The sequence below is a fragment of the Aneurinibacillus thermoaerophilus genome (genome assembly GCF_900099925.1).
In the GTDB taxonomy this organism is placed as follows: domain Bacteria; phylum Bacillota; class Bacilli; order Aneurinibacillales; family Aneurinibacillaceae; genus Aneurinibacillus; species Aneurinibacillus thermoaerophilus.
Genome location: NZ_FNDE01000008.1, coordinates 1 through 109,551, shown reverse-complemented (window position 1 = coordinate 109,551; position 109,551 = coordinate 1). Strand labels below are relative to the sequence as shown.

The 109,551-nt window shown below is 43.5% G+C and carries 97 protein-coding genes, 3 pseudogenes and 1 riboswitch; of the genes and pseudogenes, 32 read left to right on the top strand and 68 right to left on the bottom strand.

Annotated elements, in window-relative coordinates; translation table 11 throughout:
• A partial coding sequence (locus BLR88_RS06565; protein WP_091261086.1) for an ATP-binding protein occupies positions 1-257 on the top strand: 257 nt, incomplete at its 5' end.
• Between the two features lie 42 nt (positions 258-299).
• On the opposite strand, the gene BLR88_RS06560 is transcribed toward BLR88_RS06565, so the two are convergent.
• Positions 300-722 (bottom strand): hypothetical protein, encoded by a 423-nt coding sequence (locus tag BLR88_RS06560; RefSeq protein ID WP_091260243.1) that lies wholly within the window; start codon positions 720-722, stop codon positions 300-302.
• Between the two features lie 344 nt (positions 723-1,066).
• On the opposite strand from BLR88_RS06560, the pseudogene BLR88_RS06555 reads away from it, so the two are divergent.
• Positions 1,067-1,313, top strand: a pseudogene (locus BLR88_RS06555) (transposase); the annotation flags it as partial.
• A gap of 607 nt (positions 1,314-1,920) precedes the next feature.
• Here BLR88_RS06555 and BLR88_RS20345 read toward each other — a convergent pair.
• The 7 genes from BLR88_RS20345 to BLR88_RS19460 all read right to left on the bottom strand — a co-directional run bounded on the left by BLR88_RS20345 (position 1,921) and on the right by BLR88_RS19460 (position 8,783).
• Positions 1,921-2,046, bottom strand: a complete 126-nt coding sequence (locus BLR88_RS20345; protein WP_302846660.1) for a hypothetical protein — start codon at positions 2,044-2,046, stop codon at positions 1,921-1,923.
• Between the two features lie 111 nt (positions 2,047-2,157).
• Positions 2,158-3,114 (bottom strand): MFS transporter, encoded by a 957-nt coding sequence (locus BLR88_RS06550; RefSeq protein WP_091260242.1) that lies wholly within the window; start codon positions 3,112-3,114, stop codon positions 2,158-2,160.
• A gap of 342 nt (positions 3,115-3,456) precedes the next feature.
• Positions 3,457-3,948: a DUF456 domain-containing protein gene (locus BLR88_RS06545; protein WP_091260241.1), complete on the bottom strand. Its 492-nt coding sequence runs from the start codon at positions 3,946-3,948 to the stop codon at positions 3,457-3,459.
• Between the two features lie 423 nt (positions 3,949-4,371).
• Positions 4,372-5,784: an FAD-linked oxidase C-terminal domain-containing protein gene (locus BLR88_RS06540; protein WP_091260240.1), complete on the bottom strand. Its 1,413-nt coding sequence runs from the start codon at positions 5,782-5,784 to the stop codon at positions 4,372-4,374.
• A 3-nt stretch (positions 5,785-5,787) separates the two neighbouring features.
• On the bottom strand, positions 5,788-7,155 hold the full coding sequence (locus BLR88_RS06535; protein ID WP_409359885.1) for a (Fe-S)-binding protein: 1,368 nt from the start codon (positions 7,153-7,155) through the stop codon (positions 5,788-5,790).
• 3 nt (positions 7,156-7,158) lie between these two features.
• Positions 7,159-8,478, bottom strand: coding sequence for an FAD-binding oxidoreductase (locus BLR88_RS06530; protein WP_057898855.1), 1,320 nt, complete (start codon positions 8,476-8,478; stop codon positions 7,159-7,161).
• A 152-nt stretch (positions 8,479-8,630) separates the two neighbouring features.
• Positions 8,631-8,783: a hypothetical protein gene (locus BLR88_RS19460; RefSeq protein ID WP_175493568.1), complete on the bottom strand. Its 153-nt coding sequence runs from the start codon at positions 8,781-8,783 to the stop codon at positions 8,631-8,633.
• A gap of 308 nt (positions 8,784-9,091) precedes the next feature.
• Here BLR88_RS19460 and BLR88_RS20340 point away from each other — a divergent pair, with 308 nt between their 5' ends.
• On the top strand, positions 9,092-10,465 hold the full coding sequence (locus BLR88_RS20340) for a M28 family peptidase (protein ID WP_091260238.1): 1,374 nt from the start codon (positions 9,092-9,094) through the stop codon (positions 10,463-10,465).
• 181 nt (positions 10,466-10,646) lie between these two features.
• Here BLR88_RS20340 and BLR88_RS06520 read toward each other — a convergent pair whose 3' ends face one another.
• Together BLR88_RS06520 and BLR88_RS06515 are read right to left on the bottom strand one after the other, a co-directional pair.
• Entirely contained in the window at positions 10,647-12,377 is a 1,731-nt protein-coding gene (locus BLR88_RS06520; protein WP_091260236.1) for a YcdB/YcdC domain-containing protein, read from the bottom strand.
• Positions 12,378-12,572: 195 nt separating this feature from the next.
• A complete protein-coding gene (locus BLR88_RS06515) occupies positions 12,573-13,256 on the bottom strand; it encodes an SGNH/GDSL hydrolase family protein (RefSeq protein WP_057898857.1) in 684 nt (227 codons plus the stop codon).
• Between the two features lie 205 nt (positions 13,257-13,461).
• Here BLR88_RS06515 and BLR88_RS06510 point away from each other — a divergent pair, with 205 nt between their 5' ends.
• From BLR88_RS06510 to BLR88_RS06495, 4 genes and pseudogenes are all read left to right on the top strand, one after another.
• Positions 13,462-13,866 (top strand): DUF2203 domain-containing protein, encoded by a 405-nt coding sequence (locus BLR88_RS06510; RefSeq protein ID WP_057898858.1) that lies wholly within the window; start codon positions 13,462-13,464, stop codon positions 13,864-13,866.
• Entirely contained in the window at positions 13,832-14,656 is an 825-nt protein-coding gene (locus BLR88_RS06505; protein ID WP_254778239.1) for a TatD family hydrolase, read from the top strand. The genes BLR88_RS06510 and BLR88_RS06505 overlap by 35 nt, the downstream gene beginning before the upstream one ends.
• 128 nt (positions 14,657-14,784) lie before the next feature.
• The gene (locus BLR88_RS06500; RefSeq protein ID WP_057898859.1) at positions 14,785-15,324 is read left to right on the top strand and encodes a DUF309 domain-containing protein; all 540 of its coding nucleotides are present in this window, start codon (positions 14,785-14,787) and stop codon (positions 15,322-15,324) included.
• A 246-nt stretch (positions 15,325-15,570) separates the two neighbouring features.
• Positions 15,571-17,121: pseudogene (locus BLR88_RS06495) on the top strand (alkaline phosphatase D family protein); the annotation flags it as partial.
• Positions 17,122-17,304: 183 nt separating this feature from the next.
• Here the strand turns inward: BLR88_RS06495 and BLR88_RS06490 are convergent.
• Positions 17,305-17,553, bottom strand: a complete 249-nt coding sequence (locus BLR88_RS06490; protein WP_057898861.1) for a hypothetical protein — start codon at positions 17,551-17,553, stop codon at positions 17,305-17,307.
• A 30-nt stretch (positions 17,554-17,583) separates the two neighbouring features.
• Positions 17,584-17,757: a hypothetical protein gene (locus BLR88_RS19455; RefSeq protein WP_156424040.1), complete on the bottom strand. Its 174-nt coding sequence runs from the start codon at positions 17,755-17,757 to the stop codon at positions 17,584-17,586.
• Between the two features lie 169 nt (positions 17,758-17,926).
• Between BLR88_RS19455 and BLR88_RS06480 the strand changes: the two genes are divergently transcribed.
• Positions 17,927-18,511, top strand: a complete 585-nt coding sequence (locus BLR88_RS06480; protein ID WP_057898862.1) for a 3D domain-containing protein — start codon at positions 17,927-17,929, stop codon at positions 18,509-18,511.
• Between the two features lie 219 nt (positions 18,512-18,730).
• Here BLR88_RS06480 and addA read toward each other — a convergent pair whose 3' ends face one another.
• Together addA and addB are read right to left on the bottom strand one after the other, a co-directional pair.
• Positions 18,731-22,558 (bottom strand): helicase-exonuclease AddAB subunit AddA, encoded by a 3,828-nt coding sequence (gene addA, locus BLR88_RS06475; protein WP_091260232.1) that lies wholly within the window; start codon positions 22,556-22,558, stop codon positions 18,731-18,733.
• Positions 22,555-26,097 (bottom strand): helicase-exonuclease AddAB subunit AddB, encoded by a 3,543-nt coding sequence (addB, locus tag BLR88_RS06470; protein ID WP_091260230.1) that lies wholly within the window; start codon positions 26,095-26,097, stop codon positions 22,555-22,557. The genes addA and addB overlap by 4 nt, the downstream gene beginning before the upstream one ends.
• Positions 26,098-26,684: 587 nt before the next feature.
• Between addB and BLR88_RS06465 the strand changes: the two genes are divergently transcribed.
• Positions 26,685-27,302, top strand: coding sequence for an RraA family protein (locus tag BLR88_RS06465; protein WP_057898865.1), 618 nt, complete (start codon positions 26,685-26,687; stop codon positions 27,300-27,302).
• Between the two features lie 290 nt (positions 27,303-27,592).
• On the opposite strand, the gene BLR88_RS06460 is transcribed toward BLR88_RS06465, so the two are convergent.
• Positions 27,593-29,053, bottom strand: coding sequence for a nicotinate phosphoribosyltransferase (locus BLR88_RS06460; RefSeq protein WP_062731152.1), 1,461 nt, complete (start codon positions 29,051-29,053; stop codon positions 27,593-27,595).
• 458 nt (positions 29,054-29,511) lie between these two features.
• Between BLR88_RS06460 and BLR88_RS06455 the strand changes: the two genes are divergently transcribed.
• Entirely contained in the window at positions 29,512-30,270 is a 759-nt protein-coding gene (locus BLR88_RS06455; RefSeq protein WP_062731153.1) for an SDR family NAD(P)-dependent oxidoreductase, read from the top strand.
• 311 nt (positions 30,271-30,581) lie between these two features.
• Here BLR88_RS06455 and BLR88_RS06450 read toward each other — a convergent pair whose 3' ends face one another.
• The 4 genes from BLR88_RS06450 to BLR88_RS06435 form a co-directional block, all read right to left on the bottom strand.
• Positions 30,582-30,800 (bottom strand): hypothetical protein, encoded by a 219-nt coding sequence (locus BLR88_RS06450; protein WP_057898866.1) that lies wholly within the window; start codon positions 30,798-30,800, stop codon positions 30,582-30,584.
• A 179-nt stretch (positions 30,801-30,979) separates the two neighbouring features.
• Entirely contained in the window at positions 30,980-32,374 is a 1,395-nt protein-coding gene (locus BLR88_RS06445; protein ID WP_057898867.1) for an MATE family efflux transporter, read from the bottom strand.
• 354 nt (positions 32,375-32,728) lie between these two features.
• Positions 32,729-34,417: a methyl-accepting chemotaxis protein gene (locus tag BLR88_RS06440; protein WP_175493567.1), complete on the bottom strand. Its 1,689-nt coding sequence runs from the start codon at positions 34,415-34,417 to the stop codon at positions 32,729-32,731.
• Entirely contained in the window at positions 34,410-36,065 is a 1,656-nt protein-coding gene (locus BLR88_RS06435) for a pyridoxal phosphate-dependent decarboxylase family protein (protein WP_057900325.1), read from the bottom strand. The genes BLR88_RS06440 and BLR88_RS06435 overlap by 8 nt, the downstream gene beginning before the upstream one ends.
• A 175-nt stretch (positions 36,066-36,240) precedes the next feature.
• Positions 36,241-36,324: riboswitch (cyclic di-GMP riboswitch) on the bottom strand.
• 405 nt (positions 36,325-36,729) lie between these two features.
• Between BLR88_RS06435 and pdxR the strand changes: the two genes are divergently transcribed.
• Positions 36,730-38,217, top strand: a complete 1,488-nt coding sequence (gene pdxR / locus BLR88_RS06430) for a MocR-like pyridoxine biosynthesis transcription factor PdxR (protein WP_091260226.1) — start codon at positions 36,730-36,732, stop codon at positions 38,215-38,217.
• 58 nt (positions 38,218-38,275) lie between these two features.
• Here the strand turns inward: pdxR and pdxT are convergent, their stop codons facing one another.
• Positions 38,276-38,872 (bottom strand): pyridoxal 5'-phosphate synthase glutaminase subunit PdxT, encoded by a 597-nt coding sequence (gene pdxT / locus BLR88_RS06425; protein WP_057898870.1) that lies wholly within the window; start codon positions 38,870-38,872, stop codon positions 38,276-38,278.
• A 3-nt stretch (positions 38,873-38,875) separates the two neighbouring features.
• Positions 38,876-39,760, bottom strand: a complete 885-nt coding sequence (gene pdxS / locus BLR88_RS06420; RefSeq protein WP_057898871.1) for a pyridoxal 5'-phosphate synthase lyase subunit PdxS — start codon at positions 39,758-39,760, stop codon at positions 38,876-38,878.
• A 399-nt stretch (positions 39,761-40,159) separates the two neighbouring features.
• On the opposite strand from pdxS, the gene BLR88_RS06415 reads away from it, so the two are divergent.
• A complete protein-coding gene (locus BLR88_RS06415; RefSeq protein ID WP_057898872.1) occupies positions 40,160-40,672 on the top strand; it encodes an acyl-CoA thioesterase in 513 nt (170 codons plus the stop codon).
• 100 nt (positions 40,673-40,772) lie between these two features.
• On the opposite strand, the gene BLR88_RS06410 is transcribed toward BLR88_RS06415, so the two are convergent.
• The 12 genes and pseudogenes from BLR88_RS06410 to BLR88_RS06355 form a co-directional block, all read right to left on the bottom strand.
• Positions 40,773-42,905, bottom strand: a complete 2,133-nt coding sequence (locus tag BLR88_RS06410) for a DNA topoisomerase III (protein WP_057898873.1) — start codon at positions 42,903-42,905, stop codon at positions 40,773-40,775.
• 376 nt (positions 42,906-43,281) lie between these two features.
• Entirely contained in the window at positions 43,282-44,184 is a 903-nt protein-coding gene (locus tag BLR88_RS06405) for a class I SAM-dependent methyltransferase (RefSeq protein WP_057898874.1), read from the bottom strand.
• A gap of 346 nt (positions 44,185-44,530) precedes the next feature.
• Entirely contained in the window at positions 44,531-45,967 is a 1,437-nt protein-coding gene (locus BLR88_RS06400) for an amino acid permease (RefSeq protein ID WP_057900326.1), read from the bottom strand.
• Between the two features lie 454 nt (positions 45,968-46,421).
• Positions 46,422-47,780 carry an aminotransferase gene (locus BLR88_RS06395; protein WP_057898875.1) on the bottom strand — a complete coding sequence of 453 codons (1,359 nt, stop codon included), beginning with the start codon at positions 47,778-47,780 and terminating at the stop codon, positions 46,422-46,424.
• Positions 47,781-47,820: 40 nt separating this feature from the next.
• Complete coding sequence (ald, locus tag BLR88_RS06390; protein ID WP_057898876.1) at positions 47,821-48,954, bottom strand: alanine dehydrogenase; 1,134 nt, start codon at positions 48,952-48,954, stop codon at positions 47,821-47,823.
• A gap of 30 nt (positions 48,955-48,984) precedes the next feature.
• Positions 48,985-49,608 (bottom strand): phosphate propanoyltransferase, encoded by a 624-nt coding sequence (pduL, locus tag BLR88_RS06385; protein WP_408863344.1) that lies wholly within the window; start codon positions 49,606-49,608, stop codon positions 48,985-48,987.
• Between the two features lie 139 nt (positions 49,609-49,747).
• On the bottom strand, positions 49,748-51,511 hold the full coding sequence (gene xsc, locus BLR88_RS06380; protein ID WP_057898877.1) for a sulfoacetaldehyde acetyltransferase: 1,764 nt from the start codon (positions 51,509-51,511) through the stop codon (positions 49,748-49,750).
• Between the two features lie 228 nt (positions 51,512-51,739).
• On the bottom strand, positions 51,740-52,600 hold the full coding sequence (locus tag BLR88_RS06375) for a DMT family transporter (protein WP_057898878.1): 861 nt from the start codon (positions 52,598-52,600) through the stop codon (positions 51,740-51,742).
• 102 nt (positions 52,601-52,702) lie between these two features.
• Complete coding sequence (locus tag BLR88_RS06370) at positions 52,703-53,422, bottom strand: GntR family transcriptional regulator (RefSeq protein ID WP_057898879.1); 720 nt, start codon at positions 53,420-53,422, stop codon at positions 52,703-52,705.
• Positions 53,423-53,510: 88 nt separating this feature from the next.
• Positions 53,511-53,756: pseudogene (locus BLR88_RS06365) on the bottom strand (arsenate reductase); the annotation flags it as partial.
• A 187-nt stretch (positions 53,757-53,943) separates the two neighbouring features.
• On the bottom strand, positions 53,944-54,186 hold the full coding sequence (locus tag BLR88_RS06360) for a hypothetical protein (protein WP_139184928.1): 243 nt from the start codon (positions 54,184-54,186) through the stop codon (positions 53,944-53,946).
• Positions 54,187-54,403: 217 nt separating this feature from the next.
• Complete coding sequence (locus BLR88_RS06355) at positions 54,404-55,159, bottom strand: SDR family NAD(P)-dependent oxidoreductase (RefSeq protein WP_091260223.1); 756 nt, start codon at positions 55,157-55,159, stop codon at positions 54,404-54,406.
• A gap of 158 nt (positions 55,160-55,317) precedes the next feature.
• On the opposite strand from BLR88_RS06355, the gene BLR88_RS06350 reads away from it, so the two are divergent.
• Entirely contained in the window at positions 55,318-56,625 is a 1,308-nt protein-coding gene (locus tag BLR88_RS06350; protein WP_091260222.1) for an FAD-dependent oxidoreductase, read from the top strand.
• The gene (locus tag BLR88_RS06345; RefSeq protein WP_057898883.1) at positions 56,625-56,921 is read left to right on the top strand and encodes a ferredoxin family protein; all 297 of its coding nucleotides are present in this window, start codon (positions 56,625-56,627) and stop codon (positions 56,919-56,921) included. Before BLR88_RS06350 ends, BLR88_RS06345 begins: the two co-directional genes overlap by 1 nt.
• A gap of 227 nt (positions 56,922-57,148) precedes the next feature.
• On the opposite strand, the gene BLR88_RS06340 is transcribed toward BLR88_RS06345, so the two are convergent.
• From BLR88_RS06340 to BLR88_RS06330, 3 genes are all read right to left on the bottom strand, one after another.
• The gene (locus BLR88_RS06340) at positions 57,149-57,835 is read right to left on the bottom strand and encodes a DsbA family protein (RefSeq protein WP_091260220.1); all 687 of its coding nucleotides are present in this window, start codon (positions 57,833-57,835) and stop codon (positions 57,149-57,151) included.
• 57 nt (positions 57,836-57,892) lie between these two features.
• On the bottom strand, positions 57,893-59,254 hold the full coding sequence (locus tag BLR88_RS06335; protein ID WP_254778238.1) for a D-serine ammonia-lyase: 1,362 nt from the start codon (positions 59,252-59,254) through the stop codon (positions 57,893-57,895).
• 151 nt (positions 59,255-59,405) lie between these two features.
• Positions 59,406-60,020, bottom strand: a complete 615-nt coding sequence (locus tag BLR88_RS06330) for a TetR/AcrR family transcriptional regulator (protein ID WP_091260219.1) — start codon at positions 60,018-60,020, stop codon at positions 59,406-59,408.
• 149 nt (positions 60,021-60,169) lie between these two features.
• Between BLR88_RS06330 and kynU the strand changes: the two genes are divergently transcribed.
• From kynU to BLR88_RS06315, 4 genes are all read left to right on the top strand, one after another.
• A complete protein-coding gene (gene kynU / locus BLR88_RS06325; RefSeq protein ID WP_091260217.1) occupies positions 60,170-61,441 on the top strand; it encodes a kynureninase in 1,272 nt (423 codons plus the stop codon).
• 2 nt (positions 61,442-61,443) lie between these two features.
• Entirely contained in the window at positions 61,444-62,076 is a 633-nt protein-coding gene (kynB, locus tag BLR88_RS19450; RefSeq protein WP_175493566.1) for an arylformamidase, read from the top strand.
• On the top strand, positions 62,077-62,919 hold the full coding sequence (gene kynA, locus BLR88_RS19445) for a tryptophan 2,3-dioxygenase (protein ID WP_057898888.1): 843 nt from the start codon (positions 62,077-62,079) through the stop codon (positions 62,917-62,919).
• A 71-nt stretch (positions 62,920-62,990) separates the two neighbouring features.
• Positions 62,991-64,337, top strand: coding sequence for a sodium-dependent transporter (locus BLR88_RS06315; protein WP_091260215.1), 1,347 nt, complete (start codon positions 62,991-62,993; stop codon positions 64,335-64,337).
• Positions 64,338-64,395: 58 nt separating this feature from the next.
• On the opposite strand, the gene BLR88_RS06310 is transcribed toward BLR88_RS06315, so the two are convergent.
• Positions 64,396-65,487: an NAD(P)H-dependent flavin oxidoreductase gene (locus tag BLR88_RS06310; protein ID WP_057898890.1), complete on the bottom strand. Its 1,092-nt coding sequence runs from the start codon at positions 65,485-65,487 to the stop codon at positions 64,396-64,398.
• Positions 65,488-65,943: 456 nt separating this feature from the next.
• Between BLR88_RS06310 and BLR88_RS06305 the strand changes: the two genes are divergently transcribed.
• The 4 genes from BLR88_RS06305 to BLR88_RS06285 all read left to right on the top strand — a co-directional run bounded on the left by BLR88_RS06305 (position 65,944) and on the right by BLR88_RS06285 (position 67,967).
• Positions 65,944-66,309 carry a DUF1516 family protein gene (locus BLR88_RS06305; protein ID WP_057898891.1) on the top strand — a complete coding sequence of 122 codons (366 nt, stop codon included), beginning with the start codon at positions 65,944-65,946 and terminating at the stop codon, positions 66,307-66,309.
• Between the two features lie 139 nt (positions 66,310-66,448).
• The gene (gene crcB, locus BLR88_RS06300; protein WP_057898892.1) at positions 66,449-66,847 is read left to right on the top strand and encodes a fluoride efflux transporter CrcB; all 399 of its coding nucleotides are present in this window, start codon (positions 66,449-66,451) and stop codon (positions 66,845-66,847) included.
• Entirely contained in the window at positions 66,844-67,206 is a 363-nt protein-coding gene (crcB, locus tag BLR88_RS06295; protein ID WP_236781853.1) for a fluoride efflux transporter CrcB, read from the top strand. The genes crcB (BLR88_RS06300) and crcB (BLR88_RS06295) overlap by 4 nt, the downstream gene beginning before the upstream one ends.
• Before the next feature lie 134 nt (positions 67,207-67,340).
• On the top strand, positions 67,341-67,967 hold the full coding sequence (locus tag BLR88_RS06285) for a LysE family translocator (protein WP_057898893.1): 627 nt from the start codon (positions 67,341-67,343) through the stop codon (positions 67,965-67,967).
• Between the two features lie 108 nt (positions 67,968-68,075).
• On the opposite strand, the gene BLR88_RS06280 is transcribed toward BLR88_RS06285, so the two are convergent.
• From BLR88_RS06280 to BLR88_RS20335, 3 genes are all read right to left on the bottom strand, one after another.
• Entirely contained in the window at positions 68,076-68,696 is a 621-nt protein-coding gene (locus BLR88_RS06280) for a class I SAM-dependent methyltransferase (RefSeq protein WP_057898894.1), read from the bottom strand.
• A gap of 113 nt (positions 68,697-68,809) precedes the next feature.
• Positions 68,810-69,031, bottom strand: coding sequence for a hypothetical protein (locus BLR88_RS06275; RefSeq protein ID WP_057898895.1), 222 nt, complete (start codon positions 69,029-69,031; stop codon positions 68,810-68,812).
• Positions 69,032-69,299: 268 nt separating this feature from the next.
• Positions 69,300-69,422, bottom strand: a complete 123-nt coding sequence (locus BLR88_RS20335; RefSeq protein WP_302846659.1) for a hypothetical protein — start codon at positions 69,420-69,422, stop codon at positions 69,300-69,302.
• A 165-nt stretch (positions 69,423-69,587) separates the two neighbouring features.
• Between BLR88_RS20335 and BLR88_RS06270 the strand changes: the two genes are divergently transcribed.
• Entirely contained in the window at positions 69,588-70,379 is a 792-nt protein-coding gene (locus BLR88_RS06270) for an MBL fold metallo-hydrolase (protein ID WP_175493565.1), read from the top strand.
• Between the two features lie 254 nt (positions 70,380-70,633).
• On the opposite strand, the gene BLR88_RS06265 is transcribed toward BLR88_RS06270, so the two are convergent.
• The 7 genes from BLR88_RS06265 to BLR88_RS19440 form a co-directional block, all read right to left on the bottom strand.
• Positions 70,634-71,395 (bottom strand): NRDE family protein, encoded by a 762-nt coding sequence (locus BLR88_RS06265; RefSeq protein ID WP_091260210.1) that lies wholly within the window; start codon positions 71,393-71,395, stop codon positions 70,634-70,636.
• A 117-nt stretch (positions 71,396-71,512) separates the two neighbouring features.
• On the bottom strand, positions 71,513-72,442 hold the full coding sequence (locus tag BLR88_RS06260; protein WP_057898898.1) for a PD-(D/E)XK nuclease family protein: 930 nt from the start codon (positions 72,440-72,442) through the stop codon (positions 71,513-71,515).
• Between the two features lie 722 nt (positions 72,443-73,164).
• A complete protein-coding gene (locus tag BLR88_RS06255) occupies positions 73,165-73,488 on the bottom strand; it encodes an IS3 family transposase (RefSeq protein ID WP_175493564.1) in 324 nt (107 codons plus the stop codon).
• A gap of 32 nt (positions 73,489-73,520) precedes the next feature.
• The gene (locus BLR88_RS06250) at positions 73,521-73,808 is read right to left on the bottom strand and encodes a transposase (protein WP_057898900.1); all 288 of its coding nucleotides are present in this window, start codon (positions 73,806-73,808) and stop codon (positions 73,521-73,523) included.
• Between the two features lie 264 nt (positions 73,809-74,072).
• Positions 74,073-75,089, bottom strand: a complete 1,017-nt coding sequence (locus tag BLR88_RS06245; protein ID WP_057898901.1) for a hypothetical protein — start codon at positions 75,087-75,089, stop codon at positions 74,073-74,075.
• A gap of 69 nt (positions 75,090-75,158) precedes the next feature.
• Complete coding sequence (locus tag BLR88_RS06240; RefSeq protein WP_057898902.1) at positions 75,159-75,938, bottom strand: hypothetical protein; 780 nt, start codon at positions 75,936-75,938, stop codon at positions 75,159-75,161.
• 119 nt (positions 75,939-76,057) lie between these two features.
• Positions 76,058-76,210, bottom strand: coding sequence for a hypothetical protein (locus BLR88_RS19440; RefSeq protein ID WP_156424042.1), 153 nt, complete (start codon positions 76,208-76,210; stop codon positions 76,058-76,060).
• 168 nt (positions 76,211-76,378) lie between these two features.
• On the opposite strand from BLR88_RS19440, the gene BLR88_RS20535 reads away from it, so the two are divergent.
• Both BLR88_RS20535 and BLR88_RS06235 read left to right on the top strand, forming a co-directional pair.
• Positions 76,379-76,522: a tyrosine-type recombinase/integrase gene (locus BLR88_RS20535; RefSeq protein ID WP_409359886.1), complete on the top strand. Its 144-nt coding sequence runs from the start codon at positions 76,379-76,381 to the stop codon at positions 76,520-76,522.
• Between the two features lie 23 nt (positions 76,523-76,545).
• Positions 76,546-77,211 carry a site-specific integrase gene (locus tag BLR88_RS06235; protein WP_162265023.1) on the top strand — a complete coding sequence of 222 codons (666 nt, stop codon included), beginning with the start codon at positions 76,546-76,548 and terminating at the stop codon, positions 77,209-77,211.
• Positions 77,212-77,254: 43 nt separating this feature from the next.
• On the opposite strand, the gene BLR88_RS19430 is transcribed toward BLR88_RS06235, so the two are convergent.
• Entirely contained in the window at positions 77,255-77,398 is a 144-nt protein-coding gene (locus tag BLR88_RS19430; protein WP_156424044.1) for a hypothetical protein, read from the bottom strand.
• Positions 77,399-78,100: 702 nt separating this feature from the next.
• Between BLR88_RS19430 and BLR88_RS06230 the strand changes: the two genes are divergently transcribed.
• Together BLR88_RS06230 and BLR88_RS06225 are read left to right on the top strand one after the other, a co-directional pair.
• Positions 78,101-79,267 carry a bis-aminopropyl spermidine synthase family protein gene (locus BLR88_RS06230; RefSeq protein ID WP_091260205.1) on the top strand — a complete coding sequence of 389 codons (1,167 nt, stop codon included), beginning with the start codon at positions 78,101-78,103 and terminating at the stop codon, positions 79,265-79,267.
• 594 nt (positions 79,268-79,861) lie between these two features.
• The gene (locus BLR88_RS06225) at positions 79,862-80,539 is read left to right on the top strand and encodes a queuosine precursor transporter (protein WP_057898905.1); all 678 of its coding nucleotides are present in this window, start codon (positions 79,862-79,864) and stop codon (positions 80,537-80,539) included.
• Between the two features lie 112 nt (positions 80,540-80,651).
• On the opposite strand, the gene BLR88_RS06220 is transcribed toward BLR88_RS06225, so the two are convergent.
• Together BLR88_RS06220 and BLR88_RS06215 are read right to left on the bottom strand one after the other, a co-directional pair.
• The gene (locus tag BLR88_RS06220; RefSeq protein ID WP_091260203.1) at positions 80,652-82,250 is read right to left on the bottom strand and encodes a BCCT family transporter; all 1,599 of its coding nucleotides are present in this window, start codon (positions 82,248-82,250) and stop codon (positions 80,652-80,654) included.
• A 355-nt stretch (positions 82,251-82,605) separates the two neighbouring features.
• Positions 82,606-83,517, bottom strand: a complete 912-nt coding sequence (locus tag BLR88_RS06215) for a DMT family transporter (protein ID WP_057898907.1) — start codon at positions 83,515-83,517, stop codon at positions 82,606-82,608.
• A gap of 181 nt (positions 83,518-83,698) precedes the next feature.
• On the opposite strand from BLR88_RS06215, the gene BLR88_RS20530 reads away from it, so the two are divergent.
• Positions 83,699-84,190, top strand: a complete 492-nt coding sequence (locus BLR88_RS20530) for a LysR family transcriptional regulator (RefSeq protein WP_057898908.1) — start codon at positions 83,699-83,701, stop codon at positions 84,188-84,190.
• On the opposite strand, the gene BLR88_RS06205 is transcribed toward BLR88_RS20530, so the two are convergent.
• From BLR88_RS06205 to BLR88_RS06170, 8 genes are all read right to left on the bottom strand, one after another.
• On the bottom strand, positions 84,074-84,553 hold the full coding sequence (locus BLR88_RS06205; protein WP_091260201.1) for a GNAT family N-acetyltransferase: 480 nt from the start codon (positions 84,551-84,553) through the stop codon (positions 84,074-84,076). The two genes, BLR88_RS20530 and BLR88_RS06205, sit on opposite strands and share 117 nt — an antisense overlap.
• Positions 84,554-84,619: 66 nt before the next feature.
• Positions 84,620-84,991: a VOC family protein gene (locus BLR88_RS06200; RefSeq protein WP_057898909.1), complete on the bottom strand. Its 372-nt coding sequence runs from the start codon at positions 84,989-84,991 to the stop codon at positions 84,620-84,622.
• Between the two features lie 71 nt (positions 84,992-85,062).
• The gene (locus BLR88_RS06195) at positions 85,063-86,310 is read right to left on the bottom strand and encodes a CynX/NimT family MFS transporter (protein ID WP_057898910.1); all 1,248 of its coding nucleotides are present in this window, start codon (positions 86,308-86,310) and stop codon (positions 85,063-85,065) included.
• Complete coding sequence (locus BLR88_RS06190) at positions 86,307-87,002, bottom strand: FadR/GntR family transcriptional regulator (RefSeq protein ID WP_057898911.1); 696 nt, start codon at positions 87,000-87,002, stop codon at positions 86,307-86,309. Before BLR88_RS06190 ends, BLR88_RS06195 begins: the two co-directional genes overlap by 4 nt.
• A 302-nt stretch (positions 87,003-87,304) precedes the next feature.
• Positions 87,305-87,694, bottom strand: coding sequence for an N-acetylmuramoyl-L-alanine amidase family protein (locus BLR88_RS06185; RefSeq protein WP_082705994.1), 390 nt, complete (start codon positions 87,692-87,694; stop codon positions 87,305-87,307).
• A 7-nt stretch (positions 87,695-87,701) separates the two neighbouring features.
• Entirely contained in the window at positions 87,702-88,082 is a 381-nt protein-coding gene (locus tag BLR88_RS06180) for a hypothetical protein (RefSeq protein ID WP_057898913.1), read from the bottom strand.
• A 268-nt stretch (positions 88,083-88,350) separates the two neighbouring features.
• Positions 88,351-90,318, bottom strand: coding sequence for a hydantoinase B/oxoprolinase family protein (locus BLR88_RS06175; RefSeq protein WP_057898914.1), 1,968 nt, complete (start codon positions 90,316-90,318; stop codon positions 88,351-88,353).
• Complete coding sequence (locus tag BLR88_RS06170; protein WP_246615699.1) at positions 90,318-92,369, bottom strand: hydantoinase/oxoprolinase family protein; 2,052 nt, start codon at positions 92,367-92,369, stop codon at positions 90,318-90,320. Before BLR88_RS06170 ends, BLR88_RS06175 begins: the two co-directional genes overlap by 1 nt.
• 323 nt (positions 92,370-92,692) lie before the next feature.
• Here BLR88_RS06170 and BLR88_RS06165 point away from each other — a divergent pair, with 323 nt between their 5' ends.
• On the top strand, positions 92,693-93,472 hold the full coding sequence (locus BLR88_RS06165; protein WP_091260198.1) for an arginase family protein: 780 nt from the start codon (positions 92,693-92,695) through the stop codon (positions 93,470-93,472).
• A gap of 138 nt (positions 93,473-93,610) precedes the next feature.
• Here the strand turns inward: BLR88_RS06165 and copZ are convergent, their stop codons facing one another.
• The 4 genes from copZ to BLR88_RS06145 all read right to left on the bottom strand — a co-directional run bounded on the left by copZ (position 93,611) and on the right by BLR88_RS06145 (position 97,952).
• Positions 93,611-93,811 carry a copper chaperone CopZ gene (copZ, locus tag BLR88_RS06160; RefSeq protein WP_057898916.1) on the bottom strand — a complete coding sequence of 67 codons (201 nt, stop codon included), beginning with the start codon at positions 93,809-93,811 and terminating at the stop codon, positions 93,611-93,613.
• Positions 93,812-93,843: 32 nt separating this feature from the next.
• A complete protein-coding gene (locus BLR88_RS06155) occupies positions 93,844-94,164 on the bottom strand; it encodes a metal-sensitive transcriptional regulator (protein WP_091260247.1) in 321 nt (106 codons plus the stop codon).
• 25 nt (positions 94,165-94,189) lie between these two features.
• Positions 94,190-96,601, bottom strand: coding sequence for a heavy metal translocating P-type ATPase (locus BLR88_RS06150; RefSeq protein WP_091260196.1), 2,412 nt, complete (start codon positions 96,599-96,601; stop codon positions 94,190-94,192).
• Positions 96,602-96,827: 226 nt separating this feature from the next.
• On the bottom strand, positions 96,828-97,952 hold the full coding sequence (locus tag BLR88_RS06145) for a CapA family protein (protein WP_246615698.1): 1,125 nt from the start codon (positions 97,950-97,952) through the stop codon (positions 96,828-96,830).
• Positions 97,953-98,312: 360 nt separating this feature from the next.
• Between BLR88_RS06145 and BLR88_RS06140 the strand changes: the two genes are divergently transcribed.
• Complete coding sequence (locus tag BLR88_RS06140) at positions 98,313-99,485, top strand: MFS transporter (RefSeq protein ID WP_057898920.1); 1,173 nt, start codon at positions 98,313-98,315, stop codon at positions 99,483-99,485.
• Positions 99,486-99,814: 329 nt separating this feature from the next.
• On the opposite strand, the gene BLR88_RS06135 is transcribed toward BLR88_RS06140, so the two are convergent.
• The 4 genes from BLR88_RS06135 to BLR88_RS06120 are packed head-to-tail and all read right to left on the bottom strand — an operon-like array spanning position 99,815 to position 107,260.
• Entirely contained in the window at positions 99,815-101,047 is a 1,233-nt protein-coding gene (locus BLR88_RS06135; protein ID WP_091260193.1) for an McrC family protein, read from the bottom strand.
• Positions 101,034-102,989, bottom strand: a complete 1,956-nt coding sequence (locus BLR88_RS06130) for an McrB family protein (RefSeq protein WP_091260191.1) — start codon at positions 102,987-102,989, stop codon at positions 101,034-101,036. Before BLR88_RS06130 ends, BLR88_RS06135 begins: the two co-directional genes overlap by 14 nt.
• A 12-nt stretch (positions 102,990-103,001) precedes the next feature.
• Positions 103,002-106,097, bottom strand: coding sequence for an AAA family ATPase (locus BLR88_RS06125; protein ID WP_091260190.1), 3,096 nt, complete (start codon positions 106,095-106,097; stop codon positions 103,002-103,004).
• Positions 106,094-107,260 carry an exonuclease SbcCD subunit D gene (locus BLR88_RS06120; protein WP_091260189.1) on the bottom strand — a complete coding sequence of 389 codons (1,167 nt, stop codon included), beginning with the start codon at positions 107,258-107,260 and terminating at the stop codon, positions 106,094-106,096. Before BLR88_RS06120 ends, BLR88_RS06125 begins: the two co-directional genes overlap by 4 nt.
• Before the next feature lie 231 nt (positions 107,261-107,491).
• On the opposite strand from BLR88_RS06120, the gene BLR88_RS06115 reads away from it, so the two are divergent.
• Positions 107,492-107,698 (top strand): YrzA family protein, encoded by a 207-nt coding sequence (locus BLR88_RS06115; protein ID WP_057898925.1) that lies wholly within the window; start codon positions 107,492-107,494, stop codon positions 107,696-107,698.
• A gap of 109 nt (positions 107,699-107,807) precedes the next feature.
• On the opposite strand, the gene BLR88_RS19425 is transcribed toward BLR88_RS06115, so the two are convergent.
• Positions 107,808-107,963: a hypothetical protein gene (locus BLR88_RS19425; protein WP_156424046.1), complete on the bottom strand. Its 156-nt coding sequence runs from the start codon at positions 107,961-107,963 to the stop codon at positions 107,808-107,810.
• Positions 107,964-108,248: 285 nt separating this feature from the next.
• Between BLR88_RS19425 and BLR88_RS06110 the strand changes: the two genes are divergently transcribed.
• On the top strand, positions 108,249-108,671 hold the full coding sequence (locus BLR88_RS06110; protein ID WP_057898926.1) for a MarR family winged helix-turn-helix transcriptional regulator: 423 nt from the start codon (positions 108,249-108,251) through the stop codon (positions 108,669-108,671).
• 217 nt (positions 108,672-108,888) lie between these two features.
• On the opposite strand, the gene BLR88_RS06100 is transcribed toward BLR88_RS06110, so the two are convergent.
• Positions 108,889-109,551 (bottom strand): transposase (locus BLR88_RS06100; protein ID WP_139184924.1); only part of this gene is annotated, 663 nt, incomplete at its 5' end.

Genomic DNA, 109,551 nt, shown 5'->3' with positions numbered 1-109,551 from the left:
AGATGGGTTATATGCATCTAGAGCACGGAAGTGCCCACTATCTTTTTCAAGTCATCTCTCGCCGCTATGAACGTGGTTCTATCATCATGACCTCCAACAAGTCATTTGGTGAATGGGGAGAAGTATTGGGAGATCCAGTTATTGCGACAGCGATGTTGGATCGACTTCTGCATCATTCTCGTATCTTTAACATGAAAGGTGAAAGCTACAGATTACGGGAAAAGAAGGCTGCATCACGAAAACAGAAGGGTTCGTGAGGAGCCCTTCTGGGGAATTTTAAAACGGCGATTTTGGGGAAGTTATAGCCGGCCTTGACAATTAATTACTTTTTCCGCAGTATCACTTTCATTTATATCTATAAGATTGCCAATGGTTTCAACGGAATCTCCCTTGTTAATCGGCTGATCGAAAATAAGTAGACAATGATACTGTCTTTTTTTGTGCTTGTGGTAATAATCTCGTGAGGTGTGACTTAGAAGTTTAGACAGATAGTGAGTTAAGCGGATAACAATATAATGTCTTCGGAAGGCTTGATTTAATTCTTCGATATTATCTGCTGTAGGAAAACAAATTGCTTTTAAAAACAAATGAAAATGTTCCTGATTATATAAAAAGCTTTTCACAACACGATTAGATAATCCTCTTTTATATTGTTGAATAAAATTCACTACGCTCCTTTCTAACCCACCTTTTAATTTCCCATAAGAATATGGTTTATTCAATGATATCCCCCCTTTTTTTATAAAAAAGGGATATATAGGAATTAAAACAACCTTAAATATCAATTAAACATAAATTATATATTTTAGTTGGCTATTGTCCCTAAGAAAAAAGGAGAGGCTACAACCCTCTCCTTTCAATTATTATAAATTACATCCTGCACTACATTTGATTTGTGAAGGGCCACGATACGGAACTCCCCAACCTCAGAAATACGGGCAAAGACCCAGTGTGAAACCGATAATTTATATGCTGGAATTATTATATACTCTTGCTTCTTTTCCATAATATAGATGACGTAATTATTTTGTGTTTTGTGTAAGGTTATTCACCAATATTTAGAGTCTTTTTGTCTTATCCTTCTTCGATCCGAGGTGTCATTTATACAACCAACTGGATTGAACGTACAAACAAAGAAATTCGTAAACGCCTAAAAGCCCATGAACAGCTTATCGAATCTCAAAGCGGCAGAGAAAATTGTGTACCTTACGCTGCAAGACTTACAAGAACGTTGGTCTACCCGCAAGCTAAAGAAATTTGCGTCTGCTTATATGGCATTGCAAGACAAATTTAAACAAAAATATGGAGAGTAGAATCAACTTCCTGTTTGTATGGTAAAAAATAGAAGAACCCGTCGAGGGTTCGGCAGGCCCTCGCTTTTTAGCTTGCCCTTGACTGAACCTTCTGTATTTTTTTCTGAGTCACTAAGGAGGGAGTTGATTCCGATTTTCTATCCACCTCCGGTGGATACCCTGCTTACTTACACAAAATTCTTGACGGTACCATTTGTTCATTAACTTGATTAATTTTTTCTTTTCTTTTTGTTTTTCTTAATTAAATCCATTATAACAACCAAAGTCAGTATAAAAACAGAATGCATTAAAGGTTTAACATAGCTGGGTTCATCGTAGATAAAGTAAGCTACTATAAAGTTAAGTATGAAAGTAATAAAGTATCCCAAAATTTAATCATCTCATTTCATCTCAGAAAGGTTGATTTGTGACTGTGAGCTAAGCAACTTATTAACCTCAGTTATAAATTCAGGTGATGTTTCATTTAACTTTGAAAGTCAATATTGTTTTTCTCTAAGATACTGATAACATTTTCATTTAGTACAGGTGAGACTTTTTCATTGACTTCAGCGGCGGCAGCAAAAGGGGCACTATCTGTCGCAGTTTCGGGATTGAATTATTTGTCCAATTATTCAATTGTTGTCATAGGAGATTTTTCCGATGGACTACTTGGTTCTTCTGCAAATGCAGAAGGTGTAAACAAAGCAGTGATTAATACGGCAGAGGATAAAACTCTTAGTACATTTTTTTTCATAAACTTTCCCTCCTATTTGATATATTTGTAAACGAATCATCCATAATACCATATTATATAATATTTTGTAATAAATAGATTATAAAATAAGGAGAAGAACATAATAAAATTCTACAAAGTACTTTTGATTTTTATGTTATCTTCAATATTAACTTTTGATTTTACTAACGCCGTTAGAAGTGCGGATATTCCGTAAAGGGTGCCAGCTGTTAAATACACTGTTTTAACCCCAAATAGATCAGATAATAATCCCATGATTAGTACCGATAAACCAAATACCATGTATATAAGAATCCCATGGGCAGAAAAAACGATTGGCAGGATAGAATATTCTACGTTTTTTTGAAATATAGTTTGTTGAGAGATGTCTCTTAATTGATATGGTATTCCCATTAACAATACGATACCAAGTGATATCCATGGATTGTTATTTAGCGCAAATATAAAAGTAAGGATACAGACTGATAAAGAAGATAAAAACAGACTAACGATGAGTTTTTTATTAATCCATCTAGCTAAAAACCACGCAACTACACTTCCAATCAACATTCCGGTTATATTGCTTGCATTAATAAACCCCCACCATTCTTCACCTTTATAAAGTACTTTCTTTACAAAAACTAGAATAATAGCTCCAATCCAAATACTCCCTGCGAATGTTTCAAAAAGATCCATTAATGTTGCAACTCGCAAAATTTTGTTATTCCAAATATTTATCCATCCAAAGCTGAAACGCTTCCATTTAGATTCCGCGTCTTGGTTTACTGTTGTATCATTTGTTGGATCCTTAATAAAAAACAACGATATTGTGGATAAAGCAAGCAAACAAATTGTAATCAATAAAACATAGATCTCTCCAATATAAACGATTAGTATCCCTCCTAAAGACCAACCTAATATCTGAACTATTTGATTAATACTTGATAATAAACTATTTGCTTTTACTATTTGATTTGAGGAAACTAAACGAGGGACTAAGGAATTTCTACAAGGTCTGGTCCAACCGTCCATAAATGAAATTACAAAGACTAAAATCAATATTCCCCCTAAATAGTTTGTTGCCATCATTAAAAATACCAGAAAAAAGTTTGAATAATAGGAATCATTGTAGCTAAAGTTGCAGATCCAGTTAGCTTATAAATTAAGGTGACAACAGTGATTGTATATAAAGCGTCTCCTAAATTAGCCATAAACTGACCTATTAGAAGTAAGTAAAATGAAAAGTTTTTTATCACTTTTTATCCCTCTTTCATGTTCTAATTAAGCGCTATAAGAACGAATACAAAACGTTGATGATACGCCTGAAAAATAAGGCTACAGATTGGATGTGGAAGTAAAATCCAGTCTGTAGCCTGTTTTGACACGTGTCTCAGTCATGTTCTATCTTGCTTTATTTATTATTTTTTACATTTACAGAACAACGATGAAGAACCAGATCATCATAATGAGCTGAATAATGATTTTGGCTATCGTGCTGCTAAGAAATCCCAGTAATGTTCCAAGTGCGATGCGAAATGACTTCTCTGCTCCACCGCCGCGTACAAGTTGAACCAAGAACACAGCCACGAACGGCCCAACTACGATGGAAAGCGGACCAAGAAACAAGCCAAGCACAAACGGCCCAAGTAAAATCCCGGCTACCGCAGCCATCATTGACCATTTATCTCCGCCGTATTTTTTAACAAAGTAAATATTGGAAAGCATATCCGCGCCAATAATAAACAAAGTAAGAATGGTCATCGGCACCCAAAATGTCCATCCGAGCGTCGCGTTATCAATGCCAAACTGGTAAATAAGGAAAGCAAGCCATATTAAAAGCGCGTCAGGGATGACAGGAATGACGACCCCTACAAGGCTTAACAAAAATAACGCACCAATAATAAACCAAAGTGCAAGTTCCATTTGGTTCCTCCTTGTTTTCTATTTTTCCTTTATTTTTATACGTGTATTAAACCACAGAGGAAGCAGTTTTTTGAGCTTTGTTTTTTGGTTTTTTGTATGTATTTTTTGTACGCAGTATTTATATTCTTTTCGTATATCGTCTTATATAACTAACTGTTAATTAACAAAACTTTAAGATAGAAAAACATTCTTTATCATCTTTGAATATCATTTCATAATTAGCCATTCAGAAACGCCTAATCCCAGATGTATTTTATCATATCAGTCGAGAAGATTCTTACTTCTAAGGGATTAGGCGTGGAAACAAATAGTGGCCCATCTAGTGGCTCACCGCTCCGTTTTTCACTTGTGTTGTCTTTCCTTATGTTATCTATCAAAGAGGGCATTCTATCTGTATCTTAGGTATCAAAAGCGGCGTCCGCCTTACTGCCTCCCCTTCTTTACCTCCGCACAACGACCCGGAGTCGGAAACAATTTGTCTGGATTTAGCAAATTCTCCGGATTGAAAACTTCTCTGATTTGAATTTGTGCTTCAATCTCTTCCTCGCTGAATACGTATCGCATTTCTTCTTTCTTCTCAATACCGACCCCGTGTTCTCCTGTAATCGTTCCGCCGACATCCGCGCATACCTTTAGTACTTCCGAGCCTACTCGAACAGCCAATTCGGCCTCGCCCGGCTTCCGCGCGTCAAACAGAATAAGCGGATGAAGATTCCCATCCCCGGCGTGGAATACGTTAGCGATACGCAAGCCGGAACGTTCGCTGATGGTTTGAATTTCCGCAAGCACTTCCGGCAGACGGCTTCGTGGAATAACGCCGTCCTGTACCAAATAGTCAGGCGAAATGCTGCCCATAGCTGCAAACGCCGTTTTCCGGTTGGCCCACCATCTCATGCGCTCTTTTTCATCTCGCGCCACTTTTACATCAACGACACCCCTTTTCTCACATATGCCGACAATTCGTTCAACTTGCTCGTCAATTCCGGCTGCGATGCCGTCCACTTCAGCCAGAAGAAGCGCCTTAATCCCCGGCGGATGCCCGACCGGATATGTTCCGGCTTCCACTCCCTGGATGGCTACTGTATCCATCATTTCCAGCGCGGCGGGAACGATGCCAGCAGCAATGATATCAGACACCGTATAGCTTGCCGCCTCTACCGTATCGAAGTATGCAAGTACCGTTCGCTTGGCTTCGGGATTTTTCAGAATGCGGACAATAATTTTCGTTACGATTCCTAGTGTGCCCTCGGAACCTGTCAAGAGTCCGACCAAATCATAGCCCGGCGCGTCGGGGACACCTCCGATTTCAACAACTTTGCCGTCAGAAAGCACAACTTCAAGGCCAAGCACATGGTTGGTCGTTACGCCGTATTTCAGACAATGAGCACCCCCGGCGTTTTCGGCGACGTTTCCCCCGATCGTACAGGCGTATTGACTGGAAGGATCGGGCGCATAGTAATATCCTTTATGAGAAATTGAATGCGTAAGCTTCAGATTCACGAATCCCGGCTGCACGACCGCCAAGCGGTTCTCAAGATCAACATGCAGCAATTTCTTCATGCGTACCAAACTGATTATGACTTCGCCGCCCAGCGGAGTGGCACCTCCGCTCAATCCTGTACCTGCTCCACGCGGGATGAATGGAATTTTTTTGTTGTGTAAATATTTGACCACCGCAGCCACTTCTTCCGTTGTGGACGGAAAAACAACGGCTCTAGAGAGCCCTTTGTGAATCGTATACCCGTCGCACTCATAGGCAAGCAAATCTTCTTTTTTATACAAAATGGCATCAGGCCCGACGATAGCTGTCAATTCCTGAACGATCCGATCTGGCATCACCTATCCCTCCTTTGCGGTTTGCCTCTGTTCTTCTTGGTATGCCCAATCCAACAGCTGGATTGTGTGCACCGCCTTCTGATTTCGTCCATGCTTTTGTATGCCTATGGCAACTTGCAGCATACAGCCGGGATTCCCCATAGAAATCAATTCCACTTCGCGCGGCACATTTTCCATTTTTTTATCCAAAATCCTGCCCGCCATTTCCGGATGGGTCAGATTGTAAATGCCTGCGCTTCCGCAACAGCGATCAGCGTCAGGAAATTCTACCATCGTTACGCCAGGAATATTTTTGAGGATTTGGCGCGGTTCAAGGCGAATGCCCTGCCCGTGCGCCAGATGACAGGCATCATGATACGTGACGCTAACGTTCAGTTTCGCGCGTGGCTTCCTGTACCCATTATCGTAGAGAAATTTTGCTACGTCCTCCACTTTTCCGGCAAACGTTTCCGCTTTTTCCCTGTATCGCTCATCATGGTGCAGCAGTTCTGGATACTCTTTGAGCGCACAACCGCAACCGGCCGCATTTACTACAATCCGGTCGATGTCGAAAGCGAGAAATGCATCGATATTTCGCCTGGCAAGTTTTTTCCCTTCTTCGCGTTCTCCTGCGTGAACGTGCAGGGCACCGCAACAGCGCTGGTCTTCCGGAATCACAACTTCGTACCCGTTCTTCGTTAGCACACGAATCGTAGCTTCGTTAACCTCTCCAAATATAGCGTCCATCACGCAACCGGTAAAGAAGGCGACACGCTTCCTAACGGGACCTTCCGCTGGTATGATGCGCGGATGCGTCTTCATGATAGGTTTGGCAACGCTCGGCATGACTGCCTCCATATCACGCAAATAGGACGGAAGCAAATGGAGCAAACCGGTTTTTCGCACCAGTTTCTGCAGCCCGCTTTTCTGATAGAAGGCAAATAAACTCCCGAGCGTATGCAGCCGTGCCGGATAAGGAAATACCTTTTTCAGAAACAAATCATTTACTGCTTTCTTCCATCCGGTCAAAGACATGGCCTGGCGCACCTGCCCTCGCGCTTCTTCAATTAACGTCCCCACCTGCACGCCGGACGGACAAGCCGTCTCACATGCGCGGCAATCCAGACAAGTGAATATAGGATCGGCAAACGCTTCGTTGACATCCATCTTTCCTTCCGCCACGGCTTTTATTAGATAGACACGCCCGCGCGGGGATTGGTGTTCTTGTCCCAGTTCATCATACGTCGGACACGCCTCAAGGCACATACCACAGTGCACACAAGCTGAATACTTGTCCTCGCTCGGCGGATCGGGCCAAAGGTAATTGCCGGAAGAAACACAGACCGGCTCCCGTTTTTCGTGTTCGGCTGAATCTGTGGGCATTTGGCTCATTGTTTATATCCCTCCTATGAACCGTCCTGGATTTAATATGCGGTTCGGATCAATCGAACGTTTTATGCCCTCAAGCAAAAAGAAAGAAGAGGGCGTACCTCCCCATACCTCTATCTTCTGGCGCAGCGCAAGCGGGGCATGCTGAATAATGGCATATCCTCCCTTTCGGCCGATGAACGAACGCACCTCTTCGATATAGGAGAGAAGCGTTTCTTCCGTATGTTCGCCGATATATACATAGCTCAAACCATGGCCTGCTCCTCCCCTAGCCTTCACGGTTATTCCTTTAACCTGACCCAGCATATGACACATGGGCACGATGTCAAGAACATCCATGTTCTTGCTGCCGATTTTCACTGTCACCCTTGCATCCCAAAGACCTTCCTCCTCCGCTCCGCGCGGGGAAATCCGACTAAAATCGTCCCACCATTTTTCCGCCTTTTCACATTCCAGAATGTACATACGGCTGACGGGCGGTCTGTGAGACTGTATCCATTCTTCCTGATAGCGGACGGCCTTTTCGACATCTTCAAACGCGATCGCTAGCATATAGCCATTTTCCCCATACATTCGCTCCGTTAAGGTTGGGCTTAGAAGCTCAAGCGAGAACGGCTCCAATACTGAATCAAGCAGAGAAACGACAAAAGGGCGCATCGCTGCTATATCTTTCTCCGGAAAAACAAGCAGAACCAGGCTCTCATACTGGGGAAGAGGACGAAGTTTCAGCGAAATTTCACTAATTACTCCAAGGGTTCCCATGGAACCGATAAACAGCTTGTTCATGTCATATCCGGCTACGTTTTTCACAACTTTTCCGCCCGTCCGGATCACGGTGCCATCAGGATATACCACCCTCAGGCCGATGACATGGTCTCTGGCCGAGCCGTACCGCAACCGCTTTGGCCCGCTTTCATTCGTCGCCACGACTCCGCCGATCGTGGCGAATTCAGGCCAAGGCGGATCAAGTGGAAGCATTTGCTTATGTGCGGCAAGCCCTTCTTTTAACTCTTGAATGGTCGTGCCAGCTCGTACGGTGACAATCATATCTCCAGGCGAGTGCTCGATGATGCCCTTATATTCGGAAAGAGAAAGCAAAAAGTCGACATTCTCTTTTGTTCCTCCCCATCCCCTTTTTGTACCGCCGCCCTCGGGAATAACTGTGAGGCCACGTTCGTTTGCATGACGCAAAATAAGCGCAATTTCTTCCTCTGTATGGGGATACACCGTATAAGGAGCCGTATTTCCTAACGGGCAGTACGCTCGGCCTGTCTGTCTCCGGATTCGCTGCTGGGAAATCATCTTCTGAAACGGGAATGAAATCACGAATACGCTTCCCCCCTTAGCTTCTTTAAAATGAATGGTACTGCTTTTTGTCTTTTTTTTCAATTTATTTAAAAAATAAAGGCGAAACGTTGCTAGATAGCGCGTTTCACCTTTTTGTCCTAACCTCTCGATATAAAGGTTCCTGCCTGTACTTACTGTGCAACAGGCTCCCTTTCTTTATGTTCTTCAAGTTCATAAAAAGGGAAGGATGGATAGCCGAATTCTAATACATCCTGACAACGGCCACAAATGGTTTCCTCTGTCATTTCGCGATGGCATCGCTGGCAAATTTGTTTTTTTTGCATATGTATCCAACTCCTTTGTTCATAGTTACACTATTTGTTTATATGAAAAATTACAAACAAAATGCCAAAGATGCTTGATGTTTATTTTTTCTGAATATAAGGTCAAAAAAATTAATGATAACCAACAATATAGCCAATAGTCCCATTCACAAAAAAATCCTGTTATTTTTTTCCTATTAATCAATCTCATAGAAACGAAAATTTATTGTTCTTATCCTATTTGAATGTCGGTCTGTGTACCCTTGGCTCTTCTCCAAAATCCATCCATAATTTTGAATTACAAAAATATGTAAGGAGGCAATACATTCATGATGCACAAGCCTTTTTCTTTTCTATCTACCATCTTGGCCGCAAGCTTGCTGGCTGGAAGTACTGTATATGCTGCGCCGCCTGCCCCGATCCAACATGAACACACCGCGCCGGCCCATGCGGATCACCAAATCACGAAACGAACAGACGCCGAAAACATGTACAACACCATCCAATTTCTTTCCCAGGCACCGCGTGTAGCCGGTTCACCAGAGGAATTAAAAGCCGTTCGCTATATCGAGCAACAATTTAAATCATACGGTTATCATGTAGAAGTGCAGCCGTTTCAGTTTGAGGGATATACTGCCCCTTCCGAAGTGACATTAAAAATTGGAACAGAGAAGAAAGAAGGAGAAGCATTTACATATTCCCCGAACAGTGACGTCACCGCCGAACTTGTCTATGTGGGACTCGGCACAACTGCGGATGTAGCCGGCAAAGACTTGAACGGAAAAATCGCCCTCATTCAGCGAGGCAACATTTCGTTCGCTGACAAAGTACGCAACGCGGCCAAGCAAGGGGCCAAAGCGGTTATCATCTACAACAATACGGATGGAAAACTAAACGGAACGCTCGGCGGCTCGGACGCGTCATTCGTAGCTGCTGTCGGTATTACGAAACAGGAGGGGGACGCACTGGCGGCGAATTTGCGAGCGGGCGAAAAGATCACAGCCACTGTAAAAGTGGCGGGCGCTGAAGTAAAAACGCTCACTTCCCACAATGTCATCGCGACTAAAAAACCGGATGCCAACAAGAAAAACACCAATGACATTATTATTATCGGCTCACACCACGATTCGGTGGAAAAAGCTCCGGGCGCGAACGATGACGCTTCCGGCGTGGCGGTCACCCTTGAGCTCGCACGTGTGATGTCCAAACTAAAAACCGATACGGAACTGCGCTTCATCACCTTCGGCGCGGAGGAAAACGGCTTAATCGGTTCGAAGAAATATGCGGCTTCGCTCAGTGAAGATGAAATCAAGCGTACAATCGGCATGTTCCAACTGGACATGGTCGGAAGCAAGGATGCCGGTGACTTAATCATGTATACGATTGACGGCAAGAAAAACCGGGTGACCGACCTAGGTGCTGCAGCAAGCTCCCGCCTCTCCGGTGTGTTGCCATACGGCCAAGAAGGCCGCAGTGACCACGAATCGTTCCATGCGCTTGGCATTCCGGCCGCTCTGTTTATTCACGCTCCAGTCGAACCATGGTACCATACACCAAATGATACGCTTGACAAGATTAGCAAGGAAAAGCTGGACAATGTCGCGGATATTGTCGGCTCTGCCGTATATCAGGCTGCCCGTCCAGGCGAACTTGTCATTGAGCCGATCGATTATCCAAGAAGAAATGTGGAATTACAAAACTAACCGTTAAGATTCCGTTTTTATAACGCAAAACAATTCCAGCAAATAAATAACCTGAGCCCCGTCAAATATGGGGCTCAGGTATCTCCATCGTCGATTATGGCCTTACTTAATATTTGCTTCCTTTAAGTAAGGAAATGCCCTCGCTCATGCTCCCTCACCTTTTTGCATAAAAACGAGGGCCCTATTCTTCATCCCATTCCATCGGCACAGTTACATATTGGCCTGTCAGAGCATCCACATACCCATATTCTTCCGAATGGCCCCACGCATAGATAAGGATGGGGGAAGGCGCACGCTGATCCATGTATCTTGGCCAAATGTATTGCAGCTTCAACGGTTTGTTCTTCAGGAAAGTTTTAAGCGCCTGTTCCTTCGTTACGATATTCTGTGCGTCAGGTAAGTTCAGTTCGTCTCGCGGAGCCGCAAAGGAGAATCCGCTCACTTTGCCTGTTCGCTTATCCACCGTTACGGAGTAGGAACGATCCTGTACGGGAATACCCTCGTGCAATTCATAAAAAGAAAACCAATATTCGTTTGGCCCACTTGCCATCATCTCTGGCGAAAGTTTGCTTTTATCAACCCAGGCCGGGGGTTCCAGTTCCTTCCAAATAAAATCTGTCCATTGAATGTGCTTGGCCGTTGGCCCAGCATACTTCTCCAAAAAGGCAAGCGCCGTATCAAGCGCCTGTTCTTTCGTTGCCATCGTCGCATTTGCCTCTTGTTCTTTTTCTGTGTACATCGACCAGCTGGCGCTTTGCACACGTCCCGTCTTCTTCTCTACCATGGCATGCAAGGTGATTCGAGGGTCTTCTGTCTCGAAATTGTATGACTGATACGGACTGTTTTCCTCTTCAGTCATAAAATGCTCGCTCCGCCGCAGCTGGGATATAAACTGCTCGACACCAAACAGTTTTGCCAGCGTCTGTTTCGCTTCTTCCTCAGAACGAACGATGAGCGATTGCCCTTGCGGATTGAGCGTGATTTCTTTCTTCGAGACGGAGCTATCCTTGTCTTTTCTCCATTCTTCCCCGCTCAGTATATCAATTGGTTTTCCGTTTTCAGGATGAAGATACGTATAACCGAGAAAATCATACTTCAGTACCGGTTTCGTTTTTTGTTCGGAGTATGGGTGGCTACTGTATTTCTCCGGTTGTGCTTCTACATAGTTTAGCTCCAAGCTATCAGCGGTGGCGATTTTTTGCTTGATCTCTTCTACAGACTTAGCAGTATCCGGCTTCGGTGCAGAAACTTTGTCAAGGTCCACTGGCCTGTATGTATAGCTTACAACATGGCCGAAAGCATCAATGCCCAATTGCGGTCCTTCATAGAGAATGGGAAGGCCGTTCAGCATAAGTGGGAAATCCACATGGCGCTCACTCCACTCCGTTTTTGTCCCATCCTCGTGATGGATAGCAGAACCGCTTCCACCGCTCAATCGCGGTTCTCCGAATTGTTGCCTGTTTTCTGCACCAAACCACTGCGTAAGGAACCGCTCCGCCGCCTCAAACGCCAGCTGGCGCGACGGATTTTTCTCAGACGCCCATTCCAACAATTGCAGATTAAAGCTCAACAGTTCTCCGGTCTTGCCATCAAACTCAAGATAGGCACTTGATTCTCCCCTCTGCTCCCTTTCCGCTTCTGGCAAACGATTACTCAGATGCACAAAAAATTTGCCGTCTCTTTCTGAGGTACCGCTTGTAACAATGTGCAGTTTTTTCAATTCAGGCTGCAGCGCAAATAACCTGTCCATCGATTTCTGCACAGCGGGTGGAATAGGAGCAAGAAGTTCACTTGCATCAGCCGCTTCCACAGGCTGGATCATCTCGCTCCCCGTCTCGGCGGCAAGAGCCGGAACGGCAGGAACGAACGAAGAGGCCAGCAGCAAGGCAGCCAATGGTAGCGAATGTTTCATCACAAATCCCCCTTCTGAATAAAAATAGAAACTATTTCCATCATACATGAAATCATTGAAATAGCAACCATTTTCTAAAAAAAACAAGAAAATCTTGATTCAGCACCGATTTATCCCTTCGAATATTTGTTTGTTTTTTAGGAGGATTTTTCATTTGCAGGGCTTTTTTACACTGTCAACCACAAGGGAATAATATTAGTCTGCCCTAATTTTTGTTTGTACTGCTTTATTCATCCATGAAGGGGGATCACTGAAGTCAGCAAACAATCCTTTGTTTCTTTTTTCTAAAAATAAATGAGTGATGGTCTCGTAACCTAGATCGTTCGGGTGTACCACATCTGCTAACAGATGTGGTTTGTTCAAGAAATCATGAAAAGGCTCAACCAAATGGGAGTTATATCGCTTGGCCAGCATCCCGTATATTTTGTTTACCTTTTGCAAGAGCATATTGGCAAAAGAATATAAAGCATCATCAGGGTGTCCAGGATTATAAAATCCCATAATCATAACTTCAGCATTGGGATTATCAAAAGTAATTCGTTGCAATAACTGATTAACATTCCGCTTTAATTTGTAAATGGTTGTGAAATAATCAGCCATGCTGCCTTTTCTTTTATATGTTTCAATAAGATCAATTCCCCCGATAGTAATGGTAATATTTGTAGCCTTTTGCCATTGCTCCCTTACAGGGGTTTTTTCGATATACTGTAAAAGTTCGCTACTGCTCATGCCGGAGCGACCAAGGTTTACATATTGACAATAAGGTGTTTGCCTTATGGCCTTAAAAAATTTTGCTGCAAAAGAGGATTCGATACTTGAGGCTCCAACGCCTTCGGTTAAAGAGTCTCCCATTGCTACATAATATACTCGATTTTCCATGATTCTCCCCCTTATTGACGATCATAGGAATAATGAACAAGTACATTATTTCCTAAAAGGAAAGAAGTTATGAAGCCTTAATTAGGAGAGGTTTTACTTTGTTTCCATGTAATCGTTGAGCTGTATAGCATAAAGATATGAAAGAATTAAGTCTTGTCCATAAGCCATGCTTTTTCAGTATAATACAAGCAAGGAGGGAGAACCGATGTCAAAAAAATATTTTACTGTCGCGGAAGCAAATCAACTGTTACCAATGATTCGCGAAGAAATCGCGGCGCTACAGCAGATTCGCAACGAATTCCGACAGAAATATCTTGAGCTGACGACATACAAAAAACGACACGTCCAACAGGCCGCACTTGATACACAGGAAGAATATATCTTTAAATTAGAAAGCAGCATGGAATTTTTAGAAATACAGGCGAAGATGCATGTCAACAATATCCGTAATCAGGGGGCCCAATTAAAAGAAATCGAGCCGGGGCTGGTTGATTTTCCAACGATTATAAATGGAGAGGAAGCGCTGTTGTGCTGGCGGGAAGGCGAAGAAAAAATTACGCACTATCACGGTCTTTATGATGGGTTCGCTGGGAGAAAAAAATTGGAATGATACGATGCTGATTGATGCTCATATCCATCTTGATCAGTATTCAGACACCGAATTAGACAAGTGTATCCCGGAATGGCAAGCCGCGCGTGTCGGTGCGGTGATAGCTGTATCTATGAACCTTGCTTCCGCACATCGGACGTTGGAACTTAAGAAACGGTATCCCGATTTTGTATATGCGGCTATCGGCTATCATCCGGAACAACCTTTCCCCCACCCCGCTGAAATTGAGGAGATCTTTTCACTTATAAAACAGGAGAAAGAGAAACTTTGTGCCATCGGGGAAGTCGGACTTCCTTATTACAGTCCGCATGCTGGAGCATGGGCAGAAGCATATGGGGAATTATTGGGACAGTTCGCCGCGCTGGCAGCAGAGACAGATTTGCCGCTCGTGCTGCATGCTGTCCACGACAAGGCGGAACCCGCGTTAGAGATCATCCTTGCGCAAGGTGTATGCAAAGCGCATTTTCACTGGCTCAAGGCGCCAGACGATGTGATCGATCGCATCATCCGATGCGGATATTATATTTCGCTTACCCCGGAAGTTTGCTACCGGAAGCGAGATCAGCGTCTAGCGCTTCGCGTTCCTCTCTCCGGCCTGCTTTTGGAAACAGACGGTCCCTGGCCACATAGTGGGCCGTTTACGGGAAAAAGAACTACCCCGTTGTTTTTGCGAGACAGTGTCGCTACAGTCGCAGCATTGCGTGGCCTCGCTTTCGCGGAGGTCGCCGCGTCCAGCACTCGTGCGACGCAGAAATTATACGGGATTCCAGAAGCTTGTTCTTATATGTAGCAAAGCCCTCAAAATAAGGGCTTTTTTCTTTGAGTATATCTGGAGCGAAGCACGTAAAAAGAAAAAACAAGAGCAGTTTGCTATACTAAAAAAAGGAAATGATATTGAGGTAAAGCGAGGTTCTATACATGTATCCCGAAGCTTTAATTGATTATCTTGTATATTTCCATGCGGATCGCGATTATTTCGAGTGCCATGAGGTACTAGAAGAATATTGGAAGAGTTTGCCGAAAGAAGAACGGAACGAGATGTGGGTCGGCTTAATTCAGATCGCGGTCGGATTATACCATCATCGGCGTGGTAATTTTGCCGGCGCGGAAAAAATGATCGCAGGCGCACTGAAGCGGCTTGATGCAGCCGAATTGGATCAGTATGGTTTTTTCGGTCAGGAATTAATCGATCGTTTAATAGTCAGAAAACAAGAAATTCATGAACGTAAACCTTATACGGATATGAACTTGCCGATCCGTCCTGATAAATTACTTCGGGCATGCGAAATCCGATGCAGCAAGCGAAATGTACGCTGGCTGTCCACAAGCGATTTACAGAACGAATTTTTGCTGCATAAACATACGCTGCGCAACAGAAGCGAAGTCATTAAAGCGCGAGAAGCGGAACTTAAGCGCCGCCGAAATAGATCCACATCGTCTTCCGATACATGCCCATAGAAAACAATGTTTCTTCGATTTATGAAAAAAGATGGATTCCAAAACAAGGCAACTAAGAATAACTTACTAAAATTTTAAATTTTTACATATTATATACTAATCTATTACCTTTCCTTAACATTTCTATTTTTATAATGCATAGAGAATTTCAAACCACATATCCATCAAGGAAAGGGGAACCATTCAGTGGACAAAAACAAATGGTTGCAAGAATTATGTAAATCGAATGAACTGAACGTGCAGAAGATGGGACGGCGCGAATTCTTGCGTGCTACAGGAAAAATCGCTGGCCTAACGCTTGGGCTGACCTTACTTGGCTCTTTGAAAGGAATTCCGGTGGACGCGTCCCCGAAATTCAAATCATATCCATTTACGCTAGGCGTTGCCTCTGGCGATCCGTCGCCTGACGGAGCGGTGCTGTGGACAAGGCTAGCTCCAGATCCACTTAACGGCGGCGGCATGCCGTTTCATAATGTGCCCGTACAGTGGGAAGTGGCATTGGATGAAGGATTCCGTCATGTTGTACAGCGCGGAACGGAATTCGCCCGTGCGGAACTGGCCCATTCCGTCCATGTTGAGGTAAATGGACTGCGCCCGGACACATGGTATTATTACCGATTTAAAGCAGGAGCGGAAATCAGTCCGACCGGCCGTACGAAAACATTGCCTGCGGTGGAAGCACCTCTCGCCCGGCTGACGTTCGCGTTTGCTTCTTGTCAGCAATACGAGCACGGGTATTTCACTGCTTACCGCCGGATGGCCGAAGAAGATTTAGATGTTGTGTTCCATCTCGGAGACTACATCTACGAATACGGAGCCAATGAATATGTGGCAGACGGCGGCAACGTCCGCACCCACCAAGGAAGCGAAATTATGACGCTGGAAGATTACCGCAACCGATACGCACAATATAAAACGGATGCGGATCTGCGCGAAGCGCACGCTGCTTTTCCATGGATTGTAACCTGGGATGACCATGAAGTGGAAAATAATTATGCCGGGCCTATTCCAGAAAAAGGACAATCTCCGGAAGCGTTTATGAAAAGAAGGATAGCCGCATACCAAGCATATTACGAACACATGCCACTGCGTCGTTCCTCCTTGCCGCAAGGAGTCGTTATGCAGTTATATCGTCGTTTCGCATACGGAAATTTGGCGGAGTTTCATGTGCTTGATACGCGCCAATACCGGGATGATCAGGCCAATGGAGATGGCTCTAAGCCGCCAAGCCCGGAATCGCTGAATCCGCAACGCACATTGCTCGGGACGGAACAAGAAAAATGGTTGTTGGATGGCCTTACCCGCTCAGGAGCACGTTGGAACGTGCTAGCACAGCAAGTGTTTTTCTGTCAGCGTGATTACACCGAAGGCCCCGGCCAAAAGCTCAGCATGGATGCTTGGGACGGATATCCGGCGAACCGCGATCGTTTGGTGAATTTTATGGCGGAGCATGCCGGAAGGAATTTTGTTGTTCTTACCGGCGATGTACACGCGAACTGGGCTGCGGAGATTAAAAAAGATTTTAATGACTCGAATTCCGCAACGCTTGGTGTAGAAATCGTAGGCACTTCGATCACGTCAGGTGGCGATGGTTCGGATGTGCGCGCCGATACGGAGCGCATTTTGCAGGAAAATCCGCATATTAAGTTTTTTAATAATCATCGTGGCTATGTGCGTTGTACGGTAACGCCGGAAAAATGGCAGACGGACTACCGTGTGCTTCCGTACGTAAGCCGCAAAGGCGCTCCTGTCGTTACGCGTGCGTCTTTTGTAACAGAGAGCGGAAAACCGGGCCTCATACTTGTCGGAGAACAACCGGTCGCGACAACGCACTCGCTTACGCTTGTTTAGCCGATCGGCAATTTTTCGTTTTTCATTATGATAGTTCCTGCTGGCAGGCGTAACCAAAGCCACAGGAAGAAAAAAGGAAGAAAAAAGGTTGTTGAACATGCATGTCCAACAACCTTTTTTCTTCCCTTGCTATTTTCGATAATTGTGCGCCATCGCGATAAAAGTTTGTTCATCTTCAATCAAGCCGCAGGCGCCGCATTGAATCCGGCGCGTGCTGCCCTGATAAGGCATATGAAACGGATCAAGCTCATTCGCAGCATATTCCTGCACCACTTCTCCGCTCTGCGGATTCATTTTTACATAGCGCGGAATCTGATCCATAATAGCGAATCGAGTTCGGTTTGTTTTACATCTAGGGCATAAATAAGGTGTATTCATCATCCTTCTCCTTTCATTTGTGCATATTAATTAATCGCGCAATTTTTCCTTTAAAAGGCCGAGCACATACGCCAAGCCTTTCGCTCGGCCAATTTCTTTATACACTTCCTCACTTTCAGGCAGGTTACTGGCGTTAAGCGCGGCCTGGATTTGTTCTTGCTGAATATCAGCAATTAGCTTTTCGACATCCTGCCGTCCCATCATTTTTTTCACGCCTTTCTTTTCTTTTTTCTATGTTATGAAAACGCAAGGTTTTTATTCACTTTTTCCCTGAATGTAGAAAAAAGTTCTACTAGAAGAAACCATGCCATATGAATGAAAAGAATCGTTCGATTCTAGCAAATTTATTTTTTAAGGAATGAAAGGAGAAGGAATGAACAAAGTTAGGCAAATGGGATGTTTCTTATTAGGGTTGGTGCTCATTATGTGGTTATATCCCGCTAAGGGTGGCGATACGATGGTGCAAAAAGGTGATGGGACCATCACAGAAACTCTTACATACACCTCTTCTCTCTTACTTCAGGTTTGGGAGCGGGAAAAGGTGCGTCCTGTACTGGCAGCGACGCTTCCCGATGAAAATCGGGACGAGCAGGTTATAGCGGCGGATAAAAAACGCCCAGCTCATTACTTACAGAAGTTTCGTGGGAATATCTCGGCATACACGAATGGCCTAAGAGAAACAGGAAAAACATCGCGTCATCCAGATTACGGGATTACGGCCAGCGGCCACCGAACGAAAGCGGGAGTTACGGTGGCCGCCGGGCGGCATATCCCTTTTGGAACGGTCATTTACATCGAAGGAATCGGGTACCGCACCGTTCATGATCGCGGTGGCGCCATTCATGGAAACAAAATTGACGTATTTATGTCAAACATGAACCAGGTTCGAAAATTCGGACGCCGCCATCTGGACGTATATATTGTAAAATGGGGTGACGGCAAACGAAAGCGACGGTAAATGCAATCATACCTTTTCATGCCATTTCGCCAAAAATAAAAAAGTGGGTTCAGACATGTCCGAACCCAAATGATAGTGACAACATATTCAGCAAAAATACTATCCTAACGTAGGATAGTATTAATGGTACAGAAAAAACTTTTTAAATCAATGATGAATGATTGGTTAAATTGTTAGCATTTTGTTAAAAATTAAAGAGGTTTGTTTTTGGTCAAAATCCTATAAATAAAAAATGCGGGAACCATCAAAGAAATATAGTACCTTCTCTTTCACTGGGCGACCCGTAATTTCTTCTACGGCTCGGGCATAGCTAGCAAGCTGATCGCGGTACCTTGCTTTTAGCAACGCGTCCGGTAAGTCGACCGTATTGTCCGTCTTGTAATCCAGCAATATCCATCCGTCTTCATATTCTACCAGGCAATCGATAACCCCCTGCAGCAATACCGTTTCATCCAGCTGCTCGTCCGTTCCGTTTTCGCCTCGGTTCCATTCCGGATAAACTTCGCTTGCTGGAAGCGAAAGGTTGAACGGGATTTCGCGGAAAATTCGCCCGCCGTTTTCTCGGATTTTCCGGCTGATATCGCTTTGAAAGAACCGCTCAATTTGCACGATGTCAATCGCTTGCGCTTCCAGTGGCGTCAACAGTTCTTGCCGAACCATGCGCGCGATTGCTTCTTCGATTTCTTCCTTTGTAAGCGCGCAGTCAAGCGGCAGTTGCTGCATAACAGTATGCGTTGCAGTTCCTCTCTCGGCCGCGTTCAGTTTCTTTTCCGACAGAAACTGGGGACGCTCTGCCGTTTCGCTCCGGAAAAGCCCTGACATATATGCAGGTCCGCCTACCTCTTCCCTCTGCATCGCAGCCTGACGACGCCGTTTCAGTTCTGATACGGACAGTTTGGACAATAATTCGGTCGCTTTTCGGTACGGGTATTTCCAGGAAAGCTGGCGTTCCACCGTTTCCCGGTAGGGGCTGCTTACAGGAACGGGACGTCCTTCAGCGACCGCGCGCGCTATTTCTTGCTGAATTTGTTCTTCTTCGCCCGACACTTCTATTAGTTCAAAAGCCTGATAACACTTGATTTTCCAGCGTGAAGGATGCTCACGGATAAAATCTGGTGCGCGTTCCGTCCGGTCAATATATGCATACAGCAATTCACCATCCCGATGCCGTATGAGCGCAGGTCCGATCCAATCAAGATATGTACGCCCTTTGACAAGTTCATAATCCGGCAACATCCATGAAGGCAGCGACACGTGCTGTGCCCATTTTCCCACCGCTTTGGCCAGATTATCCACCGTGCCGACAAGGAGCAATTTTTCGCGCGCACGGGTAAGCGCCACGTACAACACCCGCATCTCTTCAGCCAGCAGTTCTAGGCGCATGCGCCGTTTCATGGAAATAAGCGGGAGCGTTGGAAAGCTGATACGTTGTACAGGATCAACATATTTTGGTCCAAATCCCAATTCTTTGTGCAATAAAAAATTTCGTCGCAAGTCTTGGAGATTGTGCTGCTTGGACAAGCCAGCGACAAATACGATCGGAAACTCCAGCCCTTTGCTTTTATGGATCGTCATAATACGCACCACATCTTCTTGTTCACCGAGCGCACGCGCCGTTCCCATATCTCCGCCCTGCTCCTGCATTTTCTCAATAAACCGGAGGAAGCGAAACAAGCCGCGGAACGAGGTTGCTTCGTACTGGCAAGCCCGATCGTACAGGACGCGCAGGTTTGCCTGACGCTGCTTGCCACCCGGCAAACCGCCGACGAAGTCATAATAGCCGGTTTCACGGTAGATTTGCCAGATAAGCGAAGATAAAGCGCCCTGCCGGGCTTCCGTTCTCCAATTCTGTAGACGAGTTAGAAATTCGTTCAGTTTCCGCCAGAGCGGCGGCTGATCGTCCGCATGCTGTTCGAGATAGGCAAGCAGTGCTTCGTAATAGCTGTTCTCTTTTTGTGCCAAGCGAATCTGCGCCAATTCTTCCGCATTAAGCCCAACAAGCGGCGAACGCAGCACAGCGGCGAGCGGAATATCTTGAAACGGGTTATCAATGACATGCAAAAGCGATGTCATAACTTCAATTTCCGTAGCGGCGAAGTACCCTCCGGAAAGTTCGGCGTAAGCGGGAATTCCTTGCCACTTGAACTCTTCTGCCATGACCGATGCCAGGCTGCTTGCCGAACGCAACAAAATAACGATATCACGGTATTGTGCCGGACGCATTGTTTTACTCATTTTATCGTATACAAGGTATGGGTTTTCGCCAGTCGCACCCACCAGCTTTTTAATTTTGTTCGCGATAAGACGAGCTTCTAGCTGGGCCGTTTCCAGTTCGGACGGATCGGACGCTTGTCCGGTGTTTGCCTCTCCCCCTTCTTCCATATTTTCTTGAAGGGGTACAGATTCTTCGTCTTTACTTTTCGTTTTGTTTCGATCGATCAGCATCACTTCAATGCAGGAATCGGTTTCTTCCGTTTCCGGATAGTCTTTGGCACCGAATACGAGCCGGGCGGCTTCATCGTATTCCACTTCCCCGATCGTTTCGCTCATGATCTGCTGAAATACAAAGTTTGTACCATCAATGACCTCACGACGACTTCGGAAGTTCATCGCAAGATCAATTCGTTTTCCGCCTCCTCGTCCGTCCGGCATGAACCGTTTATATTTGTCAAGAAACAACCCCGGTTCAGCGAGACGGAAACGGTAAATGCTTTGCTTCACATCACCCACCATAAACAGGTTGCCTTCCGCTTCGCTGTCTTTCGTCACAAGACTGATGATCATCTCCTGCACTGCGTTGGTGTCTTGGTATTCGTCTACGAGCACTTCGCCAAACTGCGCTCGGTACTCCAGCGCGGCCGCTGAGGGAATGAGGTTGTCCGGCGTCGCCGTTTCATCGCGCAAGATTTGTAAGCAATAGTGTTCTAAATCAGAAAAGTCGACCAATCCTTTTTCCTGCTTTAACGCGCTGTATCTTTCCCCGAACTTTCGCACAAGGTCAATAAGCTTATCAATGAGTGGCCCCATTTCCTGAACGTTTTCAAAATGTAGCCGCGGCGATACAGCAAACAATTCATCTTTCAGTTCTTCCACTATTTTTTTTACGCGGTCGCGCAAATGTTTCACCTGTTCCACCAGCGTTTTATTGTAATCCGCGCCGCGACAACTGTTAAGGCGGCTAAAAGCAGCTCCTTGAAACGCTTCGTACAGCTCTTCCCACGTTCCGTAGCTCGTATGGATAAGTCGTTCGATTAGGGTGGCGTCCTGGTCGAGGGTGCCTAGATATGGCGCAGGCCCGCCATCCATCCTGGCGATATCCGCAGCCTGACGCAGCAGTTCCATGGCTCCGTTCAACTCAAGCCATACGCTTTGGCGTAGAGAATCGAACCAAGGAAGGGCACAAAATTCTTCGAATTTGGTAATCTTATACATACGCGCCATTTCTTCGAGCCAGTGTTCCGGCCATGGATGACTGCGAGAAAATTCGTATACGTTTTGTACCAGCTCTTGTAATTCCATGTCACTGCGGTCGCTTGTATAGCTATCTACCAGCCGGAAAAATAGCGAATTTTCTTCTTCTTCCCCGTATTCTTCTTCAAACAGCTGATCAATGGCTTCCTGACGCAGCAGTTTCGCTTCCGTATCGTCTGCGATGCGGAAAGAAGGATCGATATCGATGAGATAATAATACCGCTGTAGCACTTCCATGCAAAAAGAGTGCAGAGTGGTAATCGAAGCCCGGTTCAACAGCGTAAGCTGGCGCCGCAAATACGGGGAAGGATTTCGGGCAACTGCCTTTTCTAATGCTTCCCCGATGCGATGGCGCATTTCCGCAGCGGCAGCGTTCGTAAATGTGACAACGAGCAAATTATCGACGCCGATCGGATCTTGCTCATCGGAAATACGGCGGATGATGCGTTCGACAAGCACCGCTGTTTTTCCTGAGCCTGCAGCGGCGGCGACCAGCACGTTCGAGCCGCGTGCCGCTATCGCTTCCCATTGCTGATCGGTCCATATGCTGTCGGCCGGTTTTTGCAGGGTTGTCATTCGTATTTCTCCTCTCCTCTTGCAGCGATATCTTGCCATATTTTTTCCTTGTCCTCGTCGCGCAGCACGCGAAATTCACCAGGCTTAATGAACGGATCGAACTGGCACACCGCTTTATAAGCACAATATGTGCAGGCGGTTCGTGCCTTGTGGCGGTACGGGTCAATCGCCACATCCCCATCGGTGATGCGCTGGCCAATTTCTTTAATCAAGCTACGCGTATAGCGGCGCAGTTGATCCAGGCGCTCAACTGAAATGACTTTGGAGCGGCTTGCGAATTCTCCGTTTTTTTTGATGGCTACCGGAATGATATCCGAACTTCCGCTCACGTCCAGCTCACTGTCCATTAAACGTACAATTTCATCATCTTCCACCACAAGCCCTTTCATTTTAAAACGTTTTTGTATTTCGTTTTTCAACTTTTCGTCCGGCAGTGGTCCAGATCCATTCAGCAGCGGGTTGTGTATGTGAAAATATAAAATTCCGGCCGGTTTCGCCGCCTGTCCAAACAGAGCTTCCGCCTGGGAGATTACCACATCAAGGTATGTCAACATTTGCAGCGAAAGACCGAAGTATACGTCTTCAATCGCTAGGTCAGTAGCGCTTGATTTGTAGTCGATGACGCGCAGGAGCAATCCTTGCGAACTTTCTGCGCCATCCACCCGGTCAATTCGCCCGATAAGCTCCATTACACACCCGTTTGGAAGGGTAAAAGTGAGCGGCGGCAGTTCGGCGCCTGGGCCGAATGCAAGCTCGAGCGCGCGGGGGGTGAATTTGCTGCGGCGCGCTTGTTCACCTAATACAACGGCAGCCCGCCCGACCACATTTTTTAATTTGTAAGTCAAATAATGGTTTCGTTTTGAACTTAACAAAATCTCTTTTTGCAATAACGGTTTTAGCGTTTCTACTTGCTCGGCTGCCAATCTATGCATCCTGTCAGCTTCGAGCGAACCCCATTCCAATCCGTGGGCTTTGATGTGTTCACCGACCATTTTCAACGCAGTATGAAATAGCTGGCCGATATCCGGCGCTTCCAGCCGGTACAGTTCACGCTCCCTTAATTTTAGGCCATGCGAAGCAAAATGCGAAAAGGGACACGCCTGGAATCTTTCCATACGTGAGACGCTTGCTCGGATTTTCGTGCCATACAGTTGGCGGCTTGTTTGTTCTTGGAGGTGCTCTTCCTGGTTATAATAGAAAAGTCCGCGTGTGACCTGCTTTTGCCGTTCCGGATATTCACGCTGCAGCCAGTTATACGCATCCCACCAGAGCGGAGCAATGTAATACCCTCTTTGCCATTGCTGTAGCTGCGCGCTTACATATGACAACGCGCGCGCCGGGTTCGCCACAAACGCAAGCTGGGCGGCTTCGTCGGCAATTTCGCTCACCTCCGTTGTAATGAATTCCTCGCGTACTTTCGGGAACATATCTTTGATCCGTTTTATCAAACCGGATGGAAGCAATCCTTTCCCTTCTTCGTCGGCGAGCGCGTAACTTAGAAACAGCTTGTGCGAAGCCGAAGTAAGCGCTCGGTATAGCATGAATTCTTCTTCCATCAGTTTGCGGCGGCTGCTAGACGAGAGCGACATGCCAGTTTGAAGTAGCAGTTCTCTTTCGTGTTCCGATAGCATACCGTTTTCGCTTGGTCGCGCTGGGATGATGCCATCATTAATGCCGAGAATAAACACGCACGGCACATTGGCAAAACGCGTACGATCCAGGCTTCCGACAAGCATTTGATCAAGCGCCGGCGGTACGAGCGCGAATGTCAGGCTTTCCATGCCAGCTTCAATGACGGATGCAAAGGTATCGAGTTCCATTTTTTCTTCGCCCATTACCTCAACGATCTGATCCATCATGGCGATCAGCGCCTGCCATACCTGACCATGTTCGCGCGCCTGCTCCGGTCGCCCTGCGTCTTTTGCCTGTTCACTCCATGCTTCCAAGCGCTTCGGGATATTAAGGCTGATGAGAAATTCATACAGTGCCTGGCACATGTTCCGTGCCGTTTTTGCCTTTTTTAGCGATTCTTCGAGATTTTGCAACGGCCTTGCAACGCGGGCACGCAGCTCATTCAGTTTCACCTCTATTCTTTCTTCCCCTTCCGAACGCTGTATAGCGGCCGCTGTTTGTACCGCATTTTCATCAAGCCCGCGATATGCGCGGTATATCCAACGTTTGCCGTCTGTCCAACGGTATCCTTCTATGCCATATGCCAGCACATAGTTTTCCAATCGGTCGACGCTGTGACGCATGTCTTCCATTGTTTCCCCTTCCACTGGAGAAAGCAGCAGCTCGGTCTTAATACAACGGAAAACCGATTCATAACGCCAGTTATAGCGGATGACTTCCAGCGCGGAGCGGATCAGTTCTGTAAGCGGATGATGAATCATTGGGCGCTTTTCGTCTAGGAAGAACGGAATCTGGTAATCTTGAAAAACCGTCATAAATAAATGTTCATAGTCTTTTATATCGCGCACAAGTACAGCAATATCGCGCCACCGATACCCCTGATCGCGCACAAGCGCAAGCGCGCGCTGGGCGACTCCTTCCACTTCAGCGCGCCGGTGCGCGGCGGCAACCAAGCGAATGGTATCTGTTTCATACGGATAGGGTGCGGCGGGTCTTCTATCATACCATTTTTCCAAGTGCGTAAGAGCCGGGTCGTGCGCGAAGCGCGGAAGCAGGCCGGCTTGTGGAAGCAGCACAGGCACTTCCACGTGAATGGCGCTATTTTTAGCTAATGTAAGTAAATTCCGATATGTAACAGCAGTAGAGTAAAATAAATGCAGTTCATCCGGTTCCGTTTCTCCATCATACGGCTTATCTAGGGTAAGTGTGATGGTAAGATGATCCGCATACAGCAACAACGCACGAAGTACGGCCATCTCCTGAGGGGTGAAGCTGTCAAAGCCGTCTGCCCAGATTTCTGCACCCTGTATGTAACGGGAATGTTCCAGTCGCTCCGCCAGCAGCGGCAGATAATGCTCAGAATCAAGATAGCGATCCGCCAGATATTGCTCCAGCTCCCCGTAAATGATGTGCATGTCGTGCAGCTTGTCTGCGAGAAATCCGGGCTCCTCCACACTGTGCCGGATAAGTGCTTCTTTGTGGTGCAGCAAATCTTCCGCGGTCATGCCATTGCGGGTAAGCTCACAATACATTTCTTCCAACTGGTCGGTAAAACCAAGCCGATTGGCTGCGCGTCCGAATACGCGGAGCTCGTTACCGCGTTTGTCAAGGATACGGCGCAACGCCATTTTAATCCCGATACTGTCGATGTGAATTCGGGATAATCCTCCTGTTTCCTGTAGCACCTTCCATGCCAGACGGCGAAAACTGAAAACCTGAGCCCGCATCGTGCCCTTTACTCCGGATTTTGCCGTCAATTCGTATTCCGCCTGAAAACTCATCTGTTGCGGAACAAGGTAAATCAGAGGCTCGCCTATCGGTTTCTGTTCCAAGCGCCGACGGATTTCTTCCAGACAGAACGCGCTTTTTCCGCTTCCAGCGCGGCCAAGTACGAATCTTAGAGCCATAATGTTTTCACACCTTTGTTTATATATATTACGTCATATTTTTTGATCAATTTCCGCTAGCACTTTTCCAATTTTCTGCTCATAAATCACATTGAGTTCAGTTATTTATTGGACTGAATATACAGTTATCTATGAGCTTTCCTTTGTACATTTATATCTCAGTATAAAAAGCCTTTCTCTTACGAGCGAGAAGGCTTTTTGTCCGGCACGTCTGCATTACTTCTACGACAAACTTAAAGGATGTTTTGCATGTCAAGCACCTCATTTTGTTTGGTACTATCATTATATATAAATAAGACTTGATAGATAAACAGTCTTTTATAAAGGGAGCTATATTCTTCTACAAGTTGGGGTGCATTCCTTTTTTGTGACTAAAAGAGCCTTGGGGCTTCAAGAGCGAAAATTATGCAAAACGCTCATTATAAAAAATAACATGGTGAATTTTAGTCATCCTACGATTTCCCTAAAAACAAAACGAATATAAAAGTTGTATAACAAAAATTGACTAATATAATCTGTTATAATACAATATAAACAAGATAACTCAAAATAGAAAAACAAGTATTATATTGTGAGGAGGAACATTGATGAACGACATAATTGAGAAATTGCGCGAAACTCCGACAACCTGTGTATCTGATGCAATGCAAGGGCTTAATAACTTGCATCCAGACATTAAACCTTTAAAAGAAGAGTATAAAATCGTCGGAAGAGCTTTTACTGTAAAAACAGCAGCCGGAGATAACTTTTACGTACTAAAAGCAATTAGAGAAGCAAAACCCGGGGACATTTTGGTTATTGATGCCAAAGGAGATACATACCGTGCGATCGCCGGTGATTTTGTAGTAGGAATGGCACAAACACTAGGCATTCAAGGAATCGTTGTCGATGGGGTCATTCGGGATGTTATGGGAATCAAAAACTTGAATTTTCCTGTTTTCTGTAAAGGAACAACAGTGGCAGCAAGCAATAAGGTTGGTATCGGCGAAACAAATGTCCCTATTTCTTGCGGAGGAGTCACAGTTCATCCTAATGATATCATTATTGGAGATGTAGATGGTGTAGTGGTCATCCCACAGACAATTGAGCAAGATGTGCTAAATAAAGCAGTTAAAAAAATGAAAAAAGATCAGGAAAGGGAAGAAAGCGTTTTGAAAAGTCGAGAGTCAGTTATACAATATTTAGACAACATACTCTCTAAATAAATCAAAAAACGCTACCCTCCCAGCTAACCATCGTAAAACCGTCCGCCACCCAGTTTGTGTTGAAATACTTCTTTTGCTTATTTTGCTTATATGGATAGCGAACATTCATGTGCCCTTTCTGGGATATCTAACCTATCAATACGTTCAAACAACCAACGTACATTCGGATCTTTAATCTCATATTCCTTCGATTCCGGGAATAACCTGTACGATCCATCGCTTCATGTCCAGAAAAACGATTGGCACAGTCAGTCCTGATTGCCAGTTGTGCTTTGGATAAATAAAACAGTTTAAAAACGCTGCAATCGTTCTCTCGTTTCTTCAATGTTACGCATTTTATTGTCCCAGCACTTCTGACTTAAGTCGACCGGATATTCTTCCGGATTTAACGTTCGTTTATATTCTTCCCAGAAATAAGCCAAATTTTGGTTTGCAAACACCTTGATTTCGTCAAGCGAAGGCGGCGAATAGATAAGCTTTCCATCCTTGAAAATCTCTTTGTGTAAATCGCGCGCTTCAAAATCTGTAACGAATTTGCTAATGAATGTATGAACCGGATGAAACAATTTCAGTTTTTCCTCTTCCTGTGGCCTTTCATCTTCGAGCGCAATGTAATCGCCTTCCGCGTGCTGGTTGATAGTATTGATAATCCGGTACACTCTTTTCGTTCCAGGAGTAGTGACTTTTTCCGGATTGGCAGAAATTTTAATCGTATCCACCATATTTCCGTTCTCGTCTTCGATGGCGACCAGCTTATAAACGGCACCCAACGCCGGCTGGTCATACGCGGTAATTAGCTTGGTTCCGATCCCCCATATATCAATTTTTGCTCCCTGAGCTTTCAGGTTCATAATCGTGTATTCGTCCAAATCATTGGAAGCGATAATCTTTGTGTCTGTAAATCCGGCTTCATCCAGCATTTTCCGCGCCTCTTTGGATAAATAGGCAAGGTCTCCGCTATCGAGGCGGATGCCGGCGAAATGAATGTTATTGCCTAATTCCTTAGCTACGCGGATAGCGTTCGGTACGCCCGAACGCAACGTATCATATGTATCTACCAAAAATACACAATGTTTATGACGACGAGCGTACGTTTTAAACGCCGTATACTCGTCCTTGTACGCTTGTACCATTGCATGGGCATGCGTGCCCGCGACCGGAATGCCAAAACGTTTTCCCGCCCGTACGTTGCTCGTAGCGTCGAAGCCGCCGATGTAGGCGGCGCGCGTTCCCCAGATGGCCGCGTCAAACTCATGAGCCCTTCGTGTACCAAACTCCATAACTGTGGCATTTCCTACTACATGTTTAATACGTGCCGCTTTGGTAGCGACAAGCGTCTGGTAATTGACAATATTCAACAACGCTGTTTCAATCAACTGCGCTTCGATAAGCGGCGCTTCCACCGTAAGAATTGGTTCGTTACCGAACACGATTTGCCCTTCCTCCATGGCACGGATCGTACCGGTAAAACGCATCGTTCTTAAATAATCCAGAAAATCGTCTGCGTATCCCAACTCTTCCTTTAAATATTGAAGATCGCTGTCCGTGAAGCGGAACGATTGAATATACTCAATAATCCGTTCAAGCCCAGCAAAAACGCCGAATCCATTTCCAAACGGAAGCTTGCGGAAATAAAGGTCAAACACTGCTTTCCGCTGATGTATGTTATCTTCCCAATACGTTTCTGCCATATTGATTTGATATAGATCCGTATGCAGTGCAAAGCCGTCGTCTGGATACATGTTACACATGTTGTCTCTCTCCTTTTCGATACCCAGTTTATAAAATTTGCGCACCAAGACAATTTTTCATACATATATTCCTTCCTTTATTCATTTGCAATTATATAATTACCCGTTTATCCTTTCAAAAAATCATCATTTGGCATTGTTCTCACACTACTTTACATAATATTTTTATAGTTACTTAATAATTTGTAATTTGGATATTGCCAATTCTATTATATGTAAAAAAAGAAGTGTCCCCTCATTTGTTATACAAAAATTGTTACTTCAAAGTCGAGAGAGCATAAGCCGTATTTTGCCCTAGCAAGCCAAGCGCGAGCACTTCAAATTCAGAAAACGGTACAATCTGCAAAATTTGTCTATGATAAACTGACCGAACGTATAAGTTTGTTTTGATGGTTATGTTGGTTTTCCCAATGGTATGATAAAATGTATTTCCTAGCAAAGTGGAAAGGTGTGACACAATGGATCTAGGACTAAAAGATAAAGTGGTGCTTATAACGGGCGGTTCCAAAGGAATCGGGCGCGCGATTGCTCGCGCTTTTTACGAGGAAGAAGCAAAAGTGGCGATTGCTGCACGCGGCGAAACAGAGTTGCAGGAAGCAGCCGCAGAAATGGATGGTATTCTCGCGCTTCCTGCTGATTTGACAGACAGGGAGGCCCGCAAAAGTATCATAAACCAGGTTGTAAACAATTGGGGAACCGTTGACGTCTTGGTTAACAATGTAGGCGGAAGCAACGGTGGCACCGTTCTTGACACGGATCTCGAACTATTTCAGGCGGCCATGGACATTAACTTCTATCCAGCCGTCGATTTAAGCAAGGCAGTCATTCCATTGATGAAAGAAAAAGGAGCAGGAAGCATTATTAATATCAGTTCGATTTACGGCCGTGAATCGGGCGGCAAACCGACGTACAATGCGGCGAAAGCGGCGCTTATTAGCTTTACGAAAGCGCTGGCAAACGAAGTCATTCCGTACGGCATCCGCGTCAATGGCATCGCGCCAGGCTCAATTTTGCACCCGACCGGAAACTGGCAGAAGCGTCTTCAGGAAAACCCGGAGAAAATTAAGCAATTTGTAAAAAACGAGATTCCGGCTGGCCGCTTCGGCACGGTAGAAGAAGTTGCAAATGTCGCCGTCTTTCTCGCTTCTGAGAAAGCGTCCTGGGTGGTCGGCGCAACGCTGAATGTGGACGGTGGGCAGTCGCGCAGCAACTTTTAAATTTGTCCTCTCCTTTATTCTTCTGAATCAATTTCATAACTCGGAGCCTTAGAGCCCCAAGGGTTTCAGGAGCTTAAAAAAGTAGCACCTCCCCAAGTTTTACTTACAAACATGTGTTAAAAACTCGATAATCCCTGTAAAAACGCAGTTTTTAATGGGTAATTATGAAATTGATTATTCTATCAATTGTTTCACAGGCTTTTGGAAAATTCGTATGCATACACGAAAAACTCCCTCTACTGCCATTGAGTAGAGGGAGTTTTTCTTCAATCTGAAACAGGCGCTTTGTGCGCCTGCTTTTCTATGCAGAATTACTTTAAAATACGAATCATGTCGCCTTCTTTCAACGAATATGTTCCTTGTGGGTGAACGACCTCACCGTTGCCCTGATAAATTCCCTGCAGCCATCCGTGTTCGGGGTGAAGAATTTTAATCGCTTTTCCTACTACCAGGGAAATGACTTCCTTGTTTCCAAGAGCCAATTTACCGCTGCCATCAACGATTTGATAAGTGCCTTGTATGCTATCCATATCCATACCCCTTTCCGTACAAGTGTTTCGTTAACTACAAAGTATATTGAAAATACGGTGCTGAATGATGCGCTGCAAACAGTCAGGTTTTTCTATGCAATCCCATGCTTGAAAAATATATTTTCTTAACATTTAAATTATATCGCATTACCCACAAAAAGACAAACACTCCCATCCTTTCAATTGGCTAGATCTTTATCCAACCGCTCTGTTCGGCTTCCTTTTGATACATGGTAAAATTTTCGCTGCGTGTAAACAAGACGCAGCGAAAGACCAATCGCTCCAAACAAAAGACCGGTAATCAATCCGATCCAATAGCCAAATGCGCCAAGGGACGTATAATTAGCAAGCATGTAGCCGACTGGAAGGCCGATGAGCCAATAGGAAACGAACGCGATGAGGAATACAATATTAACATCTTTATATCCACGTAGCACGCCCTGGATCGGAGCGGCGACGGCATCAGATAACTGGAAGAAAAGCGCGTATATTAGAAATTGCATGGTTAATTCAAGCACTTCAGCATCGGTTGTATACAGTCCAGCGACTTGTTCGTTAAAGAAAAACAGCAGACAAGCGCAAACAAGCGCCATCGTCACGGCCATACCTATCCCAAGATAGCTATACTGTACCGCGTCTTTAAAGCGCCGTGCCCCTACTTCGAACCCAACCGCGATCGTTAGGGCCATCGCAATGCTCATTGGCACCATGTACAGACACGACGCGAAATTCATGGCCGCTTGATGCGCTGCGATCGTCACCGTACTGAACTCGCTCATCAAAAGCGTAACGGCCGCAAAAATACTTGTTTCAAAAAAAATCGAAAAGCCAATCGGGATTCCGATCTTGAGTTGCTCTTTCCACGCAGAGAACGCCACGCGGTAAAAGCAGCGAAAGATACGGTAGCTAGCAAACGGGGACATCCGGTGAATAACATATATACTTAAAAACGCGATGCACCAATACGTAATCGCGGATGCATATCCTGCTCCTACCCCGCCGAGACGCGGAAACCCAAACTTTCCGTAAATGAACACATAGTTGAGCGCCACGTTTATGGGCAGCGAAATTAACATGATGAGCATCGTTACACGCGTATAGCCAAGGGCATCAATAAAACAGCGAAACACCATAGATATGAACAGCGGCGCGATGCCAAAGCCAATAGCTATCAGATAATGATAAGCGATATCGCGCACGGTGGGCTCCAGTTCCATCATGTCAAGGATGGGCCTGAGCGTAAACGAACCGGCAATGAAAACAACAATAGACAACGCGAGTGCCAAGTAAGCCCCCTGTATGACTGTGAACGGCATGCGCTCTGTACTTCTGGCCCCGGCTAATTGAGCGATAATCGGTGTTATGGCCAGCATAATTCCGCTTAAGCCTGTATAGACCGGCATCCAGATACTGGAACCAATTGCAACGCCCGCCAGATCATTTGGGCTGGCGTGGCCAGACATGACTGTGTCAAAAAAATTCATCGCATATAGTGATAATTGTGTAATTAAAATTGGAAGCAGAATCACCAGAAGCTGCCGCGTTTTTTCCCTTACAGAATATGTTTCTCTCATCTTTTTTTCTCCTATGTTTATTTTTTGGAATGTCGCAAAATAAACAATGATACAATATCACACAATAACAAATACTGTAAATCAAAACCTTTTACGCACGAAAAAAGAGCATAAAACGAAATATGCCCTTTCCTTACTTTTTTACTTATGTACTTTCCCATTCCTTTTTAGATCAAGCGATTTCATTATAACCATTACAATGCATTTAATCAATACTTTCTATATATACTATTTATTTTATTTTTTAGAAATATTTACATAGGAATAATAGGCTTTCTATTTATCAAGGGATCATTTCTAAAGCAGGAAAAAAGGGTGCCCCATCACCTCTGGGACACCTTCTTCTTCCTCCTGCTAAATTTTGAAGTTGCCGAGCTTGCTTTGCAATGAATGGGCCCGTGCTTGCAGTTCTTTGATAGCACTTGCGCTCTCTTCCATTGACGCTAACTGCTCCTGGGAGCTAGCTGCTATTTTTCTTGTATTCTCAAGGGATTCCGAGGCGATCTGTACCGTTTCTTCCGCCGATGCAGATACTTGCTGAGCACTTGCGGATACCTGTTGTGTTACAGCGGAAACCGCCTGGATTTTTTGTGAAATATCGTCGATGAGACTGAGAATATTTTCAAACGCTTGACCAGCTTCATTTACGACCTCTGTTCCGGCCTGTACTTCCGCCGCCATCTGATTCATCGCTTCCACTGATTTAATCGAATCTTCGCAAATGGCATGCAATGAGCCTGCAATTTTGCTTGCAGAAGCGGCCGATTGTTCGGCAAGCTTGCGCACTTCGTCCGCTACTACCGCGAATCCGCGGCCATATTCTCCAGCGCGGGCCGCCTCAATCGCTGCATTAAGCGCGAGTAGATTAATTTGATCGGCTATGCTCGTAATCAATTCCACTACATGGCCAATTTGGTTTGTGCGCTCGTTTGTTTGCTTTACAAGTACCGTCGAATGGGAAAGTGAAGCAGAAATCGAATCCATTTGCAATACGGCTTTTTGAATCCGATCGTTACCGTCATTCGCTTCCTGTGCCGCTTTGACGGATTGTTCGGCAACAGCAACAGCTGATTCGCTAATGTGCTGGATGCCCGAGGCGATTTCTCCCATAGCTTGTGCGTTCTCTTCCGCAGCTTGCGACACTGTTTGGTTGCCAGATACAATTTCTTCAGTCGCCGCTACCATTTGGTGTGCCATCTCCGTTGTCAGTTGCGCGTTGGCGGATAAGGTCTCGGATGAATCCACCACATGGTTTGATGTAGCCGACAATTGTGAAATCATATCTTTAAGCTGCTGGCTCATATGGTTAAAGCTGGTCGCAAGCTGCCCAAGTTCATCGTTGTTTGCAATTTTTATTTCATCGCGCAAATCGCCAGCTGCCACTTTTTGTGTATGTTGGACGAGGAGCTGTATCGGTTTTATGATTTTTCTCGCTATCGAATAGCCAGCGGCAAAACCGAAAACGATAAGTGCCAGTGTAAGCAAGATGCTAATACCAATAATGTAGCGATTCAACTTCTTGACAAACTCTGCGTTCATATCAATGCCGATGATCATATCCGTTCCCGCAAGACGGGTGAAGACCGATTTATGTACACCATAGCTGTCCTCGTATACCTCGCTAAACTGCACGGTTCCCGGGTTGTCAAACGCTCTTTCCATCCCTGCGGTGAACGTGTAGTCCGCGTTTCGTTTTTCAGCGGCTCCGCTCAGCGCAACGATATAGGCTTTATCTTTTTTTCCGAGCACATACACATATTCGGCACCCATGTCCTGTTTTTGTTCATTTAAGAAAGCCAGCAGGCTAGCATAGGCCGAGTCTGAGCCTGCGTCCGAACGAGTAGCCAGCGTCTTGTCCAAATTCCGCTCAAGTTCCCGGATATTGGTTTGCAGCGTGTTCTCGAACTGGGGCAAAACGTATTGATTAACAATCCACATGGAAAGCTCATAAGAAACAAAGCTGAAGATGATAGATAATACGAGAATGCAACCTGCAAAATAGGCGGTAATTTTTTTACCGAGGGAGCTTTTTGTTTTAAACATAGGTCTTTTCCCTCGCATTTCGCATTGTGTCTACGCATGCCACACGTTTCGCCAAAAATTCAACAATTTCGTCCAACGTTTCTACCGTTGTATAAGGAGAAATCGAAAAAAACTTAGCAGCGTAAACAGGTACACGTTCTGAAACATCGGATGCATCGACTAAGCATTGCCTTGTTGTATCGCCGAAAAACACGTGCTCACGGTGTTTGCCTAATTCTTCAAATATTGGGTAGTTCCATTCGTTGTTCTGTTTAATCTGCTTGCCTGTAAGTTTCCCTGCTCTTTCTTTGTGCCACTCCGCCTGTTCTGGATAAAACCGGAAAGTCGTAATCGGTCCAGGATTATTCTCATTTGTAACAGCCACATTCGAAAAACGGGCCAATAGCCTGTCGCGGAACGCCATATTCACCCGCACATAATTGGCAAGGATTTGGCGGTAGCCATCCACGCCGAACGCCAACAGTGCCGCGTATATCGCGATCGAACTGGCCATACGCGAGCATTCCAGCGTGTAGCTTGTGTGATAACTGCCATAGCCCCGGTTGCCCACATATGGTGTTTCGAACTCATGCAAATCAAGCAGCCCAATATCTTTTCCGTTTTTCACAAGGAACAGGCTCGTAAGATACGGCGTTTGTCCGAGCTTTTGAAAATCGAAGCAGAGACTGTCAGCCAGATGTAAATGCTGCATTTTTTCGCGGATTTGCAGTAAGTTCTCGCACAAAGGCTGTTCGAGTTGAAGCGGATTGCGCGCAAAATCGTAGTCGTTAAACAGGCAATAGAATCCGCCTAGCGCCGAATCGGCGTGGATATGCGCCGGATGGAGCCCGTATCGATTCGTAATTGCGTCGGCTGTTTCTTTAATCGCTTTTATATCGTCAATTCCGAATGAATCCGTGGCCCCTGTCGTGGCGACGATGTATATGGGGATACCTCCCTGCTGAATAACACGTTCCATTTTTTCGCGCAAATCATCTGTATTCATAGCGTGCGTTAGCGGATCGGCTTTGACCGTAATCAAATGGTTACTGCCGATGCCGGTCGCCTCCATGGATTTAAAAAGGCTATAATGCGCGTTTTCTGAAGCAAAGCAGTACAAATTGCCAGGCACGCCCTTTTCTTTAGCATCCGGGAATTGCTTGGCGATAGCGAGGCGCAGCCCTGAGAATACGGCTCCTTGCCCGCCCCATGTCGTGTATCCCCATGATTTTGTAGCGTCATAACCCGCCAGTTTGGACATCATGGCGATGACTTTTACTTCTGCCTCCGCGCCAGCCGGTCCGTATACATCCCATAAATTGTTGCCATTTAACAATGTAGTAAGTAAAGAGCCCAGAATACCTGGAATACTTGCCATAGGCAATACATTACTTACGAAATTTCTTGTATGATACGGATGTCCTTTGGCTAACCCGAGAAGTTCTTCAACGACTTTATCCAATGCTATTCCGCGCTCTGGAACCTGCGCGCAGTCTATAATATCCTTGTAAAACTCTCCTGTCCTCTCCTGCATCGATCCTAGTGTTGCGCGTTGTGGGTCTTTCAGGCGATCAAGCCCCTCCACAATGTTTTGCATGAATTGAAGTAGCACCTGCCGACGTTCTTTGTTTCCATCTTCGCTTGGAAACAAAGCTTGTATGTCTTTCATCTTCATGTTTATCCCCCATTCCCTTTGCTTGATTTTCTTATTTTTTTAATACTAAAAGAAAAAGGCCATCCATATTCTTTGGAATAGCCTGTGCCAATATGCAGTACACCCGATTTGTAAACCTTTGACAAGATGATAGAATGCTTTTACGAACGACACTTATGTGCGCTACAATTTTGGCAACCGGCTGTCATAGTTTTGCAACCTTAGACCCTTGGCTTTACGTCTCTACCTTTCGATAGATTTGCCTTTTTCAGATTAGAATAGGTTGGTTCTACCAGGATTATTTTACTAATATAACTTTATAAATCAACCATCTTTCCTGTTTTTGTATTATTAAAAATATTAAACCGTATCTTGTGAATATGAAGAGAAGCTCATAAAAGTACTAGTTATTTCGGGAGATTTCCTAAGTTCATCGCGGCTTATCAAAACGGAGAACAGAAAAAATAAAAAAGATAACATCCATACATTTTTTATTCATAACCTTTTATTATTTACTCACATAACAATAAAGCCATTCCGTGGATGGGAATGGCTGCTTTGATTACGATGGAAAGGCTATAAATATTGAACGAAGGAGCACTTTCTATAAAACTGATGATTATGTTATGCTTATATAACAGTATATCTTTATATAACACTTAATAAGGAGTTATCCGTTATGCAAATAAAAGTGAACCGGCAGCTTCCTGTTCCGTTGGCCAAGCAAATTTATCAAGCGATTGTGGACCGTATCCAGTCGGAGTTGTTGGAAGAAGGCACACGTCTCCCTTCTGTCCGTGCGCTGGCTAAACAGATTCATGTAAGTTTCATGACAGTCGTTCAAGCGTATGATGCGCTTGAAGAAGATGGATATATTATACGTATTCAAGGAAAAGGCACATTTGTACGGACAAAAGCGGCGGATACAACGCCGAAAAAAGAGCTGCCAAAAAAAGAGTCGCCGTTTGATTGGCAACTGTCGGTTCCCGACTATTTGCCACGAGCGCAGTTTTCACGCTATCACCAGGTATCGGCCCGCTATGAATTTTTTTCTTCTACGATTGACCCCGGGCTTTTGCCAAACCGGTACTTGGAAAAAGAAATTCAGCGCATTCTTGCTGAGGAGCCGAGAATTCTTTCCACGTACAGCGACGTTCAGGGTGACTTGCCGCTGCGTCAAGAACTAACTGTTTATTTACGGGATAAGCAAATTCAAGTAACACCGGAAGAAATTTTAATTACGAATGGAACACAACAGGGCATTGATCTCGTGGCTCGGACGTTTGTCGGCCCAGGGGATATCGTCATTACCGAGGCGCCTACCTACCCTGCGGCGATTGATGTATTCCGCTGGCGCGGGGCTACCATTCTTCCCGTGCCTGTAGATAAGGATGGAATGCGAGTAGATATGCTGGCGGCGCTATGTGAGAAATACAAGCCAAAGCTTATTTATACGATGCCGACCTTTCATAATCCAACCGGAACGGTGATGAGTATCGAGCGACGACGCCAGTTGCTTGACATTGCCTATGAGACACAGAGCATCATCCTAGAGGATGATCCGTGGAGCGAAATTTATTATGAGAATAAGCCCCCGTCTTCGCTAAAAAGCATGGACCCGCTCGGCCATGTGATTTATTTGAAAGGCCTTAGTAAAATACTCGCTCCCGGTTGCCGGATTGGCGTGCTGGTCGCTTCTGGCACAATTTTTCATAGATTGGTCGCAGCTAAAGGCAATATGGATCTTGGCAGCCCGCTATTGACGCAAAAAGCGGTGCTCCCGCTGCTTTATTCGGAACGGATGCGCAACCATGTTAAAAAATTGCGCATTGCTCTGCAACTTCGCCGCGATATGATGATTGAATTGCTGGCGAAGCATATGCCGGAAGGGATTAGCTGGCTTACACCCAGAGGCGGAGTAAATTTATGGCTTTCGCTTCCTCCGCATGTGGATACGGAAGACTTTCTTATGTATGCCAGCAACTATCAGCTTACATTTCTCCCCGGAGCGGCCTGCTATCCGATTGAGTCGAAACACCATTTCCTAAGACTCAGTTTTTCGTTTATGAATGAACCATTGCTTGCAGAGGGCGTTAAAGAATTGTGCCGGGCGACTGCGGCGTTTATTGAGGCGACGGTCACTTACAGAAAAACGCCTGTTGTATAAAAACGGCAAGCGCCCGCCGCTTCCAGCGTTTTCGCTTGCCGTCTTAAGCAATTTTAATTTATTGGGCAACGGCCGCTTCCTGTGTCCGGTACTCCCTGACCATTTCTAAGAAATAAGCGTGCATACGTTTGTCATCTGTAAGTTCGGGATGAAAAGAAGCACAGAGCAAATGCCCTTGGCGGGCGGCGACGATTTCGTCTTTATATCGCGCCAAGATGTCGACTTCTTCCCCTACTTCGCGGATAAGCGGAGCACGGATAAACACAGCGCGGAAATCTTCGGCAATACCTGCCACCGGAAGATCGGTTTCAAAACTTTCGCGCTGGCGTCCGAACGCGTTGCGTGCCACTTTTATATCCATCAGTCCAAGGTGTGTCCAGTCCTGCCCTTCAATTTCTCCGGCGAGAATAATCATTCCGGCGCATGTGCCGAACAAAGGCTTTTTCTGTGCAGAAAATTCTTTAAGCGCTACGTCAAATCCGTACTTTTTCATCAATTTGCCAATGGCTGTGCTTTCGCCGCCCGGAATGACCAAGCCGTCCAGTTCTGCTAGTTGTTCTACTCTTTTGACGGCGATCGCTTCCGCACCCGCCTGCTCAAGCAGGCGAATGTGTTCAGCGACCGCTCCCTGCAACGCCAGTACTCCGATCTTCATCGCTTACCAGCCCCGTACAGCCATCCGCTCGTTTTCAAGCAGGGACGCTACATCAATCCCTTTCATTGGGTTGCCCAAACCTTTGGACAGATGGCCGATTAATTCGTAATCTTCGTAGTGTGTTGTCGCCTCGACGATCGCGCGCGCAAATTTTTCCGGATTTTCGGATTTAAAGATACCGGAACCTACGAATACTCCATCGGAACCAAGATGCATCATAAGGGCCGCATCCGCCGGCGTGGATACGCCACCTGCAGCAAAGTTTACGACCGGTAATTTGCCTGTATCATGTACTTGCTTTAACAGTTCATACGGCGCACCGAGCGCTTTTGCTTCCGCCATCAGTTCATCCTCTGACATGCTCGCTACTTTGCGAATTTGGCTCTGCATCATACGCTGGTGACGAACCGCTTCCACGATGTTGCCTGTGCCAGGCTCACCTTTTGTTCGGATCATGGATGCACCTTCGCCGATACGGCGTAGCGCTTCCCCGAGATCACGTGCTCCGCAAACGAATGGAACGGTGAATTCGCGCTTGTTAATATGGAACACTTCATCTGCCGGAGTTAACACTTCGGATTCGTCGATGTAGTCTACGCCCAACGCTTCTAGCACCTTTGCTTCCACGAAGTGACCAATGCGCGCTTTCGCCATCACCGGAATGGAAACAGCGTTCATAACTTCTTCTATGATTGTCGGATCTGCCATGCGCGCTACACCGCCTGCTGCTCGAATATCCGCCGGTACGCGTTCAAGCGCCATAACCGCAACCGCGCCAGCAGCTTCCGCGATGCGCGCCTGTTCAGCATTTACGACGTCCATAATTACGCCGCCTTTTTGCATTTCTGCCATTCCGCGTTTTACGCGTTCTGTTCCTTGTTGTGCCATACTAATTCCTCCTGCCTTTTTCTTAAAATTATAATTGTCATAATGCTTTATATAACACTTAACTTTCTATATAGAGTGTTATGTATATCTCTTTTTCACAAATTGATTGTAGCGCGCATGTGTATATAACAGTCAACCAAAGTGTATAACACTTTCCTAAAAAATTGATACTTAACCGAAAAATCGTAAAAAATAAACTTATCATGAACCTGTTTTGAAATAATAAGATCGGTATTATAATGAATGATGTAGTCGAAGCATTTATGCTTATATTTTGTATCTATATACATCTGACGTAAGCTCTTTTCATAGCTTATGGTAAAAATTAAAGCGATGGACCCTCTCATTACAGGACAAATTGTATATACATAAAACTTTTATATAAGGTGTGCAATCAATATGGAAAAGAAATATGTAAAAGATTCAAGAGTCGTAAAAACAAGCATCGTTCTTCCTCCTGACACGAATCAACATGGTACGCTGTTCGGAGGAAAATTAATGTCTTATATTGATGATGTGGCCGCACTATCGGCGACCCGTCATGCCCGCATGCCAGTCGTGACAGCGTCCACTGATTCCGTTGATTTTCTTCACCCTATTAATCCTACGGATTCTGTATGTGTGGAATCGTTTGTTATTTCCACAGGCACAAGCTCGATGGAAGTGTTTGTGAAAGTGATTTCGGAAGGATTGTATACTGGTGAACGAAAAATTGCCGCTACTGCTTTTTTGACGTTTGTGGCGTTGGACGAGAACAAAAAGCCAGTGCCTGTACCGGGCGTGATTCCCGAAACAGAAGAAGAAAAAAAATTGCATGAACGCGCGGCGCAGCGCGCGCAGATGCGCAAGATGAGACGTGAAGAAAGCAAGCGGCTCGCCGAGTTTTTGACAACGAAAAAACCCTGGGAGTAGAAAAATGAAAAACTTGCGGGTATGCCCGCAAGTTTTTCACTACCTAGATACGCTTTATCCTGAATCTTGAATCATCAACAGTCTGCCTTATTCAAAAACATTATTCTTTGCTACTCTCCAGAGCCGCCTTCAACATTTCGCCCAGATTAGCCGTTAATCCTTCACTGCTGCTATACTTCTTAAGCAATGCACGTTCCTGGCGCTTGTTCATTTGAGCCCCTTTTTTGTCTTCCAGCATCTCTATTACATTGCACGCTTTGCACTGCAAAAATTTTCCTGCCTTTCCGGTACGAATCTCCATTTTTTTGTGGCATTGCGGACAACGTTTGTTGGACAGTTGTTTTTCCGCGGAGCGGCGGTAACCGCATTCACGATCCGGGCACACCAGCATCTTGCCGCGTTTTCCTTTGATTTCCCGCAGGTTCTGGCCACATTCCGGACATTTAGAACCGGTCACGTTGTGCGGCTTGTATTCGACATCGCTTTGGGTAATTTCTTTTACAAGCGCTGCCGCCTGACGGCGAATTCCAGAGAGAAAATGTTTCGCGTCCCCTTTGCCGCGTGCAATATTTTCCAATTGACGTTCCCATTTGGCTGTCAATTCCGGCGATCTCAATTCGTTTGCGACGAGCTCAATCAACTGCAATCCTTTTTTTGTCGGAAGCAGGCGGTTTCCTTGACGCTCAATCGTATCTATATTCAGCAACTTTTCGATAATATCGGCGCGCGTCGCTGGAGTACCGAGATTGTTTTTCTCCATTCTGGCAAGCAAATCGGACTCTGTGTAACGAAGCGGCGGTTTGGTAAGGTGACTGTGAATCGCGCTGTGCTTGACAGTCACACTATCCCCTTCATGCAACGATGGAAGCATTTGTTCCGCAGGTTCATCCTCTTCTCTGTCTTCGTTGGAAGAGGACGAATCTTTTCCGTATACTTCTTTCCAGCCGGTGTCTTTGACCGTTTTTCCCGTGGCATAAAACTCTTCACCTGTCACATCAATCGTTATCTGCACGCTTTCATAGCGGTGCGGTGGATAGAACAACGCGATAAAACGACGTACAATCAAGTCATACAATTTTCGCTCATCATTCGTTAAGTCGTTTAGGCGTACCGGCTCTTCTGTCGGAATAATGGCATGGTGATCGGTAACTTTGCTGTCATCGACAATACGTTTGGTAATGCGCAGCGATTTTTGTTTCAGCAGAGGACGCACCAATTGCGCGTACGGCCCTACTTCAATACTTTCCAAACGACTTTTTAACGTCGGTACCATATCGGTTGTCAAATAGCGCGAATCCGTTCGCGGATAGGTGACCAGCTTGTGATGTTCATAGAGACGTTGCAAAACATTCGCTGTATGTTTGGCAGAAAAGCCGTATCGTTTGTTGGCGTCGCGTTGCAGTTCGGTCAAATCATATGCCAGCGGTTGCGGCTCTGTTTTTTCGCTTGTTTTAACCCGTATTACTTTACCGGTTTGTCCAGAGACTTTTTGATCGATCGCTTGTGCCGCCTCTTTTTTAAAAATGCGGCTATTTTGGTTCATGCCTGAGCGCCACATACCTGAGAATGCACCAAAGTCCACTGTAAGCGTCCAATATTCGGTCGGCTTGAACTTTCTGATTTCCTCTTCACGTTGAATGATCATTGCCAGCGTTGGCGTCTGTACCCGGCCCGCAGCCAATTGAGCGTTATATTTTGTGGTGAGCGCCCGTGTGACATTCAGACCGATAAGCCAGTCAGCTTCCGCACGGCAGACGGCTGATTCGTACAAACTATCATATACCGAACCTGGTTTTGCGTTTGCAAATCCTTCGCGTATAGCTTTGTCTGTCTGCGAAGAAATCCAGAGGCGCTTGAACGGTTTCTTCCACTTGATCATTTCCATAATCCAGCGAGCTACAAGTTCCCCTTCCCTTCCAGCGTCCGTTGCAATAATAAGGTCTTTAATGTCTTTTCGTTTCGCAAGCTGGGAAATCGCCCGGAACTGATGCGAGGTTTCTCTGATGATCTTAAGCCGCATACGCTCGGGTAAAATCGGCAAATCTTCCAGCTTCCACGTTTTATACTTCGGGTCGTAATCCTCTGGCTCTGCCAATTCGACCAGATGGCCAAGCGCCCAGGTAACGATATATTTTGGGCCTTCCATATAGTTTTTATGTTTCTGATTGCAACCAAGCACGCGGGCGATGTCTTTCCCTACGCTCGGTTTTTCAGCTAATACTAACGTTTTCATATTTTCCCACCCGTGTCTTTTTTCATATTCATAAAAAAGAAAAGCCTTCTGTCTGAAAAGAGAAGACTGTACATACTCGCGATCTATCCTCCAGCACACTCGATGCTTCATGTGGTGATCTAGCTTCTATCTTTCCACTGCACCACATTTTGTAAAGAAATGCCAAAACAGCAAACGTACAATATACAAACCCATGATTATTATAGGTTCTACGCAACTTTTTTGCAAAATTTAATTTTTCATATACAAAAAGCTATCCTTTCTGTACCATTTCACAGAAAAGATAGCTTATAGACAGACGAAAAATACTCTGTTGCTGAGTGAATACGTTTGTTGTTATTTTGCAAAACGCTCAATATTGGGAGAACATATTTTTTTACTCTACTACTGCCCTCGCCAAGTGCACATGTTTACTTGCATAATAGCCGTCCGTTCGACTCTGAAAATAGCGTTCTTGGATATCGGATGGGCTTAAGTTCTCATGAAGACGGAGCCCTAAACTTTTCAGTTCAAAAGCCAGTGTTGACGGGTCAAAGGTCGTTTTGATCGGCTCGCCTATCTTTCGTAAATCCTCCTGCATCTCTTTCATATGTGGAGTAGCTTCTTCTGGTACAAAGTAATCGAAAATAACCGCACTGCCCACGGGGGCAATATCGGTAATGGAACGCAGCGTTGCGAACACTTCGTTTCGAGTTAAGTACATTGTGACACCTAGCCAACTAAAAAAACTTTTAGTCTGCACGTCATACGAAGTTCCCTTGAGTGCATCAGCCAAACTCTCCTTTGTGAAATCTACAGGTACAAAGTGAAGGTTTGATGGGATTTCCCACTCTAATTCAGCCAGTCGATTAAGTTTGAAGGCTTGTGTGGCCGGATGGTCAACTTCAAATACCTGAACCTTACTTAGAAGATCTGGACGACGAAAAGCAAAGGTATCCATCCCAGCCCCGAGTATCACATACTGCTTCACCCCTTGTTTTATAGCCTGCTCAAGGTTATCTTCCGTATATCTTGAACGGCTAAGAACATTAGGTAACCCCATGGCTTGCAATAAAGACGGCAAGGGATTTGTCGCCTGGTCGGAGCATGTCGAGTTACTTTCGGGAACATTAATCTGGAGAACCCTAGAAAATCCTTGTTCAATGAGTGCACGTCTTTCCTCTGGTATCAAACGATAGGCTAGAAAGTCATCAAAAATTTTTGGGGTATCATTCATAGCATGGTAGGCACGTAAGTAGGCGGTCATTATTGCAGTAAGACTGACTTGGTTTTCTTTCATTTAAATATCCTCCTTTTAGAGTCTATCTCCTTAAGAACTGAGAGATAACATCTAAAAAGAAGTATACCAAACCCACCCCCTTATGTAAATTATTAAAATTTTATAATATCATAAAAATAAAATTTTGTCAAGGTTTCATTTCGAGAAATCGCCGAGAAGAGGCCCCATTGTTAAAAGCAAGCAAAAAACGGGGCCTTCCCAGCTTACTTATAGGAAAACCCCTCTTGTTTTATTCTTTAAAATCTACTTATGAAGATTAGGCATATTCTCCAGTTTAAGAATTATCTTATAAATGTAAGCGTTAACAAAATGATGCAGAACCATAATCGTTCCGAATCGGTCTTCACTAAGAAGCATCAAGGTCTTCCTTCTTGTACTGTATACCATTCCAATCATTAGCGTTAATCCTATGCTTAACCTTAATCTGATAATACACTAACAGAATGACTAACCAACCGATTCCCCCAAATACGGAGATTCTCGTTAAAGGGGAAGTTGCAATCGCCAAAAAGGCTATAACTAACATTAGCAGACCAATAATTGGTAAAACAGGCCATAGAGGCATCCCAAATTGGAGGATTTTCTTTTCTTTGTTGGCCCGATGTCTGAAAACCAATTCGCTCACTAAGATCGTACCCCATGTCCATAGTGAAGCAAAAGCAGAAGCACTCGTTATCCAAACATACACATTTTCAGGTGCCAAATACGTAATGACAACTCCTATAGAAATCATTGCTGCCGTCATCCAAACCGCTATATGAGGCACTTGATTCCGATTCAGCTTAGTAAATTTGGGAGAATATAGTCCCTTACATGCCATACCATAGAGCATTCGGCTACCGCCATATACACCAGTATTACAAGAAGAAAGGGCAGATAAAATGATAATCAAATTGACAAGCCCTGCAGCTACTGGAATACCAATTTTCGTAAACATTAGAACGTAAGGACTTACGTTGCTCTCAAGTATGTAAGTCCATGAAAATGCGCTCAACGCAATCAAAATAGACCCAATATAGAAGAAGGAAATCCGAATCGTCACGGAGCGGAAAGCTTTGCGCATCGTCTGTGCAGGATCATGGGATTCTCCTGCTTCAACACCCAGCGTCTCAATTCCACTATAGACTTGTACAATCAGCGAAATCGTCGCAAAAACCCCTGGCCAGCCATGCGGAAGGAAACCACCATTTACCCAAAGATTGGTTAAGCCAACAGCGTATCCATCATTGAAAACTCCCGTAAGGATGATCAGTCCGCCGAAGATCATAAATACAACGATGGCGAAAATTTTCAAAACAGCAAACCAATATTCTACTTCACCGAAAATTCGTACGGCAAGCATATTAGAGAGAGTAAAAAGAATAAGCCCAATCAGCCCAGGTATCCATGCCGGAAAAGTTGGAAACCAATATTGTACTAAACTTCCGATTGCAGCAAGTTCAGACATGACAGTGGCTATCCAATAAAACCACCACATTCCCGCTGTCAAGAACCCCATCCGGACACCCAGAAGATCCCCGGCGTAATGACTAAATGAGCCAGCAACAGGGTTTTCTACGGTCATTTCACCAAGTGCTCGCATGACAATGGCAGCAAGCACACCGCAAAGGATGAAAGTGATTAATACCCCTGGACCAGCCAATTTTACAGCCGTAGTAGATCCGTAGAATAAACCTACCCCAATTACCCCTCCAATTGCCAGCATTTGAATTTGACGATTTGATAGGCTGCGGTTAAGTCCATGTGACTCAGTTGCTTGAATTTGTGATTCTTTTTCAACCATTGACACAGATAGCATCCTCCTTTATCAAAATACAAATTTGAATCCTGATAGGTCAGCTGTCCCTTTTACGAATATGGTAGAATCAACTCTTTTTTTTGTAGAAAAGAAATGAAGAATTTGGTATACTATAGATACATATCCATATATTCTTAAATCTTGAAAACTGAATTATAAATTATATAGGGTTGGTTAGAGGAAACGGTCTGACCGTAAATTGATTCCTGTGAAAAAGCAACTTTTCCGAATGCAGCTTGTACACTGCTTATCCTCATGCTATCTGTAAGTACATCATAAATTCTAAAAAAGCATGTTTTACGGGAATGGAGATTGTCACGAGAGCATCCACCTTGCTTAAGCATCTTTTATTCTGTTCAAACAAGGTGGATTTCTACTCCGTTTTATTCATTAATTATGAATGATATGTTTTACAGTGTCCTCTTTTAATTATCATTACTTAGCACAGTTGATACAAAACAGTCTTTACCGTATCTACTACAAAACGCAAATCTTCTTCTGTTGAAGAAAGTGGTGGGGCAATAATTAGTACATTATTATATCCTGGAACCGTATCACCATTTCGGCCAATGATTAATCCTTTATTTTTGCAAGCAGCGATAATAGCTCCCATAAATTCTTCTGAAACCGGAGTTTTTGATACTTTATCTTCCACCAATTCAATACCGTATAAGAATCCCACTCCACGAACTTCTCCTACTTTATCTAGCTCGATTAAATCATGTAATTCGCCTAAGATGGTTTTGCCTAATTGCGACACACGCTCTACAATGTTTTCGTTTTCTATAATTTCAATGTTTTTAAGTGCTACCGCGCATGATGCGGGATGTCCGCCGTACGTAGAAATATGGCGCAAATGATTGTTCGAGCCATTTTCTTTGAATTTTTCGTAAATTTTAGAACTCACAGCGGTAGCTCCCAAAGGAAGGTATCCACTTGTCAGCCCTTTTGCCATTGTTACAATATCCGGTTGTACACCTTCCGAATGCATAAATCCAAACATTTTACCTGTTCTACCAAATCCGGAAACAACCTCATCTACTATTAGAAGAACATCATATTTCTTACAAATTTCAGCAACACGTTTTAAGTATTCGTTGGATGGGATGATGACACCACCGCCAGAGATGAAAGGTTCAAGAATAACACCGGCTACCGTATCAGCACCTTCCCAATTAATGACCTGCTCAATATAGTCAGCTGCCAAAAGGTCAGAATTTTTCGCGTTCTCTCCAAATAAAGAACGATAGCTGTACGGTGGTGGAACATGGATGAATCCTGGAACGGCAGGATCGTATTTCATTCTTCGATTAGCTTGGGCTGTTGCACTCAACGCACCGAGAGTTGAACCATGATAAGCGCGATATCTGGATATAAATTTGTATTTTCCTTGGTTTCCATTTTGTGTATGATACTGACGAGCAATTTTAAATGCAGTTTCATTTGCTTCTGAGCCACTATTTGAAAAAAAGGTTGTGTAAGAGCCTTGAAGAAGTTCACTAATTTTAGTTGATAATTGAATAGCTGGAATATGACTAAGGGTTAGCGGAAAATAAGATAAGTTCATCATTTGTTCATAAGCAGCATCCACAATTTCTTTGCGGCCGTGTCCTAGATTTAGGCACCATAGCCCCGATACGCCATCCATGTATTTGTCTCCGTTAATATCGGTAAACCAAGCTCCCTCCCCTTTCGTTGCAATCATTGGGCTTGCTTTCTCATTATAGCGGGACATAGCATGCCATAAATGCTCTTTGTCTTGCTCAATAAGTTTGTTTGTTTTCAGCTCTGTTTGCATAATGCAGCCTCCTCGTTATCTTTTATTTGAATCAAAATAACTAAATAGTTACAGGAGTATTACATAAAACAGAATCGATCGAATAATACTCGTACCCGTGCGCATCAGCAACTGCCTTGTACGTTATTTTTCCGTCAATTACATTAAATCCTTTCGCTAAAGGCTTGTTGTCCAAAGCTGCTTGCTTATATCCTTTCCCTGCAATTTGTAACCCATAAGGAGTCGTTACATTCGTTAAAGCGATTGTTGAGGTACGCGCAACAGCCCCGGGCATATTTGCTACGGCATAGTGAAGTACTCCATGCTTCTCATACGTAGGATTGCTATGTGTAGTGGTACGATCAATTGTTTCAATGGAACCCCCTTGGTCAACGGCTACATCAACAATAACCGAACCTGGTTGCATTGTTTTGACCATTTCTTCAGTTACTAGTCGTGGCGCACGCGCGCCCGGTATAAGAACAGCTCCAACAAGCAAATCCGCTTTCATTACTGCCTCTGCAATGTTATAGTTGTTTGATATTAATGTCTTTAAACGTCCTTGGAATTGATCATCCAGCTGACGAAGGCGAGCAGGATTAATATCCAACAGCGTAACATTCGCCCCCAGACCGATGGCCATCTTTGCCGCATTCGTACCTACAACACCACCACCGATAATGACAACTTCTGCCGGCGCTACTCCTGGTACGCCACCAAGCAAAACACCTTTTCCACCTTTGGATTTTTCCAAGAATTGAGCTCCAATTTGAATAGACATACGCCCGGCTACTTCACTCATCGGAGTCAGCAGTGGAAGAGTTCCATTATCCAGCTGAATCGTTTCATAAGCAATCGCAATAACTTCATTATCTATAAGAGCCTGCGTTAATTCAGGTTCCGCAGCTAAATGTAAATACGTATATAAAATCAAACCTTTACGAAAAAATCGATATTCCTCAGGAAGAGGTTCTTTTACTTTAACAACCATTTCAGCTGACCAAGCTTCTTTAGGTGTATGAACTATTTTTGCTCCTGCAGCCACATAATCATCATCCGTAAACCCACTGCCTAATCCCGCTCCAGTCTCTACCCATACTTCATGACCATTATCTCTGTATGCGCTTACAGAAGCAGGAGTCATCCCTACACGGTTTTCGTTGTTTTTAATTTCCTTTGGAACACCTATGATCATCCTTTATCCTCCTTCTATGAAAAGTACACTTCATTTTAAAATCCAAACCCGATCTTGATTGGTAAGCCCAGCAGCATTCGCTTCATCTGTGTCAATATGAAATTCCAGACGATAATCAGCACTTACTCTAATTTTCACATCGCTAAAGATAACCCCTCTCTTCGTTTGCGATACGACGTGCACCTTTTCCCTATCATGAACTTGAAACTGCCGGGCATCTTCTTCAGACATATGAATATGTCTGCTTGCAATAATTGCCCCTTCTTTTAAATAGATCGAGCCTTTGGGGCCAATGATCGTAATTGGACTACTTCCGGCAAGATCACCTGAATCCCTAATTGGGGGGGAGATCCCCAAACGATGGGCATCGGTTAGGGATACTTCCACTTGTGTAGTGCAGCGAGCGGGGCCCAGTATTCTTACCTTATCTATAGTGCCTTTAGGTCCAGCAATCATTACGCTTTCCTTTGCCGCAAACTGACCAGGCTGGGACAATTCTTTATGAATCCTTAGTTGATATCCTTTTCCAAACAAAATATCGATATGATCAAGGGAAAGGTGAACATGTCTGGCTGATATACCTACAGGAATCGTATTTAGCTCCAATTGATATGCTAAAGATTCTGTAAGGTTTTTGTTACTTTGTTCTATTATTTTCCTCATCATACCCCATCCCTTTCCCATTTCCTTACACTTATATATAAATTTACTTTGAAGCTTCGACATTTCCCCTCACTCCATGAACGAATGTCGATGTATGATGATGAGCCATTTGCTAGAGAACAACGTAACATTACCAGTTTCTATAATCTAAGTGTGCGTATTTTTCTAACAAGCGAACTGGCATTCTTAACGCATCTTTTCTAAATGGAGGAGCTAATTGCGTGCCATCTACTTGAATATCAATAACCGTAGGCTTATTCGATTCAATCGCTTCTTGAATTACGGCCCCTAACTCATCGGCTTTCTCAACTCGAATACCGACAGCACCCATAGCACGTGCCACTTCAGCAAAATCAGGGTTATCAATATCAGCTCCAACAAAGCGACTGTTATAAAAGTCAACCTGATTTTTCTTTTCCGCGCACCATGCTCCGTTATTAAAGACGCAGGCCACAACCGGTATCTTCTCCTCTACTGCTGTGCTTACTTCATGTAAGCTCATACCCCATGCTCCATCGCCGACAATCGCAACAACCGGGCAATCCGGTCTAGCAATTTTAGCCCCCAAAGCTGCCGGATACGCAAAGCCTGTATTGCCAAATGTAAGAGCTGCAATATGTTTCCGACCCTCATTAAATTTGAGATACGCATTGGCTGTAGAAGAAACGTTTCCAATATCTGTTGTCACAATTGCGTTTTCAGGTAACACTTTTGTAAGTTCTAATAGAGCTCTGCGAGGATTAATCGGATTTCCTTCTACCATAGCCAGATCAATTAACTCTTGTTCCCATGCCTGTTTTTCATTTGCAACTTCTAACAAGCGATCGCGATCTTCTTTTCGGTTTGGCGCAATTTCTCTTAAGCGTTTCATAATTTCTTCACTAGCCGCCCGTGCATCCCCGATAATTCCCACTTCAATCGGATGTGTACGCGCGATATTCCGTGGATTAATATCTATTTGAATGATTTTTGCTGTCTTCGGGAAATAATCAATGTCATAACAAGGCAGCGTTCCGAATACGGATAGACGTGTGCCAATCGCCAGCACAACATCCGCTTTCGCCAAAGTCCTCATCGCTGCTTTGGAACCCATATATCCGATTGGTCCAACAGCTAAAGGATGATTAGCCGGGAATGCATCGTTATGCATATATGAAACCGCTACCGGTGCTGTTAAGTATTCGGCAATGGCTTTCACCGCATCAATCCCATCGGAGTCAACCGTACCCCGACCAGAAATGATAACGGGATTTTTCGCTTCTATTAACAATTGGACTGCTCTTTCCAGCGATTCCGGTGCTCCGCATCCACGAGCATCGACACGATATTGATGAGGCTCAAGAATTTGGTCTTCCAGTTCACCATAGAAATAGTCACGAGGGATATCGAATAAGACGGGCCCCCGTTCAGCATACGCAATACGGAATGCTGTTCGTAAACAATCAGCGACCCGACTTGGATGTGTAACACGTACTGTCTCTTTTGTAATCGCTTTAAAAACAGAGACCTGATCACATTCTTGGAAACCGTCCCACCCAATAGTAGGAGTTCCTGCAGAAGGAGAAATAACAACCATAGGAGTATGAGCTTGATAAGCAGCTGCTACCGAAGTTACCATATTGGTAATTCCAGGACCATTTTGTCCAATGACAACCCCAGCTACCCCGCTAATACGGGTATATGCATCTGCCATGTGAGCTGCGCTTTGTTCATGTCGAACCCCGATAAAACGAATACCTGCCGTAGGAAGTAAATCTAACATATCCATGAAAGCGGAGCCTAAAATTCCGTTAATATGGGTAACTCCCTCAGCTACCAAGGTTTCTACGATTGCCTCGCTTGGTGTCATTTTTACTTTTGTTCCTGTTTTGATTTTTGATTTTACCTTTTCCATGATTTCATTCCTCCTCTGAATTGATAGAATGACTATTTATTTTTTTGTCATATGTACTGGAGCTAACATCATGACATCCGTACTAGTATTTATACATCATGATGTCAGTACCAGTTGTTATCGTTATTGTATCCCCTGTTAAAAGTTAAGTCAATACATTATTTTAAATTTTTAAAAATATAGATCTATTTTAAAATATCAGACTTTTTATATTGTACTTTCCTTTATCTATCCAATCACAACAAATGTTACTCCTATTACAATCGTGCTTGCCGCTATAATACGTTTCCACCCATATCCTTCCCGTAGAAAATAAATGCCAAATATCGTTCCGATTAAAATGCTAAGCTCCCGGATAGGAGCTACATAACTAATAGGGGCTAAAACCATAGCACTAAGAACCAATATGTAGGCTAATGAATTGAGAATCCCTACCCCAATAGCTTCCCTCCGGTGTGTTTTCCATTCATAACATATACCTGCCCAGGACTGCAAGGCAACGGGAGTCAGCACTATAAAACGTCCCAGTGTGGTTAAGTAATCCAATAATAAAGGGGGGATTAAAAGATAGCTTACCACATACTTATCCCACAATGTATATGCAGCAATAATCATACCTAAAAATAATCCATAATGAATCGCTGATAAAGCCTTGGTGTCCTTGAATATTGTAAAACCTCCCGTCAAAAAAAAGACGCTGCCTACAATTATTCCGGTACCAATAAATGCAAGCATAGAAGGTTGTTCGTTAAATAATAAAATAGCCATGATGGTTACAAGCATTGGACCAAGTCCACGTGCAACAGGATAAACCAAAGAAAAGTCACTTTTTGTATATCCTTTTTGCAAAATGACAAAATACAAAAGATGAAGAAAAATACTACCTAATACATACACAAAACTCGTATTTTCTCCCGTATACGGTTTTAAAAAAAGAAAGATACATACAATTGGTGTATAAATAACAGTCCCAATAGCAGTAAAAAGCCATACAAATGCGATTCCTCCTTCTGCGCGCTTAGATAAAAAATTCCATGTAGCATGAAGAAACGCTGAAACTAAGAGAAGCATGACAGCTATATACGACATAACAAACGCCCCCTTCATACAAATGACTTTCTAGTATAACAAAAAAGCCCACCTATTCGGGAAATAAAAATGAGTTATACCGAACAAAGTGGACATATAAACTCAAACTAGCAGGTTCGGTTTTCGTGACATCTTCATTACAAAGGAATACATATCAGCACGAAAGAATCCTTTATAATACTCTACAAGGTTGCCATCTGGATCTGTAATCATGCGCTCGGTAATCAACAAACAAGTAGATTCTGTAACACCTAAATGTTTTGCCTCTTCCTTGGGCAAATAACCACATGTAATAATTTGTTCTGCCTCCCAGAAATGAATGCCTAGTTCCCCTTCCAACACATCGTATAAAATGGTTTTATTTAAATCGTATTGCGCTAATTTCTCACCAATTTCCATAGGATAGTAATGATTCTCAATTGCAATAGGGACATTATCTTTTAATCTCAAACGTTTAATATAATAAGATTCATCATGGAAACCACTCACGTTTTCGATATTCTCAGGCGTAGAAACAATTCCGCTATCTAACAGCTTAATGTCCATCTTTTTAATCGTTTCAGTAAAACTAGTTATCCGCAACCATTCTTGTACAGGCTTAAGCGATACAAACGTTCCTTTGCCATGTTTTTTTTCTAAAATTCCTTCGCGAACTAAAGCGGAAACTGCTTCCCTAACCGTACTTCTACTAACAGAGTACATTTCCATTAGTTCCCTTTCACTTGGGATTTTTTCCGTATACTGTCCCTGCAATATCTGATTTTCTAATATATTTTTTAACTGAACATGCAATGGTATCGGATTTTTAGCATCTAGCTCCATAAACATCCCTCCATATTCAAAAAATTCCAACTCATCATGACATAGGTACCAATTTATAACTCCATTATACAAATGATAAGTAAAACAATCAATTTTCATTTGTCTCTGTTATAAAACAAAAACGCTTCATTCTATCTTCAATTTCATCGCGTACACGTTGGAACACGTCCCACTTCTCTTCCTCTGTCCCGGTAGCTTTGGCTGGTTCGTCAAATCCCCAGTGTTCACGCTTCACATGAGGAGGAGTCACCGGACATTTATCATTTGCATCGCCGCAGAAAGTTATCACATAATCAGCTTTATTTAATAATTCTGGAGCAATAATGTCGGAGGTCTAAGGCGAGGGAGCAAGTCGATGGTTCCGTTGTTCTGGACAATAGTGAACAAGTGGGTAACCCCTGAACAAATTCCCTGGAAAGGCTTTAAAGATGTCGTCAATCTTTATTCCATTGATGAGGGAACCGACGACAGATGAAAAGCCATCTGCGATTATAATACAGATGGCTTTGTTATAGGACCTTTTAAAAAACTTGAACAATTTCAATTTTATCCCACAAATCTTTTATGTTTTTATTGTCAAAAATGTTTTCTAGTAATTCGTTATATGTTGCACTTTCTGTTTCCAGTCCATCAGAACTTACGAGAATCCAACCCTGTTTAGTTCTACTTAGGTAATAGGTTACTCCATTATAAATAAACTCGAATTCTCGTCCAATTTGCAAATCTCTTTTCATATCATTATAGCTATATTCTTCTTTGTACAAGTTTACCATCTTTTTTTCTATCTTTTCAGATGGTTTTTTTATTATTCATTATTCAGAGATTATACGTTTTGCAACATCCTCCATCAAGTTAAGAACATGATATAAAAAGGCAAAAAAATGACCATCCTTATTTAGTGCGAATCTAAAAATGAAAGGATGGTCTTTACTTTGTCTTTCCCTACATTAATCGCCCCAAAAAATAGATTGGATACCTTAACTAAATCAAACTGCCTCCATCAATATAGATTGTCTGCCCTGTAATATAGTTAGAAGCATCAGAGGCCAGCAGCACAACCACACCTGACAAATCGTTCACTTCCCCCAAGCGTTTGATTGTTACTGAGGAAAGGATCTTGTTATAAAAAGACGGATTAGCCAGCTCTTCTCTATTCATATCCGTTTCAATATATCCCGGTCCGATGGCATTGACCTGGATGTTATAGCGAGCCCATTCTTTAGCCAGCGCTCGCGTTAAATTAATCACTCCAGCCTTGCTCGCGCAGTACGGAGCAATGGCAATGGCTCCTGCTGCCCCGGCAACGGAAGCCATATTGATAATTTTTCCTCCATTCTGCTGTTTCATCACCTTTGCAACGGCCTGGGAGCAGAAAAAGACCCCTTTTAGATTGGTATCGACGACCTTGTCCCAATCCTCTTCTGTCACTTCAAGAGCAAATTTTGTGAGCCCGATTCCCGCGTTATTGATCAGGATATCGATCCGGCCAAATTCTTTTTTCACCATTTCTGCCATCCGATGCAAACCGGCAATGTCTTGGACATCAACCGCTAAAGCAAGGGACTTGCGGCCCATTCCGCGAATCTTCTCAGCCACCAATTCTCCTTCCTCTGCTTTGCGGCTTACAACCACCACATTTGCTCCATGCTGAGCGAGCGCTAAAGCCATCCCCGCTCCCAAACCTTTGCTGCCTCCTGTCACGATGGCCACCCGGCCCGTCAAATCAAACGTGTTCACGGATTCTCCTCCTCTATCGAGTTGTTTCAATGCTTGACCTTTATGTGATTAGCCAACCTTTATCACTCAAAACATCGAAAGGATGATCGATTTAGCAGTATAAAACCTTTCAGAAAAACAAACAGTAAAAAAAGACGCTTTTTGAAAGGATGAGATGTATGCAGGACACGTATGACGCGATTGTGGTGGGAGCCGGGCCATCCGGATCGGTTGCTGCTTATATAATGGCGCGTGGTGGTTTGAAAGTATTACTGCTGGAGAGGGGAACGTATCCGGGCAGTAAGAATATGTTCGGCGGTACGATTTATGCCGTGCCGACCGCTGAAATTTTCCCAGAGTTTTGGGAAGAAGCGCCATGGGAACGTGCTGTCACAACAGAATATTTATATTTTCTTGATGACAATTCTGCGTTTCAAATCGGATTTACAAACCAAACCTACGGAAAGCCACCTTATAACAAACTGGTCGTTCACCGTGGTAAGTTTGACAGTTGGTTGGCACAGAAAGCGGTAAGTGAAGGGGCAGTATTGCAAACTCATTCACTGGTTACTCGATTGTTATACTCGGAACACCGATTTAGTAAGGGAAGAGTCCAAGGTGTTGAGCTGGATAATGGACAAAAATATTATGCTGATATTGTCATCTTGGCCGAAGGAATTAACGCATTCTTGACAAAACAGGCCGGCCTGCGCTCCGATATTCCTGCCGAGACAGTGAAGCTATATGTAAAGCAGGTATTCCGTCTGCCTCGTGATATTATGGAAGAGAGATTTCATCTTGATGGTGATGAAGGAGCAGTATATGGATTTGTCGGATACCCGACTGCAGGCATCATTGGGAAGGCTGGCATCTGGTTAGGCAAAGAAACACTAGGACTTATCGTCGGTGGCTTTTTAAATCAGCTAGCGCAGAAAAGGATGAGCCCTTATGAACTTTTGGAACGCACGAAGCGCCATCCGATGATTAGCCGCCTGCTGCGTGGTGCGGAGCCGATTGAGTATGCGGCACACATGATTCCAAAAGGCGGCTTTAAAATGATTCCGCAGCTTTATGATCATCATTTGCTCGTCGCAGGTGATGCTGCGACAATGGTCAGCGGCAGGCGCGGGACGGATTTAGCTATGTTATCAGGCAAGATGGCGGCGGAAATCGCCTTACAGGCACATGCCAAAGGCGATTTTAGTCAGAAGATTTTAGCTGGATACGGATGGAAAATTAACGAGAGCTTTTTTATGAATGATATTCGCGCTAAGAAAAATTATGATAAGTATGTAAAGAAGTATCAGGACAGCGATTATTTAATCAGCCGGGCGATGAACGAGTTTGGCTCAGCATATTTTCGTGTCGATATGAGTGCTGAGCAGGATAAAATGAAAAGAATTCAACAAGAATTGAAGCAAATGCAACTTCCCTTGAAATCAGTAAAGGACGTCTGGCAGGCGCTTCGAAATTGGGAGGTACTGTAATGCAAAATAGGGGGATTACACGCACCGATATGGCGCCGATGGAACTGGTGCAGCGCATTCCTGCTGACCAAACGTTTATTGGAATCATCGATCCGAAAATCTGTCTAAAAAAATGCATCGATAAACCCTGCACGTATTTTTGCCCGACACAAGTATACCGGTGGCAAGACAATCGAATTGAGATTGATCAAGAACGCTGCATTGAATGCGGTGCTTCCATTATGGGGTGCCCTTATCATAATATTAACTGGGAGTATCCACCAGGAGGGACTGGCGTAATGTTTCAACACACGTAAACATTTCCATAAAAAAGCCATTTATAAATGATAAAATAAGGTATAATGGTGAAATTAGCTTAGAGTGGTGAAGGGCATGAAAAAGATATGTCGTATTTTCACGATGAAAAACAGAACATTCATGAGTAAAGCAGCTCCCCTCGTTCTAGCCAAGGGTAGCTGCTTTAGTTTACAGAAAGGTGGCGTTGCTCGGTATCCCTTCCAAACGACCCGGGAATCTCACGACTTCAGCCGCGTGGAGTGTCAACAGCCTTCAATTCTTGCTCGATAGCAGCTTTCATATCCTCATAATGAATGGAATCTATTTTCTTCCCGTTAATAAAAAACGTAGGTGTGCCAGGAACAGATGCTGCCTCCCCTTGTTTGGCATCCTGCTCGATTTCAGATAAATATGTTTTATGTTCAAGATCATGTTTCAACTTTTCATAATCGACTCCAGGTACGTTTCTTTTGGCTAGCTCAACCAAAAATTCTGGTGTTGCCCATTCCTCGTTTTCCTCCCCTTGTTTTTTATAAATGGCAGAATAGAATGTCCAGAAGGCTTGTTCATTTTGATGATAAATCGCTTCTCCCGCCGCAGCAGCTGTATAAGAGTCAGCACCAAGAATCGGAAAGTTCATAAACACAAACTTAACTTTTCCTGTATCAATAAATTCCTCTTTTAGCAAAGGGAAATAAACGTCCTCCCATTTTGCACAAACAGGACATTTGAAGTCAGCAAATTCAACAATTTGTACCGGAGCATCTTCTTTTCCTATGTAGGGCTGATTCTCATACGAAAAGTGATAAACCTTCGTTTTTTCTTCCGGTTTGGAAAGAGTGTAGAAAATTAAAAAAATACTCAGTCCTATAATTAAAAAGATAATCGTAGCTATGACTAGAGTTTTCCTATCGTTCTGTTTTTTCTTTGCCATTATATCCCCGCCTAGTCTGAGCTTCCCTGAACGATTTTTTAAGGAAAGCCATTCGTTTTACTGCCAGTTTATTAATAACTCTTTTCCTTTTTTATAATCTTGCCTTATTATATCTCTCGGAACCATGCTACCTCCGGTTGCCCACATAATATGTGTTGCATTTTTTATTTTATCTTTAAGCTTCTGTTGGTGAATATAATCTTGCCCTTTTCTTATGAGCGAAACAGGCCCATAAACACCGGCCAATGCAGATGGTTCTAAATGAATATTTTCTTCATCGATCATCATACTTAATAACCTGTACAATTGTTCGTCGGAAACTGTATAGCTTCCGCTTAAAAGTGGCTCCATTAATTTCCCAACAAATCGAGAAGGTCTTCCTACAGCCAAACCGTCAGCAATCGTTTTATTATCAATTCCAAAGTCTTGAACAGACACCTGATCATGAAGGCCTGTCACTAAACCGAGCAGCATACACGGAGAATGAGTTGGTTCTGCAAAAAAGCAATGAACATTGTCTTCATAGATCATTTTTAAGCCGAATGCAACTCCACCTGGTCCTCCACCGACTCCACAAGGAAGGTAAACAAATAACGGATGATCTTCATCAATTTTAATATTCATATTTTCTAATTGTTTTTGTAGTCTTAAAGCCGCTACCGCATAGCCTAAAAACAGATGTCGAGAGTTTTCATCGTCAATGAAGTAGCATGTCGGGTCTTGTAACGCTTGTTTTCTTCCTTCTTCTACCGCTTTTGAGTAATCCTCTTGATACTCAACCACTGTCACCCCATGTTTTCGCAGCAAATCCTTTTTCCATTGTTTGGCATCTTGTGACATATGAACCGTCACTTGAAAACCTAATTTTGCACTTATAATTCCGATGCTTAAACCGAGGTTTCCTGTTGAACCTACTGCAATGGAAAATTGTGAGAAAAACTTTCGGAATGATTCACTATCTAACTTTGAATAATCGTCTTCTAAGGATAATAGACGATGTTTTACCGCAAGTTCTTCTGCATGCTTTAACACTTCATAAATGCCACCACGCGCCTTGATTGAACCGGAAATCGGAAGATGACTATCAAGTTTCAATAAAAATCGACCTGGAATATCAAGACCATAAAATTGTTCAACAGCCTGTTTCATTCTCGAAATTTCAACAAGTGGAGACTCAATCATTCCGTTTTGCACACGTGTTTCAGGAAAAACATGCTGAATATAAGAACGAAAACGATGAAGCCGAGCTTCTGCTTCTTTTACATCCTCTATCGTCAAAAAGCAGCCTGACATCGCCTCTTCAACTGAAGTATGGTTTGGATTTTTCCAAAACACCTCATATAAAGAAACTAACTTATTTAAAAGATTTATTTCACATTTCCATTGTTCGATTGGCTTTCCCATTACTAATTTTTTCATTGTTCATCCTACCTTTATTTTGTCTCTAATAATTATACCATTATCATTCTAAGCCGAAATTTGTTTTTAGTAAGTGCCGTGTTCACTAAATTTCTTTTTAGTCAATGATTGAGATGGAACAGCTTTTGTTTCAAAAGAGCCAAACGTTTAACTATACATACAATCCACTCGTGTACATCGTCGTCAGGTGAAGGACAATCTCATCTATTGATGATTCTTCTTGATTAACAAGCTCCCACATAAACATTTCATTCGCATAAAACCAAGCTCTTGCCACAAGGTTTGAATTCAAATCTGTTTTCGCTAACTTATTTTGTTGAGAATATTGAATATCTTCGGTAATCCGTTTAATAAAGCGTTCGCGAATTTCTTGCCACTTTTTTTCTATAATCGGTGATACTCCAATGGCTTCCTTTACAACTTTCATGATTTTCCGTTCTTGAACAGCAAGTTTTAAAAAAAGTCGAACTTGATGTTGAATCATGTCATAAGCTTCTTTCTTTGTCTTCGGTTCAAATGGACATTTCGCTACTTCATAAAATTTCTCCATCACATGTTCCATTAATTCCATAAATATCTCGTCTTTATTTTGAAAGTACACGTATGCTGTACCGTAACCTGTTTTTGCTTTTTTAATAATTTGCGAGATGGTTGCTTTTTGAAATCCATTTTCCAGGAAAACCGTTAAGCTAGCCTCTAACAATCTCTGTCTAGTCTCTAGTGCTTGTTTTTGTCTCGTTGTTAGCTTCGCAATCTCATGTTTCACCTTTTCTCAACCCTCTCAATCTGTTCTCTGCTAAACTGTTAGCCGCTTTTTCTATATTACTGACATTATATCATTGACATAGTATCAATGAAAACTTATATTTTAATTATTAAGAAATGAGGCAAAATTATATATTTGGAGTGATTCCTATGAGCTTAACACGTGAAAACGCCCAACAATTGGATCAAAATGATCAACTCGCAAAATTTCGAGATGAATTTTATGTGCAAGATGGAGTTATTTATCTGGATGGCAATTCTCTTGGACTCTTGTCAAAGCGTGCCGAAAAGTCCCTTCTCTCCATCCTAGATTCTTGGAAAACATACGGGATTGACGGTTGGACAAATGGGGAATATCCCTGGTTTTATTTGTCGGAAACTTTAGGCAAAAAGATGGCTCCATTAGTAGGTGCCAAAGCGAATGAAGTAATTGTAAGTGGTTCCACGACCGTAAACTTACATCAATTAGTCTCATCTTTTTATGAACCAAAAGGAAAAAAGACAAAAATTTTAGCCGATGAATTAAATTTCCCTTCAGATATTTATGCATTAAAAAGTCAATTGAAACTAAAAGGTTACGATCCTTCTGAACACTTAATTCGTGTGAAAAGTCGTGATGGTCTTACACTTCACGAAGATGACATTATTGAAAAGATGACCGATGAAGTTGCTTTAATTGTTTTACCCAGTATTTTATACAGAAGCGGACAAATTTTGGATATGAAACGTTTAACAGAAGAAGCCCATAAACGAAACATTCTCATCGGGTTCGATTTATGTCATTCGATTGGCGCTATTCCCCATGCGTTAGACGACTGGGGTGTCGATTTTGCTTTCTGGTGCAATTATAAACATATAAATGCCGGCCCAGGAAGTGTTGCAGCCCTTTACGTAAATCAAAAGCACTTCGGAAAAAGACCTGGCCTTGCTGGCTGGTTCAGCTCGAAAAAAGAAAAGCAATTTGATATGGAACATACGTTAACACCTGCTGAAGATGCCGGAGCCTATCAGATTGGCACTCCCCATGTTTTAAGCACTGCTCCCTTGATCGGCTCTCTGGAAATATTTCATGAAGCAGGGATTGAAAACATCCGAAAAAAATCTTTGCAGTTAACACAATTCATGATTGATTTAATAAAACAAGAGCTCAACGATTATGGCTTTTCGCTTGGTAATCCGCTTGAAGACAATAAACGAGGCGGGCATATCTTTTTAGAACATAAGGAAGCAGCAAGAATTTGTAGAGCGCTAAAAGATGCGAAGGTCATTCCTGATTTCCGTGCTCCAAACGGTATTCGTTTGGCTCCCGTTGCCCTTTACAATACATTTGAAGAAGTTTGGCAATCGGTTCAAATCTTAAAAGATATTATGGAAAATGAACGCTACAAAAAATATGAAAACAATCGAGAAGTGGTGGCATAGCAATGTGGATCGATATTTCTCAACCGCTTCATAATCACATGGCTCACTGGCCAGGAGATACGCCCTTTTCCTATGAAATAGCTTTTTCAAAAGAAGAAACTGGCTCTGTGAATATCGGCAAAATAACCACGAGTCTTCATACTGGGACACATGTCGATGCTCCGTTTCATTTTGATAATCATGGCGAAAAAATACTTGAGCTAAATATCAATATTTTCATTGGTAAAGCACGGATGGTTGATGTAACAGGAGTAGAAAAAATCGGGCCGAGCGAACTAAAGAACGTTGACTTACATGGTGTCGAGAGACTTTTATTACGAACGTCACGCCAAAAGCAACCTGATCAATTTCCGACTAAAATCCCGTCTATTTCACCTGATCTTGCTCCTTATTTACATGAGTATGGAGTGAAGCTTATTGGCGTTGACGTGCCATCTGTTGATCCGCTTGATAGTAAAGAAATGTCCGCACATCAAGCACTTTATAAACATGGAATTATGATATTAGAAAATATCGTTCTTCATCATATTGAACCAGGTGATTATGAACTGATCGCTCTTCCGCTTCCAATAAAGGGCGCAGATGGAAGCCCGGTTCGAGCAGTCGTTAGACGAGTAAATACGGAGGGAATGTAAATGAGCAAACATCTTTCAGAAATGGAAAAAGAACGTGGTATTCATACGGATTTTAAAAACCGTATGACGTATGGCGAATATTTAAAACTTGATCAAATTTTATCGAGTCAAATCTGTTTATCTGATCATCACGATGAAATGTTATTTATCATCATTCACCAGGTAAGTGAATTATGGATGAAGCTTATCCTGCACGAGCTTCGGGCAAGTATCCGACAAATTGAACAAGATAACCTTGCTCCTGCTTTTAAAATGCTTGCACGTGTTTCCAAAATACAATCGCAAATTATTTATGCTTGGGATGTCTTGTCAACGCTCACACCTTCCGAATATATGGAGTTCCGCGATAAGCTAGGGCAGGCATCAGGCTTTCAATCATATCAATATCGAATGATTGAATTCGCCCTAGGCTATAAATCCGACCATGTCTTAAAAATTTATGAAAAAGCTCCTGAGCTATTAAAAGAATTGAAACAAGCGTATGAGGCACCAAGCATTTATGATGTTGCGATTAAACAACTGGCGAAAGCTGGATTTGATATCAACTCAGACCTCTTAGAACGTGACTACTCCAAACCATATAAAGGGGATCCAACCGTTGAAGCTGCTTGGCTTGCTGTTTATCAAGAGGTTGATAAATATTGGGATTTATACCAGCTAGCTGAAAAACTCATTGATATCGAAGACTGGATTCAGCAATGGCGCTTTCGCCATATGAAAACGGTCGAACGGATTATCGGACACAAAATGGGTACGGGTGGTTCATCTGGTGTTACCTATTTAAAAAAGGTGCTTGATCATTGCTTCTTCCCGGAATTGTGGAACATCCGTACAAAACTATGATATAGCGGCGTATTAGGCGTATTAGTGGACTAAAGTTGTTTCACAGAAAATCGCAAAGGGGTTTAGGGGAAATGGATGGGAGAAAAAAAGAACAATGGTCTTCAAGAATCGGGTTTGTCCTGTCATCAGCTGGAGCAGCGATTGGATTAGGTGCAATTTGGAAATTTCCGTACGTCACTGGCATGAGTGGCGGCGGTGCTTTTCTTCTTATTTTCATTGCTTTTACGATTTTAATAGGACTTCCGATGTTAATCTCTGAATTTATTATTGGCCGCGGTGCTGAAAAAGAAGCGATCAGTGCTTATAAAAAATTAGCTCCGGACACGCTTTGGATATGGGTTGGCCGGCTAGGAGTTATCGGTTGCTTTTTACTATTATCCTTTTATAGTGTTGTCGGAGGATGGGTTCTTATTTATACAGGCTTATCTATACCGGGAATGATTATTAAAGATGGTGCAAATTATTCAGAGTTATTTGAAGCGATCATTTCAAACCATATGACCACTTTCCTCGGACTTGCTCTCTTTTTACTCATCAATGTCATTGTCGTATCTTTCGGTATTCAAAATGGTATTGAAAGAGCGAATAAATACTTAATGCCGCTATTATTTATCTTTTTCATCGTTCTCGTTGTCCGTTCTCTTACATTAGAAAGAGCAATGGAAGGTGTGCGCTTTTTCTTAACACCAAGCTTTGAGAATATTACGAGTGAAGCTATTTTATACGCACTGGGCCAATCCTTTTTTGCTTTAGCTGTTGGGTTTTCCTGTATGGTCACATATAGTTCTTATTTAAGTAAAGATGTAAGCATTCCATCTTCAGCAGGTTGGGTTGTCATTATGAACATTTTTGTATCAGTGCTCGCCGGTCTGGCGATTTTTCCAGCTGTGTTCTCCTTTGGTCTTGAGCCAGCAGAGGGCCCTGGATTATTATTCATCGTACTCCCAACCGTTTTTTCAAAAATGCCGTTTGGTGAACTGTTTTTTAGCATGTTTTTATTGCTGTTTTTATTCGCTACATTAACAAGCTCATTCAGTTTACTTGAAATTATCGTTTCTGCCTTTACGGCAAATGGAAACCGTTCTCGTCAAGCGGTCTCCTGGGTATCCGGACTTATTGTCTTTATTGCTGGAATTCCTGCTGCCCTTTCATTCAGTTCTCTTGCTGATTTTCAGATTTTTGGTAAAACCGTTTTCGACGCGACGGACTATTTAGTAAGCAACCTTTTACTGCCGATTGGTAATTTACTCATTGCTTTGTTTATCATCCACAAAATGGATGAAACTTTAGTTAAGCAAGAGTTTCTACTTACTGGAAATTTCTCTCCTTCCCTTTATACAACGTGGAGATGGCTCATGAAATGGTTAGTGCCGATTGGGATCGTGATTGTTTTTATTAATTTAGTAACGAATTCATAGACTGGAACGCAAAAAACGAAGGGGATTCATCACCCTTCGTTTTTTCATATTATAACGATCACGCATTCTGAATCGATGAATTGCCCAATTGTTGAATGATGCGAGACACATCGGCAACCGTTTGCTCTACCAGTTCACTAGCAGGCCAGGTCGTGGATAAACGCGAGGCTTGCCCTGCCCACATGGACATCCATTCCGGACGGTTTTGCTTAGCGGCTGATTGCCGAATTTCACGAGTTAATACATGCTGGATCGGATAATCAGGAACATCACCTTGAAATTTCTCCATTTCTGCAATGAATGCATTTTTTATTCCGCGGGCCGGCTTTCCTGTCAAAGAGCGGGTAATTACCGTACTTTCCTCCGTACTGTTAAGCAAGGCTTCTTTATATTTTTCATGCGCTCCGCTTTCCGGACACGTGAGAAAGGCTGTTCCCATTTGTACGCCGGAAGCGCCTAAAGCAAGGCTTGCTACAACACCGCGGGCATCCATAATTCCTCCGGCGGCAATAACCGGGATGTGAACATGATCGACAATTTGCGGCACTAAAGCCATGCTCCCGATAAGCGCGTTTTGAAATGGGCTGGCAAACGTGCCGCGGTGTCCTCCCGCTTCACTTCCTTGAGCCACGATTATATCAACATTGTTTTCCTGAAGAAGAATTGCTTCACGAACCGTTGTTGCAGTTCCAATGATCATGGTCCCTTTATTTTTTAATTGATGAATGATATTTGATGATGGGATGCCAAATGTAAAGCTAAAAATGGGAACTTTTTCGTCAAGGATTACACCGATCTGCTCATCGAATGATTCTGTATATTTTCTCATGTCCGGAACAGAATGTATCCCTAATTGTTCTCGGTAATGTTTCAGATATTTGTTCATCTGTATGATTTTCTCAGGCGACTCATCTATTGGTTCCGGGCTAAATAAGTTGACCGCAAATGGACGTTCGGTCATTTTTCTTATCTCACGGATAGTGGCCCTTATCTGTTCCGGAGACATATACCCAGCTCCCAGCGTCCCCAGACCACCAGCATTGGAAACAGCTGCAACCAACTCCGGTGTAGTGACCCCTCCTGCCATAGGTGCTTGAATAATCGGATAGTCAATCTTTAACATTTTGGATACCTTTGTATTTGGCCACATATGTATCACACCCTTCTAAAATGGTATGTGGTAAAGCACAATCCAAAAGCCACTTTTCTAATCTCGCTTGCATGAAAAGCCAAATGAGTGTGTCAGTGAGTTTCTATTCTTGCCTGTGTCTTGCTTTTATTGTAAATTACAAATATCATTTAATAAAATGATTATATCTGACGTTCAAAACTTGAACAATAGTTACAGGATGAACGTATTCTTCATTGTTCCTTCACGAGATCCCGGCACAATACAGAAAAGTGCCAACGGTTTTCATCCGGCGTCGTGATGTATTGGTCACGCCGGCGCTTCAGGAATCTTTGCGCATAGCCAAGCAGCATTTATCGTTGTAACTTTGAAAGTAGCCACAAGTTTGTCAATGAATCTACACAGTTACTTCATATACTAATAGTGTAAATATTGCTATACTTAAGCTGGACAAAAAAAGCCAGGAGGAAAACGACGGTGTCACCAAATGTATTTCATATGCTATATCAAACCCATGCCCATTCATGGTTTTGGATTTTGCTTTTCTCCGTAATCAGTTTTGTATTCATCAAAAAAGAAAAAACGAAGCTCCAAAAGGTTACCCGTGTCTTATTGCGATTGGTTTCCGCTATTATGATTGTCACGGGGATTGCAATGCTTGTTACCCTTCACTTCCCTTTGGCCTATGTAGTAAAAGGAATTGTAGCCATCTGCATGATTGGTGTGATAGAATTAATACTTATTAGAGCTAGTAAGGGAATACAAACAGGTCCATACTGGGGGTTATTCATTCTTCTTTTGGTATTGGTGCTTTTACTCGCGTTTAAAGTGATCTCTTTTTAACATTAAAGCCAAAACCAGTTAAAGCCAGTTTTGCAAAACTGGCTTTTTCAGATCGAATATGCCCTGTCTGTCATGAATAACCAAACAAAAAAGCTGGAACGATTTTGTTTAGGAAAATTATGATGAAGGGATGAATCATATGCTTTATCTGCTTGTGGGCTTGGGAGGTATTGCAGGTGCTGTTTGTCGGTATTTATTAGGAATATGGGTCGGAGCAGGAATGTTATTCCCTTTCTCTACCTTTCTTATTAACCTGTTCGGCTGCTTTATTCTGGCATTTTTCTATACTTTAACTACTGCTCGCTTTACGGTGCATCCTTATTTTCGGTTATCGTTTGGAACAGGTTTTGTGGGCTCGTTTACTACATTTTCTACTTTCAGCTATGAAACGCTGGAATTCATACATCATTCACATTACATATTCGCGATTTTGTATACTACAGCTAGCCTGATCGGTGGGTATTTTTGCTCTTATCTGGGCGTCAAGCTAGGCAGTTACGAAAAAAAGCAATTTTCACAGGAGAGCGGGAAAAAATGATGGATGTGGTATGGGTTGCGGTTGGAGGATTTATCGGTGCCATTAGCCGTTTTATAGTGGTTAATATTGTAAATAAATGGACAGATTCTTCGTTCCCGTATGGTACGTTAACGGTAAATATTGTTGGTTCTTTTTTATTGGGTTTTCTGTATGGGGCGGATGTTGACTGGCAGATGAGCGTAATGTTTGGCACAGGATTCCTCGGTTCATTTACAACCTTTTCGACATTTCAGTATGAGATTTTTCAGCTTAAAAAGCTGAAAAAACATAAGGAAATGGTTTGGTATATAGGGAGCAGTATCATCATAGGTATTATCGCGGCTGCGATCGGTTTTCAGATAAGTCATTCGTCGGCATAAACAGGGATACATTCATTCTCTTAGACAATAATCATCATTCAGTGTTCGCGTTGTATTATCATCTTGTCTTGGTCATGAAATATCGTAAAAAAGTGATTAATGGCGGATAGTTCACATTAGAGAGGAGAAAAAATATGGAGATCTCACACGTATTGTATTTCGCCGCGGTATCAGCCATGCTGACACTGGCGCCGGGACCTGATATTTTATTTGTGATTACGCAAAGCGTCTCGCAAGGCAAAAAAGCGGGAATTGCCACGGCTCTTGGCCTGTGCTCAGGTGTAACTGTTCATACCCTAGCTGCGGCATTTGGAATTTCCGCTATTCTATACCAATCTACAGTCGCGTTTCAGGCGCTGAAATACGCAGGGGCGTGCTATCTGCTGTATCTTGCATGGCAGGCGTTTAAAGAAAAAGATGCGCCGCTTTTGCCTGTTGAAGCGATTACAGAATATAAGCTCGGCGCATTGTATCGCCGCGGAATTTTGATGAATGTGTTAAATCCAAAGGTATCGCTTTTCTTTTTGGCTTTTCTTCCCCAGTTCGTGACACCCGGTGCCGGAAATAACGCGCTACAGATGATTGTGCTTGGCTTTGTGTTCATGATTCAGGCCATCATTATTTTCAGCGTCGTCGCGCTACTTTCCGGAAGCGTGGGCCAAAAGATTTTGCACAATGCGACAATAAGCAAGTATGTAAATCTCGCAAAAGCAATCATATTTTCTCTTATTGGCATCCAGCTTGCGCTATCGGAAAAATAAGCAACCGCCCCCGAAAGACCTTATCTACCACTTTCTGGGGGCGGTTTCCTATGCGCTCCATTTTTTTCAAATTAGATACTTTGGTGAAACGAATGTATATCGTTCAGCTTATTTTTCGCAAACCGCGATACCTAACGGATACGTAGCATCTCTTTTCTCGCGCTCAAATGTGACGCCACGCTGATAGTAAATTTCCACTTGCGAATATCCAGAGAAAAGCTCGCAAAATTCCTGTTCTGTTAGCTGATGTACGTGAAACGGCACGCCACACGGCTTTCCCCTTCCCTTACCAAACGGCGTGGAAAGAACCAAAGTGCCACCCGGTTTTAACATCATATATAGGTTTTTCATAAATTGTGCTTCATCCTCAAGGTGCTCCAGTGTTTCAAAGCTGAGAATGGTATCAAACTGCCCCAGTTTTTTCGGCAGGTTCGGATCGGTTGCGTCTTCCCGGCGAAACGTAACGTGCGGGTGACCATATGTTTTTTGTGCATACCGGATGGTTGTCTTATCGACATCGACGCCCACCACTTCTTTCACAATTTGTTTCCCGTGTTTTCCGTTCTTAGCGATCATATGCGAGCCATAGCCGGCGCCGCAGGCAATGTCGAGCACCCTTCCTTTTGCGTAAGGAATGGCGAAGTAGTAGCGGGCCAAGTGTTCGAGCAACAATCCGTTCGTAGGTTTCATCAGATGTGGAATGACACGTTCTCCGGTTAACTCTAGCAATTTCAATCACCGCTTCGTGTAGATTTTTTCTCGTCATTTTATTGTACATAATTTCTCCCGGATGGACAAAAAAATCTCCCCTGCCTAACAGGCAGAAGGGAGCTCTAGTTAAGTTATGAATAATGATTGACAAAATGATGATAATTGAGCCGAATATCCCCCCAGAATGATGCATTGTCTCTGACCTCGATATCAAGTTCTTCGTAGATTTCCAGTAACAAGCCACACAGTTGATATCTCCGGTTGTAATCCGTCTCGTTTTTAATGTGCGCCAAAAGCCTTCTTGCCTCTTCACGCATCAGGCAATGAAAATCTTTGCGCGTTGACGTCTCCATACTATCCACTCCTACTTCCTCACTTTTCTTGCTTTTCAATAAGAAGATAAAAAATTTATGCAATATTCTAACATACATTGTACTATGATAAAAAAGAAAAATAAATACTGTTATATAACTGAATGTGCATTTTTTAGTTTTTGTCTTATCAAATCATAGAAATATTTGGGTTGAACCAATGGATGCGAGCGCTTGTTATAAGTTAGCAATGGTTTATATAGCCGATTGTCTTACTTCATTTAACGGAGTGGATGAAAGAAGTAAATGTTTAATATCGTTTTAGTAGGTTAGAATGGAAATAAGTTTGAGTGTTAAGGATGTGAGGTAATCCTTCCATTCCATATTTATTAACAGCTTGTTCCAACATTTCTTCTATTTCAGAAGTTTCCATTTCCGTGAATTCAGTCATCTTTTTAGGCACTTTCCTTTTTTGTAGATTGCTATATAAAATTCAACAAAAAGAATATTTTTACCCCTTAATTTAACAATTTTAAAATATTTTTTAATAAATCGTACAAAAGGAGCAAGTGGAATTGATAAGGATCTAGCTAAAAAATTGGACAAAATTATACTGGAAAATGACTATCAGCCTACTGCAATCATAAACACACACAGCCATGCTGATCATTGTGGTGGAAATCACTTTTTTCAAAAAAAATATCCTGACATACAAATATATGCGACTCGATTTGAAACACATTTCATTGAAGATCCTTTTTTAGAACCTCTGTGTTTTTGCTTAGGTGCACTTCCTTTTCAGGAGTTGCGCAACAAATTTCTAGAAGCCAAGCCGTCAAAAGTGACTAATGTGCTGAAATACGAAGATCATACGCTAGATATTGGTGGCCAGTCATTTACAGTTGTAACCTTACCCGGTCATACACAAGGTATGATTGGGATAATATCACCGGACCAGGTTTTATATGTAGGGGATGCGATTTTCGGAGAAGAGACTTTAGAAAAACATGGGATTCTTTTTTACACGAATATTGCTAAAACTAAGGATTCTCTTGAAAAGCTAGAGAGGCTTAATGTTAATAGTTATGTTCTTTATCATGGAGGAGAACGCCTCTCTCTGTCAGAACTTATTGAGGAACATCTAAAGATGATTGAAAAGACGAAAGATTTTATTCTTGAACAAATAGTGGAACACTCTACGAGCCTTGATTTCCTGGTGCAACAAGTGATGAGCCAGTTTAATATAGCTAATAATGTAATTCAACATACACTAACTAGCGCTGTAGTTCGATCTTATATAACAGAACTTCAACAAAGTGGTCAGGTTATCTTGGTTGTTGACAATGGCTTGCTTCAAATACGTCATTCTTCTCAAACAATTGAACCTTGAACTGGCGCAGGATACTAGAAACACCATCGAGCCGCTTTGCGCGGCTCTTTTCCATTTGTTGAGCAAATGACACCAAAATCGACGGATGCTACCTCTCCCCCCTATTCGTGAAATATTTCCACCGAATTAGGTCGGTTTACTGTCCAGTTTGGCCAATACAGGCGGCTTTTTAAGCGTGGTTTTGCTCCCGCGGCGCAAACCGCCACGGGGCACCATAGAGCCTGTGAATGTGTGGGCCTACTTCCAAAGGAGCATTAAATGTGAAAACGAAAAGTAGATACTTTCCAATTTCTCAAATCGGACAATAGAAACCTTTCAGTAAACATAATATTTTTATGGTTATCTATCATAAGAATTGTGGAAGACCTTGTACCATATTTTTTACTGCTGATGAAAAGTGGCGAAAGAATCCTCTCCCATTCAATACCTACACCTGTATCTGGCAATTCACTATCTTTTGCCTGTTCCATGTCCGCGAGAATAGAAAACAATACATCATCTTCTATTTTATCCTCTTTTATTGCTTGCCGCAGGCGCTGCGTTCCTTTTTTCACCTTAGGCCAAGGCGTGTCCAAAATATGGTTACTTAATCCGTGGATGCCTGGCTTTACTTCTTTAATTTCGTTATGTAGCGGTGTATAGTAATAAAGCGATTCGGTATCCCCCACCAACAGGTTAAACCCGTTATATAACCCGCACTCTTGCTTTACTTTTTCGAGATAGACAATAGGCGTATCCGTTCCGGTTAAGTAACCACTCACGAGATGTCCGCGCGATTTGGCATCAGGGCGCATATGCTTTGGATCGCGATAATTTATAATGGCAGCAAAGCGTCCGGTACGGGTCACGCCCATCCATGTTCCTCCCTTCTCCAAGTCGCGTCCGCCCAGCACATCGGGTGCATCGTCCCAAAAGGCGGCAGGCGCGGTCGGTCGGTTGTAAAATTCGTCGCGATTAGCGGTAATAATAAGCGGAAATTGCGGATGAACACAGTAAGCAAACAAGATTACGCACATAACGCGTTTATCTCCTTTCTTTATTTGTGCTTTGGGAAGAAAGAAGAATCTCTTACGAATCCTCCCCTTTAGTCGTAAATCATAGATAGGATACGCTCGATACATTCAAGAAAAATTCTATTGTTTTTCTGAACAAATCTGGCGGAAATTGCAAGATTTACAGACGGAAGGATGCCCTGCTCCGGCAAACTGTTCAAGCGGAAGAGGCCGGTTGTAGTATGAGTCTGCCAGGTAGCTTTTCATACTGTTCAAACTGGCTCGGATTTTATGCACGATTCTTTCGATATCTTCCACATCAGGATGGGTACGGGTGCATATGCCATCTAATAAATATTCGGTTCGTACTTCAATGTGTGTAAGCGGTACACTGTAGTATTCATGAATGTACAGCGCGTATAATCGTAATTGTTCCTCATTTTTTTCCGCTATCCTGCCTGTTTTCCAATCGGTAATCACCCATGTTCCGTCACCGCGTCGGTATAATACGTCGAGTTTTACATAAATTTTTTCATCATGAAAAATAAAATCTTTAAGCGTTTCCACTTCCAGTAGTGTAACATCCGGGTTATCGCGAATCTCACGCCAGCTTGTGCTTGCTAACAAATTGGACACACATGTGGTGATTCGGTTGGCGATCACCTCGATGCGTTCGGGCGAAAGCCCCCCTTCGTAATACATTTCATGAAGCATCGTATATTGCTTGGGGTATCCCCACCATCGGTCTTTCTGTTTTGAATCACGATAAGCCGCGTTTAATAGATTACGTATATATGAAATAACCTGTTCTTGCTTTGGGTAAGGTTTTCCCATCTCACGCAGCTCCAATAGTTTCTGTGCAACTGTATGTATAGCGTCTCCAAGCACAATGTATAAATTTTTCATTTGTTTCAAACGATAGGCTGTCTGTGCTTCAGGTGTAGCTGTTAATAACCAGCCTCCATGAGAGCCGTAATAATGATAATAGTATTGCCGCTTGCACGCGTGAAACATCTGATCGCGTGCAAGCGACCACGACCATTCGGGATATGGTCTTGTATGATAGGACATAGAAACCCTCCTCCCTAGATTTTATGCAGTTTCCAGTACAGAAGTTGTTTGTTTTTATTTTTATCAAGCTAACGAAAGTATACTTCTAAAAAGTAAGTGAAATACAGCATAATTCAAGAATAAGTATTTTTGTTTTGATGAAATGCTACCAAAATGCTACCAAAAAATACGGGCGGTTAATCATCATTTTTAATCACAGATGCAACCATTACTTGGTATGTTTAATAATAACAAAATTCTGCACTAACTAAAAATAGTGCAACAATAAAACCTGCTCAGAACTTAACTCCGAGCAGGTTAAATTTTAAAATATCGACTTAATCAGTATCCGTTTTTCAGTATATACATTCAAGTCATCTACAAATGTCGCTTTTAGAAGTACATATTTTCCGACTGTACTACCTGCTTGTACTGTACAACTATTACCTGTTTGGCTTTGAATAGTCGCATAAGGTGTACTTGTACCGTCTTCATTACGAATTGTAATGCTACCCTCAAAAAGCGACGAAAATCAAGCAGCTTTTGTAGAGTATTCTCCCATATATACTTCCAATGGCACCCAATATCCCAAAGCGGAATGAGGGCGCTGTTCGTTATACAAGGTAATATAAGTGCCGGTCGAGACTCCAGGCTACAATACGACGGTCATAGGCATCGATGATGCTGACAAGAGACTTCCATCCCTCACTTGTCCAAATCTTCGTCATGTCAATATGCCAAACTTAATTGGAGGAGTTGATTTGAAAATCGACAGGCTGATATGTGCGCTTGGCTTCATATCGCTTTTGCTTTTGTGTTAAGCCTTCGGCTTTCATCACAGAGTAAACGGTTTTCTGATTGACTTCGATTCCCTGGCGCTTTAGTAAAGCCCAAATTCTACGATATCCGTAGGTAGGATGCTGTTGACAAAGAACACGCACTTTCTCTTGAATCACTGCCTGTTTCGGTCGCACGAAAGTTGCCTTTGCTTTTTGACGGTAAAACGTACTTTTGTGCACACCAAGAAGACGGCATACTTTTTCCACCGACAGGTGGGAATCTTCCACTACCTCAAAGATAAATGCCCAGTGCTCTTCACTCAGATGTCGAACGTTTTTTTTAGCTTTGAAAGTTTTACAGTCAACTTGCCAATAAGTTGCTCATACTCGTCCAACTTTGCTTGAACGGCAGCGTCTTCTTTTGCTGTCTTACGTTGTTTACCCGAAAGGGCAGCCATTCCTCCTTGGATGAACTCATCTTTCCAACGGTAATACAGAGTCTGGCTAATGTTATGTTGTCGGCAAATCTCGGCGATGGATTGTTCCCACTTTAGCCCCTCCATCACAATATTCATTTTCTCCTCTGCTGACCATTTGCGACGTTTCATGTTCCGTTCCCTCCTGTTAACTATAATTGTATCAGAAGGGAGACCTCTACACATCTCATCATCGCATTTTAGATTGGGGCGCTATAAAACTGATTTAAAGTTACTCCTAAAATAAAAAAGAAAGAGTTAGTAGTAGTTCACCAACTCTCCATCATAAATTACATCTTGAATATCAAAAATATTATAAAATAATTATAAACCCCTTAACAACCCATGTTTTTAAATGAGTGTATGCAATTTTAACGATTTTTATTTAAAAGGTTTTTAGTATTGAATCATAAAATGATTTATTGTACCGTTTTCTTTACCCCAAACTTTTGTTATTTTTTTACTATTGAAATTAAAATAATAAAGCATTCTGTTTCTTCCCTCCACTCCCTCTTTATCCTTTAATGTTTTATTACTAGGAGATGCCAAAAAATAAAACCCTTCTTTATCAGGAGAAAAACGCGGTTCAGTGAGAAACATATGGTTTTTATCTTCAACCAAAACTGGGGTTAGTGAGCCTTTATCAATATCAATTTTATAAATAGCTGACTTTCCAACAACCTCCTGTTCGGTAGCTGAAATTAATAAAGTATCACCTTGATTAGATACAGATATTCTGTCAATGCCTTTATTTATCTTACAAATATCCCTTAATTTATTACCATTACTATCATATTCAACAATAGTATACGTTGGGGGGCTTAAAACATATGGATTTGTAGACCTAGCTTGTAATATTTTATCATATAATTCTTTGTTTGAATAAACTACTGCATATACTTTATTAGTCGTTTTACTGTAATCAAAATCTCTTATATTTTTATCCGTGTCATTAGAATCCCAAACATTGAGCCTTTTCTTCTCAATATCATAAGTTGCTAATTGTAAGTTACGATGATTTCCATTAACAACATTCATAAAAATTTTTGAGTCTGCTAATAAAAAATTGTTAATAGCATACAATGAATTTGTTAGTTGAGTTTTTTCACTATTTCTTTGATTTAAATCTTTTTTGAATAATTGAACACTCCCATCCGAAGAACGATAAGGAAAATACATCTCATTTTTTTGTTTATGTAAAACAGCTCTTGGTGCCGTAGTTATATTACTTTCCAAAAGTTGTTCGGTTTGTTGATTTTTTAAATCATACTTATAATAATATGTTACCTGATTTAGATCGGTAAATGTAAATACAATAAAGGATGTGTTTCTTTTAAATAATGTATATCCTCCATATAGGATTAAAACTACAAGAAAAGCAATAGATAAAAGAATAATATATCGTTTATTCATTACGAAATCACTCACTTCCAAGAAATTTAGAATGAGGGAAAGATTTCTTTCCCTCATTTATAAAAAACATTACTTATGGATGTATTTACCTTGAAAACTACCATATGATATTTTCTTACCATTTTTTGTTTTATATCCTGCTGGTACGTTAAAATAATCTCTCATTTCCTCTAATCTGATGTCAAGAATTGCATTAGGTAGTGTTCCTACATCCCATTTTGTTAAAGTATCAGTTTTCCCATCATCCGTTTTTGTTACTATGATTGGTGTTCCAACGTCTGGCTCATCATATCCTTTTTTTGTTGCACAATCTTTTGGCCCCAATTTATGTTTCTCTTGTCCAATTGCGTCGTCATACCAAGTAATGTTTCCATACACATATTGATTACGTATTACTGGAGCCGACATTTGTTTATTATTATCTCCATAATAAACTTCCCCATTTACTTTAATAAAAGCAGGAAGCCCTTGACCATCATATGCTACTCTCATTCCCGGTTGAGGTTTAGGTAAAAATAATTTTTCATTCTCAAAATTAGGGACAATAGCATTGTCTTCTAATTTTAAAGTGTTGTTGTTTTTTGCTGTATTACTCTTCACTTGCTCTAAGTCTTCGACTTCAACATAAAAATCTTCCAAATTTGGTTTGTGAACAATATGCATTTTATTGTTCTCATCATATTCTATTACAACACCCGGCTCCATACTAGCTGGAATAGTTTCAGATGAATGAGATTTGCTTTCAATAATAGTAGGATCGGCTAAAGATGTTGAATTGGTTGAAGTGGCTGATACAACAGTAGGAATCACCAAAGATGCTAATGCACATATAAACAATGCTTTTTTCATTATTAATCTCCTTTCTTTTTTCTTGTTTTCCCATATATAGAAAAAAATGTTAATTAACACATTTTTAATATAACAAATTTAGGAAAAAATCAATAGTTTGTTTAATAAAATCATTCTTGTTAAGGTTCACTGAACCTTTGCCCATTTTCGCTTACGCTCAAAGATGGCAGGTCAGACAATGTCATTTTAAGTAAATCTTTCTTCAGCCATTCCATTTCCCAGTAATGCCACGCCTTCATTTCCTCTTCTGTCCATTCGTGTTTATATTCCATGTGTATTACCTCCTATTACTGCTATATCTATAAAATCCCACCCGAATATTTCACTTTTCGCATAGTTTGCTTCTTTCGTCCATGAAAATGTAGCGAATTTCTTAAATATGGTATAATCAGTGAATTTTATAATTGTCATGTATATAAAAACAACATGGTCAAAAGCATATTCTTCCTTATCTAGGTCATTTAAAGTTGAATGGGATCACACCGCAACACATCCAGGATTTGATTCAAACAATGAGAAAAAAAGGGCTTGCAGAAGGAAAGGAACAGTACGATTTGTACACAGCGTATGCGCCAGTTCATTGACCTCTGCTGTTAAACAACAATTTTTGGCTACGAATCCTGCTCATACCGTAGAAAAACCTAAACAAAAAGCGAAGCAATTCAATGTTTGGAGTGAGGAAGAAACAATCCGTTTCCTTGCCGTAGCAAAACAAAGTAGATACTATATTGTATTTTTGCTCGCTATCTATACCGGAATGCGTCAGGGCGAAATACTTGGTTTGCGTGTGCGTGATGTAGATATACAACGCAGAACAATTAGCATTAACCGAATCATGTTGAACAATGGAAAAGGATTTAAAGAAGGAACCAAAACATCAGGAAGTTCCAGAACTGTTGTCTTTCCTTCTTCCATCGTCCCTGACCTTCAAAAAGCCATAGAAGGTAAACAACCCGATGATACTCTCGTAATGACGAGTATTTGTACAACACTAAAACCGAACAACATTACTAGGCGTTTTCGCAACCTGATCGAAGTGGCAAAAGTACCGAAAATTCGTTTTCATGATTTGCGTCATACGCATGCGACCATCATGCTGAAACAAGGAGTACATCCGAAAATCGTAGCAGAACGACTTGGACACAGTCGCACACAACTTACCCTTGACACATATTCTCATGTGCTACCGAGTATGCAGGCGGAAGCAGCAGACAATTTCGGTCAAGTATTGGATAGATATGCTACCAAAAATGCTACCACTTCCGAAAATTAAACTAATACCATAAAATTTAAAATGGTTAGAAAGGTTGATATCACTAAGTTCTCGGCTTCGTTCTCATCAACCAGCCTCCATGAGAGCCGTAATAATGATAATAGTATTGCCGCTTGCACGCGTGAAACATCTGATCGCGTGCAAGCGACCACGACCATTCGGGATATGGTCTTGTATGATAGGACATAGAAACCCTCCTCCCTAGATTTTATGCGGTTTCCAGTACAGAAATTGAAGTTATTTGATGGCGTCCTTCAGACGAATGTTTCGAAAACATGTCGTTTTCTCCCCCTCAAAGAAAGTTTACTTATTTCATTCGACAAAAAAAGCTGGCAGACCTGTCTGAAAGTTAGACTTTGTCTACAAGCTGATAATATGTAGTCAAAAATCTTATTAGTAACAGGATATGTCTTTCCTCTTGATTTTCTAATATTTTTAAATTACAATTGAACATAACTTTAAAAATAGGAGTTGTCTTGATGTCGGTATTTGTTCTTAACTAATTAATTTTATATGGTTCATTCTGTTGCTTTGGCAAACATCCACTTTTGGAGTGGTTTATTTGTCATGGATACAAGTGGATGAACCTATATTGGTTAAGAACACGACGGCCATCCATGATATTTCATTGACTGCAAACAGCCGTGCTCTTATGCACGGTTTTATTTTTTTACGCGTATGTCAGGAATAGGAACTTTTTAACGCCTATTCCATTCTGGCGAAAGTCGTTTAGCAGTCAATTCCCTAAGAGGGACAGAAGATGGGCTATATGTTCATTTTCTGTCCTTTTTTATTTGGGGTAAAAGTGAAATAACCGTTTGGATGACGTGCGTGCTTTTCCAGAACGAATATAGCACGTTAAAAATATCGATGATAAGAGAGTGATTCCATGAAAAATTATATAGAACAAGCAAATGCAAATGTACGTCTTCAAGAGGGCTCCCGGGTAATCGAGCAACTTTTAGTGGAATGTTATATACGGCCCGGCATTTCCACAAAAGAGCTGGCGCGAAAAACGCTTCTGCCTGTTCCGGTTGCTACCGCGATCAAGAAGGAACTCATGCAGGCAGGTGCTCTAACGCAGGACCGTGGTGTGCATTGTACCCATGAAGGAGTTGCGTATATCGAAAATGAGTTGGGATATGGTGGATTAGACAAAGCCTTATATCAAAAGCTTATGGTCAATGAGACAGATTGGAAGACCGAGCTTGCAGATATTTTATCGTTACTCACAGAATTATTTCAATTACGACCACAAGTTAATGTACAAATTGACCAGTCAAAATGTACACCTGAAACAAGTCTACGTCGGGCGATTCTTTGCCTGAGGGAGCATGCGTTGATCGGAAAGCAAGTTTTGTGTGTTGGTGATGACGACCTGGTCAGTGTGTCGCTTGGCTTTCTTCTCAAACGATTGTTCCCGAACATAAAGAATCAAAAAGCGGCGATTACAGTCGTAGATATCGATAAGCGATTCTTGCGGTATATTCGCGACATAGCGGATCGGAAAGGAATAGCGGTTACCTGTCACTATGCAAATTTACGGCAACCTCTTTCGGAGGAGTTACACGGACAGTACGACTGCTTTTTTACGGACCCGCCTTATACGCTGCAGGGGATGACATTATTCGTTTCCCGCGGAATAAGCGCCTTGAAGAAAGAAAAAGGATTGCCAATCTTTTTGTCGTTTGCCCATAAATCGCCTGATTTTATGTTAGCATTACAGCGTGAGTTTGTACGTATGGGTTTATCACTTAAAGAAATGATTTCGCATTTTAATGAGTATGAAGGAGCGCAGATGATTGGAAATCGGGGACAGATGATCGTTCTCAAGACAACGGAGTTGACATCTCCCGATATTACCGGCTCTTTCGAAGATGTGCTCTATACAGGTGAGGTCAAGCGGACGATACGCACCTACCAGTGTAAGCAATGCAATGGATCGATACTTGTTGGCATTCAGGGAGACTTCCCCACGATTGAGGAATTGAAAAATCAAAGGTGTCCAGATTGCGGAAATGATACCTTTATTTTGATCGCTAAAAAAATCGTATAGCTAATTGTCGGTTTGTTTCAAGTGAATCGACTCAATGATTGTGCGTCACTCTCCGGAGTAACTTTTTTTTGCGTATATTACTTTGTATAACGAACAGCGCCCTTATTCCGCTTTGGGATATCGGGCGCTATTGGAAGTATAATATGAGAGAATACTCTTTCGTCTTATAGAATATCCTCCAAGTACTAATATATAAAGAACAAACTTGCACTTGAGCAGTCTCGTTGGTACGGAAAAAAGCGTAATCATTTCTTATTTGATGAAGGCCTATATATCCTATACTTACTGTTTAGTTTAGTGTCTAAAATTACACGACATAAATACGAAACCATTGAAGAAAGAAAAGTTTCCTTAAAAAAAGCAATAGATAAAAATCGTCGTATTTATTAGCGGTGTTAAGTAACAAAAAAGGACTTCCCCCACCTTGTAGAATAATAATTTTTAAGCCAAAAATTACAGGCCTAGCCCCAATGCTGGGCTTGTAATTTTTTGTTGTGATTTCTTCATTCAACAAGTAAAATGAATCATGCTTCGGATATACCGAAGCCGCGGTTCGCAAAATCCCGCGTTATCAAAACTAGGAGGCATTTTACAATGTATAATTTTTATTTCGGCTTAGTATTTGTCCTGGTCAATTTCTTATTGTTTCTTGTCTGTTACCGTCTATTCGGCAAAGTCGGGCTATACGCTTGGGTTGGCGTAGCGACCGTACTGGCCAATATCCAGGTAGTCAAAACGATCGAATTGTTTGGTTTTGTCATGACATTAGGCAATACGATGTATGGAACAATTTATCTTACCAGCGACCTGTTGAACGAAAAGTATGGGGAAAAGGACGCGAAGAAGGCCGTTTGGTTTGGATTCTTTACTCTTATTATGACAACGATTATCATGCAAATGGTGCTAAAATTTCAGCCGCATGCGAGCGACTTCGCCCAAGAGCCGATGGAAAAACTATTCGGTATTATGCCACGTTTGGCCTTAGGAAGCCTGGCGGCTTATTTCATCAGCCAATTCCTGGATGTAAAAATTTACACTTTCCTAAAAAAGAAATTTCCGAAGCCCAATCAGCTCTGGCTCCGCAATAACGGAAGTACGGTAATCAGCCAATTGATTGACTCGCTCGTCTTCTGTACGATCGCATTTGCCGGTATTCACTCTTTTGGTGTATGGATGGATATTTTCATTACCACATACTTAATTAAATTCGTCATTTCTGTTCTCTCGACGCCTGCGCTGTATGCGGCACGAAGCTTCAAAGTGGAAACGTAACGACGGCTGGGATATTCCAGCCGCCGTATATACCGTAGCTCCAAACGTACCCCATAAAGAAAGAGCCATGCAAAAAGCGCATGACTTCGTAGAAATGACCTACCGGTATATTTTATCTTGCTTTTTTTTCCATCCCCGCCTCACTATGTCGCTTTTTAGCTTGAATGCGCGTATTCTCCGCTTCCCAGAACATTTTTCTTTCCGCTACTACTTTCTTTTTTTCATCTTGTTGTACAGCTTTGACGAATGAAAGAATCAACAGCAAGGTTATAAAAACAAGCGGCAATGCAGTTAAAATACTTGCTGTCTGAAGCGTTTCTAACCCGCCAATAAACATAAGAACCATCGGAAGAAGCGAAAGCGCGAATGCCCAGAACATTCGATTCCAACGCAACGGGTCATTATCGACGCGCTTTTGGGTTACTGCTGCAAGCACATAAGCGGAAGAATCAAACGTAGTCGCCAAGAAAATAATAGCCAGTATACAAAATAATGGTACCATTATCTTATTGAAAGGTAGCGTATTCATCACGCTAATAATCGCCGTCGGCGCACCGCTTTCTTGCAAAATACTCAATACAGGAAGGATATCATTTAACTGCAAATATATTGCATAATTTCCAAGGATAACAAAATATACAGTACAGCCTATCGTTCCCCATACAAGAGTGCCGATAATCATCTGGCGAATGGTACGACCGCGCGAGATACGAGCAATAAATAATCCTACAAACGGCGAATATACAAGCCACCATGACCAGTAAAACATCGTCCATCTTTCCGGGAACCCTGATTTTGTAATTGGATCCGTCCATAAACTCATTCGCAAAATGTTGTCCAGTAATAAGCCTACGCTGTTCGTTCCCATTTTTAAAATAAAAAGGGTCGGACCGACGACAAGAATAAAGGTCAACAGCAAAAAAGTCAGTACCATGTTCATATCGCTCAGCCATTTAATCCCTTTTTGTAATCCGGAATACGCGCTAAAAGAAAAAATAATCGTCACAATCAATAATACTCCAATGTTTAAACCGAATGATTCCGGAATTCCCGTCATTTTGCTAATGCCGGCTGAAATCATCGGCGTACCCAGACCGAGCGTCGTTCCGGCAGCTCCCAGCAATCCAAACATAAATAAAATATCGATCATTTTGCCGAGAATACCATCTGCCGCCTTGCCGATGAATGGCCGACACGCTTCGCTGATTTTCAATACGGGCTTCTTACGAACGTGGTATAAATATGCAATCGGTACAGCAGGCAGGCAATAAATCGCCCATGCTGTCGGTCCCCAGTGGAAAATGCCGTATGTGGCGGCCCATTCGATCGCTTCCGTAGAACCGGGTTGCAGACCGAATGGCGGACTTTCATAATAATACGCCCATTCAATCGTTCCCCAATACAAAATACTGGCACCGATCCCCGCGCAAAATAACATAGAAGCCCAGCTAAAAGTAGAAAAAGCCGGACGTTCTCCGGGCTCACCCAATTTAATCGTTCCATATCGTCCGTAAGCGACCCACAAAAGAAAGAAAAATACACCGATTCCAAGCCAAAGATACGAAATCCCGAAGGTGTTAGTAAAAAACTTACTGGCCGCCGTTAACATTTCACCGCCTTTCTCAGGGTATAGCCCCAGTGGAATGCAAACGGCGATCAGTACTACAAAAGTGATGGTAAACGTAATCCAGTCCATTTTTTTTGCTTGCATCTGCTCCTCCTTACATTTTCAAATGACCATTCGGTAGAGTAAAAGGGGTATACTCCCCCTATTATCCTTTTCCCACTTTTTCTATAACTGAAACTGTATTTATATACCATATGCCAAACAATGAAGAAGTGATACTCCACAAGGAGCGTCAGGATATTACGGCGAAGCGAGCCTGCGAGTTTTTCTGGTTACACCTGTAGAAGCTATTGACACATGCTTCACCATCGCTTATAAACGGACATACACTTTCGCTACCCATATGGCTTTCATATTGATGAGGGGGCTCCATTTGTCTCTACACTCAATTCAAAGCTTTCCTTGTAATAAAGAGGATTCAGATGCATGTTTTTGTGAATCATACCAGCTTGCCTTGTCTGTTAACAAGAAAAATTCCTAAGACAATCAAACCCATACCGATTATACTCAGCATTGCTAAACTATTTTTGAACACAAAGAAATCGAATATAGCTGTCACAGGTGGTACACAATAAAATAAACTTGTTACATTTGTAAGATTGCCCTGTCGTATCATATGATAGAGCAATAAGGTTGCTCCTACTGAAACAACGAATACCATCCAACAGAGGGAGAGTAAAAACATAGGAGACCAACTTACTTTTTGTTCAAAACAATATAATAAGATGGATAAAAAAATAGTTCCGGATGTATACTGAATCGTCATATTTGATATTTGATTAACCTGTATAGACTTTTGTAAGATGGTTCCTCCTATAATACAAAGGAGTGAAATCAATGAACTCATCATGCCTATTTTTGAAATGTTCGCTATTTTTGTACTATTGAGCACGACTAAAGTAAGACCGATGATTCCAATAATGAGCCCTATCCATTGATTTTTTCCACTTTTTTCTCTTGAAAGAAATGTTGTAAGAATAGGTTGTGCTCCAAGTATAATGGCCAGCAGCCCAGGAGAAATATTGTAATCTAAAGCTAAAAAATAAAAGGTTTGATAACCAGCTTGCATACATAATCCTGTGAAAATGACATCCATCCATTCTTTTGAATTTGTTGGTAATGAAGGTCTAAATATGAGCAACATTCCCCAAAAAAGAAGAGAGGAAAATAATAATCGAAAAAACAGAAAAATAAATGGATCGGCATAGTGTAAACCAATTTTTACAAAAATCCCCCCACTGCTCCACATCAGAACAAATAACCAAGGAATAATACTCCTTTTCAACAAAATACCTGTCTGCATAGACTTCTTAATTTTTGAATTCACTAAGATTTTGTACTGTCTGCCCATTATTATATCCTCTTTTCATATATAAATAATATGATTTTTACAATCATGAAAAAATGAAGTTGAAAGATAAAATTCTTATATCGATTTTTCCAATTATTATTTTATGTTTTTTCCTTAAGCTAGTGAAATTAGTGTTTTAAAATATATCTATCGAGTTTTTAAGTAGGAGGAGCTGGACTTCATGGAAATTAGGCATCTAAATACATTTAAAGCTGTTATTCAAACAGGGAGTTTCACTAAAGCGGCTGAACTTCTTAACTATTCCCAGTCGACTGTAACATTTCATATAAAAGCAATAGAAGAAGAACTGGGAACTCCCATTTTTGATAGGATCGGAAAAAGGATTTTTTTAACTGAAGCTGGTGAAAAATTGCTGCCACATGCGATTCAAATACTTAATGTTTTTAGGAATGTAAAAGAAGCAACGGGGGAGCACGGAGAGATAAAAGGTCAATTGAAAATTACAGCACCTGAAGTCCTATTAATTTATAGATTGCCTCCTCTATGCATCGCTATCCAGCTAAAAATTTCAAGTACCCTTAAAACAAAAAATGGGCTATGTGGTAGAAAGGATTTTTTGAAACACGACGCGATCTTGATCAGGTCCATCATAATCTTTATGAACAGAAATCCCCTCAATCTTTATATCACTTTCAAGAATGTCAAAACCTAACTTTGTATGATAAGCAATAGACGCTTTATTGACCGGAGAAGTAACACACTTGACAATACTGCAACCCCTCTGTTTTACCGTCTCAAAAAAGTGATGATATAGTTTTTTAGCATAACCTTTCTTGCGCCCATCGGGATGGACTCCGACAAAATGGATATATGCTTCTTTTGGGTGTGTTTGAGATATAAATCCAATAACAAAAGCGATAATTCGATCATGATCTTCAATAACAAAAGATGTTTCCTGAAAATAAGAGAAGAACAATCTTGGGAGCATGTCCGACATTTGTCTTCCCCCCCACCACTGGTTTATACGAGTAATTATGTAAGAATAATCTGATTCATGTACATTTCTGATTTTCATAAAAACCCTCCTTAAACTGAATCATTCTATTACTTGACGAACATAAGAAGGTATAATGAATGTGTGTCAACTCTCAATGTAAGCTTGGGTATGTTCAACATATTCAATAATCGTTCCATCGGGATGTTGTACAGTCATATTTTTCCCTGTAGGGACTTGTTTTGGTTCTCTAATAACCTTTACCCCTATTTTATTAAGGTGAGTTAGAAATTCATCTAATGAGTCTACTACAAATGTAGCTTTCGTGCCTTCAAATGGTTTTAATGCCTCCGGTGATCCAGCTATAAACAAAAGATCACCGACTGATGCAAGTTCCAAATTCATTTCAGGATATGTAAATCTTAATTCTGTTTTTACACCATAAAGCTCTTCACAAAAAGGTAATACAGTATCTAAGTCGCTAACATAAATACGAGTGAACGTTTTTAATACTTTCAAGGTTTATTCCTCCAGCTACATGATTTTGTACGATTAATTTTAACAAAATAATGGGTAAAGTTTTGTATGTTCTAGTTCTTTTCCTTTGAAGTCACGTATTGGTTGCTTCCTGCGCCAAGACCAACTATCAAAAGTAAAGCCGAAGCCACAACCAGTATGAACAGTGGAAGCGTCCAACTGTGTGTCATATCATGCAGCAATCCAAAAAGAGTTGGCCCTATTGCGGCCAAAAGATATCCTACGGACTGAGCCATTCCGGACAATTCTGCTGCCTGGTGAACATTTTGGGTACGAAGGCTAAAGAACATCATACTTAAACTAAAAGCACATCCTCCCCCAATGCCAATCAAAATAGCCCATACCGGAATAAGTAGGTTCCCCCCGAACAAGAGACCTAAGTATCCAACAACAAACAAAAGAAACGTAATAATGACTAATAATCGCTGATTGGACATACGTCCTGCAATAACAGGAATGATAAAAGTGAACGGAAGCAAGGCAAATTGCAGTAAGAAAAGCATCCAACCACTGGAGCTAGCACTTAATCCTCGTTCGATAAGGATTTCAGGCATCCAAGCAACAATAATATAAAACATCAAAGATTGTAGCCCCATAAATATTGTCACTTTCCAAGCGAGTCTCGAACGCCATACGTTCACCGGCTCATTTTTCCTATCTGATTTAACAGCTATCATCTGTTTATGTCGATTACGGGCTTGCGGCAACCAAACAAGAAGTGAAAGAAAAGCGGGAATAGCCCAGCAGCCCAAAACCACCTTCCATCCTAGTCCAAAATCGGTAGCAAGAGGGATGCTGATTCCTGAAGCAATCGCTCCACACAAATTCATGGCTACCGAGTAGATACCCGTCATAAATCCAATTCTGAGCGGAAATTCTTGTTTGATTAAACTCGGCAACAAAACATTACAAATCGAAATAGCAAACCCAAGCAGGGCTGTACCTAAAAATAATGTACCGATCCCGGATACGGAACGTAAAATGATACCCAGTGTTAATATAGGTAAAGAGGCGAGTACCACCGCATTGATTCCGAATCGCCGGGCCAGCTTAGGCGCAAAAGGAGATACGAAAGCAAACGCGAGCAAAGGTAAAGTGGTTAACATACCGGCTAAAGTGTTGGATATTCCTAAATCATCACGAATCATACCTACTAAAGGACCTACTGATGTGAGCGGTGCTCGAAGATTCATTCCAATGAAGATTATTCCAAGTATAAGCAGCAAGATACCGGCAGACGAGCGTGAGGGCTCATCACTTTCTTGAAAGTGCTTCTCAATCGCCTGATGGTGTGAACTCATTTCTCATCCTCCAGATGTTGTTGAAGTTTTTCTTTAAACTGTTCAATATAGGTACGGACAGCCTCAACAGCTTGCCTTTCATCTTGTTGAATAATCGCTTCAATGAGTTCATGATGCACTTTTTGATGAGAATCACAACAAGCAACTTCGACTAATTCACGAATGGATCGTTTGACAGCTTCTGTCATATATTCGTATAAATCGATCAGAACACTATTGTGTGTAGCTTCTGCAACTGCCTGGTGCAATTGGATATCGAACTCGACATAAGCATCCATATCATTCGCTTCCGCAGCGGAATCACAAGCGGCAAGGCAGGCGCGCAGCTTTTCCACATCTTCGTCCGTACGTCGCAGGGCAGCCAACCGTGCTGACTGCTGCTCCAACCCATCACGTACCTCCAGCGTTTCCAATATATTGGATTGTTGAATACGCCGTTGCAGCGCCGCACCAAGAACACTGGTTGAGCATACATACGTGCCATCTCCCTGCTTGGTTCGTAAAAGTCCGGCATGAACGAGGGCTCGAATCGCCTCCCTCAACGTATTTCGACTAACCCCCAATTCCCTAACCAGTTCTGGTTCGGCTGGTATCCGGGTTCCGATCGGCCATTGCCCTGATTCAATGATGGCTTCAATTTGTGCGGCCACTTGTTCGACCAGCGTCATGCGGTTTGTTTTTTGTAATTTCATTCACACACCTCCAAACATCGGATGATTGGTTTAATAGAAACATATCATAATGCAGTGAGAATGTAAATCATTTTTGATTTTAATGGACAAGGAAGGGGAGCCTCTTAAAACGCTACATAATAAAAAAGAGGCAGAAAAATATTGCCTCTTGCCTCTAATGTCTATGTAAAAATTCATCTATCTTTATGCCCATAGTCAATGACCTTTACTTCTTGCTCATCTTTTAAGAAAGTCATTATTTCTGTACCATAACAAAAATATACGCTAAGGAAGACAAAAAACAAAGCTCGTTTTCGTATTCCTTAATTCTGGTCAACAAATTCACGAATGCCTTTATACAGCGCATCTGCAACCCGTTTCTGGAATTCTTCATCAGCCATTTGCTTCGCTTCTGAAGGATTCGTAATAAATCCAATTTCTACTAAAACAGCGGGCATTTTCGTATCTCTGATGACCTGAAATCTCGCTTTTTTGACTTTTCGATCCGAAAACCCTGTTGCCTGTATAAGATATTTATGAACGGTATTTGCATACGTTTTGCTTTTTGCAGTGTAATAGTATGTTTCTGTTCCTTTAGCCGACGACGAAGTGGCCGAGTTAATATGGACGGAGATAAACAAGTCCGCCTTTTCCCCATTCGCTATCTTTACTCGTTCAGGCAATTCAGGGAACGTGTCGCCTTCTCGTGTCATTACTACATCAAATACGGAACGGATTGTTCATCGTGAAATGCTTGGCTTGTACCTCTCCATTCGCTTCTATCTCTATCATTTCTTCCTTTTGCACAAGCCCTGTAATTTTCACTTTTTCAATAACTACTTTCGGTTTTTCATCGACTTCGTTGACTGCTTTAGAACTTATGGAATATGTTGTTTTCCCTTTATCCCAACTGCCGTTTTGTCCAAATAGCTCTGTCACAGCTTGTCCATTCACTTGAATTTGTGGAGGAATCTTCGGCTTCATTCTTTCTCCATTCATCCAGAGCTGAATGGAAGGAGCGGGTGCAGCTTGAACCACCGCCGACAACATCCCCATCAAGAGAAAAAGAAGCAGGCTAATCCTATAAAACGCTTGTTTCATAATTTATCCTCTCTTTCCCGTTCTGCAATTCACAAAACGACCAATCTGCTATACTTCCACAAAAATTCCTAAATATATCTTTAATACGTAATATAGGAAATTGATTATATTATTGTACAATTTCTTTATCAAAGAATGAACAACTTTCCCTCATGAAAAAAGTCCCATTTTCATGAACTCTTATTAATAAAGTAAGCAGGCATCTATGAAAGACACCTGCTTTTGTGCATCGGCTGTAATGTCGTGAAAACAAACGAAAATCTTACCGCTACTCCCAATGGGCCAGCGTGCGTTTATATAACATATCGCGATATTGTGCTGTCGAATTTGGCAGAACATGCCCGGTTGTGTAATCCATAATCACACCATAGCGACGGATTACATCCAGTTCATCGATTTCTCCTCTTTTAAATTTTTCCTCTACGGAAGCGATATCTTCCTGCAACCACTGTCTGCGTTTGGCTCGAATGTACGCACGCTCGTTTTTCGTTGCCTCCTCATCAATTTCAAACAGGTCAATCTCGCGGTCAATCTCTTTGATAATAACTCCGTAATCTTTACGCGCACGCTCTATGGATACATACTGATCGATCACATCTTCCAATACAAGCTTCGGATCACGTTCAAGCGGGTCACCCAATCCGCCACCACCTGCGGAAGGACGATCGAATGAATCCCCCGGTTTAAGCGCCACACTCGAAAATACCGTCCCCAAAAAACGTTCGTTATCGCTACCTGGATTTAACCTTACTCCATGCGGCAAGGACGGAAGTCCCCCTTGAATCCCCCATGTAACAGAGCGCGAACGATCGCAGCAGTACGACATAACCGTATTTTCACATGATGTCAATATTCCACCTTTACGCACACCACAGCCACCGCGAAATTTCCCCGGACCAGCAGAGTCTGTTACAATTTCATGATGCGTTGTAATAACAGGGGACAACCTCTCCTGTCCTTCGCATGGCTGAATGCTTAATCCGACACCAAATACCGGAGACATCGCATTCGCTCCATCTTTATATGAACGACCACCGTGTCCACCGGCCATCCAGTCATACCACATAAAGTAATTGTCATATCCGGCGCGTCGATCCCAACCACCGATTAACAAATATTCCAGGTTAAACGAGCAGGCAAGCGCTCGTTCCGGCATAATACCAGACCACAATTCAAAAATAGCGTTCATGATTTTTTCGTATGCACCGGAGCAAAAACCGGTTACAGCTACAGGCCACGGTGCATTTACAACAGAATCTTCGGGCAAATTCACATGAATGAAGCGATAAAAACCAGAATTAAGCGGAATATCCGGGAAAAATGTTTTTGTTCCGGAAATGACCGCGGAAAAAGAAGCGCCGAACCCAGCATTCAAAAAGCAGCTGATGTAGGGATGTGAACCGGTCAAATCATAATCAATTTCATCATCTTTAATCGTCATACGCACATGAATTGGGATTAATTGATCACCAACTTCCGGATCCATGTCAATATAGTCTGTTGTTTCCCATGTGCCGTTCGGCAGTTCGGAAATACGTGCTCGTCCGAGACGTTCCACATAGTTTTGCACTTCTTCAAAAGCAATGAGAACCGTATCAAGACCATACTTTTCGATTAAACGAACAAGTTGCATCTCCCCGACTTTGGTTGCTTCCGCCTGCGCACGCAAATCGCCAAGGCGCTCTTCCGGAACACGCATATTGGCCACCAGAAGATTGGCCACATCCTGCAAATACTGACCTTTGCTCCAAATCCGTACCGGTGGAATTCGCATCCCTTCCCCATAATGATCTTTGGAACGAACATTGAAGGAGCCCGGAACGTTACCACCAACATCAGCCCAGTGCCCGTTCGATTGCATAAAAGAAATAAGTTTTCCATCATAGAATACCGGTCGAACTACGCGAACATCACAAAAATGTGTCCCACCTCGATACGGATCATTAATCAAAAATACGTCCCCAGGATGAATATCGTCTCCGAAATCTTCAAGTACTGCTTTGGCTGTTAAATGGAGTGTTCCTACATGAACGGAAATATCCTGCGTTCCTTGCATAATGGTGTTCCCTTCAGCATCACAAATAGCCGAACTAAAATCACGGCTATAAATCACGAAAGAATAGCATGTCCGCAGAATTTGCTCAGACATCTGGTCAACCAAATTTACAAACGCATTTTTTAACACCTCAAACGTTACCGGATCTAGACGTGTGATGGCAGATTGTGTTTGACTCATTATTTCGCCTCCATATCTTTTTTGTACGTTAACAGTAAATTCTTATACGGATCGACTTCAGCCGTAAATCCTGGCGGAATAACAACTGTCGAATCCATCTGCTCGACAATTGCTGGCCCTTGGAATGTAGAACCTACAGGGAGCAGCGAACGATTATAAATGGTTGCTTCTACAAAGCCCCCGCTTTCTTCAAAATAAACATCTCGCTTGCCCCGAATCGCATCATTCATATTGCCTTTCGGCTGCTCCATTGGTAAATCCGGCTTCGGTACAATTCCGGTGGCCGCTACGCGTAGGCCGTAAATTTCAACCCCTTGTTCCGGATTTGAGAATGCGAATTCACGCTCATGTTCCCTGTGGAACCGCTCCAATGCTTCCTTAAGTGAGTGAATCGGACGGGAAACTGGAATAGATAATGAACGCCATTGTCCGGTATACCGCATGTCAATATAACGAATAAGTTGAGTATTTTCTTGCGGTACCCCCTCTTCTTCCAGAAGTTTAGCCGCTTCCTGTTCCATATTTACATATGTTTGTTCTAATTCAGTCAATGAGACATCCTGTATGTTCATTAAATACGTTTTGGAAATGTCATGTCTTACATCAACAAGCAAACATCCCATAGCAGACGTAATTCCCGGATGCGGTGGTACAATTACGGTTGGAATCTCTAATTCTTTCGCTAGATGTGCGCCATGAAGTGCACCTGCACCACCAAACACAACAAGCGCAAAATCACGCGGATCATATCCACGGCGAACGGAAATGAGACGTAGCGCATCGCACATGTTAGCGTTTGCTACTTTGATGATGGCGTTCGCTGCTTCTGCTTCCGTATAGCCGAATGGTTCAGCGATTTTTCGAATCGCTTCGCGTGCTTTTTCTTTGTCAAGCGTCATCTTCCCATCCAGAAGTTCCGTTCCAAGGCGACCTAATAGCACATTGGCATCACTGTTCGTTGGTTCTGTTCCCCCGCGTTGATAGCAAGCTGGGCCGGGTGTCGCTCCTGCACTCTGCGGACCGTTACGAAGTGAACCCCCATCGTCAATCCAGGCTAGGCTACCACCACCGGCACCAATGGTGAGAATTTCAATGCTCGGGAACCCGATCGGATAACCATATTCGATATACCAATCATTTGTAACGCGTAACTCACCGTTATACATGAGAGAAATATCCGTACTTGTCCCTCCCATGTCCAATCCAATCGCGTTTTGAAATCCGCATAATTTAGCGATGTGAGCGCTTGCAATCGCACCGGCCGCAATTCCTGAGCTGGCGAGACGAGCGGCATACCTCGGAACCGTTTCGGACGTCATCACGCCACCACCGGAATGAAGTACAAGTACATCTCCTTTATATCCATCTTTACGCAAAGAATCTGACAGTTCCTGAATATAATTACTTACAATCGGCCCCAGCACAGCGTTTACAATTGTGGTGCTCATTCGTTCATGTTCGAAAATTTCCGGAAGCGTTTCACTCGATGTACAAATATAGACTCCCGGCATTTCTTCCTGAAGGATTTCTTTCATTCTTTGTTCATTTGTTCCATTCACATATGCATTCATGAAACCAATCGCAATGGATTCTACCCCGCGCCTTTTCAGGATACGGGCCAGTTCGCGCGCTTCCTGTTCATCAAGCGGAGTAATAATATTTCCGCTATAGTCTGTGCGCTCTGTAACCTCAAACCGGTCACGACGCCGTATGTACGGAGGTGCTACATCTTCATAGGCGTCCCATAATTCTAGCTTAGTTCCACGACGAATTTCCGGTACATCACGAAATCCTCTGCTTGCAATAAAAGCTGTTTTTGGCAGGCGTCTTGTGATCAAGGCATTGGTTCCAACGGTCGTACCGTGAGAAAATAATGAAATTTCAGATATCGGAACCGCTGAATTTTTAATCCCTTCTAAAATGCCTCGAGCTGGATTGTCAGGTGTAGAAGATACTTTCGTAACAGCAATTTCCCCCTTTTCCTCATCAAAAACAAATACGTCAGTAAAGGTTCCACCAACATCGACGGCTACATGATATTTTCCCATCATACGTTTCCTCCTCTAGCTAAAATGCACTTGCTTTCGCCCATTTAAATTTAGCAATTATTATGCCAATTTTAAAAATTAAAAAATATAGACGTATAAGTAAAAACAGAATAAATACAAGAAAAGATTCTTTCAAAAATGAAAGTGAATTTCCACTTATGAAAGGTGTCTCACACGCCAGGAAGTGGGAGAGGTTCACAATATACTGGAATATATATTGTTTTATATAGACGTTACTACTATATTAATAGTATAGAAAAAAATGCAGCATCACGGTATTGCTTTGCTCGATTCCGCGTCTGCTGTAAAACAGAGGAGAGATCGCGATGGGATTGCTATATGATGACCTTACCATCTGCAATTTCGATCACGTTTACATTCCTCAAACGAACCTGCTTGCTCTGCCTCATACGTGGATCGAATGTGAAGATATTGAACATACAAACGGATACTGTGAGCAGGATTCCTTTCGTTTGATTGCTGAACGGCTGCATCAGAGACGACATCCAGGTGGCATCACTTTTGTCGGTAACGGCAATTACCATTATGTCTCACGCACGCTTCTTCAGGAAGTCGATCGTCCTTTTACCCTCATTCTTCTTGACAACCATACGGACATGATGACAAATGTGCCACAGCACTTTCTTTCATGCGGTTCTTGGGTTGTCGATGCTTTGCTTCATTTACCTCTATTGCGCCACGTTATACTCATCGGCACCCGATCCGATTTGGCGGCGCAAATCGATCCGCATTTCTCTTCTTACATCACAGTTTTTACGAGCCAACAACTCCGTGAAACAAACATAAATACGTTTATTTCTTCCATTCTTTTAAGCATCCATACGGATACAGTCTATATCAGCATTGATAAAGATGTTCTTTCTCCTGAAGAAGTCGAGACAAACTGGGATCAGGGCGTTATGACACTTGCTCAACTGCAAGCGATAGTGAAAGCGCTTATCCATTGTTCTGCCAAAATTTATGGGGTAGACATCTGCGGAGAGCTTCCTGTCTCGCCTCTCGACGTATTTCATCAAGATAAACAAATGAGCATTCGCAAAAACGAGAAAGTGAATCTGGAAATCCTGCAAACAATTTATAGTTAATACTTAAGAAAAGGGGGGCCAAAAAGCTACTTTTTGGCCCCACTTTTTGGCATAAAAAAGAAAAGCTGCCTCATGACGTTTTTTAACGACCTTTTGAGACAGCCTCTCTTCTTAATTTACAATTAGCAATCTTTTCGTTTATAAAACATCGTAACCCTGGTCTTCAATCGCTTCCTTAATAGCTTCTAATGTCAATTTATGTTCATCATATTCCACCTGCACTGTCTTCTCATTCAGATTGACTTTGCCTTTGGCACCGATTTCTTCAAGCGCTCCTTCCACTGCTTTTACACAATGCCCGCAAGACATTCCTTCTACTTTTATCGTTACAGTTTGCATCTTGTTATTCCCTCCATATCAGTAAAAGTGCATTATTTCATTAATTTGTTCATTGTCTTTAACAATTCATCAATCACTTCATGATCCCCTTCCTGGATTCGCTCGATCACGCAGCTTCTCATATGTCCTTCCAGAAGGAGGCGGCCAACCGCGTTTAGCGCAGACTGAACGGCAGCGATTTGATTCAGAATGTCGTCACAGTACACATCTTTTTCGACCATTCCCTTAATTCCACGGATTTGTCCTTCAATCCGATTCAGCCGGGTAATTAAATTATTTTTCAACTTCTCTGAATGATGGCTCGTGCGTTCGCTCCCGTGATTGCACACCTCCTGTCCATTTTCGTGGATCATCGGCTCCATCGTCTTTGTCACCCCCTTATTCTACTTTCGCCTTTTGCAGGCGTAGAGCATTAAGAACGACCGATACTGAACTCAAGGCCATAGCAGCGCCAGCCACCCACGGCGCAAGAAATCCTGCGGCAGCGATCGGAATGCCGAGCGAATTGTAAGCAAGCGCCCAAAACAGGTTTTGTTTAATATTGGTCATTGTTTTCCGACTCATCACAAACGCATCAGCAATACTGTTTAAATCGCCGCGCATCAAAGTAATATCCCCGGCCTCCATCGCTACGTCCGTTCCGGTCCCCATGGCAATACCGACATCAGCTACCGCCAGCGCAGGCGCATCGTTAATCCCATCTCCTACCATAGCGACTTTTTTACCTTGGGCCTGCAAATTCCTTACTTCCTCTGCTTTATCTTCCGGCAACACTTCGGCGCGAACCTGTTTAATTCCTACTTCCCGCGCGATCGCCTGTGCTGTTCGTTCATTGTCTCCCGTTATCATCATAACGTCAATATTCATTCGTTTAAGTCGCGCCACGGCTTCGCGTGACGTTTCCTTCACCGTATCCGCGACCGCTACCAATCCTGCGTATTTTCGGTCGACAGCGACAAGCATGGCGGTCTTTCCTTCATCTTCTAAGACATCCATTCTCCCGTACACCCGCTTTACATCCACTCCGTATGTTTCCATTAACTTGCGTGTGCCAATGAGAACCTCTTTGCCTTCCACTACAGCCCACACTCCATAGCCCGGGATAGCTTCGAACTGCTCCGCTGAAGGCAGGGCGATTCCTTTTTCCTCTATACCAACGACCATCGCTTCCGCGAGCGGGTGTTCCGAGTTTTTCTCTGTTCCACCAACAAGACGCAGAAACTCCGCTTCTTCTATACTTTCCGCCACCACGTCTGTCAGTTCCGGCTTGCCCTTTGTTACAGTTCCCGTTTTATCAAACACGACGGTGTCTACTCGGTGCGCAATTTCCAGATATTCGCCCCCTTTAAACAAAATGCCGAGCTCAGCCGCTCTTCCCGAACCGGCCATAATCGAAGTCGGGGTAGCCAGGCCAAGGGCGCATGGGCACGCGATTACGAGCACAGCAATCAGCTTTTCCAACGCGTTCGCAAAGTCTCCAGGAACAAGCCAGAAATACCAGATAAGGAAAACGAGCACAGCGATGCCAACGACAATCGGGACAAAAATTCCTGAGATACGGTCCGCAATGCGCTGAATCGGTGCTTTCGAGCCCTGCGCTTCTTCCACCACTTTAATAATTTGCGCAAGCGCTGTCTCTCTGCCGACTTTAGTGGCTCTTATTTTCAGCACGCCATTTTTGTTTACCGTCGCGCCAAATACGTTTGCGCCCACCTGTTTTTCTACCGGCACGCTTTCTCCCGTCAGCATCGATTCATCAATAGACGAACGGCCCTCGATAATTTCGCCGTCAACAGGAATTTTTTCGCCGGGTTTTATCACAATCATATCACCGACAATCACTTCTTCCACCGGAACGAGCATTTCCTGTCCGTTTCGAATGACAAGCGCTTGCTTCGCCCTAAGGCCCATCAATGTTTCAATGGCCTTGGACGTCCGCCCTTTTGCCAAAGCTTCAAATAGTTTTCCAAGCAAAATTAATGTAATCAGTATCGCGCTGGTCTCATAATACATCTCTGGGGCATGATGCGCTTGACCAATGGATAGAATCGTTAAATATAAACTGTAAAAGTAAGCAGCAGACGTGCCAAGTGCGACTAACACATCCATGTTTGCACTTTTATTGCGCAATGCTTTATACGCGCCGATATAAAATTGGGCTCCGATAATAAACTGGATCGGAGTGGCTAAAGCGAACTGTACCCAGGGATTCATCAACCATTCCGGCATCCAGATAAAAGAAGTAAACGAAAAATGTCCGGCCATCGACCATAATAAAGGAAAAGATAAAATCGCTGAAATAATAAACTTCCGCTTTTGCCGATTGATTTCCTGCCGGCGGTGATTCTCTTCCTGCCCATCTTCTTGTTTCGGCACCGCTTTGTAACCGAGCTTCTCCACCTTGCACACCATATCTTCAATAGAAACCTCAGCAGGCAGATACTCTAGGTGGGCAGTTTCCAGCGCAAAGTTGACGGTCGCTTCCGTTACGCCAGGCATTTTGCTAAGCCCTTTCTCAATCCGATTCGCGCAGGCCGCGCACGTCATGCCTGCAATTTGGAAATCGATCTGCTCTTTTACCGTAGCGTATCCTAACTTTTCAATCCTTTCTTCCAGCTGGGAGAGCGTCACTTTTTCCGGGTCGTACGTAACCACGGCCTTCTCCACCGCAAAGTTAACATTCGCTTCCTCCACTCCTTCCATTCGCTTAAGCCCTTTTTCAATGCGGTTGGCACAAGCCGCACACGTCATGCCTTTTATTTGAATCGCTGTCTGTTTGCTCGCCGACATTTAGCGCCCCTCCTTACACTATACCTATGTATAGTATAATAAAAAAACTCTAATTTAATGTATCTATTTCCTTCACTTTTCAATATATCATACCCCGGTACTGTATACAACATTTTTCTGTTTGTTTATCATGATAAGAAAAACTCACGGGCATTTCACTGCTTATGTGTAAAGACGAAAAGCGCCAAGGACAGGCCCTTGACGCTTTCGCATCGCTTATTTTTGGCTATTTAATCGTGCTCCAGTCCAGTTCACCGAGGTTGCGGCTGTACGCTTTTAGCCTTGCCCGTACGCGCTCCGCTTCTACTCCTTTTAACGGCAGAGGCTGATAGTTATTTCTTTCCTTTACCGAAGAAATGGAACAAGGAATGATCCTGATCTCCTGTTCTCCTGTCAACGAGCCGTTTTTAACATAAAACGTCTGCTGAAAAATAAACGTATCTTTATCTTTAGGATTTTTATTGCCCCCAAACATAAAATTGCCAAGGCTGTAAACGATAAACTTTCCTTTGTATTCCTCAATTCCTTGCATTACGTGCGGGTGATGGCCAAGGACAAGATCAGCGCCCCGCTCCACAGCGTATCTGCCGAGCGCTTTTTGTGTCCGATTCGGATAATAACTGCGCTCCACCCCCCAGTGAAAGCTTACGATCACAATTTGTGTGCCGCGACCACGTAGCTCGGCAATATCACGGGCAATCGTCCGCTGTAATTTTTCGCTGTTCTCCCATCCTTCATACCCGAGCAGTCCAATTTTGATTCCTTTTATCGTCTTCATATATTTGTTGTCATAGCCAAAATAGCCAATATGATATTTTTGCAGATTCTTTATCGTATCCTCATATCCCTCCCGCAAATAATCATGCGTATGATTATTTGCAAGATTTACGGCATCAATGCCTGACAGCGTCAAAATTTGCACATATTCCGGTTTTCCCCTAAAACGAAATGTCTTCGTCGCTTTGGCGGTCGCTGTCGTCAGCGTCGTCTCTAGGTTGACAATCGTCAAATCGTCTCTATTAAAAATAGCCCGAATGTGCTTTCCAAAAAAAGCCTTGCCATTCTTCATCACTTCATGCTCGAAGCTAAACGGATACGGGTAGGCTTCGTCACGTCCAATTGTGACATCACCGGCGGCGCTTACCGTAATTATTTCAGTTGGTGTCCAACGTTCCGCTCCAGATTCCCTTCTCTCTTCCGGCTTGCGCAAATCAGCTGGTTTTATTGCTATTTTGGTCGTTTCTTTTACCTTGCTAATCTTCATTACGATAGCGGACACAGCGTACAGCAAAGTCGTAAAAAACGTAATCGATAATATGATGAATAGCGACGTTCGTTGCAGCTTCTTCACTCGTCTCCCCCACTTGCATAGTCATCCCATCTGTTCTTATTTATTTTATATTCACATATAGAACCTCATTTTTATACCTTCATGCTTTATACAAGAGTATGGGAGTTCGGACACCAGTACAACCATTTCTTTTCGTGATTTTTCGACAAAATAAACAGGCTTTCCGTATGAGTTGATTGTTTTAAGCGGTATAGTCACACTTGACTATATCCTCTTCAAAGTCGTATAATCACAGTCAGATTAGTCAAAAATAAATGACCTTTTTACATTCATCGAATCACTTTTGCTTTCTGGTAAACAATATAGATAACCAACCAGCGCTTTATAATAGGGCAATGGGCTTCTGATGGGGTGTGAAATATGGAAAATAAAAAAGCGTTGCCGCTTTTGTTCGTCGTAATGTTTCTTGTTATGGTAGGGTTCGGCATTATTATTCCTGTGCTGCCATTTTTCGCCGAGCGGGTAGGCGCAACGCCGGAACAGCTCGGTTGGCTGATGGCTGTGTACTCCTTGATGCAATTTCTGTTCGCGCCGATATGGGGACGAATTTCCGACAAAATCGGGCGCAAACCAGTAATGCTTATTGGCATCGCCGGCTTGTCTATTTCCTTCTTTTTGTTTGCTATCTCCACCAAGCTATGGATGTTATTCGCGGCCCGGATTCTCGGGGGACTCCTATCGTCCGCCAACATGCCAACAACGATGGCCTATGTCGCCGACATTACCACGCCAGAAAACCGCGGGAAAGGCATGGGAATTATCGGCGCAGCGGTTGGCCTCGGCTTTATCTTCGGCCCGGCTATCGGCGGGGTTTTCTCAAAAACCAGCTTAAACATGCCATTCTTTATCGCGGGGATGGTCTCAGCAATTACATTCTTCTTCGTCTTGTTCTTCCTAAGCGAGTCACTACCGGCTGAAAAACGAACGATGCAAAATACAGACACAAAAGAATCCCGCTGGAAAGCGTTTAACGGGCCAGTTGCCGTTTTGTACGTGTTGCAACTGTTCGTTTCTTTCTCGCTCGCAGGTCTGGAGGCGACATTCGCCTATTTTGCAGCGGCGCGTGCTGGTGTTGATACGACGCAACTGGGCTATATTTTTATGATTATGGGGGTGGCCGGAGCCATCGTACAGGGCGGTCTCGTCGGCCGATTGACAAAAAAATTCGGGGAAGGTGCTGTTATCCAGGCAGGTCTTGTTATTTCCATTATCGGATTTGGTCTCATCTTGCTTACGAACAGCTTTGTTACCGCCGCTATTTTCGTGACGATTTTCGGCATCGGAAATGGTGTCATCCGTCCGAGCGTTTCAGCGCTTGTAACCAAAAAAGCAAAAGGTGGCCAAGGCAGCGCTACCGGACTATTATCTTCGTTCGATTCACTCGGTCGCATCGCCGGCCCACCGATCGGAGGTGCGCTTTATTCCACACAAATGGGACTTCCATACATCTCAGGAATGCTCATATCAGCTGTCGCATTTATTTTGTATTGGATTTATATAAAAAGGGAACAAAAAAGTACAGTAACTATCTAATGTGTATATGTCATACAAAATCCTTCTTTGCTTTTGTGGAAGAGGGATTTTTTTTAAATTATTTAGTACGCAGTATTTTTGTACTATTTTATATAAGCGCAGAAATTCGGTGTATACATTAAGGCTTGCGACGCCAGAATCGCGGGGTTCGTTGCCCGTGCCTTTCGTCCCGCCAAACGTCCGAGAGAAATCATGAGAAAGCGGAGCGAGCGAGACGTATCGGCAACCCTTGACGAAAAGAATTCCGGTACGCGACCACTGTCCCGTTCGCATCCGCTGGATGTAGAACGGTTTATATAGAGGTGTATAGGGGTAAACTTCAAAAGTTTCTAGTAAAACAGGCGGAGGATTCGTGCGATGATTCGTTTTGTATGCTGTTCATGTTCGCTCACCGCAAGAGGAACATCAAGACCCAGACTCCAGCGATAAATCGTCTGTCCCGTATTCCGAATACGATCAACGCACTCCGGTCCCGAAGCATACAGCAAAATTCCGGTATCGGCCCTGCGTGCCGTCATATATGCTAGCATTTGGTACACATGCGGATGCTCCGCATATCCCCTAGCACGCTCTGTATATTTCGTATCAAGCACAATTTCCCGTCCGATCGTGTCTTGCAAAAGAATGTCAGGAATCACCACAAGGCGCCCGCCTTCCCCCAGCCAGTGCCGTGTCTGTATGCGCACCTTAATCCCGTGCGGCCGCAACTCCTCGGATAACAGCCGAGCGATATAGCGTTCAAATAATTCGTTCATATCTAGCACGAAACTTTCGCAATACACATGCCCTGCATGCATCGAGAGCCCCGCCGCCCGCCAGTACAGGCGCAATAGGCTCAGCGCATCCGCGTAATGCCGGTTAAGCCGTGTTATCGGAATGCGTTCCACTTCGACGAGCCGCTCCCGCGCTGACCGCGGACGTCCCCTTTGCTCTTCTGATTCCCGTCCCGCAACGAACAAGCGCATAAGTTCCTTAATCTCCCGCCTGATGCTCGCATCATGGTAGCTCCTTCTTTCCATATCGTACAGCGCGGCGTAAATCGCGCCATTCTCGGGCACTCGTTCCGTATGTTCGTCATACGTACAACCGAACCGATACTCCTGCTTACTCCACAAGCGCAACGTCTCCGGTACAGCGAGCTGACCGCGGACACCCCCCAATTTCTCCGTCCGCGACACATATCCTCTGCACAGGCCGCGTCGGACGATATCCCTGCATTCAGCAATAAACAACTTCACAAGCCACTCCAAGTCGCCTGGCTTTTCCGTAAATCCGCTCCTATCTTGATAAAAGCGAAGCGAACGAATGTCGTACGCCCGGGCCAGCCATTCCCATACGATATCCGCTGGCAGCTTAGGCTGAATACGTATGGAGGCATCCTTAAGTTCAATGCGCCCGATATGAGAGCCAGCCTTGAGCTCCCACCCCCCTCGCACGGACGGACGAAGCGTCAGCGCGTACGAAAATTCTCGCCGCAACATTTCAGCGCTTGCCGAGGCCAGCTCCACGCCCTCCAACGTTTCGTGTTCACGCAAAATATATTGCCGTTTATATTCCCTCATATCGTTCCTTCCTCTCAGCAAGCAGCGCTTCTAGCTCAAATTCATGCACCCGCTCCGGCTCGCAGATGAAATATTCTTCCAGATACGGAATAATTTCATACTTCCAAATGCGCCGTATTTTTTCCGCGGACAAACCGCGGTTCATAAAATAGCCATGACCAAGCCAAAAATCAAAATTCCCGATTCGCCGGTTCGCTTCGTGCACCGCTTCTGCAAGCCACGCTAAATCCGGATAATGTCGCTTCAGATAACGCTCTAGCGCCTGCTCTGTTTCATATGGGGAAAAGCGCGCGAACGGGAAGCGGCGCCGAAGGGCAAAATCAAGCTGCGATAGCGAGCGATCGGCCGTATTCATCGTACCGATGATATACACATTATCCGGTACCACCATTTTGCTTTTGGAATACGGCAAAGGCACCGGAAAGTTTCGATACTCAAGCGCGTACAGCAATTCCCCGAACACCTTGGCCGTGTTGGCCCGGTTAATCTCGTCAATAATCATAACATACGCGCATTCTCTATTCTCTTGCTTTAGCGCTTCATTGCACAGCTCAAGAAATACGCCGGGCCTGACTACAACATTCATGTGCGTAACCCCGTTTTCCCCTTCGACCACTTCCGGCCGCAATCCTTCGATAAACTCTTCGTACGTGTAGGAAGGGTGAAATTGGATAAGACAAACCCGGCGTTCGTTCTGAGCGATTACTTTTGCCAGACGCTGGGCGGCGTATGTTTTGCCCGTGCCGGGCGGACCGTACAAAATCAGTTGTTTCTTCTCGTGCAGCAAACTAAGCCATTCTTCCAGCGTCGCGCGCGGAAGATACGTATCTTCCGCCATGTCGTCCAGCGTATAGAATCGTGTCTCGTCTCCTTTGCGGGCAAGGTATGTCTCAAATTCTTTTAAAAACGTGTTTTCATCTTCCGTTTCAATCGTATACCTCTTCCGCAAAAAGCCTTCTTCGTTTTCTTCATGAATCGCGCAAATGTACTCTCCGGGCACATCCCATACAAAAACATAAGCGAACGTTGCATTCCCTTCGCTGCCCGCAAACCGCCAGATTACTTTGTCCCGGTACTCTTCGCCAAGTTCCAATTGCACAGCCTCAACCTCTTCCGCATTTGAAACAAGAAAACCATACTCCCTGAGCAAGCGCGTAAGCCGCTGGGCAAACCGATCCGCCTGCAAGCTTCCTTTTCCGGGCGGCGAGCTCTCTATCTCACCCGCGTGCCGCGCAACATAAAACAAAAAGTGTTGCAACTCGGGCAAACTCCATGTCTCGCCGCTTATTCGCCCGATTTCTTCACGCAGTTCAAACAAAATCCGGACAAACCGCATGTAACTTCCACTGTCAAACGGGCGCTCCTGTCCATCCGTATCATAAGCGAAATATGCCAGCGCGTCGCGGTCCGCGCGGTAATAGATAGGGTATCTTCCCGGGTCCTGCAAATTCCAAAAAAAACTCAGAAAAAACGTGGAAAACTTGACGGACGCACATTTTTGGGACGGATATCCTTTTTCCGTCGCCGCCTTTTGCGTCCGAAACACCGCGTCTGCGAATGCCTCCAGCTTTTCTGTGGTCCACCTATATCCACCCGTCCCTAACGCGGGAATTTCCGTTGCAGCAAGAAAAGCAGCGGTGAGCTCGTCCACCATACCAGCGGACACGGCTTGATTGTACAGTTGGTTGAAAAACATTTGCCCGGAAAAACCACTGAATCCCCAGATATTCACTTTTTTTCCGCCGATAACGTGCTTGATCTTCGTTTTATGGTCCAGCGTTTTTTTAAACTGTTCCAGCGTGATCTCACCTTGGCGCAGCCGCTCAAGCTCCGTGAAATGAGCGCGGAACGCCGCACGTTTTTCTTCCATTTCATCCGCCTGCTTCCTGCTTTCCGTATCCGCCAGGTACGCCTGTATCCATTCCGCCAGTCGATGAGGCATTGCTGCTTCCTCCTATTCTCTTAGCACGAATTTTGTCCGGCTGTACCCTTCTTTCGTCTTCTGCACCTCAAGCGTGGCCGGTATCGCGCTTTTCAGTTCCTGCACATGCGAAATGACCCCGATCATACGGCCGGAACTCTGCAATTCAATTAGCGTATCAATCGCTTTATGCAGGGATTCATCGTCAAGTGAGCCAAATCCTTCGTCAATGAACATCGTTTCAATCGAAATCCCTCCCTGGTACGCCTGAATAACGTCGGCCATCCCAAGCGCAAGGCAAAGGGAAGCGTTAAATTTTTCGCCGCCGGACAATGTCTTGACATCGCGCGTATACCCGGTATATCCGTCGTATACATCCAGTCCGAGCCCGCTCTGGCGTCCCCGTTTTTCAAGCCGATCGCTGCGCCGCAACTGGAACTGCCCGTTCGAAAGATTATACAGCCGCTCGTTCGCCATCTGAATAATTTTTTCCAAAAACTCAATCTGCAAATACCGCTCAAATGAAATTTTGTACCGATTCTCTCCGCGCACCACATCATACAGATCAGCGATGCACGCTCGCTCTTCTTCCACTGCCTTTACCCGTTCATTCGCTTTAGCGATATGTTCGGCGAGTTCATGCGCTTTATCGCGGCAGTTTAACGCGGCGCGGTGCGCGTCGCGCGCTTCGTTGCATTCCGCTTTAAGGCATTCCAATTCGCGCAAAAGCGCCTGCGTATCGAACCGCTCTTTACCGGCAAGCTCCCGCTCCAGCTCTTTAAGCTGCGCCATGACCGCGGTCTTCTCTGCGGCAAAGCGTTCCAACTCCTTCTTCATCCGCTCGCGTTCCGGCGCGGGCAACTTCGCTTCCCGATACGCTTCGACCGTCATAAACCCGGCTTCGAAGCGCGCTTCCGCAAACCGCTGTTCCGCCTGCGTGTTCCGCACGGCCGCTTCCGCAAGCAACTTTTGCGCGTGCTGCACGTTGCTACTTGCCTTAAGCGCCTGTTCGGATGCATGGCGGTACTGCTCCTGCGTACGCTTCCATTTCACCTCTGCTTCTTCCTTACGCTGTACCGCTTCCTGATAGTGCTTACGCAAAATATCAAGCGAGCGAAGCGGTTCCGGCACCGATACAAGCTGGGTCTCATATGCGGCGCGCTCTCTTTCATAGGCGATTCGCATCTCCTGCAACTCACGCTCCAGCCTGCTATTCTGTTCGGCCTGCCGCTCCCATTGTGCTTCGAGCCGCTCGTATTCTTGCCTCCGTTCAGCCAGCTTCATTTCGTCCCGTTCCAACGTCTCTACTTCTGCCCGCAGCTTCTGCCCTTCACGAACAAGGCCCGCATGCACGTCGCGTACCTCGTAAGGATCAAAGCCATAGGAAGCCATCTCTTCCGCGTATCCCTTCAATGACTCTTGCCCAGCATTAAGCCTGGCCTCAGCCGCACGAAGTGCTTTCTCTGTTTCATCACGCGCTTTCTTGGCCTCCTGTAGTTGCTCTTTCGTCGGAATGTGACCGTAGCTTCCGGCTTTTTTCGGATGTTCCGCGCTGCCACAGACCGGGCATGGCTCCCCGTCGCGCAGGTGCAGGGCAAGCAGGCTCGCCTGCCCTTCAATCCAGCGCCGCTCCAGCGCCTCGTATTCCTGTCCGGCCGCTGTGCACGCCGCCCGCTTCGCTTCTACTTCCCGTTTTAACGCAGACAAAGAACGTTCGCATTCCATGTATTTATCCACAGCGCGAAACTGTAACCGCATCTCCGCTAGACGCTCTCGTTTCCGGGCGAGCGCTACCACTTTTCCTTCCAGTTCCTTTATTTCCGCAAGAAGCGCAGCCTTTTGCTCCTTGGCAGCTTCCTGCCGACGCACGGCCTCTACTAACGATTCTTCAAGCTGTACAAGCTTTTGCTTTCGCTCCCGCAACTTGCCCTCTTTTTGGCTGAGCGCTTCCACCACCGACAGCATTTCCCGCATACGCTCCACTTCACGCGCTACGGTCTGACGTTCCGGCTCACGCGCTTCCTCCTGCTCATACGTCCGCTTTACCTGCGCGAGGCGCTCTTTCGCCCACGCTTCGGCTTCTCGCGCTCGCGCCAATTCCCGCTCCTTCTCCGCTTCTTCCCGCTGTGCCGACATCCAGTGCTCTTCATGCGCTTCAATTCTGCCTGCCCGCTCGGCGCAAAGGAGCCGTGCTTCCATGCGCTCCATCACTTCCGTCTTATTCTCCAACTCCTCCGCGGCCGCACGCTTCCTGTCTAGTTCAGCGAACCTCTCGTTTATGTTCCGCGCCCGGTGATAGGTTTCATTTTTTGTCCTGTAAGCTTCCTCCACCTGCGCCAGCCTTGCTTTATGTATCATTGCCTGCGTATCATGGTACGCATACTCTTCGGCAAGTCCCGTCATAATCTGGTGGATGTTGCGCGTCTCCTGTTCAAGCGCCACAAATAACAACGCACCCTCGCGCTCCGGCAAAAAAGCCGAAATCTGGCTAATGAATTTCTCCTGCTCTTTCCACGCTTCCACCACGCGCCGATCCGCTTCTTTCCGCCGGCGGTTCAACGCGTCTTCTACCGCTTGGTACGGCTCGGTTTTAAAAATCCGGCGCAAAATTTCTTCCTTGTTCTCCGTTTCGGATGTAAGCAACTTGCGGAACTCGCCCTGTGGAAGCATTACGATCTGGCTGAACTGATGCTTGGTCAAACCAAGCAAACTCTCAATTTTTTGGTTTACGTCGTTCACGGTAAACCGATCCACACACGGCACTTCCCCATCGCCTGTCACCTCGTACAGTTCAATCTGCGCTCCAGTCGCTGTTTTGTTTCCAGCTTTTACATGACCAAGCTGGCGGAACACGCGGTACGTCCGTCCGCGCAACTCAAAAATTAGTTCCACCGACGTATGTACGTCATCAGCGGCAAAATGGCTGCGCAAAAACTTGGCATCATTGCGCTCTTCACCGCTCGCTTCGCCGTACAGCGCGAAACAGATGGCATCAAAAATGGTTGTTTTGCCTGCGCCGGTGTTTCCTGAAATGACAAACAGACGATGTTCGCCCAATTCCGTAAAATCAATTGTCTCTTTGTGTTTATACGGTCCGAACGCTGTCATCGTCACTTTAATCGGCCTCATACTTTCTCCCCTTCTTTCGCGAACACTTCTTCAAGCACTTCGCGGAAAATACGCTCTTTCTCTTCCGTTAGTTCCATACCGCGAATTTCTTTATAAAACGCGCGGAATAAGGCAATATCATCTTTTTCCGGCTGCTCGATCCGCTCAGCGACAAGCTCGGTCGCCTGCCGCGCCATCAAATTTTGCGATACATGCATTGCATTTGGATATACGGTGCGCACACGTTCCATGGCGGAAAGCACCGGATTTTCATCCAACAGCTTTACGAACACATAATCGTCGCTTCGTTCGTGTGTTTCCAGTTCCTCAATGGTTGTGCTAACCGTGCGCATATCACGCCGGGGCACAAGCGGGCGCTTTTCGACACGTACCTTCCCCTGCCCGTCCAATTCAACAATATAGAACCCTTTCCTGTGGTGCTCTTCGGAAATAGAATACTTCAGCGGCGAGCCGGCATAGCGGATGACCTCGCTTCCGACGTGGTGCGCCTGATGCAGATGGCCGAGCGCAGTATAATGGAACGGCGCAAAATGACGGGCGTGAACATACTCAGCTCCGCCGATGGAAAGCGGACGTTCCGCGTCGCTCGCGTTTTCTACACCTTCTTCTTTTTCACCTGTAGGGGTGACAAACGCGTGACCGACGAATACATGCCGCGCTTTTGAATCCATATTTTCGACAATTCGCGCCGTAACCGCTCGCATCGCATCATCATGGGTACGAATCGTTTCATCCCCGAGCGCATGGCGAACCCGTCCCGGCTCGGCATATGGCACAAGGTAAAAATGCACCGGCCCATATTCATCGCAAAGCACGACCGGCTCGAACACAGCGCGAAACCGCCCGGCGATATAGAGGCCGTTGTCTTTCATAATCCGACTGCCGAATTCCAGCCTGTCCGGACTGTCGTGATTCCCTGCGATCGCCAGTACCGGGATGTTTAACTCTATGACAAGTTCGTTGAATACGCTGTTCAACAAATCAACCGCTTCAGTAGGCGGCACCGCCCGATCGTATACATCGCCGGCAATAATAATAGCATCCGGTTTTTCTTCGCATGCCGCTGCCACAAATTGACGTAAAATGTATTCTTGATCTTCTGTCATATGTACTGACTGGATAATTTTCCCCAAGTGCCAGTCGGCCGTATGAAAAAACTTCATGCTATCTTCCCGTCCTTTTCTCTCCCAATTATAAAAATAAAAGCAAAAGGCAGGCTACACGCCTGTCTTTCTCCACTGTTTTTCGCCTTCTTTTTTCCATTCTATCAAAATTTTCCGCAGCAAGACAGGCATATCTTCCACACAATCCCCCCCACTTTCCGGTCGCTTCCCTTCCTTCTATAATAAGAATGATAGAGTAAAGGAAAAACTAAAGATAAGGAGATAAACGCAATGGAATTCAAATTGGAACGCATTCATGACAAGATCGAATTCTTCGAGGCAAACGACCTTAAGACATTGGAGAGAAAAATCGACGAGCAAATCGAAAACAACAAGGCGCTGCTGCTGGAAGTACATTCGGTTACCCACCACGTCGCCTTCCATCCGGAAACCGGGCGTCCGCTTTACAGCGCTGTCGTTCATTTCAAAGCGAAATAAGCGCAAACGGAGTGCAACACAAGGCACTCCGTTTTTCCATTCATAAAAAAGAGACATCCTGATTTATTGTGTGTAAAAATAGCAAATAATAAAACATCAACAATGTATATTAGCCGACCAATTCCAATACCTTTTCTTCTGTTTCCTCTTTTTCAACCAACGCGTACGCCGGGAACGACGGATAACCGAACTCTTGAACGTCCATGCAAACTTGGCAAATGCATATGTCTTCCGTTTCTTTGCCGCAGATTACGCAATCTTTCATAATTTATATCCTCCTCACAAGGTACTTTCTTCTTCAAGTTTCATTGTAATACGAAGTTCTTAATGTGATGTTTTAATTTCTTAACATTTCGTTAAATATTCAATGAACATTATGTGTCAAATCCACATAAAATCAGCCATCTCAAAAAAGTCAGAATATATCCCAACCGGTTGACGAATAAATAAAAAATCAATATAATATCGAATTGTTAGTTATACTAATAATTCGAAAGCTCATTAATTAACCGAGGAAAAGGGCTGAAAAACGATGCAGGAAGAAACCAATATGCATACTCGCTTGTTGGAGGAATTAGAAGAAATTTTCCGCGTGCTATCCCGGAAAATCAACAGCAATTTGCACAAAAACACAGAATCCGGTCTCACAGGTTCCCAGGCGTTACTGCTGGAAATCCTGGAAACGCAGGGACCTAAACGGGTCTCGGATTTGGCTAACGAATTAAATATTACGCTTCCTTCCGTTACCGGGCTGTCCGATCGTTTGATTGCCGGAGGATATGTGGAACGTAAACGGTCGGAAAAAGATCGAAGAATTGTCCTGCTTGAAATTACGGAGAAAGGAAGGGAAACACTACAAAAAGCTCAATTAATACGCAAAGAATTGATGAAGAAGTTTTATGAGTGCTTATCTGCCCAAGATATCGAGGACTTAATCCGCATCTATAGCAAAATGCTGGCTAACATCAGATGAGGCGTATGAGGAGAAAGTTTGAAAAAATAAAAGAGCTAAAAAGGAAAAGGAGTAAAGCAATTGTTGGGTATACTATGGTAGATGATTTGTATAGTTTTATAAAAATTAGAAACAAAATTTACCATCTACAAAGAAACGAAGAATTCCCTATGCAGCTTGCAGCTGTTTTGGAATAAAATCCAGCGACTCTCCTGCTCTTGCTGCTTGATAGACAAATTCAATCCAGCTTTGGCTTTTTTTTACCCGCCATCGCTGTAATCCATCTAGAAGTGTAGCGTGTCCTGTAAGGATGCAAAAAGCAGCGGTACAAAGATAGCAGTGTCCAGAAACGATGAATTGCTTTTGTACTTCGTACTTGATAACAGTCAAACGAAAAATTACCCTTTATCGTTCGAAAGTATGTTTCAATTACCCATCGCTTGCTATAGTAGGATAGAATTTGTTCACTAGATAACGAAATATCTGTACTTAGAAAAGCTCGCATGTTTTTCAAGGTGAGCGACTCAGCGGCATCCCAACATAAAAACACTACAGCATTTTCAACCATGTTTAGTTTTCCTTCATAACGATAAACACGATAGGAAGTGTGACCGACGGTCACAAGGTCGGTATCACTTTTTCTAATATGGTTCGCAAATTCTTTCAATGATTGACGAATCCCTTGCGGATAAAAAATGCGATTGGTTTTTAAGCCGCTGATTACATGACATCCAGATTGTGCGGCTGTTTCAAGTACACTTTTGGCAGGATACCATGTATCAATAAGAAGATATTTCTTTTGTGAACAACGTGGTAAATTCGCTACAAGCTCACAGGCCAGTTGAATTTTACTTTGCTTCTCGGATTCATATCGTTTGAAATCATAGGGAATCACGCAATC

Excerpts from the sequence above, each read along its gene's own strand:
- BLR88_RS20345 (WP_302846660.1), bottom strand. The coding sequence starts at position 2,046 with ATGAAAAAAAATGTACTAAGAGTTTTATCCTCTGCCGTATTAATCACT.
- BLR88_RS06550 (WP_091260242.1), bottom strand. The coding sequence starts at position 3,114 with ATGATGGCAACAAACTATTTAGGGGGAATATTGATTTTAGTCTTTGTA.
- BLR88_RS06545 (WP_091260241.1), bottom strand. The coding sequence starts at position 3,948 with ATGGAACTTGCACTTTGGTTTATTATTGGTGCGTTATTTTTGTTAAGC.
- BLR88_RS06540 (WP_091260240.1), bottom strand. The coding sequence starts at position 5,784 with ATGCCAGATCGGATCGTTCAGGAATTGACAGCTATCGTCGGGCCTGAT.
- BLR88_RS06535 (WP_409359885.1), bottom strand. The coding sequence starts at position 7,155 with ATGAGCCAAATGCCCACAGATTCAGCCGAACACGAAAAACGGGAGCCG.
- BLR88_RS19460 (WP_175493568.1), bottom strand. The coding sequence starts at position 8,783 with ATGCAAAAAAAACAAATTTGCCAGCGATGCCATCGCGAAATGACAGAG.
- BLR88_RS20340 (WP_091260238.1), top strand. The coding sequence starts at position 9,092 with ATGATGCACAAGCCTTTTTCTTTTCTATCTACCATCTTGGCCGCAAGC.
- BLR88_RS06520 (WP_091260236.1), bottom strand. The coding sequence starts at position 12,377 with ATGAAACATTCGCTACCATTGGCTGCCTTGCTGCTGGCCTCTTCGTTC.
- BLR88_RS06515 (WP_057898857.1), bottom strand. The coding sequence starts at position 13,256 with ATGGAAAATCGAGTATATTATGTAGCAATGGGAGACTCTTTAACCGAA.
- BLR88_RS06510 (WP_057898858.1), top strand. The coding sequence starts at position 13,462 with ATGTCAAAAAAATATTTTACTGTCGCGGAAGCAAATCAACTGTTACCA.
- BLR88_RS06505 (WP_254778239.1), top strand. The coding sequence starts at position 13,832 with ATGATGGGTTCGCTGGGAGAAAAAAATTGGAATGATACGATGCTGATT.
- BLR88_RS06500 (WP_057898859.1), top strand. The coding sequence starts at position 14,785 with ATGTATCCCGAAGCTTTAATTGATTATCTTGTATATTTCCATGCGGAT.
- BLR88_RS06490 (WP_057898861.1), bottom strand. The coding sequence starts at position 17,553 with ATGAATACACCTTATTTATGCCCTAGATGTAAAACAAACCGAACTCGA.
- BLR88_RS19455 (WP_156424040.1), bottom strand. The coding sequence starts at position 17,757 with ATGATGGGACGGCAGGATGTCGAAAAGCTAATTGCTGATATTCAGCAA.
- BLR88_RS06480 (WP_057898862.1), top strand. The coding sequence starts at position 17,927 with ATGAACAAAGTTAGGCAAATGGGATGTTTCTTATTAGGGTTGGTGCTC.
- addA (WP_091260232.1), bottom strand. The coding sequence starts at position 22,558 with ATGACAACCCTGCAAAAACCGGCCGACAGCATATGGACCGATCAGCAA.
- addB (WP_091260230.1), bottom strand. The coding sequence starts at position 26,097 with ATGGCTCTAAGATTCGTACTTGGCCGCGCTGGAAGCGGAAAAAGCGCG.
- BLR88_RS06465 (WP_057898865.1), top strand. The coding sequence starts at position 26,685 with ATGAACGACATAATTGAGAAATTGCGCGAAACTCCGACAACCTGTGTA.
- BLR88_RS06460 (WP_062731152.1), bottom strand. The coding sequence starts at position 29,053 with ATGTGTAACATGTATCCAGACGACGGCTTTGCACTGCATACGGATCTA.
- BLR88_RS06455 (WP_062731153.1), top strand. The coding sequence starts at position 29,512 with ATGGATCTAGGACTAAAAGATAAAGTGGTGCTTATAACGGGCGGTTCC.
- BLR88_RS06450 (WP_057898866.1), bottom strand. The coding sequence starts at position 30,800 with ATGGATAGCATACAAGGCACTTATCAAATCGTTGATGGCAGCGGTAAA.
- BLR88_RS06445 (WP_057898867.1), bottom strand. The coding sequence starts at position 32,374 with ATGAGAGAAACATATTCTGTAAGGGAAAAAACGCGGCAGCTTCTGGTG.
- BLR88_RS06440 (WP_175493567.1), bottom strand. The coding sequence starts at position 34,417 with ATGTTTAAAACAAAAAGCTCCCTCGGTAAAAAAATTACCGCCTATTTT.
- BLR88_RS06435 (WP_057900325.1), bottom strand. The coding sequence starts at position 36,065 with ATGAAAGACATACAAGCTTTGTTTCCAAGCGAAGATGGAAACAAAGAA.
- pdxR (WP_091260226.1), top strand. The coding sequence starts at position 36,730 with ATGCAAATAAAAGTGAACCGGCAGCTTCCTGTTCCGTTGGCCAAGCAA.
- pdxT (WP_057898870.1), bottom strand. The coding sequence starts at position 38,872 with ATGAAGATCGGAGTACTGGCGTTGCAGGGAGCGGTCGCTGAACACATT.
- pdxS (WP_057898871.1), bottom strand. The coding sequence starts at position 39,760 with ATGGCACAACAAGGAACAGAACGCGTAAAACGCGGAATGGCAGAAATG.
- BLR88_RS06415 (WP_057898872.1), top strand. The coding sequence starts at position 40,160 with ATGGAAAAGAAATATGTAAAAGATTCAAGAGTCGTAAAAACAAGCATC.
- BLR88_RS06410 (WP_057898873.1), bottom strand. The coding sequence starts at position 42,905 with ATGAAAACGTTAGTATTAGCTGAAAAACCGAGCGTAGGGAAAGACATC.
- BLR88_RS06405 (WP_057898874.1), bottom strand. The coding sequence starts at position 44,184 with ATGAAAGAAAACCAAGTCAGTCTTACTGCAATAATGACCGCCTACTTA.
- BLR88_RS06400 (WP_057900326.1), bottom strand. The coding sequence starts at position 45,967 with ATGGTTGAAAAAGAATCACAAATTCAAGCAACTGAGTCACATGGACTT.
- BLR88_RS06395 (WP_057898875.1), bottom strand. The coding sequence starts at position 47,780 with ATGCAAACAGAGCTGAAAACAAACAAACTTATTGAGCAAGACAAAGAG.
- ald (WP_057898876.1), bottom strand. The coding sequence starts at position 48,954 with ATGATCATAGGTGTTCCAAAGGAAATTAAAAACAACGAAAACCGTGTA.
- xsc (WP_057898877.1), bottom strand. The coding sequence starts at position 51,511 with ATGGAAAAGGTAAAATCAAAAATCAAAACAGGAACAAAAGTAAAAATG.
- BLR88_RS06375 (WP_057898878.1), bottom strand. The coding sequence starts at position 52,600 with ATGTCGTATATAGCTGTCATGCTTCTCTTAGTTTCAGCGTTTCTTCAT.
- BLR88_RS06370 (WP_057898879.1), bottom strand. The coding sequence starts at position 53,422 with ATGGAGCTAGATGCTAAAAATCCGATACCATTGCATGTTCAGTTAAAA.
- BLR88_RS06350 (WP_091260222.1), top strand. The coding sequence starts at position 55,318 with ATGCAGGACACGTATGACGCGATTGTGGTGGGAGCCGGGCCATCCGGA.
- BLR88_RS06345 (WP_057898883.1), top strand. The coding sequence starts at position 56,625 with ATGCAAAATAGGGGGATTACACGCACCGATATGGCGCCGATGGAACTG.
- BLR88_RS06340 (WP_091260220.1), bottom strand. The coding sequence starts at position 57,835 with ATGGCAAAGAAAAAACAGAACGATAGGAAAACTCTAGTCATAGCTACG.
- BLR88_RS06335 (WP_254778238.1), bottom strand. The coding sequence starts at position 59,254 with ATGAAAAAATTAGTAATGGGAAAGCCAATCGAACAATGGAAATGTGAA.
- kynU (WP_091260217.1), top strand. The coding sequence starts at position 60,170 with ATGAGCTTAACACGTGAAAACGCCCAACAATTGGATCAAAATGATCAA.
- kynB (WP_175493566.1), top strand. The coding sequence starts at position 61,444 with ATGTGGATCGATATTTCTCAACCGCTTCATAATCACATGGCTCACTGG.
- kynA (WP_057898888.1), top strand. The coding sequence starts at position 62,077 with ATGAGCAAACATCTTTCAGAAATGGAAAAAGAACGTGGTATTCATACG.
- BLR88_RS06315 (WP_091260215.1), top strand. The coding sequence starts at position 62,991 with ATGGATGGGAGAAAAAAAGAACAATGGTCTTCAAGAATCGGGTTTGTC.
- BLR88_RS06310 (WP_057898890.1), bottom strand. The coding sequence starts at position 65,487 with ATGTGGCCAAATACAAAGGTATCCAAAATGTTAAAGATTGACTATCCG.
- crcB (WP_057898892.1), top strand. The coding sequence starts at position 66,449 with ATGCTTTATCTGCTTGTGGGCTTGGGAGGTATTGCAGGTGCTGTTTGT.
- crcB (WP_236781853.1), top strand. The coding sequence starts at position 66,844 with ATGATGGATGTGGTATGGGTTGCGGTTGGAGGATTTATCGGTGCCATT.
- BLR88_RS06285 (WP_057898893.1), top strand. The coding sequence starts at position 67,341 with ATGGAGATCTCACACGTATTGTATTTCGCCGCGGTATCAGCCATGCTG.
- BLR88_RS06275 (WP_057898895.1), bottom strand. The coding sequence starts at position 69,031 with ATGGAGACGTCAACGCGCAAAGATTTTCATTGCCTGATGCGTGAAGAG.
- BLR88_RS20335 (WP_302846659.1), bottom strand. The coding sequence starts at position 69,422 with ATGGAAACTTCTGAAATAGAAGAAATGTTGGAACAAGCTGTTAATAAA.
- BLR88_RS06265 (WP_091260210.1), bottom strand. The coding sequence starts at position 71,395 with ATGTGCGTAATCTTGTTTGCTTACTGTGTTCATCCGCAATTTCCGCTT.
- BLR88_RS06260 (WP_057898898.1), bottom strand. The coding sequence starts at position 72,442 with ATGTCCTATCATACAAGACCATATCCCGAATGGTCGTGGTCGCTTGCA.
- BLR88_RS06250 (WP_057898900.1), bottom strand. The coding sequence starts at position 73,808 with ATGAAACGTCGCAAATGGTCAGCAGAGGAGAAAATGAATATTGTGATG.
- BLR88_RS06245 (WP_057898901.1), bottom strand. The coding sequence starts at position 75,089 with ATGAATAAACGATATATTATTCTTTTATCTATTGCTTTTCTTGTAGTT.
- BLR88_RS06240 (WP_057898902.1), bottom strand. The coding sequence starts at position 75,938 with ATGAAAAAAGCATTGTTTATATGTGCATTAGCATCTTTGGTGATTCCT.
- BLR88_RS19440 (WP_156424042.1), bottom strand. The coding sequence starts at position 76,210 with ATGGAATATAAACACGAATGGACAGAAGAGGAAATGAAGGCGTGGCAT.
- BLR88_RS19430 (WP_156424044.1), bottom strand. The coding sequence starts at position 77,398 with ATGTCCTATCATACAAGACCATATCCCGAATGGTCGTGGTCGCTTGCA.
- BLR88_RS06230 (WP_091260205.1), top strand. The coding sequence starts at position 78,101 with ATGAAAAATTATATAGAACAAGCAAATGCAAATGTACGTCTTCAAGAG.
- BLR88_RS06225 (WP_057898905.1), top strand. The coding sequence starts at position 79,862 with ATGTATAATTTTTATTTCGGCTTAGTATTTGTCCTGGTCAATTTCTTA.
- BLR88_RS06220 (WP_091260203.1), bottom strand. The coding sequence starts at position 82,250 with ATGCAAGCAAAAAAAATGGACTGGATTACGTTTACCATCACTTTTGTA.
- BLR88_RS06215 (WP_057898907.1), bottom strand. The coding sequence starts at position 83,517 with ATGGGCAGACAGTACAAAATCTTAGTGAATTCAAAAATTAAGAAGTCT.
- BLR88_RS20530 (WP_057898908.1), top strand. The coding sequence starts at position 83,699 with ATGGAAATTAGGCATCTAAATACATTTAAAGCTGTTATTCAAACAGGG.
- BLR88_RS06205 (WP_091260201.1), bottom strand. The coding sequence starts at position 84,553 with ATGAAAATCAGAAATGTACATGAATCAGATTATTCTTACATAATTACT.
- BLR88_RS06195 (WP_057898910.1), bottom strand. The coding sequence starts at position 86,310 with ATGAGTTCACACCATCAGGCGATTGAGAAGCACTTTCAAGAAAGTGAT.
- BLR88_RS06190 (WP_057898911.1), bottom strand. The coding sequence starts at position 87,002 with ATGAAATTACAAAAAACAAACCGCATGACGCTGGTCGAACAAGTGGCC.
- BLR88_RS06185 (WP_082705994.1), bottom strand. The coding sequence starts at position 87,694 with ATGACACGAGAAGGCGACACGTTCCCTGAATTGCCTGAACGAGTAAAG.
- BLR88_RS06180 (WP_057898913.1), bottom strand. The coding sequence starts at position 88,082 with ATGAAACAAGCGTTTTATAGGATTAGCCTGCTTCTTTTTCTCTTGATG.
- BLR88_RS06175 (WP_057898914.1), bottom strand. The coding sequence starts at position 90,318 with ATGAGTCAAACACAATCTGCCATCACACGTCTAGATCCGGTAACGTTT.
- BLR88_RS06170 (WP_246615699.1), bottom strand. The coding sequence starts at position 92,369 with ATGATGGGAAAATATCATGTAGCCGTCGATGTTGGTGGAACCTTTACT.
- BLR88_RS06165 (WP_091260198.1), top strand. The coding sequence starts at position 92,693 with ATGGGATTGCTATATGATGACCTTACCATCTGCAATTTCGATCACGTT.
- copZ (WP_057898916.1), bottom strand. The coding sequence starts at position 93,811 with ATGCAAACTGTAACGATAAAAGTAGAAGGAATGTCTTGCGGGCATTGT.
- BLR88_RS06155 (WP_091260247.1), bottom strand. The coding sequence starts at position 94,164 with ATGATCCACGAAAATGGACAGGAGGTGTGCAATCACGGGAGCGAACGC.
- BLR88_RS06150 (WP_091260196.1), bottom strand. The coding sequence starts at position 96,601 with ATGTCGGCGAGCAAACAGACAGCGATTCAAATAAAAGGCATGACGTGT.
- BLR88_RS06140 (WP_057898920.1), top strand. The coding sequence starts at position 98,313 with ATGGAAAATAAAAAAGCGTTGCCGCTTTTGTTCGTCGTAATGTTTCTT.
- BLR88_RS06135 (WP_091260193.1), bottom strand. The coding sequence starts at position 101,047 with ATGAGGGAATATAAACGGCAATATATTTTGCGTGAACACGAAACGTTG.
- BLR88_RS06130 (WP_091260191.1), bottom strand. The coding sequence starts at position 102,989 with ATGCCTCATCGACTGGCGGAATGGATACAGGCGTACCTGGCGGATACG.
- BLR88_RS06125 (WP_091260190.1), bottom strand. The coding sequence starts at position 106,097 with ATGAGGCCGATTAAAGTGACGATGACAGCGTTCGGACCGTATAAACAC.
- BLR88_RS06120 (WP_091260189.1), bottom strand. The coding sequence starts at position 107,260 with ATGAAGTTTTTTCATACGGCCGACTGGCACTTGGGGAAAATTATCCAG.
- BLR88_RS06115 (WP_057898925.1), top strand. The coding sequence starts at position 107,492 with ATGGAATTCAAATTGGAACGCATTCATGACAAGATCGAATTCTTCGAG.
- BLR88_RS19425 (WP_156424046.1), bottom strand. The coding sequence starts at position 107,963 with ATGAAAGATTGCGTAATCTGCGGCAAAGAAACGGAAGACATATGCATT.
- BLR88_RS06110 (WP_057898926.1), top strand. The coding sequence starts at position 108,249 with ATGCATACTCGCTTGTTGGAGGAATTAGAAGAAATTTTCCGCGTGCTA.